The sequence below is a fragment of the Bradyrhizobium niftali genome (genome assembly GCF_004571025.1).
In the GTDB taxonomy this organism is placed as follows: Bacteria; Pseudomonadota; Alphaproteobacteria; order Rhizobiales; family Xanthobacteraceae; genus Bradyrhizobium; species Bradyrhizobium niftali.
The window spans coordinates 57,672-173,014 of the sequence record NZ_SPQT01000001.1; the positions used below are offsets into that span (position 1 = coordinate 57,672).

Annotated in this window: 96 protein-coding genes and 1 pseudogene (2 of these 97 cut by a window edge); 56 read left to right on the forward strand and 41 right to left on the reverse strand. The window is 65.3% G+C overall.

Translation table 11 applies throughout. From position 1 onward, the window contains the following. The 3 genes in view from paaK to E4K65_RS00275 are tightly spaced (at most 52 nt apart) and all read left to right on the forward strand, a layout consistent with a single transcriptional unit that may run on beyond the window. Positions 1–238, forward strand: the 3' end of a protein-coding gene (gene paaK / locus E4K65_RS00265; protein ID WP_167770414.1) for a phenylacetate--CoA ligase PaaK. 1,094 nt of this gene lie to the left of the window's left edge; 238 of the gene's 1,332 nt are visible here — the last part of the coding sequence; its start codon lies off the left edge, out of view; the stop codon is at positions 236–238. Positions 239–290: 52 nt separating this feature from the next. Further along, a complete protein-coding gene (locus E4K65_RS00270) occupies positions 291–1,295 on the forward strand; it encodes a quinone oxidoreductase family protein (protein WP_135173171.1) in 1,005 nt (334 codons plus the stop codon). Between the two features lie 2 nt (positions 1,296–1,297). Next, positions 1,298–2,356 carry a YeeE/YedE family protein gene (locus E4K65_RS00275; RefSeq protein WP_135172391.1) on the forward strand — a complete coding sequence of 353 codons (1,059 nt, stop codon included), beginning with the start codon at positions 1,298–1,300 and terminating at the stop codon, positions 2,354–2,356. Here the strand turns inward: E4K65_RS00275 and E4K65_RS00280 are convergent. After that, the gene (locus E4K65_RS00280) at positions 2,335–3,249 is read right to left on the reverse strand and encodes a DMT family transporter (protein WP_135172392.1); all 915 of its coding nucleotides are present in this window, start codon (positions 3,247–3,249) and stop codon (positions 2,335–2,337) included. The two genes, E4K65_RS00275 and E4K65_RS00280, sit on opposite strands and share 22 nt — an antisense overlap. 101 nt (positions 3,250–3,350) lie before the next feature. Between E4K65_RS00280 and pdxR the strand changes: the two genes are divergently transcribed. After that, entirely contained in the window at positions 3,351–4,781 is a 1,431-nt protein-coding gene (gene pdxR / locus E4K65_RS00285; RefSeq protein WP_209312032.1) for a MocR-like pyridoxine biosynthesis transcription factor PdxR, read from the forward strand. A 9-nt stretch (positions 4,782–4,790) separates the two neighbouring features. Here pdxR and E4K65_RS00290 read toward each other — a convergent pair whose 3' ends face one another. From E4K65_RS00290 to E4K65_RS00310, 5 genes are all read right to left on the reverse strand, one after another. After that, positions 4,791–6,014, reverse strand: coding sequence for a bifunctional alpha/beta hydrolase/OsmC family protein (locus E4K65_RS00290; RefSeq protein WP_135172394.1), 1,224 nt, complete (start codon positions 6,012–6,014; stop codon positions 4,791–4,793). Between the two features lie 26 nt (positions 6,015–6,040). After that, on the reverse strand, positions 6,041–6,703 hold the full coding sequence (locus E4K65_RS00295) for a sulfite oxidase-like oxidoreductase (RefSeq protein ID WP_135172395.1): 663 nt from the start codon (positions 6,701–6,703) through the stop codon (positions 6,041–6,043). A gap of 4 nt (positions 6,704–6,707) precedes the next feature. Continuing rightward, a complete protein-coding gene (locus E4K65_RS00300) occupies positions 6,708–8,030 on the reverse strand; it encodes an MFS transporter (RefSeq protein WP_027544002.1) in 1,323 nt (440 codons plus the stop codon). A 34-nt stretch (positions 8,031–8,064) separates the two neighbouring features. Continuing rightward, a complete protein-coding gene (locus E4K65_RS00305; protein WP_135172396.1) occupies positions 8,065–9,285 on the reverse strand; it encodes a cytochrome P450 in 1,221 nt (406 codons plus the stop codon). A gap of 66 nt (positions 9,286–9,351) precedes the next feature. Next, positions 9,352–9,561: a ferredoxin gene (locus E4K65_RS00310; RefSeq protein WP_135172397.1), complete on the reverse strand. Its 210-nt coding sequence runs from the start codon at positions 9,559–9,561 to the stop codon at positions 9,352–9,354. A gap of 149 nt (positions 9,562–9,710) precedes the next feature. On the opposite strand from E4K65_RS00310, the gene E4K65_RS00315 reads away from it, so the two are divergent. Then, the gene (locus E4K65_RS00315) at positions 9,711–10,358 is read left to right on the forward strand and encodes a TetR/AcrR family transcriptional regulator (RefSeq protein ID WP_135172398.1); all 648 of its coding nucleotides are present in this window, start codon (positions 9,711–9,713) and stop codon (positions 10,356–10,358) included. Here the strand turns inward: E4K65_RS00315 and E4K65_RS00320 are convergent. From E4K65_RS00320 to E4K65_RS00335, 4 genes are all read right to left on the reverse strand, one after another. After that, positions 10,355–10,993, reverse strand: coding sequence for an aspartate/glutamate racemase family protein (locus E4K65_RS00320; protein WP_135172399.1), 639 nt, complete (start codon positions 10,991–10,993; stop codon positions 10,355–10,357). The genes E4K65_RS00315 and E4K65_RS00320 overlap by 4 nt on opposite strands. A gap of 206 nt (positions 10,994–11,199) precedes the next feature. Next, the gene (locus E4K65_RS00325; protein WP_135172400.1) at positions 11,200–12,213 is read right to left on the reverse strand and encodes an amino acid ABC transporter substrate-binding protein; all 1,014 of its coding nucleotides are present in this window, start codon (positions 12,211–12,213) and stop codon (positions 11,200–11,202) included. A 12-nt stretch (positions 12,214–12,225) separates the two neighbouring features. Next, a complete protein-coding gene (locus tag E4K65_RS00330; RefSeq protein WP_135172401.1) occupies positions 12,226–13,575 on the reverse strand; it encodes an aspartate aminotransferase family protein in 1,350 nt (449 codons plus the stop codon). A gap of 3 nt (positions 13,576–13,578) precedes the next feature. Beyond that, positions 13,579–14,451, reverse strand: coding sequence for a MurR/RpiR family transcriptional regulator (locus E4K65_RS00335; protein WP_135172402.1), 873 nt, complete (start codon positions 14,449–14,451; stop codon positions 13,579–13,581). An 87-nt stretch (positions 14,452–14,538) separates the two neighbouring features. Here E4K65_RS00335 and E4K65_RS00340 point away from each other — a divergent pair, with 87 nt between their 5' ends. Next, complete coding sequence (locus E4K65_RS00340; protein WP_135172403.1) at positions 14,539–15,726, forward strand: amino acid ABC transporter permease; 1,188 nt, start codon at positions 14,539–14,541, stop codon at positions 15,724–15,726. A 2-nt stretch (positions 15,727–15,728) separates the two neighbouring features. Further along, the gene (locus tag E4K65_RS00345) at positions 15,729–16,835 is read left to right on the forward strand and encodes an amino acid ABC transporter permease (protein WP_135172404.1); all 1,107 of its coding nucleotides are present in this window, start codon (positions 15,729–15,731) and stop codon (positions 16,833–16,835) included. A gap of 178 nt (positions 16,836–17,013) precedes the next feature. Here the strand turns inward: E4K65_RS00345 and E4K65_RS00350 are convergent, their stop codons facing one another. Beyond that, positions 17,014–18,432: an amidase gene (locus E4K65_RS00350; protein ID WP_027544012.1), complete on the reverse strand. Its 1,419-nt coding sequence runs from the start codon at positions 18,430–18,432 to the stop codon at positions 17,014–17,016. 116 nt (positions 18,433–18,548) lie between these two features. Next, positions 18,549–19,325: an SDR family oxidoreductase gene (locus E4K65_RS00355; RefSeq protein ID WP_135172405.1), complete on the reverse strand. Its 777-nt coding sequence runs from the start codon at positions 19,323–19,325 to the stop codon at positions 18,549–18,551. Between the two features lie 155 nt (positions 19,326–19,480). On the opposite strand from E4K65_RS00355, the gene E4K65_RS00360 reads away from it, so the two are divergent. Further along, the gene (locus tag E4K65_RS00360; protein ID WP_135172406.1) at positions 19,481–20,554 is read left to right on the forward strand and encodes a tartrate dehydrogenase; all 1,074 of its coding nucleotides are present in this window, start codon (positions 19,481–19,483) and stop codon (positions 20,552–20,554) included. Between the two features lie 126 nt (positions 20,555–20,680). On the opposite strand, the gene E4K65_RS00365 is transcribed toward E4K65_RS00360, so the two are convergent. The 5 genes from E4K65_RS00365 to E4K65_RS00385 form a co-directional block, all read right to left on the reverse strand. Continuing rightward, positions 20,681–21,322 carry a suppressor of fused domain protein gene (locus E4K65_RS00365; RefSeq protein WP_135172407.1) on the reverse strand — a complete coding sequence of 214 codons (642 nt, stop codon included), beginning with the start codon at positions 21,320–21,322 and terminating at the stop codon, positions 20,681–20,683. A 156-nt stretch (positions 21,323–21,478) separates the two neighbouring features. Next, on the reverse strand, positions 21,479–22,552 hold the full coding sequence (locus E4K65_RS00370) for a malate/lactate/ureidoglycolate dehydrogenase (RefSeq protein WP_135172408.1): 1,074 nt from the start codon (positions 22,550–22,552) through the stop codon (positions 21,479–21,481). Between the two features lie 11 nt (positions 22,553–22,563). Beyond that, complete coding sequence (locus E4K65_RS00375) at positions 22,564–23,475, reverse strand: NAD(P)-dependent oxidoreductase (RefSeq protein WP_135172409.1); 912 nt, start codon at positions 23,473–23,475, stop codon at positions 22,564–22,566. A 12-nt stretch (positions 23,476–23,487) separates the two neighbouring features. Beyond that, positions 23,488–24,738, reverse strand: a complete 1,251-nt coding sequence (locus E4K65_RS00380; RefSeq protein WP_135172410.1) for a Zn-dependent hydrolase — start codon at positions 24,736–24,738, stop codon at positions 23,488–23,490. A gap of 127 nt (positions 24,739–24,865) precedes the next feature. Continuing rightward, positions 24,866–25,783: a LysR family transcriptional regulator gene (locus E4K65_RS00385; protein ID WP_135172411.1), complete on the reverse strand. Its 918-nt coding sequence runs from the start codon at positions 25,781–25,783 to the stop codon at positions 24,866–24,868. A 120-nt stretch (positions 25,784–25,903) separates the two neighbouring features. Here E4K65_RS00385 and E4K65_RS00390 point away from each other — a divergent pair, with 120 nt between their 5' ends. The 6 genes from E4K65_RS00390 to E4K65_RS00415 all read left to right on the forward strand — a co-directional run bounded on the left by E4K65_RS00390 (position 25,904) and on the right by E4K65_RS00415 (position 31,362). Next, positions 25,904–26,719 carry a putative hydro-lyase gene (locus E4K65_RS00390; RefSeq protein ID WP_135172412.1) on the forward strand — a complete coding sequence of 272 codons (816 nt, stop codon included), beginning with the start codon at positions 25,904–25,906 and terminating at the stop codon, positions 26,717–26,719. Between the two features lie 92 nt (positions 26,720–26,811). Beyond that, positions 26,812–28,056: an ABC transporter substrate-binding protein gene (locus E4K65_RS00395; RefSeq protein ID WP_135172413.1), complete on the forward strand. Its 1,245-nt coding sequence runs from the start codon at positions 26,812–26,814 to the stop codon at positions 28,054–28,056. 32 nt (positions 28,057–28,088) lie between these two features. Further along, positions 28,089–28,967, forward strand: coding sequence for a branched-chain amino acid ABC transporter permease (locus E4K65_RS00400; RefSeq protein ID WP_027544022.1), 879 nt, complete (start codon positions 28,089–28,091; stop codon positions 28,965–28,967). A 1-nt stretch (position 28,968) separates the two neighbouring features. Next, positions 28,969–29,946 (forward strand): branched-chain amino acid ABC transporter permease, encoded by a 978-nt coding sequence (locus E4K65_RS00405; protein ID WP_135172414.1) that lies wholly within the window; start codon positions 28,969–28,971, stop codon positions 29,944–29,946. After that, entirely contained in the window at positions 29,943–30,674 is a 732-nt protein-coding gene (locus tag E4K65_RS00410) for an ABC transporter ATP-binding protein (protein WP_135172415.1), read from the forward strand. The genes E4K65_RS00405 and E4K65_RS00410 overlap by 4 nt, the downstream gene beginning before the upstream one ends. Continuing rightward, a complete protein-coding gene (locus E4K65_RS00415; protein WP_135172416.1) occupies positions 30,658–31,362 on the forward strand; it encodes an ABC transporter ATP-binding protein in 705 nt (234 codons plus the stop codon). Before E4K65_RS00410 ends, E4K65_RS00415 begins: the two co-directional genes overlap by 17 nt. Positions 31,363–31,580: 218 nt before the next feature. On the opposite strand, the gene otnC is transcribed toward E4K65_RS00415, so the two are convergent. After that, complete coding sequence (gene otnC / locus E4K65_RS00420; protein WP_049823327.1) at positions 31,581–32,255, reverse strand: 3-oxo-tetronate 4-phosphate decarboxylase; 675 nt, start codon at positions 32,253–32,255, stop codon at positions 31,581–31,583. Between the two features lie 105 nt (positions 32,256–32,360). Between otnC and ltnD the strand changes: the two genes are divergently transcribed. The 6 genes from ltnD (at position 32,361) to E4K65_RS00450 (ending at position 41,794) form a co-directional block, all read left to right on the forward strand. Continuing rightward, a complete protein-coding gene (ltnD, locus tag E4K65_RS00425) occupies positions 32,361–33,278 on the forward strand; it encodes an L-threonate dehydrogenase (RefSeq protein WP_135172418.1) in 918 nt (305 codons plus the stop codon). Between the two features lie 16 nt (positions 33,279–33,294). Beyond that, positions 33,295–34,077: a 2-oxo-tetronate isomerase gene (gene otnI, locus E4K65_RS00430; RefSeq protein WP_135172419.1), complete on the forward strand. Its 783-nt coding sequence runs from the start codon at positions 33,295–33,297 to the stop codon at positions 34,075–34,077. Continuing rightward, positions 34,074–35,348 (forward strand): 3-oxo-tetronate kinase, encoded by a 1,275-nt coding sequence (otnK, locus tag E4K65_RS00435; protein WP_135172420.1) that lies wholly within the window; start codon positions 34,074–34,076, stop codon positions 35,346–35,348. Before otnI ends, otnK begins: the two co-directional genes overlap by 4 nt. 170 nt (positions 35,349–35,518) lie before the next feature. Next, positions 35,519–37,210, forward strand: coding sequence for a methyl-accepting chemotaxis protein (locus tag E4K65_RS00440; RefSeq protein WP_135172421.1), 1,692 nt, complete (start codon positions 35,519–35,521; stop codon positions 37,208–37,210). Between the two features lie 215 nt (positions 37,211–37,425). After that, a complete protein-coding gene (locus E4K65_RS00445; RefSeq protein ID WP_135172422.1) occupies positions 37,426–40,605 on the forward strand; it encodes an efflux RND transporter permease subunit in 3,180 nt (1,059 codons plus the stop codon). After that, positions 40,592–41,794, forward strand: coding sequence for an efflux RND transporter periplasmic adaptor subunit (locus tag E4K65_RS00450; protein ID WP_135172423.1), 1,203 nt, complete (start codon positions 40,592–40,594; stop codon positions 41,792–41,794). The genes E4K65_RS00445 and E4K65_RS00450 overlap by 14 nt, the downstream gene beginning before the upstream one ends. Before the next feature lie 39 nt (positions 41,795–41,833). Here the strand turns inward: E4K65_RS00450 and E4K65_RS00455 are convergent, their stop codons facing one another. Together E4K65_RS00455 and E4K65_RS00460 are read right to left on the reverse strand one after the other, a co-directional pair. Then, positions 41,834–43,351, reverse strand: a complete 1,518-nt coding sequence (locus E4K65_RS00455; protein ID WP_135172424.1) for an acetyl-CoA acetyltransferase — start codon at positions 43,349–43,351, stop codon at positions 41,834–41,836. A gap of 116 nt (positions 43,352–43,467) precedes the next feature. Continuing rightward, positions 43,468–44,601, reverse strand: a complete 1,134-nt coding sequence (locus tag E4K65_RS00460; RefSeq protein ID WP_135172425.1) for a nitronate monooxygenase — start codon at positions 44,599–44,601, stop codon at positions 43,468–43,470. Between the two features lie 271 nt (positions 44,602–44,872). Between E4K65_RS00460 and E4K65_RS00465 the strand changes: the two genes are divergently transcribed. Together E4K65_RS00465 and yghU are read left to right on the forward strand one after the other, a co-directional pair. Continuing rightward, positions 44,873–46,531, forward strand: a complete 1,659-nt coding sequence (locus tag E4K65_RS00465; protein WP_135172426.1) for a flavin-containing monooxygenase — start codon at positions 44,873–44,875, stop codon at positions 46,529–46,531. A 114-nt stretch (positions 46,532–46,645) separates the two neighbouring features. Continuing rightward, on the forward strand, positions 46,646–47,521 hold the full coding sequence (gene yghU / locus E4K65_RS00470; protein WP_135172427.1) for a glutathione-dependent disulfide-bond oxidoreductase: 876 nt from the start codon (positions 46,646–46,648) through the stop codon (positions 47,519–47,521). Positions 47,522–47,609: 88 nt separating this feature from the next. On the opposite strand, the gene E4K65_RS00475 is transcribed toward yghU, so the two are convergent. From E4K65_RS00475 to E4K65_RS00490, 4 genes are all read right to left on the reverse strand, one after another. Then, on the reverse strand, positions 47,610–48,227 hold the full coding sequence (locus E4K65_RS00475) for a flavin reductase family protein (RefSeq protein WP_135172428.1): 618 nt from the start codon (positions 48,225–48,227) through the stop codon (positions 47,610–47,612). 174 nt (positions 48,228–48,401) lie between these two features. Beyond that, entirely contained in the window at positions 48,402–49,679 is a 1,278-nt protein-coding gene (locus tag E4K65_RS00480; protein ID WP_028172378.1) for an acyl-CoA dehydrogenase family protein, read from the reverse strand. Positions 49,680–49,962: 283 nt separating this feature from the next. Continuing rightward, positions 49,963–50,343 (reverse strand): VOC family protein, encoded by a 381-nt coding sequence (locus E4K65_RS00485; RefSeq protein ID WP_135173172.1) that lies wholly within the window; start codon positions 50,341–50,343, stop codon positions 49,963–49,965. A gap of 117 nt (positions 50,344–50,460) precedes the next feature. Beyond that, complete coding sequence (locus E4K65_RS00490; protein WP_135172429.1) at positions 50,461–51,240, reverse strand: SDR family NAD(P)-dependent oxidoreductase; 780 nt, start codon at positions 51,238–51,240, stop codon at positions 50,461–50,463. 178 nt (positions 51,241–51,418) lie between these two features. Between E4K65_RS00490 and E4K65_RS00495 the strand changes: the two genes are divergently transcribed. The 3 genes from E4K65_RS00495 to E4K65_RS00505 are packed head-to-tail and all read left to right on the forward strand — an operon-like array spanning position 51,419 to position 53,571. Continuing rightward, positions 51,419–52,207 (forward strand): enoyl-CoA hydratase/isomerase, encoded by a 789-nt coding sequence (locus E4K65_RS00495; protein WP_135172430.1) that lies wholly within the window; start codon positions 51,419–51,421, stop codon positions 52,205–52,207. Continuing rightward, positions 52,204–53,190 carry a phosphotransferase family protein gene (locus tag E4K65_RS00500; RefSeq protein WP_135172431.1) on the forward strand — a complete coding sequence of 329 codons (987 nt, stop codon included), beginning with the start codon at positions 52,204–52,206 and terminating at the stop codon, positions 53,188–53,190. Before E4K65_RS00495 ends, E4K65_RS00500 begins: the two co-directional genes overlap by 4 nt. A gap of 3 nt (positions 53,191–53,193) precedes the next feature. Then, positions 53,194–53,571 carry a DUF6285 domain-containing protein gene (locus tag E4K65_RS00505; RefSeq protein WP_135172432.1) on the forward strand — a complete coding sequence of 126 codons (378 nt, stop codon included), beginning with the start codon at positions 53,194–53,196 and terminating at the stop codon, positions 53,569–53,571. A gap of 257 nt (positions 53,572–53,828) precedes the next feature. On the opposite strand, the gene E4K65_RS00510 is transcribed toward E4K65_RS00505, so the two are convergent. Next, a complete protein-coding gene (locus tag E4K65_RS00510; protein WP_135172433.1) occupies positions 53,829–54,608 on the reverse strand; it encodes an enoyl-CoA hydratase-related protein in 780 nt (259 codons plus the stop codon). Positions 54,609–54,818: 210 nt separating this feature from the next. Here E4K65_RS00510 and E4K65_RS00515 point away from each other — a divergent pair, with 210 nt between their 5' ends. After that, on the forward strand, positions 54,819–56,093 hold the full coding sequence (locus E4K65_RS00515) for an acyl-CoA dehydrogenase family protein (protein WP_135172434.1): 1,275 nt from the start codon (positions 54,819–54,821) through the stop codon (positions 56,091–56,093). A 164-nt stretch (positions 56,094–56,257) separates the two neighbouring features. Here E4K65_RS00515 and E4K65_RS00520 read toward each other — a convergent pair whose 3' ends face one another. After that, positions 56,258–57,835, reverse strand: coding sequence for a fatty acid--CoA ligase (locus E4K65_RS00520; RefSeq protein ID WP_135172435.1), 1,578 nt, complete (start codon positions 57,833–57,835; stop codon positions 56,258–56,260). A gap of 259 nt (positions 57,836–58,094) precedes the next feature. Next, positions 58,095–58,967: an SDR family oxidoreductase gene (locus E4K65_RS00525; protein ID WP_135172436.1), complete on the reverse strand. Its 873-nt coding sequence runs from the start codon at positions 58,965–58,967 to the stop codon at positions 58,095–58,097. Between the two features lie 105 nt (positions 58,968–59,072). Here E4K65_RS00525 and E4K65_RS00530 point away from each other — a divergent pair, with 105 nt between their 5' ends. The 5 genes from E4K65_RS00530 to ppc all read left to right on the forward strand — a co-directional run bounded on the left by E4K65_RS00530 (position 59,073) and on the right by ppc (position 67,190). Then, positions 59,073–59,882, forward strand: a complete 810-nt coding sequence (locus E4K65_RS00530) for a crotonase/enoyl-CoA hydratase family protein (RefSeq protein ID WP_135172437.1) — start codon at positions 59,073–59,075, stop codon at positions 59,880–59,882. A 158-nt stretch (positions 59,883–60,040) separates the two neighbouring features. Further along, entirely contained in the window at positions 60,041–61,585 is a 1,545-nt protein-coding gene (locus E4K65_RS00535; protein WP_135172438.1) for an acyl-CoA synthetase, read from the forward strand. A gap of 97 nt (positions 61,586–61,682) precedes the next feature. Next, positions 61,683–62,492: an enoyl-CoA hydratase/isomerase family protein gene (locus E4K65_RS00540; protein ID WP_135172439.1), complete on the forward strand. Its 810-nt coding sequence runs from the start codon at positions 61,683–61,685 to the stop codon at positions 62,490–62,492. Between the two features lie 88 nt (positions 62,493–62,580). Next, complete coding sequence (locus E4K65_RS00545) at positions 62,581–62,985, forward strand: YccF domain-containing protein (RefSeq protein WP_135172440.1); 405 nt, start codon at positions 62,581–62,583, stop codon at positions 62,983–62,985. 1,406 nt (positions 62,986–64,391) lie between these two features. Further along, positions 64,392–67,190 (forward strand): phosphoenolpyruvate carboxylase, encoded by a 2,799-nt coding sequence (ppc, locus tag E4K65_RS00550; RefSeq protein WP_135172441.1) that lies wholly within the window; start codon positions 64,392–64,394, stop codon positions 67,188–67,190. Between the two features lie 71 nt (positions 67,191–67,261). Here the strand turns inward: ppc and E4K65_RS00555 are convergent, their stop codons facing one another. From E4K65_RS00555 to E4K65_RS00570, 4 genes are all read right to left on the reverse strand, one after another. Next, positions 67,262–68,428, reverse strand: a complete 1,167-nt coding sequence (locus tag E4K65_RS00555) for an SMP-30/gluconolactonase/LRE family protein (RefSeq protein ID WP_135172442.1) — start codon at positions 68,426–68,428, stop codon at positions 67,262–67,264. A 114-nt stretch (positions 68,429–68,542) separates the two neighbouring features. Next, on the reverse strand, positions 68,543–69,457 hold the full coding sequence (locus tag E4K65_RS00560; protein WP_011085741.1) for an SDR family oxidoreductase: 915 nt from the start codon (positions 69,455–69,457) through the stop codon (positions 68,543–68,545). Between the two features lie 107 nt (positions 69,458–69,564). Beyond that, entirely contained in the window at positions 69,565–70,671 is a 1,107-nt protein-coding gene (locus tag E4K65_RS00565) for a thiolase C-terminal domain-containing protein (protein ID WP_135172443.1), read from the reverse strand. A 3-nt stretch (positions 70,672–70,674) separates the two neighbouring features. Further along, positions 70,675–71,088, reverse strand: a complete 414-nt coding sequence (locus E4K65_RS00570) for a Zn-ribbon domain-containing OB-fold protein (protein ID WP_028172362.1) — start codon at positions 71,086–71,088, stop codon at positions 70,675–70,677. A gap of 179 nt (positions 71,089–71,267) precedes the next feature. Between E4K65_RS00570 and E4K65_RS00575 the strand changes: the two genes are divergently transcribed. The 4 genes from E4K65_RS00575 to alkB all read left to right on the forward strand — a co-directional run bounded on the left by E4K65_RS00575 (position 71,268) and on the right by alkB (position 74,991). Next, positions 71,268–72,617 (forward strand): amidase, encoded by a 1,350-nt coding sequence (locus E4K65_RS00575; RefSeq protein ID WP_135172444.1) that lies wholly within the window; start codon positions 71,268–71,270, stop codon positions 72,615–72,617. Further along, positions 72,610–73,296 carry a DUF2848 domain-containing protein gene (locus E4K65_RS00580; RefSeq protein ID WP_135172445.1) on the forward strand — a complete coding sequence of 229 codons (687 nt, stop codon included), beginning with the start codon at positions 72,610–72,612 and terminating at the stop codon, positions 73,294–73,296. Before E4K65_RS00575 ends, E4K65_RS00580 begins: the two co-directional genes overlap by 8 nt. A 282-nt stretch (positions 73,297–73,578) precedes the next feature. Further along, positions 73,579–74,328 (forward strand): 2OG-Fe(II) oxygenase, encoded by a 750-nt coding sequence (locus E4K65_RS00585; protein WP_135172446.1) that lies wholly within the window; start codon positions 73,579–73,581, stop codon positions 74,326–74,328. A gap of 9 nt (positions 74,329–74,337) precedes the next feature. Continuing rightward, complete coding sequence (gene alkB, locus E4K65_RS00590; RefSeq protein WP_135172447.1) at positions 74,338–74,991, forward strand: DNA oxidative demethylase AlkB; 654 nt, start codon at positions 74,338–74,340, stop codon at positions 74,989–74,991. A 122-nt stretch (positions 74,992–75,113) separates the two neighbouring features. On the opposite strand, the gene E4K65_RS00595 is transcribed toward alkB, so the two are convergent. From E4K65_RS00595 to hpaH, 6 genes are all read right to left on the reverse strand, one after another. Next, on the reverse strand, positions 75,114–76,739 hold the full coding sequence (locus E4K65_RS00595) for a thiamine pyrophosphate-dependent enzyme (RefSeq protein ID WP_135172448.1): 1,626 nt from the start codon (positions 76,737–76,739) through the stop codon (positions 75,114–75,116). A 24-nt stretch (positions 76,740–76,763) separates the two neighbouring features. Continuing rightward, positions 76,764–77,633: a fumarylacetoacetate hydrolase family protein gene (locus E4K65_RS00600; protein ID WP_135172449.1), complete on the reverse strand. Its 870-nt coding sequence runs from the start codon at positions 77,631–77,633 to the stop codon at positions 76,764–76,766. Positions 77,634–77,810: 177 nt separating this feature from the next. Further along, on the reverse strand, positions 77,811–78,794 hold the full coding sequence (gene hpaD, locus E4K65_RS00605) for a 3,4-dihydroxyphenylacetate 2,3-dioxygenase (RefSeq protein WP_135172450.1): 984 nt from the start codon (positions 78,792–78,794) through the stop codon (positions 77,811–77,813). Between the two features lie 127 nt (positions 78,795–78,921). Beyond that, entirely contained in the window at positions 78,922–80,460 is a 1,539-nt protein-coding gene (hpaE, locus tag E4K65_RS00610) for a 5-carboxymethyl-2-hydroxymuconate semialdehyde dehydrogenase (protein WP_135172451.1), read from the reverse strand. Then, positions 80,453–80,851 carry a 5-carboxymethyl-2-hydroxymuconate Delta-isomerase gene (locus E4K65_RS00615; RefSeq protein WP_135172452.1) on the reverse strand — a complete coding sequence of 133 codons (399 nt, stop codon included), beginning with the start codon at positions 80,849–80,851 and terminating at the stop codon, positions 80,453–80,455. Before E4K65_RS00615 ends, hpaE begins: the two co-directional genes overlap by 8 nt. Before the next feature lie 32 nt (positions 80,852–80,883). Beyond that, positions 80,884–81,690: a 2-oxo-hept-4-ene-1,7-dioate hydratase gene (gene hpaH, locus E4K65_RS00620; RefSeq protein WP_135172453.1), complete on the reverse strand. Its 807-nt coding sequence runs from the start codon at positions 81,688–81,690 to the stop codon at positions 80,884–80,886. Positions 81,691–81,801: 111 nt separating this feature from the next. Between hpaH and hpaR the strand changes: the two genes are divergently transcribed. The 13 genes and pseudogenes from hpaR (at position 81,802) to E4K65_RS00690 (ending at position 99,756) form a co-directional block, all read left to right on the forward strand. Further along, entirely contained in the window at positions 81,802–82,320 is a 519-nt protein-coding gene (gene hpaR / locus E4K65_RS00625) for a homoprotocatechuate degradation operon regulator HpaR (RefSeq protein WP_027544067.1), read from the forward strand. Then, positions 82,286–82,732, forward strand: a pseudogene (locus tag E4K65_RS48415) (Ldh family oxidoreductase); the annotation flags it as partial. The gene hpaR and the pseudogene E4K65_RS48415, both read left to right, overlap by 35 nt. 115 nt (positions 82,733–82,847) lie before the next feature. After that, on the forward strand, positions 82,848–83,624 hold the full coding sequence (locus E4K65_RS00635) for an HpcH/HpaI aldolase family protein (protein WP_027544069.1): 777 nt from the start codon (positions 82,848–82,850) through the stop codon (positions 83,622–83,624). Between the two features lie 167 nt (positions 83,625–83,791). Then, positions 83,792–85,315, forward strand: a complete 1,524-nt coding sequence (locus E4K65_RS00640) for a UxaA family hydrolase (protein WP_135172454.1) — start codon at positions 83,792–83,794, stop codon at positions 85,313–85,315. Positions 85,316–85,679: 364 nt separating this feature from the next. Further along, positions 85,680–88,949: a transglutaminase family protein gene (locus E4K65_RS00645; protein ID WP_135172455.1), complete on the forward strand. Its 3,270-nt coding sequence runs from the start codon at positions 85,680–85,682 to the stop codon at positions 88,947–88,949. A gap of 27 nt (positions 88,950–88,976) precedes the next feature. After that, the gene (locus E4K65_RS00650; protein ID WP_135172456.1) at positions 88,977–91,490 is read left to right on the forward strand and encodes a circularly permuted type 2 ATP-grasp protein; all 2,514 of its coding nucleotides are present in this window, start codon (positions 88,977–88,979) and stop codon (positions 91,488–91,490) included. Beyond that, positions 91,487–92,365 (forward strand): transglutaminase family protein, encoded by an 879-nt coding sequence (locus E4K65_RS00655; protein ID WP_135172457.1) that lies wholly within the window; start codon positions 91,487–91,489, stop codon positions 92,363–92,365. Before E4K65_RS00650 ends, E4K65_RS00655 begins: the two co-directional genes overlap by 4 nt. 328 nt (positions 92,366–92,693) lie before the next feature. Beyond that, the gene (locus E4K65_RS00665; RefSeq protein ID WP_135172458.1) at positions 92,694–93,521 is read left to right on the forward strand and encodes an HD domain-containing protein; all 828 of its coding nucleotides are present in this window, start codon (positions 92,694–92,696) and stop codon (positions 93,519–93,521) included. 110 nt (positions 93,522–93,631) lie between these two features. After that, the gene (locus E4K65_RS00670; protein ID WP_135172459.1) at positions 93,632–94,528 is read left to right on the forward strand and encodes an alpha/beta fold hydrolase; all 897 of its coding nucleotides are present in this window, start codon (positions 93,632–93,634) and stop codon (positions 94,526–94,528) included. A gap of 78 nt (positions 94,529–94,606) precedes the next feature. Beyond that, positions 94,607–96,130 carry an FAD-dependent oxidoreductase gene (locus E4K65_RS00675; protein WP_167770415.1) on the forward strand — a complete coding sequence of 508 codons (1,524 nt, stop codon included), beginning with the start codon at positions 94,607–94,609 and terminating at the stop codon, positions 96,128–96,130. A 258-nt stretch (positions 96,131–96,388) separates the two neighbouring features. Next, positions 96,389–96,964, forward strand: coding sequence for an HdeD family acid-resistance protein (locus E4K65_RS00680; protein ID WP_167770416.1), 576 nt, complete (start codon positions 96,389–96,391; stop codon positions 96,962–96,964). A 119-nt stretch (positions 96,965–97,083) separates the two neighbouring features. Beyond that, complete coding sequence (locus E4K65_RS00685) at positions 97,084–98,295, forward strand: ABC transporter substrate-binding protein (RefSeq protein WP_135172462.1); 1,212 nt, start codon at positions 97,084–97,086, stop codon at positions 98,293–98,295. 228 nt (positions 98,296–98,523) lie between these two features. After that, complete coding sequence (locus E4K65_RS00690; protein WP_135172463.1) at positions 98,524–99,756, forward strand: acyl-CoA dehydrogenase family protein; 1,233 nt, start codon at positions 98,524–98,526, stop codon at positions 99,754–99,756. On the opposite strand, the gene E4K65_RS00695 is transcribed toward E4K65_RS00690, so the two are convergent. Further along, a complete protein-coding gene (locus tag E4K65_RS00695) occupies positions 99,728–101,326 on the reverse strand; it encodes a winged helix-turn-helix domain-containing tetratricopeptide repeat protein (RefSeq protein ID WP_135172464.1) in 1,599 nt (532 codons plus the stop codon). The two genes, E4K65_RS00690 and E4K65_RS00695, sit on opposite strands and share 29 nt — an antisense overlap. Positions 101,327–101,440: 114 nt before the next feature. Here E4K65_RS00695 and E4K65_RS00700 point away from each other — a divergent pair, with 114 nt between their 5' ends. Together E4K65_RS00700 and E4K65_RS00705 are read left to right on the forward strand one after the other, a co-directional pair. Continuing rightward, a complete protein-coding gene (locus E4K65_RS00700) occupies positions 101,441–102,832 on the forward strand; it encodes an FAD-binding oxidoreductase (RefSeq protein WP_135172465.1) in 1,392 nt (463 codons plus the stop codon). Positions 102,833–102,856: 24 nt separating this feature from the next. Further along, entirely contained in the window at positions 102,857–104,005 is a 1,149-nt protein-coding gene (locus E4K65_RS00705; RefSeq protein WP_135172466.1) for an MFS transporter, read from the forward strand. A 204-nt stretch (positions 104,006–104,209) separates the two neighbouring features. On the opposite strand, the gene E4K65_RS00710 is transcribed toward E4K65_RS00705, so the two are convergent. Next, complete coding sequence (locus E4K65_RS00710) at positions 104,210–105,940, reverse strand: methyl-accepting chemotaxis protein (protein ID WP_135172467.1); 1,731 nt, start codon at positions 105,938–105,940, stop codon at positions 104,210–104,212. A gap of 314 nt (positions 105,941–106,254) precedes the next feature. On the opposite strand from E4K65_RS00710, the gene E4K65_RS00715 reads away from it, so the two are divergent. The 4 genes from E4K65_RS00715 (at position 106,255) to E4K65_RS00730 (ending at position 112,740) form a co-directional block, all read left to right on the forward strand. Further along, positions 106,255–107,637 (forward strand): ethanolamine ammonia-lyase subunit EutB, encoded by a 1,383-nt coding sequence (locus E4K65_RS00715; RefSeq protein ID WP_135172468.1) that lies wholly within the window; start codon positions 106,255–106,257, stop codon positions 107,635–107,637. A gap of 152 nt (positions 107,638–107,789) precedes the next feature. Further along, a complete protein-coding gene (locus E4K65_RS00720; protein ID WP_167770417.1) occupies positions 107,790–109,376 on the forward strand; it encodes a B12-binding domain-containing radical SAM protein in 1,587 nt (528 codons plus the stop codon). A 6-nt stretch (positions 109,377–109,382) separates the two neighbouring features. Then, complete coding sequence (gene eutC, locus E4K65_RS00725; protein ID WP_135172470.1) at positions 109,383–110,168, forward strand: ethanolamine ammonia-lyase subunit EutC; 786 nt, start codon at positions 109,383–109,385, stop codon at positions 110,166–110,168. Between the two features lie 205 nt (positions 110,169–110,373). Beyond that, positions 110,374–112,740 carry an efflux RND transporter permease subunit gene (locus E4K65_RS00730; protein WP_135172471.1) on the forward strand — a complete coding sequence of 789 codons (2,367 nt, stop codon included), beginning with the start codon at positions 110,374–110,376 and terminating at the stop codon, positions 112,738–112,740. A 28-nt stretch (positions 112,741–112,768) separates the two neighbouring features. Here E4K65_RS00730 and E4K65_RS00735 read toward each other — a convergent pair whose 3' ends face one another. Together E4K65_RS00735 and E4K65_RS00740 are read right to left on the reverse strand one after the other, a co-directional pair. After that, a complete protein-coding gene (locus tag E4K65_RS00735) occupies positions 112,769–113,614 on the reverse strand; it encodes a hypothetical protein (protein ID WP_135172472.1) in 846 nt (281 codons plus the stop codon). A 63-nt stretch (positions 113,615–113,677) separates the two neighbouring features. Beyond that, complete coding sequence (locus E4K65_RS00740) at positions 113,678–114,175, reverse strand: hypothetical protein (RefSeq protein ID WP_027544089.1); 498 nt, start codon at positions 114,173–114,175, stop codon at positions 113,678–113,680. A 459-nt stretch (positions 114,176–114,634) separates the two neighbouring features. On the opposite strand from E4K65_RS00740, the gene E4K65_RS00750 reads away from it, so the two are divergent. Beyond that, the gene (locus tag E4K65_RS00750; RefSeq protein WP_135172473.1) at positions 114,635–114,868 is read left to right on the forward strand and encodes a hypothetical protein; all 234 of its coding nucleotides are present in this window, start codon (positions 114,635–114,637) and stop codon (positions 114,866–114,868) included. Between the two features lie 193 nt (positions 114,869–115,061). Next, positions 115,062–115,343: the 5' end (the start) of a squalene synthase HpnC gene (gene hpnC / locus E4K65_RS00755; RefSeq protein WP_135172474.1), read on the forward strand. Its footprint extends 603 nt past the window's final position; 282 of the gene's 885 nt are visible here — the first part of the coding sequence; it begins with the start codon at positions 115,062–115,064; its stop codon lies beyond the right edge, outside the window.

The window sequence follows — 115,343 nt, forward strand, 5'->3', positions numbered from 1 at the left end:
CGGCCACTTCATCCTCGAATTGACCCGCGAAGGCCGCATGGACGAGCTGACCATCATCGCCGAGGCACGGCCCGAAAGCTGGGACGGCCGCGGTCTCGTCGACCATGCCGACCGGATCGCGACCCACATCAAGAACACGATCGGCATCAGCTCCAATGTGCGGGTGGTCGCGCCCGCCACGCTGGAGCGTTCGCTCGGCAAGGCCAGGCGCCTCTACGACAAGCGGCCGAAGGATTGACTTGACCACCCGTAAGGGCGACAAGGCCCGCCAGAAATCGCGGGTCTTTCCGATGTCACCAGCCGATACCAAAGCCGTCGAAGCGCGCTGTGTGCGCCTCAATGCCAAGGCCGAGAACGCGGCCGCGCTTGCGCCGGTTGTCGAGCGTCAGACGCTCGCGCGCGGTCCAAACGATGTCCTGATCGAGGTGAAGGCCGCCGCCGTCAATCCGTCCGACGTCAAGGCCGCGACCGGGCTGATGCCCTATGCCGTATTCCCGCGCACGCCGGGCCGCGATTACGCCGGCGTGGTGATCGATGGTCCGGCCGGCACGGTCGGCCGCGAAGTGTTCGGTTCCTCCGGCGATCTCGGCATCCGCCGCGACGGCACCCATGCCAGCCTTCTCGTCGTCGAGCTCGACGCGATCGTGGAGAAACCCAAGACGGTGTCCTGGGAGGAGGCTGCCGGCATCGGCGTTCCCTTCGTCACCGCGATGGAAGGCTTTCGCCGCGCCGGCGTGCCGAAGGCCGGTGAGACCGTTCTGGTGTTTGGCGTCAACGGCAAGGTCGGCCAAGCCGCGGTGCAGATCGCGACCTGGCAGGGCGCGCGCGTCATCGGCGTGGTGCGCAAGGCGGAAGCTTATGAGGGCCACGCCAACGCGCCCATCGAGGTGATCGACGCCTCCGCCACCGACGTTGCCGCGCGTGTGCGCGAAGTGACCGGCGGCAAGGGCGCCGACATCGTCTTCAACACGGTCGGCGATCCCTATTTCCAGGCCGCGCACAAGTCGCTCGCCTTGCGCGGCCGCCAGATCCTGATCGCCGCGATCGACCGCATCGTGCAGTTCAACATCCTCGAATTCTATCGAGGGCAGCACACTTATGTCGGCATAGATACGCTCGGCCTGTCTTCGACGGCGACAGGCGCGGTGCTGCGTGACCTCGGTCCCGGCTTCGCCAGCGGTCACCTGAAACCGTTTCCGATCAAGGCGAATGCCGTCTATCCGCTGGAGCGCGCCAAGGAGGCGTATGTCGCGGTCGCCGGCTCTTCGCGGGATCGCGTGATCCTGAAGCCGTAATCATGGACTCGTCCGCCCAACTCGTCATCCTCGCCGGCCTCGTCATCGGGTTCATTTACGGCGCCGTGGGTCTGCTCAGCGGCTTCTGCCTGATGAGCAGCATGCGCGGATTCCTCGCCGAAGGAGACGGCCGGCTGGTGCGGTCCTATGCGCTGGCGATTGCTGTCGCGATCGCCGCGAGCCAGGTCCTGGCCGGCAGCGGCGCCGTCGATCTCGGCAAGTCGATCTACCTGCAACAATCCTTCTCGGCGCCGGTGCTGTTCCTCGGCGGCCTGCTGTTCGGCTACGGCATGGTGCTGTCGAACGGCTGCGGCTCGCGCGCGCTGGTGCTGCTCGGCCGCGGCAATCTCCGTTCCTTCGTCGTCGTGATCGTGCTCGCCATCGCCGCGCAGATGACGCTCAAGGGCCTGATCGCGCCGGCGCGCATTGCGCTGGTTCAGGCCTCGCAAACCACGGTCAACACGAATTCGCTGCCGTCGCTGCTGGCGGCGCTCGGTCCCTCTGAAGCTCTCTCGCGGGCGATTGCCGCAGCCGGGATCGTCGTCGCCCTGATCCTGTTCGCGTTCGCCCATCCGGTGTTTCGCCGTTCGCCGGGCCAGATCGCGGCGGGCGTCATCGTCGGTGTCCTCGTTGCGAGCGGTTGGTTCGTCACCGGCTATCTCGGCGCCGACGACTTCAATCCCGTCCCCGTGACCTCGCTCACCTTCATCGCGCCGATCGCCGATAGCCTGCAATATGCCATGCTCTCGACCGGCCTGACGCTGAATTTCGGCATCGCGACGGTTGCCGGCGTCTTCGCCGGCAGTCTGGCGACGGCACTCGCTACGGGTCGCTTCAAGCTCGAAGGCTATTCATCGCCGCGCCACATGCTGCGCTCAGGCAGCGGCGCCGCGCTGATGGGCATCGGCGGCGTGATGGCGTTCGGCTGCTCGATCGGACAGGGATTGACTGGCGTGTCGACGCTGGCGCTGGGCTCGTTCGTTGCGCTCGCCGGCATCCTGCTCGGTACGACGGCGGGCCTGCGCGGCGTGCTGCGCGTTCAACCTCTCGCGATGGCCTGACTGCGCAGCAGGCGATCCCCGAGCGTTGCCAGGCCGATGCCGGCGACGATCAGTCCGGCCGCGACAGCAAGGCTCATGTCGAGCGGTTCGCCCAGCAGGATCGCCGCACTGGCGATGCCGACGAGTGGTGTCGCCGTGGTGCCGAGCGACGTCGTCAACGCAGAGATGCTCTTGTTGACCATCGACATCGCCCAATAGGCAAGCGCCGTCCCGATCAGGCCGGAATAGAGGAACAGGAGCACGAGCCTCCACGACCATTCTGCGTGTGGCAGGCCGTCCGCGATTGTCGCGCTGACAGTCAGGACGATCGTTGCGACGAGTACCTGCCAGATCAGCAGCTGGAGCGGAGAGGCGATCCAGCGATGCGCGCGAATATAGATGATGTTCGCGGCCCAGGAGATCGCGGCCAGGATGACCATGCCGGCGCCGAGCACGACGTTGGTATTGGTCCAGTCGATCGATGCTGGGTTCAGAATCACGGCAAGGCCGATCAACCCAAGCAGCGCGCCGGCAAGTTTGGGCGCGGTCAGTGTATCTTTCGCGAGCAGGGGCGCGGCGATCGCGACCCAGAGCGGCGTGGTGTAGCCGAGCACGATGGCCTTGCTCGCAGGCAGGAAGCGTACACCAGCCGCAACCAGGACCGAGAACACCGTCATGTGCAGCAGTGCGACGCTCAGGACCACAGGAATGTCGCGCCGCTCCGGGATCACCAGATTGTTGCTCAGTCCGAGGATCACGAACAGTCCGGCCAGCGCGATCCAGCTCCGGATCGCTGAAGCCCACAGCGGGGAGAGGAACTGGACGAGCTGCTTCGTCACCGACCAGTTCACGCCCCAGGCCAGCACGACGATGAGGAACAGGCCGACGGCGGCACGGGGTGACAGGGAGTTCATTTCGGAGGTCCTTGAAGCAGTCCGGCCTGGCGGATAGCATCCGGTCTGGCACCAGTAAAAGTGCCAGATCGTGAAGGAATAAGGTGCCAGTTGCAGAAGAGATGATCGCCGGCCTGATCGAGTTGAAGCGGACCGGCGAGGAAGGGCTGATGGCTCAACTGACGAGCCAGCTCAGGGAGCTGATCGGAAGCGGCCGCATCGGCAGGGGCCGCGGGCTGCCGTCGAGCCGACAGCTTGCGAGCGATCTCGGCGTCTCCCGCAACACCGTGACCTATGCGTTCGAGCAGCTTGCCGCCGAAGGATATCTGGCTGCGTCGCGCGGGCGGCGCCCGGTCGTGACGGTCGACGGCGGTGAGCGTATCGAAGCAGCTGGCGCCGCGACATCACGTGTCCGCGCCGGCACGCCGCGCCTCTCGCCCTGGGCCTCTAGGCTCAAGCAGGCGGACTGGCCGATGTCCTATCTGGCGCAGCTGAAACCCCTGCGGCCGGGGCATGGCGATTTCAGGGAGTTTCCGAACGAGGTCTGGGCCCGCTGTCTGCGCCGCAGCGCCGTGCGTGCAGCCAGGCGCGAGCTTGGCCCCGTCAACCGTCCGCGCCTGCGCGAGGCGCTGGCGCATTATTTGGCAACCAGCAGAGGCGTTCGCGCCACGGCGGACCAGATCATGATCCTGCCGAGCGCGCAGGCCGCGCTCACTTTGATCGCGGCGGCCGTGATCACGCAAGGTGACGAGGTCTGGGTCGAGGATCCCGGCTATCCCGGAGCCGCGGCTGCCTTCCGTGCCTCCGGCGCGCGCGTGACCGGCATCGGGCTGGACGAGCAGGGCATGCAGCGGATGCCGGGCCTTGCGGCTCCAACCCTGATCTTCATGACGCCTTCGCACCAGCATCCGACCGGCCGGCTGATGTCGCTCGCCCGCCGCACCGAATTCTTGGGCATGAGCAAGCCCGGCAAGACCTGGATCGTGGAGGACGATTACGACGGCGAATTCCACTATGACAGCCGGCCGGTGCCGGCGTTGCAGGGGCTCGATACCCATGGCCGCGTCTTCTATGTCGGTACGTTCTCGAAGGCGATGACCTCGGATATCCGGCTCGGCTATCTCGTCGTGCCGCCGGCGCTGGTCAGCACCCTCGAGATCGCGCAGCGGCATATCGGACTGATCGCCGCCAGCCATGTTCAGGAAGCGCTGGCCGAGTTCATTGCCGACGGGCATTTCCTCGCGCATCTGCGCCGGATGCGCCGGCTCTACCACGCACGCCGCGATCATCTCGCCGAGGGACTGGAGCGCCATCTTGGCGAGGTGCTCACGGTCGAAGTGCCCTCGGGCGGCATCCAGCTCGTCGCGCGCCTCAAGCGCGGTCGCGCTGATCAGGCCGCGGTCAAGCGGCTGGTCGAAGCGGGGGTCGAGACGCGCGCCTTGTCCAGCCTTGCGCTCGGCCGGCCGCGCGATCACGGCCTGCTGCTCGGCTTTGCGGCATGGCGCGAGAACGAGATCAGCGCCGCCGTGCGGACGATGGCATCGTGCTTCTAGCGCGCAGCGCTAGTCCACGGCCTTGGTCACGATGCGGATCTCCGAGGTCAGCGTGCGATGCACCGGACACTTGTCGGCGATCTCCATCAGCTTCTTGCGCTGCTCGGCATCGAGCGCGCCGTCCATCGCGATGTCGCGCTCGATCTGGTCGAGCATGCCCTCGCGCGTCTCGCACTCCGCGCAATCCTTGGCGTAGATCTTGGAATGTTTCAGCGTGACCGTGACGCGGTCGAGCGGCAGCGACTTGCGGTCGGCATAGAGGCGCATGGTCATGGAGGTGCAGGCCCCTAAGCCTGCGAGCAGGAAGTCATAGGGGCCGGGGCCGGCATCCTCGCCGCCGGCAGCGACCGGCTCGTCCGCCACCAGATGATGTGGCCCGACGGTGATGATCTGATTGAACTTGCTCTTGCGGGTCTCCTGCACCACCACCTTGCGCGGCTCCTCGACGAGATCGATCGCTTTTGCGGGCTTTGCGGCGTCGATGTAGCGGCTTGCCCAGGCCGCGATCACGTCGGCTGCATAGAGGGCGTCGGCCGGCCTGGTGAGGAGATGATCGGCGTGATCGAGCGAGACGAAGCTTTTGGGATGCTTGGCCGCGACGAAGATCTTGGTCGCATTGTCGATGCCCACGGTGTCGTCGACCGGCGAGTGCATCACCAGCAGCGCCTTGTGCAGGCCGGTGACGTCCTTGATCAGCTCATGCTCGGCGATGTCTTCGAGGAATTCGCGCTTGATGCGGAATGGACGCCCGGCAAGCGACACTTCGACCTCGCCCTGTGCGCGGATCGCGTCGACATGCTCCCTGAACAGGCCGGTGACGTGGGCGGGGTCAGATGGCGCTGCAATGGTCACCACCGCTTTCGCCTCGGGAACCTTGCTGGCCGCGGCGAGGATCGCAGCGCCGCCGAGGCTATGGCCGATCAGGATCGACGGCGCCTTGCGCGTCGAACGCAGATGATCGGCCGCGCGCACGAGGTCGGCGACGTTCGAGGAGAACGTCGAATTGGCGAAATCACCCTCGCTGGAGCCGAGGCCGGTGAAGTCGAAGCGCAGCACCGCGATGCCCTTGGCTGCGAGCGCGACCGAGATGCGCTTGGCCGCCAGCGTGTCCTTGCCGCAGGTGAAGCAGTGCGCAAACAGTGCGAAAGCTGAAGGTTCGCCGTCCGGCAGCTCCAGCGCGGCTGCGAGCTGATGGCCGCCTTCGCCGGTGAATTGAAAGCGTTCCGTCGGCATGGGCTCCCCCGTCTCCTGGTTGAAACTTAGTCGCTTGAATAGCGCTGCTCGGCCCAGGGATCGCCGCGGTTATGATAGCCGCGGACTTCCCAGAAACCCGGTGCGTCGTCGGTCAGGAATTCAATGGCCTGGAGCCATTTGGCGCTCTTCCAGAAATACAGATGCGGCACGACCAGCCGCACCGGGCCGCCATGCTCCTCCGTCAGTGGCTGGCCGGACCAGCTATGGGCGAGCAGGGCGTCCTCGGCGGCAAAATCGTCCAGCGCGAGGTTGGTGGTGTAGCCGTCATAGGAATGCAGCACGACGAAGCGTGCATCCTCGCGCGGCTGGCAGGCGGCGAGCAGCTCGCGCGTGGCGAGCCCCTCCCACTCATTGTCGTAGCGCGACCAGGTCGTCACGCAGTGGATGTCGGAGGTGAACTGGGCCTGCTTCTGTGCAGTGAACTCGGCGAAGGTCCAGAACACGGGATTTTCGATCGCGCCGTAGACGTCGAGCCGCCAGCGCTCACGCGAGACCGGCGGCACGACTCCGAGGTCGAGCACCGGCCAGTCCTTGGTGAGGTGCTGGCCCGGCGGCAGCCTTTGATCTTCGGGACGCGTGATCTTGCCGGTGAGGAAGCGGCCCTCACGCGCCCATTTCTCCTTGGTGCGCGTCAGCTTGCTGTCGGGCGGCTCGTTGTCGTCGGCCATCAGCTTACTCGTGGCGATGCATGGCGGAGGCGTGCTTGGTGTCGCGCATGGTGGAATAGATGATCAGCGACAGGCAGATGACGCCGCTGAGGTAGAAGTAGAACCATTCCTCGTGCCCGATGCTCTTGAAGTAGAGCGCGATCGCCGGTGCCGTGCCGCCGAAGATCGAGACCGTGATGGCATAGGGCAGGCCGACGCCGAGCGCGCGGACATTGGTCGGGAACAGCTCGGCCTTCACCACGGCGTTGATCGAGGTGTAGCCGGCGACGAACAGCCAGGCACAGCAGATCAGAATGAAGGCCATGAAGGGCGACTTCGTCTCCTTCAGCGTCATCAGCAGGGGCACGGTCGCCAGCGTACCGGCGACACCGAAGAAGATCAGCAGCGGTTTGCGCCCGATCTTGTCGGAGATCGCACCGTAGATCGGCTGCAGGATGGTCGCGAAGATCAGCGTGCCGAAGATCACGAAGGTGGTCTGGTCTTCGGTCAGCCCGACTGAGAGTTTGACGAAGGTCTGCATGTAGGTGGTGAAGGTGTAGAAGGCAGCGGTGCCGCCCGCGGTCAGGCCGACCACCAGCAGCAGCTCGCGCGGATAGCGCAGCAGATTGGTGATCGAGCCGGTCGGCTTCACCACCTTCTTGGCTTCCTCGAACGCCTCGGTCTCGTGCAGATTGCGCCGCATCACCGCGGCAAAGATCGCCAGCCCTGCGCCGATCGCAAACGGGATGCGCCAGCCCCAGGCCTTCAGCTCCTCCGGCGTGAGGAAGACCTTTTGCAGGAGCAGCAGCACGATGATCGCGGTGAGCTGGCCGCCGATCAAGGTCACATATTGGAAACTCGAATAGAAGCCGCGGTGCCTGGGATCGGCGACCTCGCTGAGATAGGTGGCGCTGGCGCCGTATTCGCCGCCAAGGCTCAGGCCCTCGATCACGCGGGCCAGCGCCAGGATCACCGGCGCCGCAAGGCCGATCGTGGCATAGGTGGGTGTCAGTGCAATGATCAGCGAGCCGAAGCACATGAAGACGACGGACAGCGTCAGCGAGATACGACGGCCGTAATGGTCGGCAAGGTAGCCGAAGAACCAGCCGCCCAGGGGCCGCATCAGGAAGGTCGCCGCGAATACGACGGCGACATTCAATTGCTGCACGACCGGGTCGTTGCCGGGGAAGAAGGCCGGGGCGAAGTAGAGCGCGAACGCCGTATAGGCGTAAAAGTCGTACCACTCGACGAGATTGCCGATCGAGCCGATAAAGATCGCCTTGATCCGCCGCTCGGCGTCGGCGATGTCAATGTGGTCGGAGGCCGGTTGGGTTGCTTGCTCAGTCACGTCCGGCCTCTCTCCGTATCTCTGTTGGAGAGGCCTACATCGCCTTTCCGAGCAGAAATGGCAACTGGCGGGGGCCTCTCACCGTGCCCTGCGACCAGGTCACGGTGCCTGCCGGATCGAGCCGGAAGTCCGGAATGCGCTTCAGCCATTCCTCCAGCGCAACCTGCATCTCCATGCGCGCAAGGTTGGAACCGACGCAGCGGTGGATGCCGAGGCCGAAGGCGGCGTGGCGGTTCTCGCGGCGGTCGATCACGACTTTGTCAGCGTCCGGAAACATCTTGGGGTCGCGGTTGGCGGCCGGGAACGACAGCAGCACCATGTTGCCCGCCCTGACCGGGCAGCCTGAGATCGTGGTCTCCTTGACCACCTCGCGGGCCATGGTCACCGGCGAATAGGCTCGCAGCAGCTCCTCCACGGCGATCGGGATCAGCCCGGGCTCGGCGATCAGCCGTTCGCGGTCTGCCGGCGTTTTCGCGAGATGCCAGAGCGAGGAGCCGATCGCGCTCCAGGTGGTGTCGATACCTGCGATCAGCAGCAGTCGCAGCGAACCCAGTACGTGCGAATCCTCGAGCGGGTTACCTTCCTTGTCCTTGGCGTTCATCAGATAAGAGATCAGATCGTCGGTCGGCTTCTTCTTGCGCTCCTCGATATGGGCGCTGAAATAGGCGCTCATCTCGTGCACCGCCTGGAGCAGCATGGTCTCGTCCTTGATGCCGAGCTCCAGGATCATGTGGATCCAGTTGACGAAGAGGTCGCTGTCGCTCTCGGGAATGCCGAGCATATGGGCGATGGCCCGAACCGGGATGTATTTGCTGTAGCGCGCTGCGGCATCGACCTTGCCGTCGGAGACGAAGCCGTCGATCAGCTCGTTGCAGATGGCGCGGACCCGCGGCTCGAGTTTCTTCATCGCGTCCGGTGTGAAGGGCGGCAGCAGCAATTGCTTGGCCGGCTTGTGCACGGGCGGATCGGAGGTGATCGGCGGGGCCGCGTTCCGGGAAATCTCCGGGCGGACGTCGCGGACGATGATACGGCGCGAGGAGAAATGCTCGGAGTCGTTGGCGATCTCGCGCACCGCCTCATAGGTGGTCGGCATGTAGCAGCCGAGGAAGCGCTCGGTGTGCACCACCGGGCTTGCGGAGCGCAACTCGTCCCAGATCGGGAAGGGGTCTTCCGTCCACTGCGGATCAGTATGGTCGAAATCGTTGACCCAGTCGGTCACGGGCGGATGGGCGACAGGTTGGCTGACGTCGGACATCGCGGGGAAATCCTCAGGCTGTTGTTCGCTGAAATCATGCGCATGCGGGCATGCAAGAAGCCCGCGCTACTCCTCGATCACATCGATTGCGATTTCCGGGCAATTGGATTTGGCAAGCCAGGCCTTGTCTTCGAGCCCCGGCGGAACCGTGCCGTCGCCGGCTTCGCGGGCGTTGCCGTATTCGTCGAGCTCGAAGAGCTCCGGCGCCAGCGCCTTGCAACGGGCATGACCCTGGCATTTGTCGGGGTCGACGTGAACCTTCAGTCGCTCTGTCATGGCGGCTTCCTTGGTCGTATGCGCGCGGCGTCCGAAGGACGGCGCGTTCCTCTTTATGGGCGGCATTCGCCGCTCGTTCTAAGTTATATGCTATTACATTCGCGACAGGCTTCCCCTGTCAAGCGCAAACTTATAGGCTTGGCCGCAACATGCGTTCACAACTCGCCCGCAAGCCCGAGAACACCTACCACCACGGCGATCTCCGCGATGCCTTGATCCAGGCCGCGTTGCGCGAGGCGGAGCAGGGCGGCGCCGAGGCGATCAGCATCAAGGCGCTGGCAAAGCAACTCGGCGTCTCGCAGCCGGCGCCCTACCGGCATTTCGCCGACCGCGAGGCGTTGCTGGCAGCGGTGACGGCGGAGGCGTTCCGGCAGCTCAGCGCGATTCTAAGCGAGGCGATGGCAAAGCCGTCCAAGCAATCGAAACTATCGCGGCTGGCGCAGGCAACACTCGACTTCGGCCTGCGCCGCAACGGCATCTACCGCCTGATGTTCGCCTCGCGCACCGTGTCGTGCGCGGCCAAGGGCAGCGAGCTGCACGCGGCCACGCGCGAGACCTTTGCGCTCGTGATCGAGGCTCTGGAAGTGCCTGCCGTCGGCTATTTGCGCGAACGGCAAGCGCTCAAGATCTGGGCGGCCGTGCATGGCGTGGTGATGCTGGCGGAGCAGGGCCTGTTCACCGGCGAGTCGGCGCATGCCACGCGCGAGGAACTGGTCGAGGATTTTGTGAACGAAACGAAGGCCGCGCTCGCTGCTGCGATCAAGGATGCGCGACGTCGGAAAAGGTCCGGCGCCTAGACCTTCGCTTTCAGCAGCCTCATCAGCTTGTCGACCGCGCTGTCCGGGGTCGTCACGACCGGGCGGCCGGTGGCCTCGGCGACCAGCGGCGCGGTTGCCGCGATGCTGAATTGCGCGAGCGCAATGACGTCGCAATCGCGCAAGTCCTTTGACGCCTCGACAATCAGCCTGTCGTGCGTGGCGCGATCGCCGCGATCGAGCGCCGCCAGCGCGCCCTCGGCAAGCTTTGGCACGACCTGAGCGGAGGCCGGAAACTCCGGCGGCATCGAGGCCAGCGTCGGCGCGAAGGTCGAGAGCAGGCCGATGCGCTTGCCCATCGTCACCGCCCGTTCGATCATGGCCTCGTTCGGCTTGAGCACCGGCATCGGCGCATGCGCGTGCGCCACCGCCTCGATGCAGGGGCCGAAGGCCGAGCAGGTGAACAGGATCGCATCCGCGCCAGTGGCAGCGGCGTAGTCCCCGAGCGCCAGGAAGCGCTCGGTCATGGTGTCGTTGAGTGCACCGTCGCGCGCCAGATCCGCCGACAGGCTGTCGTCGAGCAGGTTCATCAGCCGCGCCTCTGGCCACGCCGTCGCGAACGCGGCCTCGATCGGGCCGATGGAATGCTTGAGAGCGTGGATGAGGGCGATGCGCATGGGATGTCTCTTCTCCCTCGCCCCGCTTGCGGGGCCGCGACGGGCTTCGCTCGCGCTGAGAGGGTGGGGTGAGGGGGATTCTTCGCGAGGACGGTGAGAGTTGGACTCGCGGAGACTCCCACTCACCCGGATTGCTCCGGACGATGCTCTGCATCGCCGAGCGCAATCCGACCTCTCCCCGCGTGCGGGGAGAGGTGAAGCACCGTCTACTTGAACGGCACGGCGTACATCAAGCCGCCCTTGTTCCAGAGGCCGTTGAGGCCGCGGTCGAGCTTGAGCGGGCTCGCCTTGCCGACATTGCGCTCGTAGATCTCGCCGTAATTGCCGGTGGCCTTGATCGCCGTGACCAGCCATTTGTTGTCGAGCCCCAGCCGCGAGCCGAGATCGCCGGAGGCCCCTAACAGCCGCTGGATCGCCGGCGTCTGCGACTTCGCCATCTCATCGACGTTGGCCTGGGTGACGCCGAGCTCCTCGGCCTCGATCAGCCCGTAATGCAGCCAGGTGATGATGTCGCTCCAGACCTCGTCGCCGTTGCGGGTGAAGGGCCCGAGCGGCTCCTTGCTGATGGTCTGCGGCAGCACGACGTAGTCGGCCGGGTTGGGCGCTGCGGTCGTCACCGCGCCGGCAAGCGCGGAAGCGTCCTGGGTCATGGCATCGCAGCGGCCGCCGAAGAAGGTCTGGTACATGGTGTCGACGCGGTCGAACACCAGCGGCTTCCAGTCGATGCCGTTGGCGCGGCCGTAGTCGCCGAGCGTAACCTCGTGCGTGGTACCTTGCGCAACACAGACGGTGGCGCCCTTGAGGTCCTTGATTTCCTTCACGCCAAGGTCCTTCTTCACGACAAAGCCCTGGCCGTCGTAGAAGTTGATCGGGCCCTGGCGCAGGCCCAGCGTCACGCCGCGCAAATAGGTCTGCGTCGAGTTGCGGTAGAGCACGTCGATCTCGCCCGATTGCAGCGCGGTGAAGCGATTCTGTGCCGTCAGCGAGACGTAACGCACCTTGCTGGCATCGCCCAGCACGCCGGCCGCGAGTGCGCGGCAATAGTCGACGTCGAGGCCCTTGTAATTGCCTTGCGAGTCCGGTGCCGAGAAACCGGCGAAGCCGGCGCTGACGCCGCACACCAGCGTGCCGCGGCTCTTCACCGTGTCGAGCGTCGCCGCCTGCGCGACCACCGCCGACGCCGCGAGCACGCCCGCTACGATAACCACTTTCCTCATCATGCTACTCTCCCCTCAGTGATTGACACTACGCAACACGTTGTCGACGGCGGTGCCGAGCTTTTCGACGATCAGGTCGATCTCGTCGGCCGAAGCGATGTAGGGCGGCGCCAGCAGCACGTGGTCGCCGCGGACGCCGTCCACGGTGCCGCCGCCGGGATAGCAGCCGAGCCCGTTGGCGAACGCCTCCGCCTTGATCTTCTGGTTGAGCTTGAGCGCCGGATCGAACGAGGTGCGGCTGGCGCGATCGGCGACGAGCTCGATCGCCCAGAACAGGCCGCGTCCCCTGACGTCGCCGACATGGCGGTGATTGCCAAAGCGCTCGGTCAGTCGCTGCTCGAGCTGCCGGCCGCGCTCTTTCACGCGATCGAGCAGACCGTCCTCGCGGATCACGTCCTGCACCGCGAGCGCGGCTGCGCAGGCGAGGGGGTGCGCCAGGTAGGTATGGCCATGCTGGAAGGCGCCCGAGCCGGCGCAGATGGTGTCGATGATCTTGCCGCTCGCGAGCATCGCGCCGATCGGCTGGTAGCCGCCGCCGAGCCCCTTTGCGATGGCCTGGATATCGGGCGCGACACCTTCCTGCTCCCAGGCATGCGTGGTGCCGGTCCGGCCCATGCCGCACATGACTTCGTCCAGGATGAGCAGCGCACCATGCCGGTCGCAGATTTCGCGCACTGCCTTGAAGTAACCGTCCGGCGCCGTCACCGCGCCGGCGGTGGCGCCGACGACGGGCTCGGCGAGGAACGCCGCAACGGTGTTGGGACCGAGCCGTTGGAACTCAACTTCGAGCTCGGCTGCGAGCCGCGCCACGAACTGCGCATCCGACTCGCCGTCGTGTTTCTCGTGATAGGCGAAGGCGGGAGTCACATGGCTGAAGGCGGCCGAGAGCAGCGGCGCATAGGGCGCCCGGCGCCAGGCATTGCCGCCGGCGGCGAGCGCGCCGAGCGTGTTGCCGTGATAGCTCTGCCGCCGCGCGATGAAATGCTGTCGCTGCGGCTCGCCACGCTCGATGAAATATTGCCGCGCGAGCTTGATGCTGGCCTCGATCGCCTCCGAGCCGCCACTGACGAAATAGGCATAGGCGAGACCGCCGGGCTCGTGCCCGACCAGCGTCTCCGCGAGCGCTTCCGCCGGCTCGGAGGAGAAGAAGGCGGTGTGGGCATAGGCCAGCGTCGAGGCCTGCTTCGCCATCGCCGCGATCACGCGCGGATGCTGGTGGCCGAGGCAGGAGACCGCCGCGCCGCCGGAGGCGTCGATGATGCGCCGCCCGTCCTCGGCGAAGAGATAGACGCCTTCGCCGCCGATCGCCTTGGGCGGCGTTTCGCGCAACGAGCGGTGCAGCACGCGGCTGGTGCGAGCGGCCATGGGTCAACCTTTCTCTGAGACGTAGGTGGAGGCCGCGGCGAGCCGGGCCTCGGTATTCTCCAGGCGCTTCTTCGCGGCCAGGCCACCGAGCGAGAACGTCACCGCGGCAAGCGACTGCGCAATCGCGATGGCGCCGGTGAGGCTCGGGAAAAAGCCGGGAGAGGAGGCTGCTTCGAACAGCAGCACATGGTCGGCGCCCTCGGCCATCGGGGCCGACACGCTGTCGGCGATCGCAATCAGCGTCGCACCGGCGCGATAGGCGGCCTGCGCGACCCGGACGCTCGCGTGCGTGTAGGGCAGGAAGCCGATGACGATGACGGCTTCGCCGGGGCGGAAGGCCCCAAGATCGAGGTCGTCGGGACCGGACGCGCCGACGAGTTGCACCTGTTCGGGGCGGAACAGTCGCAGTTCGTAGTTCAGGAGTTCCGCGACGCTGCGGCAGCTGCGATAGCCTGCGATCCAGATCCGCTTTGCGTCGTGCAGCGAGCGGGCCGCCTCTGCAATCGGCTGCGCCGGAATGCGCGGAAGGCCGGCGGCCTCGGCCTCGAGCTTGTCGGTAACGAGCGCGACATCGGCGTGCGGACCATGACGCCGGCTCTTGGCGCGGCCGGAGAAGGGCGAGGTCTGCAAGGGCCGCCGCGCCTCGGTCAGCGCCGCGCGCAACTCGTCCCAGCCGGAATAGCCGATGGCTTTTGCGAGCCGCGTGAAGGCGGCGGGATCGGCGCCGGCAACGGCTGCGAGATCGCGCATCGAGCGGGTGGTGGCGTCGTAATCATTGGCGGCGACGAAGCGCCCGACCTCCTGCAAGCGCATCGGGAGCGATGGCAATGCAATGCGCAGTTCGCTCAGCGGCGAGGATTTCGCGGGCTCGGCCATGAAACATTTGTTGCATGAATTGGAGTTTGGTGCAACAGTTGACGTGCGCCGCCGGAAATCGCTGGTTTTGAGAAGGATTTTTGCGCTGTGACATCAGATGGTCCGAGACCGCCGCCGCGCCGCCGCTTTTTCGGCGCCTTCGGACGACGGGAACTGAAAGGCCTGTTCTGGCAGGTCCTGGTGGTCGGAATCGCGGTCGGAGTGATCGCCTTCCTCTGGTCCAACACCGTCACCAACCTGTCGGCCCGCCGCATCACCACTGGCTTTGCCTTTCTGGGCCGCGAAGCGGGCATGCCGATTGCCGACAGCCTGCTCGCCTATAATCCGCGCGACACCTACCTCTGGGCCTTCGTCGTCGGGATCGCCAACACTCTGCGTGTCGCGGTGATCGGCATCGTGCTTGCGACCATCCTGGGCACGCTGATCGGGATCTCGCGGTTGTCGGCCAACTGGCTGTTGTCGCGGCTCGCCGCCGTCTATGTCGAGACGCTCCGCGACATCCCGCTGCTGCTTCAGCTCCTGTTCTGGTACGTGCTGATGCAGGCATTGCCCGCCGCGCGCGCTGCGTTCCGGCCGCTCGAGGGGGTGTTCCTCTCCAATCGCGGCCTGATCCTGCCGGCGATCCCGATCGGGGTGCCGCAGCTCTGGGTGCTCGGCACCGCCGCGCTGGGCTGTGCCGCATTCTATGTAATCAGACGGTGGCTGATCGCGCAGCAGATGCGCGACGGCAAGCCGCGGTCGGCCTGGCCGGTCGCACTCGGTCTCATCGTCGTGCTGCCGGCCGCAGTGTCGGTGTTGCTCGGTGTGCCCTGGGCGATCGAATGGCCTGCGCTGCGCGGCTTCAACTTCGTCGGCGGGCTGACGCTGGCCCCGGAATATTTTGCGCTGCTGATTGCGCTCGTCACCTACACCTCGGCCTTCATCGCCGAAATCGTGCGCAGCGGCATCCAGTCGGTTCCGCGCGGGCAGTGGGATGCCGCCAACGCGCTCGGCCTGCGCCGCAGCTTCATGCTGCGGCAGATCATCCTGCCGCAGGCGCTGCGCGTGATCGTGCCGCCGATGACGAGCCAATACCTCAACCTGACCAAGAACTCCTCGCTCGCGGTCGCGATTGGCTACCAGGACGTGGTCTCGGTCGCCAACACCACGCTGAACCAGACCGGGCAGGCGATCGAGGCGATCGCGCTGATCATGGCGGTGTTCCTGACCATCAGCCTCGGCATCAGCTTCTTCATGAACTGGTACAATTCGCGTATCGCGCTGGTGGAGCGCTGAGCATGACGGCGATCACCGATACTCCGGATGCACCGCGCGCCGCGCGCCGCCCTCAGATGGGAAATCCGGTGCTGCGCTGGCTGCGCACCAATCTGTTCTCGTCGATCCCCAACGGCATTCTGTCGGTCGTGCTGCTGGCGATCCTCGCCAAGGGTATCTTCAGCTTCGTGCAGTGGGGCATCGCGAATGCAGTGTGGCTGACGCCCGCGAACGATTCGAGCGCGTGCCGTGCCGTCCGCGGCTTCGGCGCCTGCTGGGCGATCATCCCCGAGAAATATCGGTTCATCCTGTTCGGCACCTATCCGTTCGACGAGCAATGGCGGCCGGCGCTGTCGGTGGTGCTGTTCATTGCGCTGTTCTATCTCTCCAGCCGTCGTGCCTTCTGGCGGCGCGAGCTGGTCTATCTCTGGATCGGTGTGCTGGTGCTGATCAGCGTGCTGATGTGGGGCGGCTTGTTCGGCCTGTCCTTCGTATCGCAGGACCGCTGGGGCGGACTGCCGGTGACGCTGATCCTGGCGACGTTCGGTCTCGCCTTCGGCTTCCCGCTTGGCATCCTCGTTGCGCTCGGTCGTCGCTCAAAGCTGCCGGCGATCCGCTCGCTCAGCGTGCTCTATGTCGAGCTGATCCGCGGCGTGCCGCTGGTCAGCCTGCTGTTCATGGCGAGCGTGATGTTTCCGCTGTTCATGCCCAGCGGCTTCAACATCGACAAGCTGCTGCGCGCCCAGATCGCGATCATCCTGTTCGCGGGCGCTTACCTTGCCGAAGTCATTCGCGGCGGCCTTCAGGCCGTGCCGCGCGGACAATACGAGGCCGCCGATGCGCTGGGGCTGTCCTATTGGAGCAAGCACCGGCTGATCGTCCTGCCGCAGGCGATCCGCCACGTCATCCCGCCGCTGGTCAACACCTTCATCGCCTTCTTCAAGGATACCAGCCTCGTCCTGATCATCGGCATCTTCGACCTGCTGACGACAGCCAAGACGGCGATCATCGATCCGGCCTGGCAGCAGTTCTCGGTCGAGGTCTACATCTTCGTCGCGGCGATCTATTTTGTGTTCTGCTTCGCGATGTCGCGCTACAGCCGCAGCCTGGAGGCGACGAGCGGGCGGTGATCCTTCGCCTCTCCGCGCTTGCGGGGAGAGGCCGGAATTTGCGCAGCAAATTCCGGGTGAGGGGGAGTCTCCGCGAGTCCAGCCGTTACCGCGTTTGCGGAAGCAGCCCCTCACCCCAACCCTCTCCCCGTAAGAACGGGGCGAGGGAGTGCACCGGGCGCGCGGCGCGCAGTTTGCCTTACTTCTTCACCCGCGGATCAATCGGCGTGGTCCCGCGCACGCCCAGGATATCCTCCAGAACCTTCGCCCCGGCAATCACCTGGGCGTCGGCACGTGGCGCGCCGACCACCTGCAAACCGACCGGCAGGCCCGATGCCGTGAAGCCGCAGGGCAGCGACAGCGCCGGGCAACAGGCGAGCGTGATGGCGTAGACGATGCCGAGCCATTCGATGTAGTTCTCGAACCTCTTGCCGTCGCATTCGGCGACGTAGCGGTTTTCGATCGGGAAGGGCGGCACGATCGTCGTCGGCACCAGCAGCAGATCATAGTTTTGGAAGAACTCGACCGCGCGGGCGGTCATGCCGACGCGCTGCGCCTCGGCGCGCGCGAGCTGCTCGACCGTGAGCTTGAGGCCTTCCTCGATATTCCAGATCACCTCGGGCTTGAGCAGGTCGCGCTTGGTGCGCAGCAGATTGGCCTTGGTGATCGCGAAATCGAAGGCGCGCAGCACGTGGAAGCATTCATGCGCCTCGCGCCAGTCCGGATGCGCCTCCTCGACGATGGCGCCGGCCTCCGCGAAACGTTCGGCGGCCTTGCGGGTGATCGCCTTCACTTCGGGATCGACCGGGGTGATGCCGAGATCGGGCGAGTAGGCGATGCGCTTCGGTTTCTTGCCCGCTTGGGCCGCCGACAGGAACGAGGTTGCGGGGGCCGGCAGCGACAGCGGGTCGTCCGCATAGTCGCCGCTCATGGCGTCCAGAAGCAGGGCGAGATCCTCGACATTGCGCGCCATCGGGCCGACGACGCCGAGATTGCGATCGATACCCGATTTAGGGGTATGTGCGACGCGGCCGATGCTCGGCCGCATGCCGACGATGCCGCAGAAGCTCGCCGGGCTGCGCAGGCTGCCGCCCATGTCGGAGCCCTGGGCGAGCCAGGCCATGCCGGTCGCAAGCGCCACGGCCGCGCCACCGGAAGAGCCCGCTGCCGATTTGGACGTATCCCAGGGATTGAGCGTGGCGCCGAACACTTCGTTGAAGGTGTTGGCGCCGGCGCCGAATTCCGGCGTGTTCGATTTGGCGTAGACGACTGCGCCATTGGCCTCGAGGTTCTCGACCATCAGGTCGGACTTCGCAGGGATGTTGTCCTTGAAGATCGGCGAGCCCTGCGTGTTCAGCACGCCGGCGACGTCGGTCAGGTCCTTGATCGGCACCGGCAGGCCTGCGAGCAGTCCGCGCGCCCCGGCCGGCTTCTGCATCAACGCTTTCGCGTTGGCCCGCGCGCGATCGAAGCACAGCGTCGGCAGCGCATTGACCTTGCCGTCGACCTCGGCGATGCGCTTCTCCAGCACATCCAGCAGTTCGAGCGGCGAGACGTCGCCGGACCGCAGCTTGTCGACGACGGTGCAGGCGGTTTCGCGGATCAGGTCTTGAGACAACTATAATACTCCTATGCTTATTCAATCGTCATCGCGAGCGCAGCGAAGCAATCCAGAAATGTATCTGCGGTAGCAGTCTGGATTGCTTCGCTGCGCTCGCAATGACAGGGATAGAATTAACCCCAACCCGCGCTGATGCCGCCATCCACCGTGTAGATTACCCCGGACGTATAGCCGGCGCGATCCGACGCCAGGAACGCCATCAGGTCGCCGATCTCGCGCGCATGCGCGGGGCGGCCGAGCGGCAGGCTCTTCTGGAATTCCCTGTAGCGGCTCTCGTCGCCGAACTGGTGCTTGGCCCGCGTCTTCAGCAGCGTGACGTGGCGGTCGGTGCCCACGGGACCGGGATTGATGCCGACCACGCGGATATTGTCGGCGAGGCTCTTGCCGCCGAGCGCGCGGGTGAAGGCCATCAATGCGGCGTTGCCGGCGCTACCGCAGATGTAATTGGCGTCGAATTTCTCGCCGGCCGCGCCGATGTCGTTGACGATGACCCCGCCGCCCTTCGCCTTCATCTGGGCGTAGATCTGCCGCGTGAGGTTGATATAGCCGAACACTTTCAATTCCCAGGCGTGGCGCCAGGTCGCCTCGTCGATCTTGTCGATCGAGCCGCCGGGGATGTCGCCGGCATTGTTGACGAGGATGTCGATGTCGGCGGCCTCCTTGGCCAGCCGTGCGATGTCTTCGGTCTTGCGCAGGTCGACGATGCTCGTCGCGGCGTCGATCTGGTGAGCAGACCGCAAGCGATCCGCCAGCGCCTTGAGCTGATCGCCGCTGCGCGCGGCGAGCAGGAGATGCGCGCCTTCCTCGGCGAACGCCTCGGCGGCGGCGGCGCCGATGCCCTTGGACGCGCCCGTGATCAGGACGCGCTTGCCACGCAGATGCAGATCCATGGGGGTTACTCGCAAGATGGGAACACAATGAAATCAGTAGGCGGTCGGCCGTGCCACGGTCAACATTGCAGTGCAGCGTTGCACTGCCCGCGACTTTGGTTCATTGCAGGGCGATCAAAAGACGGCGGCTGCCGGACCAACCAAGGACGTTCTCGATGAGCAAGAAACAATACCGGATCGCGGTCATTCCAGGCGACGGCATCGGCAAGGAAGTGATGCCCGAGGGCCTGCGCGTTTTGGAGGCAGCGGCGAAGAAGCACGGCGTGTCCCTGCATTTCGACCATTTCGACTTCTCGTCCTGGGACTATTACGAGAAGCACGGCCAGATGATGCCGGATGACTGGAAGGAAAAAATCGGCAAGCACGACGCGATCTATTTCGGCGCCGTCGGCTGGCCGGCCAAGATCCCGGATCACGTCTCGCTGTGGGGCTCGCTGATCAAATTCCGCCGCGAGTTTGACCAGTACGTGAACCTGCGCCCGGTGCGGCTGATGCCCGGCGTGCCCTCGCCGCTGGCGAACCGCAAGCCCGGCGACATCGATTTCTGGGTGGTGCGCGAGAACACCGAAGGCGAATATTCCTCCGTCGGCGGCCGCATGTTCCCGGACACCGACCGTGAATTCGTCACCCAGCAGACGGTGATGACCCGCACCGGCGTCGACCGCATCCTCAAATTCGCCTTCGAGCTCGCGCAGTCGCGGCCGAAGAAGCACCTGACCTCGGCGACCAAGTCGAACGGCATCTCCATCACCATGCCCTATTGGGACGAGCGCGTGGAGGCGATGGCCAAGAAATTCCCGGGGGTGAAGTGGGACAAGTACCACATCGACATCCTCACGGCGAACTTCGTGCTGCATCCGGACTGGTTCGACGTTGTCGTCGGCTCCAATCTGTTCGGTGACATCCTCTCCGACCTCGGCCCGGCCTGCACCGGCACCATCGGTATCGCGCCATCAGGCAACATCAATCCCGAGGGCGATTTCCCATCGGTGTTCGAGCCGGTGCACGGCTCGGCGCCTGACATTGCGGGGCAGGGCATCGCCAACCCGATCGGCGCAATCTGGTCGGGTGCGATGATGTTCGAGCATCTCGGCGAGAAGGAAGCCGGGCGCTCGATCGTCGATGCGATCGAGCGCACGCTCGCCGAACGCACGCTGCGCACCAGGGATCTCGGCGGCAACGCCGACACCACGGCCTGCGGCAAGGCGGTCGCGGAGATGGTGGATTAAGGCGAGGCGAACTGCGTAGGGTGGGTTAGCCAAAGGCGTAACCCACCGCTGTTCATATCCGCAGAGACAGAAGAGGTGGGTTACGCCGAGCAGATGCGCTTGGCGCATCCGCTCGGCTAACCCATCCTACACATACGATTTTCGCGCTGGATCGAAGATCGGCGGATAGTCGTTCTCATCGAGCAGATCGAGAAACGGATCGAGCCCCCTGGACTTGATCAGCGCGAGCTCCTGATGCGAGATCAGGTTCACGGTCAATATCTCCACCGGATCGCCCGCGATCTCCAGCGCCGCGGCGACCTCCTTATCGGGGCCGATGACCGGCGTCAGAAACAGAAACGTCTGGAAGTCCGTTCCTGCAACCGGCGGCCACGGCAGCGCGACGCGATGGCCGAAGCCGAACCAGGTTGTGTCGATGAACGGCAGATTGGCCAGCCAGCGCAGATTGGCGCAAACCTCCTCTGTCGGCTCGCGGACGTACCACATCAGCTCGGCACGCGGCTTGGCGTCGCCATGTGATCCCGGCATCCGCTGCTCGCTCATGCCGTTGGTCAGAAGCACGTAGCCTTCGTCAGATCCCTCTTGGCACACCGGCACGAAATCGCGGCCAAAGGCGTGGATGTCGATGCGGCGCTCCGCGCTGTCGGTGAAGCTGTGCTCGGGCTCGCCAAGTTCGCTTTCATAGATGGCGAGTCGATGCCGGTAGAGGTCGGCCGAGGGCGACGGCGCGCTGGAGCCGGATACGAGCTTTGCGAGACGGGAGAGCATGTGAACCTCTGAGGCGGTGTGAGCCGGGATATCCGCGTTGTCGCCAGACAAGGCGGGCCGGTTCAAATCCGCGGCACGAGCTCCGCATTAGTCCATATCGCCCTGCGCAATTGTGCAGGAGGCCTGGATGATGCCGAGCGATCTGCCTCGTTCGGACTAGCCGACGATCTTCTCGATCGCGGCCTGATCCAGCCCGAACTTCTGCCCGGCCGCGAGAATCTCCTGCCAGGTGGTCGGATCGACCGGAATGCCTTCGGCGAGGCGCTTCTTCTTGGTCTCGCGCTCGGGATCGCCGGCGATCAGCACCTTGTCGACGCCGGGAGCGGGCGGCGAGCCGGTGTGCCAGGCGACGAAGCTTTCGACCTCGCTCGCAAGATTTTCGCCGGTGCCGAGCTTGTTCGGGTCGATGACGATCGAGAGCATGCCGTTGAGGACGTTGTACTTGCCGTCCGAGGGGCCCTTGACCACCTGCCCGCCGGAGAGCGCGCCGCCGAGGATTTCGCACACGAGCGCGAGCCCCGAACCCTTGTGCTCGCCGAACGGCAGGATAGCGCCGTATGGCGGGATCACGGTGTAGCGCGGATTGGTGGTGGGCTTGCCTTCATTGTCGATGATGGTGCCGGGCTCCAGTTCGACGCCCTTGTTGTGGGCGACGCGGGTCTTGCCCTGCGCGATCCTGCTGGTGGCGAAGTCGAGGACGATCGGCTCTTTGCCCCTGCGCGGGATGCCGACGCAGAACGGATTGGTGCCGTGGCGCGCATCGCTGCCGCCCCAGGGGGCCACGATCGGGCGCGAGATCACATTGACGAAGTGGATCGAGACCAGCCCGTGGTCGATGCACTGCTCGGCCCAGTGGCCGATGCGGCCGATGTGGTGCGAGTTGGCGAGACCGACGAGACACACGCCGTTGCGCTTTGCGCGCTCTGCCGCCAGCTCCATCGCTTCATGGCCGATCACCTGGCCGTAGCCGGTGAGGCCGTCGAGGGTGAGAAGCGGACCAGTGTCGAGCACGATCTTGACGTGCTGGTTCACGGCAAGGCCGCCGTTGGTGACGCTCTGGACATAGCGCGGGATCATGCCGACGCCGTGCGAGTCATGTCCCCTAAGATTGGCCTCGACGAGGTTGGTGGAGACGAGCTCGGCTTCTCGGTCCGTGGAGCCGCCGGCCTTGACGATGGCGCGGACGGCGTTGGTGAGCGGCTCTGCCTTGATGGTGCGATAGTCGGCCATTGTTGTTGCTCTTATCCTTTCACGATCCGGCGGCAGTGGACCCATGCCGCTTCAATCAGGTTTTCGCTCGCCTCCGGCGTGCGGAACGCCGAATGCGCCGACAGCGTCACGTTCGGCAGTCTTGTCAGCGGATGGTCGCCGGGCAGGGGCTCGATGTTGAAGACGTCGAGGCCGGCATGGCGGATGTGGCCCGACTTCAGCGCGTCGATCATGGCGGCCTCGTCGACGACCGCGGCGCGCGCGGTGTTGATGAGGATGACGCCGGGCTTCATCGCAAAGATCTTCTCCCGCGTGATCATGCCGCGCGTCTCGTCGTTGAGCAGCAGGTGCAGCGACACCACGTCGCTGGTCGCCAGCACGGTGTCGAGATCGGTGAACGTGACGCCCGGATAGCTCTTCGGCGAGCGGTTCCAGGCGATCACCTTCATGCCGCTGCCCGTGGCAATGCGCGCAACCTCCGCTGCGATGCCGCCGAAGCCGATGAGGCCGAGCGTCTTGCCGGTGAGCTGCATGCCGTCTTCGCGCAGCCAGTTGCCGACGCGCATCTCGCGATCCATCATCGCGATGACGCGGGCCGAGGCCCACATCAGCGCGATCGCGGATTCCGCGACCGCTGTGTCGCCGTAGCCCTTGATCAGGTGCACGGAGATGCCGAGCTCGGCGAGCTCTTCCGGATTCATGTAGCTGCGCGCGCCGGTGCCGAGGAACACGACGTGCTTCAGGTCCGCGCATTTCCTCGCGACCTCGGTCGGCAGCGCGGTGTGGTCGACGATCGCGATCTCGGCGCCGTCGAGGATTTCCGGGTATTGCTCGGGCTTGATGTCAGGGTCCCTGTTGATCCGCATCTTGGGATCGCCGGGCCGCTCCAGCCGCTCCATGATCACGGCGAGGGCTTCGTTGGCGTCGACGAAAACTCCGCGCATGGCTCTCTCCGGTCAGGACGCGACGCCGGCGATCGCCAGCACGGTGTGCATCAGCACATTGGTGCCCGCGGCGCAGTCGGGCTGCGTGGCGTCTTCCAGCTCGTTGTGGCTGATGCCGTCCTTGCAAGGCACGAACACCATCGCCGCCGGCATCACGGTGTTGAGATTGCAGGCGTCGTGACCGGCGCCGGAGGTGATGCGGCGAGAGGAATAGCCGAGCGTCTTGGCCGCGTTCTCGACCGCCGCGATCAGCTTGGGATCGAAATGCGTCGGCGGCTTGCGCCAGACCAGGTCGATCTTGACCTCGACCTTGCGGCGCGCGGCGATCTCGGCAATCGCGGCGCGCAGGTCGCGATCGAGCGCGTCCATGATCGCCCCATCGGCGCTGCGGCAATCCATGGTGAAGGCGATCTCGCCGGGTATGACGTTGCGCGAGGGGTTGGCGATCACGGCCTCGCCGATGGTGCCGACCGCGTTCGGCCCGTGCTTCTTGGCGATCGTCTCCATCGCCAGCACGATCTCGGAGAGCGTGGCCAGCGCATCGCGCCGCAGCGGCATCGGGGTCGATCCTGCATGGCTCTCGAAGCCGGAAATCTTGCCGTCATACCACAGCACGCCCTGGCCGGAATCGACGACGCCGATGGTCTTGCCCTCGGCCTCCAAAATCGGGCCCTGCTCGATGTGCAGCTCGACGAAGCAGCCGAGCTTCTGGAAGCCGACCGGCTTGTCGCCGCGATAGCCGATGCCGTCGAGCGCCTGGCCGACGGTGGTGCCGTCGATGTCCTTGCGCGACAGAATGTCGTCGGTGGTGAAGTCGCCGACATAGGCCGCGGAGGCCATCATCGCCGGCGCGAAACGCGAGCCTTCCTCGTTGGTCCAGTTGACCACGCAGATCGGCGCTTCGGTCTCGATGCCGGCGTCGTTCAGCGTGCGGATCACTTCCAGTGCGCCGAGCGTTCCCAGGATGCCGTCATATTTGCCACCGGTCGGCTGGGTGTCGAGATGCGAGCCGATTCCGACAGGCAGCTTCGACATGTCGCGTCCCTTGCGCAGGCCGAACTGTGAGCCGAGCGCATCGACATGAACCTCGAGGCCGGCGTCCTCGCAGGCCTTGCCGAACCAGTCGCGCACCTGCTTGTCTTCGCTGCTCAGCGTCAGCCGCCGCACGCCGCCCTTGGCCGTCCCGCCGAATTGCGCGGTCTCGTGGATGGAGCCCCAGAGGCGGGCGGAATCGATTTGCAAATTGGTGGCGGCTCGGCTCATGCGGTCAGTCCATTCGTAATCTGTCATTCCGGGGCGATGCGAAGCATCGAACCCGGAATCTCGAGATTCCGGGTCTGGTGCTTGCGCACCATCCCGGAATGACGGGAAAGGTTGTCCGGCATCCGTTTCAATGACGCGCCAGCGCGGGCGCGTCAACCGCGAGGCTGCTCTGCGCAATCTGACATGCAAGCTCGGCGACGCGCTCCACCGCCACGACGTCGGGCGAGGCGAGCCAGCTTGCCGTGAACGTCAGCGGCGTGATTTCGAGATCGGTGTCGAGCAGCTGCAGCCGCCCGTCGGCGAGTTCGTTCTCGACGATGGCGTCGGGGATCACGGCGATCCCGAGGCCTTCCACCGCCATGTGGATGACCGTCGCAAGCGACGCGGAGGCATGCAGGCGGATCGGCGGCAATTCGGGCCGGTCGAACACCTCGCGCACGACCTCGTAGGGCCTGGTCTTGCGCGGGAAGGTGATGATCGGAAAACGCGCGAGATCGGCGCGCGTCACCGGGCCCTTGCCGAGGCCGAGCGAGGGGCTTGCGAGAAAACCGATCGGGTAATCGGCGAGCACGCGGTTGTGCACGCCGGAGGCGGACAGCGGCCCCACCACGAAGGCAAGCTCGATCTCCTGCGCGAGCAGGCGCGCCGTAAGGTTCGGTGTGATGTCGACCTCGATCTCCAGCGACAGGTTCGGATAGAGCTCGTTCACGCTCTTCACGAGGCGCGGCAGCCAGGTGTGCACGATGGTCTCGGCCACGCCGAGCCGCATCACGCCACGCATCGCCGAGCGGTCGCCGACCTCGGCCATCATCTGAGCGCGCAGGCCGATCAGCTTCTCTGCATAGACCATCATTTGCCGCCCGCTCGGCGTCGGCGAGGCCACGCGATGATCGCGGTTGAGGAGCTTCACGCCCATCTCGCGCTCGAGTTGGGCGATGCGCTGGGAGATCGCTGGCTGGGTCGTGTTGAGCCTTTGTGCGGCGCCGCGAAAGCTGCCGAGCTTCACAACCCAGAGGAATGTCTCGATTGACCTGAAGTCCAGCATTGGAAGGATTTTCCCGATCGATAAAAGGAATTTATCGATATTGATTAGAAAGGAAGATTAGACTTTATAGCACGCTTGGTGTTGGCTTGTCTTTGTCGAGTTTATAGGCAGGTCGATCACATGACTGTTTTGGTGGCAGTGCAGCAAACTGAAACACCCGACACCCTCCCGAGCCGCAAGGCCCGGCTCGCCTATCGCGGCGGCGAGGTGGGCTCCACCGCCGGGGTCGCCCCCGGCTTCGTCCAGGGCAATCTTGCGATCCTGCCGGCTGAATATGCCGGCGCCTTTCACCGCTTCTGCCAGCTCAATCCGAAACCCTGCCCGATCATCGGCATGTCCGACGTCGGCAGTCCGCATATCCCCGCGCTCGGCGCCGACCTCGACATCCGCACCGACGTTCCCCGTTACCGCGTCTGGCGTGACGGCGAAGTCGTGGACGAGCCGACCGACGTCACCAGGTACTGGCGCGACGATCTCGTGACCTTCGTGCTCGGCTGCTCGTTCTCGTTCGAGGAGGCGCTGCTCGACGAGGGAATGCCGATCCGCCACATCGAGCAGAACGTGCGCGTGCCGATGTACCGCACCAACATCGCCTGCGGCGAGGCCGGTCCGTTCGCCGGCCCCATGGTGGTGTCGATGCGTCCGTTCAAGCCGGCCGATGCGATCCGCGCGGTGCAGGTCACCTCGCGCTATCCCGCGGTGCACGGCGCGCCCGTGCATCTCGGCCATCCGCATCTGATCGGCATCAAGGACATCGCCAAGCCCGACTATGGCGATCCCGTGCCGGTCGCCGATGACGAGATCCCGGTGTTCTGGGCCTGCGGCGTCACGCCGCAATCGGTGATCAATGCCGCGAAGGTGCCGTTCGCAATCACGCATTCGCCCGGCCTGATGCTGGTGACGGATCTCAAGAACAGGACCATGGCCGTGATTTAATGGGCAGCGTTTGCTGCTTCTTCAGGCTTTACGCTATCTGTCAATCGCTTCATTCGATACGCGCAAAATTCGAATAACAGGGGACTTTGCCTATGACGATCACTCGCCGCGACGTTCTGCTCGGAGCCGCTGCCACTGCCGCGTTGATGCCGCTGGCTGCGCGTGCGCAAACTTCAGAAGTGGTGATCGGCGCGACCTATCCCTTGTCGGGCGCCGGTGCCCAGGTGGGTGTCGATGCGCAGCGCGCGTTCGAGACCGCGGTCGATATCATCAACAATGATCAGGACTTCGACCTTCCGCTCGCGAAGGGCCTGGGCTTGCCCGGCCTTGGTGGCGCCAAGATCCGTCTCGTCTACGCCGACACCCAGGGCGACCCGCAAAAGGGGCGCGCCGAAGCCGAGCGCCTCATCACGCAGGAAAAGGTCTGTGCCATTCTCGGTTCCTATCAAAGCGCGGTCGCAGTCACGATCAGCCAGATCTGCGAACGTTACCAGACTCCGTTCCTGTCGGCAGACAACTCCTCGCCGAGTCTGCATCGCCGCGGCCTGAAGTATTATTTCCGCGCCTCACCGCATGACGAGATGTTCTCGGCCGGGATGTTCGATTTCCTCGATGCGATGAAGAAGAAGGGCGCCAAGGCCGAGACGCTGGCGCTGTTCCACGAAGATACGATCTTCGGCACCGACTCTGCCAATGCGCAGACCAAGCTCGCCACCGAACGCGGCTACAAGATCGTCGCCGACATCAAGTACCGCGCCAACTCGCCGTCGCTCTCGGCTGAAGTCCAGCAGCTCAAGGCCGCCAATGCCGACGTGCTGCTGCCCTCGAGCTACACCACCGACGGCATCCTGCTGGTCAAGACCATGGCCGAGCTCGGCTACAAGCCGAACGCCATCGTGGCGCAGGCCGCCGGCTTCTCCGAAAAGGCACTTTACGACGCCGTCGGCGACAAGCTCGAGGGTGCGATCACCCGCGGCAGCTTCTCGCTCGATCTCGCCGCCAAGCGGCCGATGGTCGGCAAGATCAACGATCTGTTCAAGGCGAAGTCGGGCAAGGACCTCAACGACAACACGTCGCGGCAGTTCATGGCCATGATCATCATGGCGGACGCCATCAACCGCGCCAAATCCACCGACGGCGAGAAGATCCGCGACGCACTGGCCGCGACCGAGATGTCGGGCGAGCAGACCATCATGCCCTGGAAGCGGGTCAAGTTCGACGAGATGGGCCAGAACAACGATGCCGATCCGGTGCTGCTGCAATATGTCGGCGGCAAGTTCGTCACCATCTTCCCGTCGCAGGCGGCGGTTGCCGACGCGATCTGGCCGATGAAGTAAGCGACCAGGTTGCGGGCGGGGGACGAAGCAACGTGACAGCCGAAACCATTATCCAGAGTCTTGCGAGCGGCCTCCTGATGGGGCTGCTCTACGGACTGATCGCCGTCGGCCTGGCGTTGATCTTTGGCCTGATGGACGTCGTCAACTTCGCCCATGGCGAATTCCTGATGCTGGCGATGTACGTGACGTTCTTCCTGTTCACGTTCTTCGCGATCGATCCGCTGCTGTCGGCGCCGCTGGCCGCCGCCGCCTTGTTCGTATTGGGGGCGGTGGTCTATCTCGTGATCGTGCGGTTTGCGATGCGCGCCAAGGCCAATGTCGGCATGGTGCAGATCTTCGCGACCTTCGGCCTCGCGATCGTGATGCGCGGCCTGGCTCAGCTGTTCTTCACGGCCGACTACCGCAGCGTCCCCAACTCATGGCTCGGCGGCAAGACGGTATCGGTCGCCGGGATCTTCCTGCCGCAGCCGCAGTTGTTCGGCGCGCTGGTCGCGATCGCCGCGTTCGGTGGGCTCTATTTGTTCATCAACCGCACCGATTTCGGCCGTGCGCTGGAGGCGACCCGCGAGGATCCCGGTGCGGTGGCCCTCGTCGGCATCGACAAGAACCGCGTGTTCGCGCTCGGCTGGGGCCTCGGAGCTGCCCTTGTGGGGCTCGCCGGCGCCATCATGGCGAGCTTCTTCTACATCTATCCCGACGTCGGTGCATCCTTTGCACTGATCGCCTATGTCACGGTGGCGCTCGGCGGCTTCGGCAGCGTGTTCGGCGCATTCGCCGGCGGCATCGTCGTCGGTCTCGTCGAGGCCACCACCGCGCTCGTGCTGCCGCCATCATTGAAGTCGGTCGGCATCTATGCCGTCTATCTCCTCGTGGTCTTTATCCGGCCACGCGGCCTGTTCGGATCGATGTGAGATGGACAAGAGCTTCACAGAGCGGCGTCGCCGCGAACTCCTCGTTGCAGCTTGCCTTACGGTCGCCGCCGCGCTCGTGCCGTTGTTCGTCAAGAATCCAAACGTCCAGAACATCATGATTTTGACGCTGATGTTCGGGGCGCTGTCGCAGAGCTGGAACATCCTGTCCGGCTATTGCGGGCAGATATCGCTCGGGCATGCCCTCTATTTCGGCTTGGGCGCCTATACCACCACGCTCTTGTTCACGAAGTTCGGCGTGCCGCCCTGGTTCGGTATGCTCGCCGGCGGCGCCATCTCCGCCTTGATCGCGCTGGCGCTCGGCTATCCCTGCTTCCGCCTTGGCGGCCACTACTTTGCGATCGCCACCATCGTGATCGCCGAGATCGGCCTGCTGCTGATCCAGAACTGGGAATGGGCAGGTGCGGCCCTCGGCATCGAGATGCCCGTGCGCGGCGACAGCTGGCTGAAATTCCAGTTCGCCCGCAGCAAGCTGCCGTACTTCTATTTCGCGCTGGCGCTCGCCTGCGTCGCCTGGTTCGTCACCTGGTGGCTGGAAGACTCGAAATGGGGCTATTGGTGGCGCGCGGTGAAGGACAATCCCGATGCAGCCCAGAGCCTCGGCGTGGTCGTGTTCGATTCCAAGATGGGGGCTGCGGCCGTCTCTGCCTTCCTGGTCGCGGTCGGCGGGAGCTTCTATGCCATGTATGTTTCCTATATCGATCCAGGCAGCGTCATGGGCTTCCAGTTCTCGCTGCTGATGGCGTTGCCGGCGGTGCTGGGTGGCATCGGCACGCTGTGGGGGCCGCTGCTCGGCGCGGCAATCCTGATTCCGCTCACCGAGCTGACGCGCTCCTATATCGGCGGCTCCGGCCGCGGCGTCGATCTCATCGTCTATGGCACGCTGATCGTCGTGATTGCGCTGGCGCGGCCGGAAGGTCTGATCGGGCTGTTCTCGCGCCGCAAGGGAGCTTCGCGATGACCGCGCTCCTTGAAACCCGCGGCGTCTGGCAACGTTTCGGCGGCCTTGTTGCCAACAGCGATGTCTCGATCTCGGTCGGCCGCGGCGAGATCGTCGGCCTGATTGGTCCCAACGGCGCCGGCAAGTCGACGCTGTTCAATCTTATTGCGGGCGTGCTGCCGCCGACGCAGGGCTCGATTATCTTCGACGGGCAGGATGTGACCAACCTGCCGGCGGCCGAGCGCTGTCAGCGCGGCGTCGCGCGCACCTTCCAGGTCGTCAAGAGCTTCGAGACCATGACTGTCATCGACAACGTCATCGTCGGTGCGCTCGTGCGCAACACCGGGATGCGCGAGGCGCGGCGCAAGGCGCATGAGGTGCTCGAGTTCACTGGCCTTGCCGCACGCGCGGACGTGCTCGCAAGCGATCTCGTGCCGGCCGAGAAGCGCCGCCTCGAGGTCGCGCGTGCGCTTGCGACCGAACCGAAGCTGCTGCTGCTCGACGAAGTCCTCACCGGCCTGACGCCGACCGAGGCGCAGACCGGTGTCGCGCTGGTGCGCAAGGTGCGCGATACCGGCATCACCGTACTGATGGTCGAGCACGTCATGGAGATCGTGATGCCGCTGGTCGACCGTGCCATCGTGCTCGACCTCGGCAAGGTGCTGGTCGAGGGCAAGCCTGCCGACGTCGTCCGCGATCCCAAGGTGATCAGCGCATATCTGGGAGATCGTCATGCTGTCGGTGCATGAAGTCACGACCGCCTATCAGGGCCTGGTCGCGATCTCCGCGGTCAGCATTGAAGTCGCCAAGGGCGAGATCGTCTGCGTGGCCGGCGCCAACGGCGCGGGCAAGTCGACGCTGCTCAAATCCATCGCCGGCGCCGAGCGCCCGCGCTCGGGCACCGTGACCTTCGACGGCAAGCGGCTCGACGGCATGGCGCAGCATCACATCACGGCCACCGGCATCGCCTATGTGCCTGAGAACCGCCGCCTGTTCCCGCGCCTGTCGGTGCGCGACAATCTTCGCCTCGGCAGCTATCTCTACCGCGGCGAGGCCGACCGCGAGGGGCCGCTCGATCTCGTCTTCACGCTGTTTCCGCGTTTGTCCGAACGCCTGGAGCAGCGGGCCGAGACACTCTCCGGCGGCGAGCAGCAGATGCTGGCCATCGGCCGCGCGCTGATGACGCGCCCGCGGCTGCTGATGCTGGACGAGCCGTCGCAAGGCATCATGCCGAAGCTGGTGGATGAAATCTTCCAGGCAGTGAAGCGTATCCGCGACGCCGGCATGACCGTGCTGATCGTCGAGCAGCGCATGGCCGAGTGCCTGGAGATCGCCGACCGTGCCTACATCCTGCAAACCGGCCGCGTGCTGATGCAGGGCGCAGCAGCCGAAATCAGGGGCAATCCGGACGTGCGCAAGGCGTATCTGGGGCTGTAGGCACATAAGTGTTGGGCACACACGTCCCACACCCTCGGTGTCATCGCCCGCGAAGGCGGGCGATCCAGTATTCCAGAGACGTTAGTGGATACGGAGGGGCCGCGGCGTACTGGATTCCCCGCCGGAGCCTGTCATCGGGCTCGCCGAAGGCGAGACCCGGTGGCGGGGAATGACAGTGGTGGGTAAGGCAGCACTGTCGCGCTCTTCACGAGGCGACGCTAATGCCCGTGCCCATGCTCCGGCAACGTCACCCCGAACACCTTCACCAGATCCTTCACCTGCTCCGGCGACAAATAGCGCGGGTTCATCCCGCGCAGCAGTAGGTATAGCTTCGCCGTCTCCTCCAGTTCCTCGGTCGCGAACACGGCGGCCTCCAGCGTATCGCCGGCAACCACCGGGCCGTGATTGGCGAGCAGCACGGATGAATATTTCCCCGCCAGCCCCTTGATCGCATCCGCCACCGCGGGATCGCCGGGGCGGTAATAGGGCACGAGCGCGGTCGCGCCGCATTTCATCAGATAATAGGCCGTCATCGGCGGCAGCGCGGCGCGCGGGTCGATCTCGGGCAGCATCGACAGTGCGACAGAATGCGTCGAGTGCAGGTGCACGATCGCGCGTGCACTGCCGCGGGTGTCGTAGAGCGCGGTGTGCAGCGGAACTTCCTTGGTCGGTGCATCGCCCGAGATCGGCCGGCCCTGGCTATCCAGCCGCGACAGCCGCGCAGGGTCGAGGAAGCCGAGCGAGGCATTGGTCGGCGTCACCAGCCAGCCGCCATCGTCAAGCTTGACGCTGATATTGCCGGACGAGCCCGGCGTCAGTCCACGCTCGAACAGGGACCGTCCGAAGCGACAGATATCCTCACGCAGCCTTGTCTCGTTGCTCATGGCCGTCATGCCTGCTTGTCTCACGCTTTGGCAGCGCGGCCAAGCCGTGTTATCGGTTCGCCGAGCCGCCGCAAGGGCCGGCCGTCCGGGAAACGTTTCGCAAGGGGCAGTTGCATGTCCGCCTCCACGTCACAAAATCAGCGTATCGCCGTCATCGGGCTCGGCTCGATGGGCTTTGGCATGGCGACCTCGCTGAAGCGCGCCGGTCACGCCGTCACCGGCTGCGATGTCTCGGCCGATGCCGTGGCGCGCTTCGTGAAGGACGGCGGCGCGGGCGCCAGGACGCCGGCCGAGGCCGCCAGGGACGCCGACATCGTCGTCAGCGTCGTCGTCAATGCAGCGCAGACCGAGACGATCCTGTTCGGCAAGGACGGCGTCGCCGAAACCATGCAGAAGGACAGCGTCTTCCTGTCGTCGGCCACGATGGATCCCGACGTCGCGCGGCGCCTGGCCAAGCAACTGGAGGCGACCGGCCGGCATTATCTGGATGCGCCGATCTCCGGCGGAGCGCAGCGTGCCGCGCAAGGCGAACTGACGATCCTCGCCTCGGGCAGCCCGGCTGCCTTCGCAAAGGCGCGGCCGGCGCTCGACGCCATGGCCGCAAAGCTCTACGAGCTTGGCGATGCCGCCGGCCAGGGCGCCGCCTTCAAGATGATCAACCAGTTGCTGGCCGGCGTGCACATCGCCGCCGCCAGCGAAGCGATGGCGTTTGCGGCCAAGCAGGGCCTCGACATCCGCAAGGTCTATGAGGTGATCACGGCCTCTGCCGGCAATTCCTGGATGTTCGAGAACCGCATGCCGCATGTGCTCGACGGCGACTATACGCCGCGCAGCGCGGTCGAGATCTTCGTCAAGGACCTCGGCATCATCCAGGACATGGCGCGCAGCGCCAGATTCCCGGTGCCGGTCTCCGCGGCCGCGCTCCAGATGTTCTTGATGACGGCTGCCGCCGGCATGGGCCGCGATGACGACGCCTCGGTCGCGCGCATGTATGCGCAGGTCACCGGCGTGAAGCTTCCCGGCGACAAGTAAGGACAAGAGGATTCCAATGCCCCGTTTTGCCGCCAATCTCTCGATGATGTTCAACGAGGTGCCATTCCTCGATCGCTTCGATGCCGCCGCGCAGGCCGGCTTCACCGCCGTCGAGTTTCTCTTTCCTTACGAGCATCCGGCCGAGGCGGTCGGCGAGCGGCTCAAACGCAACGGTCTGACCCAGGCCCTGTTCAATCTGCCGCCCGGCGACTGGAATGCGGGCGAGAAGGGGTTCGCCGCGCTCCCGGCGCGCTTCGCCGATCTCAAGGCGAGCCTCGAGACCGCGCTGCCTTACGCCAAGGCCACCGGTGTCAAGCGCCTGCACCTGATGGCCGGCCTTGCCAACCGCGGCGAGCGCGTCGCGATCGAGGCGTTCTACAAGTCGGTGGCGTGGGCGGCGGAGTTCTTTGCACCGCACGGCATCGACATCGTGCTCGAGCCGATCAATGCCCGCAACGTGCCCGGCTACTTCCTCAACGATTTCGGCTTCGCGCGCGACCTGATCCAGGAGTTGCGGCTTCCGAACCTGAAGCTCCAGTTCGACATCTATCACTGCCAGATCATCCATGGCGACGTCACCATGCGGCTGCGCGAGATGATGCCGATCATCGGCCACATCCAGATCGCCAGCATCCCCTCGCGCAACGAGCCAGACGGAGAGGAACTGAACTATCCCTTCCTGTTCGAAGAGCTCGACCGGCTCGGCTATACCGGCTTCGTCGGCTGCGAATACAATCCGCGCGGCAAGACCACCGACGGCCTTGCCTGGTTCAAGCCCTATGCGGGAGTGAAGCCGTGACTCTTGCACTGGGTTGCATCGCCGACGACTATACCGGCGCCTCCGATCTTGCCAACACGCTGACGCGTGCGGGCCTGCGCACCGTGCAGACCATCGGCATACCTGCCGATGATCTGGCGCTGCCCGAGGTCGACGCTGTCGTGGTGTCCTTGAAGAGCCGCTCGATCGAAGCAGGCCTTGCTGTATCGCGCTCGCGCGCGGCGGAGACATGGCTGCGCGGCCGCGGCGCGAGCCATGTGCTGTTCAAGATCTGCTCGACCTTCGATTCCACCGACGCCGGCAATATCGGCCCGGTGATGGACGCGTTGCGCGACGATTGCGGCGAGGGCATCGTTCTGGTGACGCCGGCCTTCCCGGAGACCGGCCGCACCGTCTACCAGGGCAACCTGTTCGTCGGCGCGGTGCCGCTGAACGAGAGCCCGCTCAAGGACCATCCGCTCAACCCGATGCACGATTCCAGCCTGGTGCGTGTGCTGGCGCGCCAGAGCAGGACACAAATCGGCCTCGTCGATCTCGCGACCGTCACGCGCGGCGCCGATGCCGTACGGGCACGGCTGGCCGAACTCGCGGGCAAGGGCATTGGCGCTGCGATCATCGACGCCGTCTTCGATCGCGATCTCGAAACCATCGGCCTCGTGGCCGCCGATCATCGACTTTCGGTCGGCGCCTCCGGCATCGGCCTCGGGCTCGCGCGTGCCCTGGTGTCGACCGGCAAGGTCAAATCAGCCGCGGCAGGCAGCGAATCCGGAGCTGCCGTTGGTGGACCGGCGGCGTGTCTTGCCGGCAGCTGCTCACAGGCCACGCTCAAGCAGATCGCCAGCGCTGAACAGGTCATGCCGGTGTTTCATCTCGATCCCGACCGTATTCTTACAGGAGCGGACGAAGCACAGCGTGCGCTGGACTGGGCAAGGCCGCGACTGGCCGAGGGTCCGGTGCTGATCGCATCGAGCTCGACACCGGATCAGGTCTCAGCGCTTCAGGCACGTCACGGCCGTGACGCGGCCGGACATGCCATCGAGCAGGCGATGGCCGACATCGCCGAAAACCTCGTGAAATCAGGCGTGCGGCGATTGGTCGTTGCCGGCGGCGAGACGTCCGGCGCCGTGGTCGATCGGTTGAAGATTCCCGGATTTCTCGTCGGGGTGGAGATCGCTGCGGGCGTTCCTGTGCTGCGCGCGGTCGGCGCCGGGGGCGAGATGCTGCTCGCGCTGAAGTCCGGCAATTTCGGTGGCCCGGAGTTTTTCTCGGATGCGCTTGGGCTCATGCGCTGAGAGCAGAGCGTTCTTAGCTGCCTGTTCATCTCTTTCAGGCTCCGTACTCGTACGGAGTCGTAGTTAACATCTGCTCAGTCGCTCTGTTGTCTGATGTCGGCGTCGCTCCCTTTGGTTGATCCTTTAGACCTCCCGGACGCGCGCCCGCGCCAGCATAAAGAGACCCGATTATGTTCGCCAAGATTTCCATCCGCGCCAAGATCATCAGTGTCGTGGCGTTCCTGCTGGTCGCGATGACCGGCATGGGCCTGCTCGCGGTCACGAAGATGCGGTCGATGAACGCGAACACCACCGACATCACCACGAGCTGGATGCCCAGCGTGCGGGTGCTGGGCGAGCTCCGGGCCAGCGTCATCACCTATCGCAGCGTGGTCCGCGAGCACATGCTGGCCGAGACCCTGGACGAAAAGCTCGCAATGGAAAAGACTGCGGTCACAACCAGCGAGACCATGGCCAAGGCTCGCCAGACCTACGAGACCATGATCACCTCGCCGGAGGAGCGGGCGCTCTACACCGAATGGTCCAAGCTGTGGGACGACTACAAGAAGAGCGCCGACGAGGTCTTTGCATTGTCGCGCAAGGAAGTCGGCAAGGTCCCGCACGAGTCGCATGAGCTGAACGTCAAGACCGCCAACAAGATCGGCATCCAGTCCGACGAAGTCCTGCGCAAGGACATCGATCTCAACACCAAGGGCGGCGACCAGGCCGCCCGGGACGCGGACAGCAGCTATTCCTTCGCGTTCATGCTGGTCTCGATCATCCTGGGCGCTGCGGTCCTGACAGGCATCGGCGTCGGCTTCTATCTCGTCCACGACGTCTCCAGCGGCATCGCCTCGATCGTCGAGCCGATGCAGGCGCTGGGCAAGGGCGACCTCTCCGCCGAAGTCCCGCATCGCGGCCAGAAGACCGAGATCGGTGCCATGGCCGACGTGCTCCAGGTCTTCAAGGAAGCGCTGATTGCCAAGAAGGCTGCCGACGAAGCCGCTTCGGCCGACGCCGAAGCCAAGATCGAGCGCGGCCGCCGCGTCGACGACATCACCCACGAATTCGAAACGATGATCGGCGAGATCGTCCAGACCGTGTCATCGGCCTCGACCCAGCTCGAAGCTTCCGCCTCGACGCTGACCTCGACCGCCGACCGCTCCCAGCGGCTCGCGACCACCGTTGCAGGAGCTTCGGAAGAAGCCTCGACCAACGTGCAGTCGGTGGCTTCGGCGACGGAGGAGATGGCCTCCTCGGTCGGCGAGATCAGCCGCCAGGTGCAGGAATCGGCGCGGATGGCCGGCGACGCCGTTGGCCAGGCCCGTGCCACAACCGAACGCGTCAGCGAGCTCTCCAAGGCGGCTTCCCGCATCGGCGACGTCGTCGAGCTGATCAACACCATCGCGGGCCAGACCAACCTGCTGGCGCTGAACGCCACCATCGAGGCGGCGCGCGCGGGCGAAGCCGGCCGCGGCTTCGCCGTGGTCGCCTCCGAGGTGAAGGCGCTCGCCGAGCAGACCGCGAAAGCGACCGGCGAAATCGGCCAGCAGATCTCCGGCATCCAGGCGGCGACCAACGATTCGGTCGGAGCGATCAAGGAGATCTCCTCGACCATCGAGCGTCTGTCGGAGATATCGTCGGCAATCGCGGCGGCCGTGGAAGAGCAGGGCGCGGCGACACAGGAGATCGCCCGCAACGTGCAGCAGGCGGCGCAGGGCACCCAGCAGGTCTCCTCCAACATCGCCGATGTTCAGCGCGGTGCGACCGAGACCGGCACCGCCTCCTCGCAGGTGCTGTCGGCCGCGCAGATGCTGTCGAACGACTCGAGCCGGCTCAAGACCGAGGTCAGCAAGTTCCTGACCAACGTCCGCGCTGCGTAAGCCTCCCCAATGTCGTCCCGGCCTTCGCCGGGACGGCGCCGTGCTGCTTTCATCTTCGCATAGCTGCGATGCTTATTCCGCAGCGCGGTAGCACGGAAGTGAAGAGCGCGCTGTCGCTTGGCATTGGCGCTGTCGGCGGTGCTCAGGTAAACGGGAAAGAGGATCCCCGTCGGGGCGGATTCCGTATCCCTGCTTGACCTGGAATTGCCTGGCGCATGATTGCTCTGGTCCGTATTGCCCTGAGCCGACCCTATACGTTTGTCGTGCTCGCGCTCCTGCTCCTGATCATCGGACCGCTGGCAGCGCTGCGGACGCCGACCGACATCTTCCCGGACATCCGCATTCCCGTGATCGGCGTGGTCTGGCAGTACACCGGCCTGCCGCCCGACCAGATGTCCGGCCGCATCACGACGCCGTTCCAGCGCGCGCTGACGACGACGGTCAACGACATCGAGCACATCACGGCCAATTCCTATAACGGCTTTGGCATCATCAAGATCTTCTTCCAGCCGAACGTCGACATCCGAACCGCCAATGCGCAGGTCACGGCGATCTCGCAGACGTTGCTCAAGCAGATGCCGCCGGGCGCGACGCCGCCCTTGATCCTGAACTACTCGGCCTCGACCGTGCCGATCATCCAGGTGGCGCTGTCGGGCGACGGGCTGACCGAGCAGAACCTCGCCGACATCGGTATCAACCAGCTCCGCACGCCGCTGGTCACGGTGCCGGGGGCCGCGATCCCGTATCCATTCGGCGGCAAGCAGCGCCAGGTCCAGATCGATCTCGACCCGACCGCGCTCCAGGCTCGCGGCCTGTCCGGCCAGGACGTCGCCAATGCGCTGGCCGCGCAGAACCTGATCACGCCGGTCGGCACCCAGAAGATCGGCACCTTCGAGTACAACATCCAGCTCAACAACTCGCCGCTGAAGATCGACGAGCTCGGCAATCTGCCGATCAAGACCGTCAACGGCGCGATGGTCTATGTGCGCGATGTCGCGACCGTCCGCGACGGCAATCCGCCGCAGACCAACATCGTCCATGTCGACGGCAACCGCTCGGTGCTGATGATGGTGCTGAAGGCGGGCGCGACCTCGACGCTCGATATCATCGCCGGCATCAAGCAGAAGGTGATCGAGGTCAAGGACCAGCTTCCGGACGCGTTGAAGATCGGCTTCATCGGCGACCAGTCGGTGTTCGTTCGCGGCGCGATTCAAGGCGTCGCCTTCGAGGGCGTGATCGCGGCGCTGCTCACCAGCGTCATGATCCTGCTGTTCCTTGGCAGCTGGCGCTCGACCATCATCATCGCGGTCTCGATCCCGCTGTCGGTGCTGGGCGCCATCATCATGCTGTCGGCGATCGGGGAGACGCTGAACATCATGACGCTCGGCGGTCTCGCGCTCGCCGTCGGCATCCTCGTCGACGACGCCACCGTGACCATCGAGAACATCAACTACCATCTGGAGCAGGGCAAGCCGGTCGAGCAGTCGATCCTCGACGGCGCCAACCAGATCGTCACGCCGGCCTTCGTCTCGCTGCTCTGCATCTGTATCGTGTTCGTGCCGATGTTCTTCCTCACCGGTGTCGCGCGCTTTCTGTTCGTGCCGATGGCCGAAGCCGTGATGTTCGCCATGATCTGGTCGTTCATCCTGTCGCGCACGCTGGTGCCGACCATGGCGAATTACCTCTTGCAGGCCCATGTCCATCACGAGGGCGAACCGCCGAAGTCGCGCAATCCGCTCGTCTGGTTCCAGCGCGGCTTCGAGGCGCGGTTCGAGCGCATCCGCGGCTTCTATCGCGGCCTGCTCGGCATGGCGCTGGCGCATCGCGCGGTGTTCGTGATCGGCTTCCTCTGCGTCGTCGGTGCGTCCTTTGCGCTGGTGCCGTTCCTCGGGCGCAACTTCTTCCCCGCGGTCGATGCCGGCAACATCCTGATGCACGTCCGAACCCAGGTCGGCACCCGCGTCGAGGAGACCGCGAACCAGCTCGCCGATGTCCAGAAGGCGATCCGCAAGCTGATCCCGGGCGAGATCGAGACCCTGACCGACAACATCGGCATGCCGATCTCCGGTATCAACATGACCTACAACAACACCGGCGTCATCGGTCCGCAGGACGGCGACATCCAGATCAAGCTGAAGGAAGGCCACAAGCCGACCGAGGAGCATGTGCGCGTGTTGCGCGAGCAGCTGCCGCGGCTGTTTCCCGGCGTCAGCTTCGCGTTCCTGCCGGCCGATATCGTCAGCCAGATCCTGAACTTCGGCGCGCCCGCGCCGATCGACCTTCAGATCCGGGGCGCCAATGTCAGCGCCAACTTCGCTTACGCCAACAATCTGCTGGCCAAGGTCCGCAAGATTCCCGGCGTTGCCGATGCGCGCATTCAGCAATCGCCGAACAACCCGACCTTCAATATCGATGTCGACCGCACCCGTGCGCAATATGTCGGCCTGACCGAGCGCGACGTCACCAACAGTCTCGTGGTGAACCTCGCCGGTTCCTCACAGGTGGCGCCGACCTATTACCTCAATCCGGATAACGGCGTGTCCTACTCGATTGTGATGCAGACGCCGCAATACCAGATCGACTCGCTCAGCGCGCTGCAGACGCTGCCGATCACCGCCGCCAGCAATTCGCAATCGCCGATCCTCGGCGGCATCGCCGACATCAAGCGCTCGACGTCGAGCGCGGTGGTGTCGCAATACGACATCCAGTCGATGGTGCAGATCTTCGCCACGACCTCGGGCCGCGATCTCGGCGCGGTCGCCGCCGACATCCGCCAGGTGATCGCCGATACCGCGAAGGAGGTGCCGAAGGGATCTTCCGTCGTGCTGCTCGGGCAGGTGCAGACCATGAACAGCGCCTTCACCGGCCTGCTGTTCGGCCTGCTGGGTGCGGTCGTGCTGATCTACTTCCTAATCGTCGTGAACTTCCAGTCCTGGTCCGATCCGTTCGTGATCATCACGGCGCTGCCGGCCGCGCTCGCCGGCATCGTCTGGATGCTGTTCATGACGGAGACGACACTGTCGGTCCCGGCGCTCACCGGCGCGATCATGTGCATGGGCGTTGCCACCGCCAACAGCGTGCTCGTGATCTCCTTTGCGCGCGAGCGCTACGAGGAACTTGGCGATCCCGTTGCGGCCGCGCTCGAGGCCGGCTTCGTCCGGTTCCGTCCCGTCCTGATGACTGCGCTTGCCATGATCATCGGCATGGCGCCGATGGCCCTGGGGCTCGGCGAGGGCGGCGAGCAGAATGCGCCGCTCGGCCGCGCCGTCATCGGCGGCCTGATCTTTGCAACCTTTGCCACGCTGATGTTTGTTCCCGTGGTGTTCAGTATGGTACACAAGAAACAAGGCGCCAAAGCCGCCGCCCCTTTGGAGACTCCGCATGTCGCCCACTGAATCCCGCTCGCCGGTGTCGCACCGGAAACTGGGCATCTTCGGCGTGGTGGCGCTGATTGCGGCAGGCCTCGTCGTCGGCACCGGCATCCGTGCGCGCGAGGAGCAGGGCTCCAGGCTGAAGGAGTGGACCGACGATCAGGCCGTTCCCAGCGTCGCGGTGGCCCAGCCCAACGCCAAGGTGCTCAACGCCACCCTCGATCTGCCGGGCCGATTGGAAGCTTACTACCGTGCCCCGATCTTCGCGCGCGTGTCGGGTTACCTGAAGAGCTGGAGCGCCGATATCGGCGCCCGCGTCAAGGCCGGGCAGGTGATTGCCGAGATCGAGGCGCCCGACCTCGACCAGCAGCTGTTGCAGGCCCGCGCCGACCTCGCCAGCCAGCAGGCCAGCGCCAGGCTGTCCGAGGCAACGCTGAACCGCCGCAAGACGCTGGTCGCCTCCAACTTCGTCTCCGCGCAGGAAATCGACGAGCGCACCGCCGATCTTTCCAACAAGAACGCCGCGGTGCATTCGGGGCAGGCCAATGTCGAGCGGCTGGAAGCGCTGGCCGGCTACAAGAAGATCACCGTGCCGTTCGACGGCGTCGTCACCGCGCGCGATACCGACGTCGGTGCACTGATCAATGCCGGCGGCGGCTCGGGCCCGGCGATGTTCGTGGTCTCGGACATCACCAAGCTGCGCGTCTATGTCAACGTACCCCAGAATTACGTGCCGGCGATCAAGATCGGCGCCAAGGCCACCATCGCGCTGCCGGAGTATCCGAACCGGACCTTCCAGGCGACGGTGGAAGCGTCTTCGCAGGCCGTCGACGTCGCCTCGGGTACCACGCGCATGCAGCTTGGCCTGGACAATTCCTCAGGCGAGCTGATGCCCGGCGGCTATGCCAGCGTGAAGCTGAGCCTGCAGCGCGACTCCGCGCCGCTCAGCATTCCCGCCAGCGCGCTGATCTTCAACGGCAGCGGCCTGCGTGTCGCGACCGTCGGTGCGGACGACAAGGTGCTGTTCAAGTCCGTGACCATCGCCCGCGATCTCGGCCGCGAGATCGAGCTCGCCTCAGGCATCGCAGCCGATGACCGCGTCATCACCGCCCCGCCGGACGGCCTGTCCGACGGCGATCAGGTCCGCGTCGTCGGCGCCGGCGCCAAGGGCAAGCCGGCCACCGCGTCGGAAAAGCAGGCGCCGAAGGGCTAGGTATTTCTTCACCTCGCCCCGCTTGCCGGGAGAGGGAGATTAGCCGACCCGCCACTCCGGAACGCCATCGTCGGCCATCGCGATCTCGCCAAGCGAGCCGACCGGCGTCCTGTCCATATCGAGCAGATGCGCCAGCGTTGCCGTATCACCCGCCGGTATCCGCGCCAGCGTGCGGCGGCCATCTTCCGTGCGCAGCATGATGACACCGTGCTCGACATCGCCGCCGCGGCCATAGAGCACCGTAAAGCTCTCGACCTTGCCCTTGCCTGAGGCCTCCGCGACGAAGTCCGGCACCGCGCGCTTGTTGCGGTCGGCCTCTCCTTGCACGCTCGTCTCCTGCGCCAGCGCCTCGCGCGGAGGCGCCTTCGAAACCACCAGCGCATGATGCTTGGTGACGAAGCCGCCCTGGCCGTAGAGCAGGCCGAGCCCGGCGCCATCGCGCAGGCGCCGCACCATCGCGCAGGCCGCATGCGTCATGTAGGTGTTGAGTGGCGCGCCGAAGAAGGTGAGGCCGCCGGTCACGGTCGGCTGCACGTCGGCGGAAAGGCCCAGTGTCCGCCGCGCCATCTTGGGCACGCAGGGGAAGCAGCTATAGAGCTCGATCGCGTCGAACTTTTTGCCGTCGCCGCCTGCGAGGTCCATCGCGGCTTTCAGCACCGCATTCTGCGGATGGCTCTCGTAGAACTGATCGCGCAGGAGATAGTCGCGCGGCTCTTCCGCCGAGGCGCCGCCGAGCGGATAGACCAGTCTGTCCTCGGCGATGCCGGCCGCGCGCGCTTTGGCAAGGCTGGTGAGCAGCAGTGCGCCGCCCATGTTGACGCTGGGGTTGGCCACCATGAGCTTGTTGTAGGGCCAGGCGATGAGACGGTTGTCCGCGGTCGGCGTCGTGATCTCGTCCGGCGTATAGCGTCGCTTCAGCCAGGCATGTGGATTTTGCGCGGCGGCTTCCGAATAGCGCGACCACAGCGTCCCCGACTCCGCCATCGCCTCGCGCGGCGTCTGGCCCCAATGCGCGGAGGAGGCCGCCTCGTAGAACGGATAGACCGTGACGGGCCGGAACACGCCGAGCTTCACCGCCAGCGGTTTCTGGAACGCCGCGCCGCGTTTCGGCTCCTCGACATCGTGCGCGAACGGCGTCCATGGCAGCTTTGCGCCTGCGCGCTCGGCCTTCGTCGCCGTCGACTGCGCTTCGGCGCCGCAGACCGCGGCGACGCTGCATTCCCCGCGCGCGATGCGCTTTGCCGCCTCGTGGATGTAGCGGATCGGGCTCTCGCCGCCGACCGGGCCGTAATAGCAATGCGAAGGCGCGATGCCGAGCCGCTGCGCCAGCAGCTTCTCCGGATCGCGGTAGCGCCAGCTCAGGAAGTTGACGATGTCGAGCGATTGCACTTCGCCCAGCAGCTTTGCCCCGGCATCCTGCTCGGCACGCCGTAGCGCCTGTTCGAGCAGCTCCAGCGGCTCGAGGCCAGCGGTGATCTCCTTGGGACGGTCGACGATCTCGCCGATGCCGACGATGACGGCGATGCGGTCTTCGGGACTGTTGGTATTGTCGGTCATGGCCTCAATTCACGATATCAGTTGCTTCGTCATTGCGAGCGAAGCGAAGCAATCCAGAATCTTTCCGCGGCGGCAGTCTGGATTGCTTCGCTACGCTCGCAATGACGGTGTGGATGCTACTCCGCCACCAGCGTATTCATGTGCTCGACGGCCTCGGCAAACTCTTCCTTGAACTCCTGCACCACGGCGCCCGCCGATTTCACGCTGTCAATCAGGCCGACGCCTTGACCGACAAAGTAGCTGACGAGATCGCGCGCCTTGGCGTTGCCGGCCGCCGCCGCGCGGTCGATCGCGTTGAAGGCATCGCGGCTGACGATGCTTTGCAGCGGCATCGGCAGCGCACCGGGGCTTTCCGGCGCGCGGTCCCAGGCATCGGTCCACACCGAGCGAAGCTGCCGCGCCGGCTTGCCGGTGCGTCCCTTCGAGCGCACCGCGTCACGCGACGACGCGGCGATCATCTTTTCGCGGAAGATTTCCGTGGTCTCGGCCTCGACGGTTGCGAGCCACACCGAGCCGGTCCAGGCGCCGGCTGCGCCCATCGCCATGCAGGCCGCCATCTGCCGTCCCGTCATGATGCCGCCGGCCGCCAGCACCGGCACGTCGCGGATCGGCTTGATCGCCTTGATCACCTCCGGCACCAGAACCATGGTCGACACCTCGCCGCAATGGCCGCCGGCCTCGGTGCCCTGGACCACGAGGATGTCGACGCCGGCCGCGACCTGGCGCAGCGCGTGCTCCTTGGCGCCGACGAGAGCTGCGACCGGCACGCCGTGCTTCTTGCCCATCTCGATCATCGCTTTCGGCGGCACGCCGAGCGCATTGGCGATCAGCCGGATCGGATGATTGAACGAGACCTCGAGCAGCTGAAGCGCCGTCTTCCCGTCGAACGGCTGCGGCTGGTTGTCGGCCACTTCGGTGGTCGTCAGCTCGATGTCGTACTTCTTCAGGAGGTCGCGCGTGTAGTTGCGATGCTCTTGCGGCACGCGCGCCTCCAGGCTCTTCCAGGTGACGTCCTTCTCCCCCGCCGTCGAGATGTTCTCGGGGATCAGCACGTCGATGCCGTAGGGCTTGCCGTCGACGTGGTCGTCGATCCATTTCAGCTCGCGTTCGAGCGTATCAGGCGTATGCACGGTGGCGCCCAACACGCCGAAGCCGCCGGCGCGGCTGACGGCGGCGACGACGTCGCGGCAATGGCTGAAGGCGAGCAGCGGGAACTCGATGCCCAGCATGTCGCAGATCGGCGATTTCATGGCTCTCTCCCGGCGGCGGCCGTCGCGTTGCTGTTGTCGCTTTGCGTTCTTGTTGTCATTGGCGAAGGCCGTCCGACGCTAACCCATCGTCGCCGGCGATGCCAAGCCGGATTTCGCCGCACATCTTGTGTATAGGCGCCACGCCGCGCGCGGAGCCATTCCGTCGCGCAAAATAAGCAGAGCTGCGGCCGCGAATGAGCCTCTTGCGCTTTGGCCGACCAGAGAGAATGCTGGCGCACAACAACAGAAAACAACGAGGGAGCGCCCACCGATGTCGCCAGCGCAATCGAGTCCGGCCCAGGCCAGAGAAGCCTACGACGTGGTCGTCGTCGGCGCCGGCTTTGCCGGCATGTACATGCTGCATCGGCTGCGCGGACTTGGCTTCTCGGCGCGCGTTTACGAGCAGGGCGGCGGGGTCGGCGGCACCTGGTACTGGAATCGCTATCCGGGCGCGCGCTGCGATGTCGAGAGCATGCAGTATTCCTATTCGTTCTCGGAGGAGCTCCAGCAGGAATGGGACTGGAGCGAGCGCTACGCGCCGCAGGCAGAGATCCTGAAATACGCCAACCATGTCGCGGATCGTTTTGATCTGCGCCGCGACATCCAGTTCGACACCCGCGTCGAGCGCGCCGTCTTCGATGAGCAGGCCAATGCTTGGTCGGTGAAGATTTCCGACGGAAAAATGGTCGAAGCGAAGTTTGTCGTGCTCGCCACCGGCTGCCTGTCCAACGCGCGCAAGCCCGACATCCAGGGTCTCGACAACTTCAAGGGTCCCGTCTATCACACCGGCAACTGGCCGCACGAACCCGTGGATTTCGCCGGCTTGCGGGTTGGCCTCATCGGCACCGGTTCATCCGGCATCCAGTCGGCCCCCATCATTGCCGAGCAGGCAAGGCATCTCACCGTCTTCCAGCGCACCGCGAATTTCTCGATTCCCGCCCGCAATGCCGCGTTGACCGACGAGGAACGCAATGCGTTCCGGAATAACTATCCGGAGATCCGCCGCTTCGCCCGCGAGATCGCGCGTAACGGCATCCATGCCGAGCAGCCCGATCGCGGCGCCCTCGACGACAGCGAGGATGCCAGGCGTGCCAAATACAAGGCGCGTTGGGATCGTGGCGGGCTCACCTTCATGTCCGCCTACAACAATCTCGGCCTGGATCTGGCCGCGAATGACACCGCCGCCAACTACGTGCGCAGCAAGATCACCGAGATCGTCAAGGACGCCACGACTGCGAAATTGCTTCAGCCGAACAGCCATCCGATCGGCACCAAGCGCATCTGCATCGATACGGACTACTTCGCGACCTTCAACCGGCCGAACGTCTCGCTGGTCGATATCAAGACCAATCCGATCGAGGAGATCACCGCGAACGCCGTCCGTGTCGCGGGGACGGATCATGAGGTCGATGCGCTGGTGCTCGCAACCGGCTTCGACGCCATGACCGGATCGGTCGCCAGGATCGACATTCGCGGTCGCGGCGGGCGGACGCTGAACCAGAAATGGGCCGAGGGCCCCAAGACCTATCTCGGCCTGATGAGCGCAGGCTTTCCCAATCTCTTCATCATCACCGGGCCCGGCAGCCCGTCGGTGCTGTCGAACATGATCGTCTCGATCGAGCAGCATGTCGACTGGATCGCCGACTGCCTCGTCCACATGCGCCAGCAAGGCCTTGCCACGATGGAGGCGGGGGGAGAAGCGGAGGACAAGTGGGTCGCGCACGTCAACGAAATTGCCCATGGCACGCTCTATCCGCAGGCCAATTCCTGGTACATGGGCGCCAACATCCCCGGCAAGCCGCGGATCTTCATGCCCTATATCGGCGGCGTCGGGATCTACCGGCGGATCTGCGACGAGGTCGCCGCGAAGGGGTATGAGGGGTTCGTGATGACACGGGCGGAGCAGCCGCGCAGGGTGGTGACGGGTTAGGCCGGATGCATGACACCGGCATGAGGCCCGCGCCGGACGCAGAGCCGGCAGGGCTTGCCATCGGCCGTTCGCGGGCTAATTAATGCAGACGCATCTTTCCGCCGGAGCCCCCGCATGACCGACGCCCCCGCCTACGTGCCGCCCAAAGTCTGGACCTGGAACAAGGAGAATGGCGGGCAGTTCGCCAGCATCAACCGCCCGATCGCCGGCCCCACCCACGACAAGGACCTGCCGGTCGGCCGCCATCCGCTCCAGCTCTATTCGCTGGCGACGCCGAACGGGGTGAAGGTCACGGTGATGCTGGAGGAGCTTCTGGCGCTCGGCCACAACGGCGCCGAATACGATGCCTGGCTGATCAGGATCGGCAATGGCGACCAGTTCGGCAGCGGCTTCGTCGACATCAACCCGAACTCGAAGATCCCGGCGCTGATGGACCGCTCCGGCCCTGAGCCTGTCAGGGTGTTCGAGTCCGGCTCGATCCTGTTCTATCTCGCCGAGAAGTTCGGCGCCTTCCTGCCGAAGGACGTCAAGACCCGCACCGAAGCGATGTCCTGGCTGTTCTGGCAGATGGGCAGCGCGCCGTATCTTGGCGGCGGCTTCGGCCATTTCTACGCCTACGCGCCGACCAAGATCGAATACGCCATCGACCGTTTCGCGATGGAGACCAAGCGTCAGCTCGACGTGCTCGACCGGCGCCTCGCCGACAACGAGTATCTCGCTGGCAACGAGTACACCATTGCCGACATCGCGGTGTGGCCCTGGTACGGCGCGCTCGCCAAGGGGCTGGTCTACGGCGCCGGCGAATTCCTCGCCGTGCAGGACTACAAGAACGTGCAGCGCTGGACCGACGAGATCGCCAAGCGTCCGGCCGTGAAGCGCGGCCGCATGGTCAACCGTGTCTCCGGCGATCCCGCCAGCCAGCTCCACGAGCGCCACGACGCCGGCGATTTCGAAACCAAGACGCAGGACAAGCTCGCGCCGGCGACGTAGATGCGTAGTGCGTAGGGTGGATTAGCCGAAGGCGTAATCCACCATCTCGTTGCAAGAATTCGGTGGATTACGCTTGCGCTAATCCGCCCTACGATTTCTTCGCCCCCTCCGCTGCCGGAAACACCACGCGGTCGTCGGTGCGGCAGTAGCGGTCGGCGAACATGCGGCCGATCGGGTGGTAGCGGTCCATGTGGACCCGCATCGTCTTGTCGTCCCAGAGTTCGTCGCGGATGTGGAAGTGGATGCCTTCGCCCATGATCAGCCGGCGATCGTCGTTGACGTCGATCAGTTTCCAGAGCTTGCATTCCATCGCCCAGGGCGTGTCGGCGAGCCGCGGCACCGCGATCCTCGTCGAGGGTGCGAGCTTCAGGCCGAGATAATCGGGCTCGCCGGTCTCGGGCGGAAAGTCGCCGCTGGACTCATGCATCGCCCGCGCCAGCGGCTCGTCGGCAATGTTGACCACGAATTCACCGGTTCGCTGAATGTTGAGGAACGTGTCCTTGTCCTGTCCGTTCGGCTTGCGGTTCGCCGCGAACATGCAGAGCGGCGGATCCTCGCAGAATGCGTTGAAGAAGCTGAACGGCGCGGCGTTGACCACGCCGGTCGGCCCGATCGAGGTCACCCACGCGATCGGCCGAGGCAGGATGAAGGACGTCAGCACCTTGTAGCGCTCGCGTGGCGTGAGGTCGCTGGCGGCGTAGTCCATGGATGCTCCTTGCGAGGTCTTCGCCTCTCCCCGCTTGCGGGGAGAGGCCGACGCGCGTCGAGCGCGGCGGGTGAGGGGGACTCACCGCGAGTCCGTCTGTCACCGCAATTGTGGAAGCAGCCGCTCACCCCAGCCCTCTCCCCGTAAGTACGGGGAGAGGGGGAGGGATAGAGTTCACGCCATGCTCAGCTCGTGCCGGCCGACGACCATCCAGTGCACCTCGTCCGGACCGTCGGCAAAGCGCAGGTGGCGCACGTCCTGGTACATCTCGGCGAGCGGGGTCCAGTGCGAGATCCCGGTGGCGCCGTGCATCTGGATGGCCTGGTCGATGATCTTGCAGGCGCGCTCGGGCACCATGGCCTTGACCATGGAGACCCAGACGCGGGCTTCCTTGTTGCCGAGCACGTCCATGGCCTTCGCCGCCTTCAGCACCATCAGCCGCATCGCCTCGATCTCGCAGCGCGCCTGCGCGATGATCTGCATGTTGCCGCCGAGATGAGCGATCTTCTTGCCGAAGGCTTCGCGGGTGAGGCCACGCTGCACCATCAGGTCGAGCGCCTTCTCGGCCTTGCCGATGGTGCGCATGCAATGATGGATGCGCCCGGGTCCGAGGCGCAGCTGCGAGATCTCGAAGCCCCGGCCCTCGCCGAGCAGCATGTTCTCCTTCGGCACGCGCACGTTGTTGAAGCGCATGTGCATGTGGCCGCGCGGGGCGTGGTCCTGGCCGAACACGTACATGGGGCCGAGCACCTCGACGCCGGGCGTGTCGCGCGGCACCAGGATCTGCGACTGCTGCTTGCTCGGCGCGGCGTCCGGATTGGTCTTCACCATCACGATGAGGATCTTGCAGCGGGGATCGCCGAGGCCGGAGATGTAATATTTCTCGCCGTTGATGACCCATTCGTCGCCGACGAGCTTTGCCGTCGTCGAGATGTTCTTGGCGTCGGAGGAGGCGACGTTCGGCTCGGTCATGACATAGGCGGAGCGGATCTCGCCGTTGAGCAGCGGCTTCAGCCACTTCTCCTTCTGCTCCTTGGTGCCGACGCGCTCCAGCACCTCCATGTTGCCGGTGTCGGGCGCGGAGCAGTTCATGGTCTCGGAGGCCAGCGGGCTCTTGCCGAGCTCGGAAGCGATATAGGCATAGTCGAGGTTCTTCAGGCCCTGGCCGGTCTCGTCATCGGGCAGGAAGAAGTTCCAGAGGCCTTCCTTCTTGGCCTTGTTCTTGGCGACCTCGAGCACCTCGAGCTGCTTCGGCGTGAAGCTCCAGCGGTCTTCCTTGCTCTCGCCGGCCTTGGCGAACTCGATCGACATCGGCTCGACGGTGTCGCGAATGAACTTCCTGACGTGATCGTACAGCGGCCGGACCTGGTCCGACATCCTGAGGTCGTTGAGCTCGTCGCCGGGGTTGAGCGTGTAGTTGGTGGTGCGGGGTATGTAGGTGTGTTTTGTCATTGTTCCTCCCGGTTCACTGAAGCGTACTGGCGGCAAGAATAGTCGCAGCGCGGCCAAAGCGCGAGCACGCATTTTTCTCGCGAGCCATGCCACGCAATGGAATATCGCGAGGGCGTTTGAAATGTTGTTTGAACGGGCGCGCTGGGCACGCCCGCCACACTCTCCGCCGTCATCGCCCGCGCAGGCGGGCGATCCAGTATTCCGAGACGGCAGTGATTGAACCGAGAAGCTGCGGCGTACTGGACTCCCCGCTTTCGCGGGGAATGACAGCGTCCTGGAGCAATCAGTTCGGCATCCGATGCATCGCGCAGATCTTGTTGCCGTCGAGGTCGCGCAAGTAAGCGAGATAAAGCTTGTTCCCCGCGCCCTCGCGGATGCCGGGCGGATTCTCGATCGGCTTTCCGCCGGCGGCGATGCCGACGGCGTGCCACTTGTCGACCTGCTCGGGCGAGTTGGCGGCAAAGCCGATGGTGCCGCCGTTCGCACAGGTCGCCGGCTCGCCGTTGATCGGCTTCGTCACCGAGAACACGCCGGTCTTGGTGATGTAGAAGATGCGGTGGCCGTCGACCCGTGCAGGCCGCACCTCGAGCGTGCTCAGCAGGCCGTCGTAGAAAGCCTTGGCCTTGTCGAGGTCGTTGGTGCCGATCATGATGTGGGAAAACATTTGCCCTGTCCCCTCGTTACGATTTGTAACCCGGATGGAGCGCAGCGAGATCCGGGTCTGTTGCTTCTGGTCATCCCGGATTGCGCTGCGCTCCATCCGGGCTACGAACGTAAAAGATCAAAACGCCGTATAGCCGCCGTCGATCACGAACGTGTCCGCGGTGTGATAGGACGAGGCCTTGCTCATCAGATACACGGCGATGCCGCCGAAATCGCCGGGCTCGCCGAAGCGGCGCTGCGGAATGCGCGGCATCACATTGGCGACGAACTTGTCGTTGGCCATGAGCCCCGCGGTCATGTCGCTCTTGATCCAGCCGGGCAGGATGGCGTTTGCGGTGACGCCGTGGCGCGCCAGCTCCACGCCGAGCGCGCGCACCAGTGCGTTGATGGCAGCCTTGGTCGCGGCATAGTGCTCGTTGCGCGCGGTGCCGAAGATCGAGGCGAGGCTCGAGGTCGCCACTAGCCGGCCGAAGGGATCGCCGGCATTGGCGCGGTCGGTCATGTGTCTGGCGGCCGCCTGGAACGCGTGGAACACGCCGTCGAGGTTAGTCGCAAACATCGTGCGCCATTCCTCTTCGGTGCGCTCGATGAAGGAGCGCCGGCCGCCGCCGCCGATGCCGGCATTGGCGAAGCAGCCGTCGACCCGGCCGAAGGTGTCGAGCGTGGCCTTCATCGCGGCATCGACCGAGGCCGGATCGGTGACGTCGCAGACGCGGCTATCCACCTTGCCGGCAAGGCCCGCCAGGCTCGCGGCAGCGCTGTTGTTCTTGTCAGGATTGCGGCCCCAGATCGACACGTTGCAGCCCTGGCCGGCCAGTGCCTGCGCGATGCCGAGCCCGATGCCGCCATTGCCGCCGGTGATCACGGCGACGCGGCCGGAGAGGTCGAAAAGGTTCATGGCGCGTTTTCCGTTTTGGCAAGACTTCCTGGCATGACGCGCATCAGCCGCTGCGCGCAAGATTGCTTGCTATGCTCTGATCACCATGGACAAGAGCGCGCCAAAAATCAAATATACGCCCCGGCAAAAGTAATTCCGGTCTGCGAAACTAACGCGGGCCGCAACTGACGAGGAAACCATGCAGTTCAAACACGTCACGCTCGATTTCGATGGTTCGGTTGCGATCCTCAAGCTCGACCATCAGGAGGTGATGAACGCGGTCTCCATGGACATGCTGGGCGGCCTCGCCGACGCGCTCGATGCGATCGAGGAGAAGAAGGACGAGGTGCGCTGCGTCGTGCTGACCGGCGCGGGGCGGGCGTTCTGCACGGGCGCTAATCTTCAGGGTCGCAACAACCAGTCGAAGAAGACCAAGGCCGGCCTGACGCTGGAGATCGGCTTTCACCCGTTCCTGCGCCGCATCCGCAATCTGCACTGTCCTATTGTCACCGCGGTCAACGGCCCGGCGGCGGGCGCCGGCATGAGCTTCGCACTGCTCGGCGACATGATCCTGTGCGCGCGCTCGTCCTATTTCCTGCAAGCGTTCCGCCGCATCGGCCTCGTGCCGGATTGCGGCTCGACCTGGCTGCTGCCGCGCCTCGTCGGCCGGGCCCGCTCGATCGAATTGTCGCTGATGGGCGAGCGGCTCCCGGCCGAGAAGGCGCTGGAATGGGGCCTCGTCAACCGTGTCTACGATGACGGTGTCCTGATGGAGGAGGCGATGAAGCTCGCGCGCGAGCTTGCCAGCGGCCCGACAGTTGCGCTGTCGCTGATCCGCAAGCTCTACTGGGACAGTCCGGAGAATTCCTTCGAGGATCAGCTCAATCTCGAATTCCAGTGCCAGCTTCGCGCCGGCGACACGCAAGACTTCCGTGAAGGCGTCGGCGCGTTCCTGGAGAAGCGGCCGGCGCAGTTCAAGGGCAAATGATCGAAGCGCAACTCTCCCGCAGCGTCGCGCGCTGGTGCGAGGGGGCGACCGGCGTCACCGGCGCGGCCAAGCTGTCCGGCGGCGCCAGCCAGGAGACCTGGCGCTTCGACATCGTCCATCCCGATGGACCGATCGGCGCGATCCTGCGCCGCTCACCGAAGGGTTATGGCGCAGCTCCAACGCGCGCGGCGGGGCTCGGCGCCGAAGCGCAACTGATGCAGCTTGCCTATGAGGCCGGCGTGCCGTCGCCGCGCGTGATGCATGTCTTGACGGCTGTGGACGACCTCGGCACCGGCTTCATCATGCAGCGGGTCGAGGGCGAGACCATCGCGCGCAAGATCTTGCGCGACGACGAGTTCGCAGCAGTGCGGCCGCATCTGGCGCGGCAGATCGGCGGCGTGCTTGCGGGCTTGCACAGGCTGCCGCTGGACAAGCTGCCCGAATTGCGGCGCATGACCGCGGCGAAGGAGATCGCCGAGTTCGAGCGCGACTATCGCAGCCTGAACTGGCCCAAGCCCGTGTTCGAGCTGGCATTGCGCTGGCTGCGCGACAACGATCCCGGCCCCTCCGCCGAGGAGACGCTGGTGCATGGCGATTTCCGCAATGGCAACCTCATCATCGGTGCCGATGGCGTCCGCGCCGTGCTCGACTGGGAGCTTGCCCATCTCGGCGATCCCATGGAGGATCTCGGCTGGGTCTGCGTCAACTCCTGGCGCTTTGGCGAGATCGACAAGCCGGTCGGCGGCTTTGGCTCGCGCGAGGAGCTATTCGCAGGCTATGCGGCGGCGGGCCGAAAAGTCGATCCGGCGCGCGTGAAATTCTGGGAAGTGATGGGCACGCTGCGCTGGGGCATCATGTGCGGCGGCATGATGCAGCGGTTTCGCGAGGGCCCGGACCATTCCATGGAGCGCGCCATGATCGGGCGCCGCGCCTCCGAGACCGAAATCGATCTGTTGCGGCTCTTGGCGCCGCGCGGGAGCTGACGCATGCAGGACGAACCGACCCCGGTCGAGCTGACCAAGTCAGTCGCCGATTTCCTCCGCAGCGACATCACGCCGCTGATCTCCGGCCATCAGGCCTTCAAGCTGCGCGTCGCCATCAACATCCTCGACCTCGTCACGCGGCAACTGACGCAGGAGCAGGGGAGCGATGCGGAAGAGGTGGAGCGGCTGCGTGCACTGCTTGGCATCGACGGCTCGGTGACGGACCTCAACCGAACGCTCGCCGATCGCATCGCCAGGGGCGAGCTCAACCTCGCAACGCCGGGCCTCGCCGAGCACCTGTGGGCGACCACGATGGACAAGCTTGCGGTGGACCAGCCGAATTATGCGTCCTACAAGCGCGAGCTGTCGCGAGACGGGTAGGCAGTGCTACATCCGCCGTCATTGCGAGGAGCCCTTGCGACGAAGCAATCCAGAGTATTCCTGCGGAAAGATTCTGGATTGCTTCGCATCGCTCGCAATGACGGCGTTGAGGCATCCGCGCGCCACACTCTCCTCGTCATTCCGGGGCGTCGCGGAGCGACGAGCCCGGAATCCATTCAACCGCAATCTCTGCCGCTCGATGGATTCCGGGCTCGCGCCAAGTGGCGCGCCCCGGAATGACGGCGGCGAGAAAGCCCCTACTTCCCCACCCATTTCGGCGGCCGCTTCTCCGAAAACGCCTTCGGGCCCTCGATGTAGTCCTGCGAGGCCACCATTGCCTTCACCGCCGGATATTCCCGCTGCTCCTCGATTGCCTGCTCCAGCGAGACGGCGAGGCCCTTCTGGATGGTCTGCTTCGAGGCCCGGATCGACATCGGCGAGTTCTTGGTGATCATCTCCGCCCAGCGCAGCGCGGCCGTCAGTGCCTCGCCCTGCGGCACCACCTCATTGACGAAGCCGAGCTCGAGCCCTTCCTTGGCGCTGACATGGCGCGCGGTCAGGATCAAGCCCATGGCGCGCTTCAGCCCGATCTGCCGCGGCAGCCGGTGCAGGCCGCCGGCGAGCGCGGCGAGCCCAACGCGCGGCTCGGGCAGGGCGAAGGTGGCGTTTTCCGAGGCGATGATCAGGTCGCAGGCGAGCGCGATCTCGAAGCCGCCGCCCATCGCGACACCATTCACCGCGGCAATGATCGGCTTGTCGCAGTCGAAGCGTGCGGTGAGGCCGGCAAAGCCGCCCTTGTCCCAGCCGCGCTTGCCGCCGGCCGCCTGCCACTTCAGGTCGTTGCCGGCGCAGAACGCCTTGTCGCCGGCGCCGGTGACGATCGCGACCCATTGCTCGGCATCCGCCGAGAAATCGTCAAACACCTTCTGGAGCTCGAAATGCGCGTCGGTGTGCAGCGCGTTGTAGACCTCGGGCCGCGACAGCGTGACGATCGTGATCGGTCCCTTGCGCTCCACCTTGGAAAACTTCAGCTCCATCGCTCGCTCCCGCATTTTCTCCTGAAGGAATATTGCCGGCATACTAGCGCGCGCAAGCGCTGGAGCACCATCGAATTGCGCGGGCACGCCTTGCGTGGCTGGCACGTCTCGGCTTGCTTGACACGCGCGTGCTCTTCTCACCTTAATCGTACGAAGCAAAGCGCGGTTAGCGCCTTAACGCAAAACGAAAAAATCATCCGGGAGAGAACCGTGGATTTCTCATTGCCAACAGATCTCGTCGCCTATCTCGGAGAGCTCGATCGTTTCATCGAACGCGAGATCAAGCCGCTCGAACAAGCCGACGACAACATCCGCTTCTTCGATCATCGCCGCGAATGGGCGCGCACCGATTTCGAGAATGGCGGCCTGCCGCGCCACGAGTGGGAGGCGCTGCTGCGCAAGGCCAAGGATCTCGCGGACGCCGCCGGTCACCTGCGCTTTCCAGTACCGAAGCAGTATGGCGGCAAGGACGGCTCCAACCTCTGGATGGCGGTGATCCGTGAGCATTTTGCCGCCAAGGGCCTCGGGCTGCACAACGACCTTCAGAACGAGCATTCCATCGTCGGCAATTTCCCTGTTGTCACCATGCTCGACCGCTACGGCCGCGATGACCAGAAAGCGATGATCGACGGCTCGATCAAGGGCAAGTACCGCATCACCTTTGGACTCACCGAGCCGCATCATGGCTCCGACGCGACCCACATGGAGACGCGGGCGGTGCCGGCGACCCGCGACAACGTCAAGGGCTGGATCATCAACGGCGAGAAGATGTGGACGACCGGCATGCATGTCGCCACCCACTGCGCGCTGTTCGCGCGCACCTCGGGCAATGACGGCGATGCGCGCGGGATCACCTGCTTCCTCGTCCCGGCCAAGAGCCACGGCGTCAAGGTCGAGGAGTACATGTGGACCTTCAACATGCCGACCGATCATCCCCGCGTCAGCTTCACCGATGTGTTCGTGCCTGAGGATGCGTTGTTCGGCGAGGTCGGCCGCGGCCTGTCGCTGGCGCAATGCTTCGTGCACCAGAACCGGATCCGCCAGGCCGCCAGCTCGCTCGGTGCCGCCGTCTACTGCATCAACGAAAGCGTCAGATATGCGCGCGAGCGCAAGCCGTTCGGCAGGGCGCTCGCTGAGAACCAGGCGATCCAGTTCCCGCTGGTGGAGCTCGCGACGCAGGCCGAGATGTTGCGCCTGTTGATCCGCAAGACCGCCTGGGAGATGGATCAGCTCACCGAGGAGCAGATCGAGCGCACGCTCTCCGACCGCGTCTCGATGTGCAACTACTGGGCAAACCGCCTCTGCTGCGAATCCGCCGACCGCGCCATGCAGGTCCACGGCGGCATGGGCTACTCACGCCACAAGCCGTTCGAGCACATCTACCGCCACCATCGACGCTACCGCATTACGGAAGGCAGCGAGGAGATCCAGATGCGCAAGGTGGCGGGGTTCCTGTTCGGATATATGGGGCCGGGGAAGCATTAGCTTCCCGCGGCGCTCTCTCCCCGAGTCGTCCCGGCGAAGGCCGGGACCCATAACCCCAGGGAGAAGTCGTTGCGCAAGATGGCAACTCCGAGTCATCGCCAAACCTAATTCGGTGGATATGGGTCCCGGCCTTCGCCGGGACGACAATGTGGATATGGCCAGGCCTAATTCACCCTTCTATCCTTCCCCGCCCAGTCCGGCTCGCGCAGCTGCCGCCGCAGGATCTTGCCTGAGGGATTGCGCGGCAGCGCCGGCAGGAACTCCACGCTTTTCGGCGTCTTGAACCCGGCGATGCGTTCGCGGGTAAAGTTGATGATGTCGGTGGCGCTCGCCTGCTTGCCGGGCTTCATGACCACCACCGCCTTCACCGCCTCGCCCCATTTGTCGTCGGGCACGCCGATCACGGCGGCTTCCGCGACGTCGGGGTGATCGCACAGCGCGCTCTCCACTTCGGCCGGATAGATGTTCTCGCCGCCGGAGATGATCATGTCCTTGATGCGGTCGTGGATGTAGAGGTAGCCATCCTCGTCCATGTAGCCGGCATCGCCGGTGCGCAGCCAGCCGTCGCCGCGCAGCGTCGATGCGGTTGCTTCCGGCAAATTCCAGTAGCCGGCCATGTTGGAGCCCGAGCGCGTTGCGATCTCGCCGACCTGGCGCGGCGGCAGCGGCTTGCCGTCCGCATCCAGGATGGCGATCTCGACACCGGGAAGCGCCTTGCCGGCCGAGCGCATCCGCTCGAGCCCTTCGACGTGATCCTCCGGCGGCAGCGCGACGATGGTGCCTGTCGTCTCGGTCATGCCGTACATCTGCACGAAGCCGCATTTGAAGACCTCGATGCACTCCTTCAGCAGCGCCGCGGGAATCGGCGAGGCGCCGTACAGCATGTATTTCAGCCTGGAGAAATCGACTGTCTTCGCGCGCGGCTGCCGCACCACGAACTGCATCGCCGCCGGCACCATGAACAGCTTTGTGATGCCGGACTGCTCGAAGAAATCCAGCACCTTGGTCGGATCGAACTCGCGCGCGATCACGCCGCGGGCGCCGTGATAAAGGCCCATCACGCCCCAGCCGGAGCCGCCGATGTGGAAGATCGGCATCGCGACCAGCGACACGTCGTCGGTCGACCACCGGTTCCACTCCGGCTTGTCTTCGGCATTCCCGGTCTGCACGAGGTTGAGGAAGTTCGCATGCGACAGCATCGCACCCTTCGGCTTGCCCGTTGTGCCTGAGGTATAGAGCTGGATCGCGATGTCCTTCGTGTCGATCGGTACCTTCGGATCGTCGCCGCTTTGCGCATCCCGCCAGGCCGTAAAATCCCGCCATTCCGGCGCGCCGCCTTCGGTGGTGATGATGGTGCGCACGCCGGGCAGCTGGTCCTTGATCTGCGAGACCATTGTGAGGAACTCCGGTCCCACGAACAGCACCGGCGCCTTGCAGTCGCCAACGATGAAGGCGACTTCGGGCCCGGCTAGGCGCCAGTTCACTGGCGCCATCACCACACCGGCCTTCATCGCGCCCATCAGCAGCTCGAAATAGAGGTCGCTGTTCTTGCCGAGATAGGCGATGCGCTCGCCCTTCTTCACGCCCATCGCTAGAAGCGCGTTGGCGACCTTGTTGGTCTTCACGTCGAATTCGGCAAAGCTGGTGACGCGGCCCTCGAACTCATAGGCGGTGGCGTTGCCGCGGCTCGCCGCGCGCTCGCGCACCATGTCGGCGAGATTCGCCAATGGCTGTGTGGACATGTTCCTCCCGTGACGTCTTGTTCTTATGCCGCGGAGTGTGGCGTCATCCGCGGGCAAAGACAATACGGGAGAGGGGACACCGCTCTCTCAACGACGTCGTCTCGGCGCAGGCCGGGACCCATAACCACTGAACGCAATTTGGCGAAGACCGATCATGACCAATCTTCGCCAAACCAAATTCGGTGGCTATGGGTCCCGGCCTGCGCCGGGACGACACCGGAATGTGAAGCGACGTCTCAAGTCTCTCGTTACAGAGAATCTACCCCCGCTTCGCCCGATCCTTCTCGTTCTGCGCCATGATGCTCTCGCGCGCGGTTTTCCAGTCGTCGTCGCTCCAGTCGCGGAGCTGGTAGAAGTTGCCGCCCATGGCGAGCGCCTGGGCGCCATCCATGGCGATGGTCTCGCCGGAGATCCAGTCGCAGCCGCCGGAGATCAGGAACACGGCGACGTTCTGCAATTCCTCCATGGTGCCGACACGGCCCATCGGGTTCATCGCCTTGGTGCGCGCGCCGGCCTCGTCGCCCGGCTTGATCCGCTTGCTCATGCCCTCGGTCGGGATCTCGCCGGGCGCGATGGTGTTGAGGCGGATGCCGTAGCGGCCCCATTCGGTCGCAAGCGACATCGTCATGGCGTGGATCGCCGACTTGCTCATCGCCGACGGCACCACATAGGGCGAGCCGTTGCGCACCCAGGTCGTGGTGATCGAGACGACGTTGCCCGGCTGCTTCAAGGCGATCCAGCGCTTGCCGACCGCATGCGTCACGTAGAACGTGCCGTGCATGACGATGTTGGCGACGGCGTCGAACCCGCGCGGCGACAGCTCCTCGGTGCGCGAGATGAAATTGCCGGCGGCGTTGTTGATGAGGTCGGTGAGGGGCGCTTCGCGAAAGATGTTTTCGATCATCTCCTCGACCGCGAGCGCGTTGCGGATGTCGACGCCGTGGCTGGTGACGCGTCCGCCATGGAGATCCATCAGCTCGGTCGCGGTCTCGTCGCACACGATCTTGCGCCGGCCGCAGATGTGCACTTCGGCGCCGAGCTGGAGGAAGCGCGCCGCCATCGACTTGCCGAGCCCGGTGCCACCACCGGTGACAAGGATGTTCCTGCCGGCCAGAAGATTTTCCTTGAACATGGCTGTTTCTCCCGTACGGATTGTCAGTTAATTGGTCGATTGACTAAATCCGGCCGCAGGCTTCCTGTAAAGCGGCACTGAACAAGAACAGGGGAGAATTCATCCATGGAAGAGCGCGTCTCGATCTCGATCTCGGAAGGCGTCGCCGACGTGCGCCTGGTGCGCGCGGACAAGATGAACGCGCTCGATCAGGCCATGTTCGAGGCCCTTGTTGCCGCAACGGACCGGCTTTCGAAGGACAAAAGCGTGCGTGTCGTCGTGCTCTCGGGCGAAGGCCGGGCCTTCTGCGCCGGCCTCGACATGGGGCGTTTTGCCGCCATGAAGGAGAAGGGCGGCAACGGAATTCCGGGTGGCGAAAATCGCGATCTCACCAAGCGCACGCACGGCCAGGCGAACTTCCCGCAACAGGCGGTATGGGGATGGCGTCAGCTTCCGGTGCCGGTGATTGCGGCCGTGCACGGCGTCGCCTTCGGTGGCGGCTTCCAGCTCTCGCTCGGCGCCGACATGCGCTTTCTCTCGCTCGATGCGCGGATGTCGGTGATGGAGATCAAATGGGGCCTCGTCCCTGATATGGCGGGCACGCCGATCCTGGCCAGTCTCGTGCGCGACGACATCCTGCGCGATCTCACCTACACCGGCCGTATCTTCTCCGCGCAGGAGGCGATGACCTATGGCCTCGCCACGCGCATCTGCGATGATCCTCGCGCCGCAGCGCTCGACGTCGCGCGCGAGATCGCCGGCAAGAGCCCCGATGCGATCCGTGCCGCCAAGCGTCTGCTCAACAATCTCTCGGTCGATCCGGGCCCGGCGCTGCTTGCCGAGTCGGTCGAGCAGCAGAAGCTGATCGGCAGCGCGAACCAGACCGAGGCGGTGCGCGCCAATCTGGAAAAGCGCGCGCCGAAATATGTGGATTAGTAACTCCCCGTCATTCCGGGGCGATGCGTAGCATCGAGCCCGGAATCCAGAACCACGATCGGGAGTATGGATTCCGGGCCTGCGCCTTCGGCGCATCCCGGAATGACGACCGCGGGTGTGGCTACAGTTTTGAACCGACGAAAGATCGGAAAACAACAATGAGCGAAACGTCCCAATTCCTCGGCATCGTCTCCGGCGAGCGCCGCCGTGCCCACGCCGCAGTCGCTGACCGTGCCGACCGCATCGCGAGTGGCCTCAGCAAGATCGGCGTCCGCCAAGGCGATTGCGTCTGCATGCTGATGCGCAACGACATTGCCTTCCTCGAGGCCGCTTACGCCGCGATGCGGCTCGGGGCCTATGGCGTGCCGATCAACTGGCACTTCAAGCCGGAGGAGATCAACTACATCCTTGGCGATACCGGCACGTCCGTCCTGATTGGTCATGCCGACATGCTGCACGCCCTGCGCGATGCGATTCCCAAGGGTGTCACCGTGCTCAGCGTGCCGACGCCGCCGGAGATCCTGTCCAGTTACAAGATCGATCCGGATATTCTCGCGCCGCCGAATTTCGCGATCGAATTCGAGACATGGCTCGCGCAGCATCAGCCTTATGACGGCCCAATCGTGCCGCAGCCGATGAACATGATCTACACGTCAGGCACGACCGGCCACCCCAAGGGCGTACGGCGCAATGCGCCGACGCCGGAGCAAGCGGCTGCCGGCGAGCGCATGCGCGCGATGATCTACGGTCTGAAGCCCGGCGCCCGCGCGATCTTGCCGGGCCCGCTTTATCACTCCGCGCCGAACTCGTTCGGCATCCGCGCCGGCAAGCTCGGCGGCGCGCTGGTGCTGATGCCGCGCTTCGAGGCGGAAGAGTTTCTGGAGCTGATCGAGCGCTACAAGATCGACACCATCTTCATGGTGCCGACCATGTTCATCCGCCTGATGAAGCTGCCGGAGGCGGTGCGCAAGAAGTACGACGTCTCCTCGCTGCGCCATATCATCCACGCCGCAGCGCCTTGCCCGGCCGATGTCAAGCGCGCCATGATCGAGTGGTGGGGGCCGGTGATCTACGAATTCTACGGCTCGACCGAATCCAGCGCCGTCACCTTTGCGACCTCCGAGGACGCGCTGAAGAAGCCCGGCACCGTCGGCAAGATTTCCCCCGGTGCCGAGTTGCGCTTCCTCAGTGAGGACGGCCGCGCGCTGGGCGTGGGCGAGATCGGCGAGATCTATTCCCGCATGGCTGAACTTGCCGATTTCACCTACCACAACAAGCCGGAGAAGCGCGCCGAGATCGACCGCGACGGCTTCATCACCTCCGGCGACGTCGGCTACATCGACGAAGACGGCTACGTCTTCATCTGCGATCGCAAGCGCGACATGGTGATCTCGGGCGGCGTCAACATCTATCCGGCCGAGATTGAATCCGTGCTGCACGCCGTGCCCGGCGTGCATGATTGCGCCGTGTTCGGCATCCCCGACGCGGAGTTCGGCGAGGCATTGATGGCGGTGGTCGAGCCGCAGGCCGGCGTCACGCTCGATGCCGCCGATGTCCGCGCGCGACTGAAGACCTCGCTCGCCGACTACAAGGTGCCCAAGCACATCGAGATCCGGACCGGGCTGCCGCGCGAAGACTCCGGCAAGATCTTCAAGCGCCGCCTGCGCGATCCCTATTGGGAGCAGGCGGGCCGCAAGATCTGACAGTTCATAGCCCGGGTGAGCGAAGCGATACCCGGGAAGGTGAGAGTAAAGTCCCGGATGTCGCTTCGCTCATCCGGGCTACAAAGTGGGGACTTCCATGAGCGACGCAGCAGGCGCAGACAAGACACAAGAAGTCCTCTACGAGGTCGCCGACCATATCGCGACCATCACGTTGAATGCGCCGGAGCGCATGAATACGATCTCCGGGCCGATGCTGAACGATCTGGCGCGGCTGCTAACCGAGGCCAATGAGGACAAGAACGTCCGTGTCGTGATCCTCACCGGCAAGGGGCGGGCATTCTGCGCGGGTCTCGACCTGCGCAAGGAGCGCGACGGCAATGGCCTCAGCGCGGCGTCCTCTCCGACCACGATCAACCTGCGCAACACGCCGCCGACGGTCTTGCAGGCGATGGACAAGCCGACCATCTGCGCCGTCAACGGCGGCGCCGCCGGCTACGGCATGGACACCGCGCTCGGCTGCGACATCCGCATCATGGCGGAATCCGCAAAACTCGCGGCCGCCTTCGTCAAGCGCGGCGTGGTGCCGGAGTCCGGCGGCACCTGGCTGTTGCCGCGCATGCTCGGTTGGGCCAAGGCCTCCGAGCTGATTTTCACCGGCCGCACGCTGAGCGCACGCGAGTGCCTGGAATGGGGCCTTGCCAATGAGGTCGTGCCGGACGCCGACTTGATGAACCGCGCCACTGCGATTGCCCGCGAAATCGCCGCCAATGCGCCGCTCGCGGTGCAGGCCTCCAAGCGCATGATGCGGATGGGCCTCAACGAAAACTTCTCCGACCACGTCCACCACGTCTATCTTCAGCTCCTGCCGCTATTTAAGACGCAGGACATGGCCGAGGGCATGAAGGCCTTCATGGAGAAGCGCGAGCCGAAATTCGAGGGGCGGTAGGCGCATCCTGTTTGCGCGTATCGGGGCGTCTTAGCACGGACAGATTTCGATCCTATATAGACGGGGTCACTGACCTCCGGATCATCCCATGACCCCCGTTTCCATTCTCCTCAACATCCTCTGGATCCTCATCGGCGGCGCCTGGATGGCGTTCGGCTGGCTGGTCGCGGCGGTCATCATGGCCGTCACCATCATCGGCCTGCCCTGGGCGCGGGCGGCGTTCAACATCGCCGTCTATACGCTGCTGCCGTTCGGCTCGAAGGCGGTCAGCCGCTACGAAGTCACTGGCATGAGCGATATCGGCACCGGCCCGCTCGGGGTGATCGGCAACATCATCTGGTTCGTGCTGGCCGGCTGGTGGCTGGCGCTCGGCCACCTCGTGACCGCGCTGGTCCTCGCGATCACCATCATCGGCATTCCCTTCGCCTGGGCTCATTTGAAGCTCGCGGGCATCGCGCTCTGGCCGATCGGCAAGGTGATCGTGCCGGCTTAGGGCGAACTCGCAGGATGGGTAGAGCGCCAGCGAAACCCATCAAGCCGTCCGGCGATGACGAAGCATGATGGGTTTCGCAAGGGCTCAACCGATCCTGCGCGTGCTGCGCTTTCAGCGTCCCTTCAGTTCATCTCACACCCTGGGGCGGCCAAATTTGGAAAGCACGCGGAAACAACGGATATGATCGGCTGCCATGTCCAACGTGAAGTCGGCCCGTGACCCCATTGATCCGAATGTTGCCCCAAGCGCTCAAAGTAAGAACGCACTCTGACCAGAGACGTTCGATTTCTCCGGCTCTGCGCGATGCGAGGGCCTTACTATAGCGTTCGACGAGATCAGGGCGCTCCCTTGCGATCCCCTGAAGTGCGTCGGTCAACTCATTGATGACAATTGGATCGTGACCGGCGTCTCGAAGACAAGCAAGCACTATGCCCATGAAGTCTGTCATCGAACCGTAAAAGTGTGCAGAGGAATTGCTCGAAGTATTGCCCACGCTACCGCTGGCTGCAAGCTCCGCAATCGGCCTGGGGGCGACTTGCACGAATATCGGCTTCATCGCCCCTCACAGTGCCAGAGCTGACTCGCGCTCACGCGCCTTGCGCACACAATTCCTCGCGTTGTCCGACAGGCAAAACACGCCACATGCAGGTCAAGGCATAGGTCCGCAGATATTCTGATTGACCGAATTCATAACTTCGGTTAAACCGCAAGCCATCCCAGCCCGCCAAAGGGGCGTTTCGCGATCGTCACGATACGTGAGCCGGGATGCGATGGACGCGGCAGCGCCGGCGCGTGACGGATGGCAGGGCGGGCTACGCCTGTGAGCCATTGCGATCCGCGGATCGACACGGCGCGGTCACTGCGTCTCACTTCGGCTTCGGGGGCGAGCACGCGCGAGCTTCCGGATGTCCGGGGAGGGACGTCCGCGGACGGCAAAAGCGTGTGGTCCTGACGCCCGGGGTCTGTGCGTCAAGGCTTGCGGTGGTGTGAGCTGCCCGACCGGGTGGCGCATCGGTCAGCCGCAAGGCGACGGGGGCAATAGTGCATCGCTCCCCGGGGAGAGCGCGCCATAAGCCGTAAAACCATTGCGCAGGGAAGGCCGGGATGTCCCGGCATCACCTGTGGTCACCCCGCGTGCGTTTCCCGCGTGCGGACCCTGGGTGCCAGCCGGCGCCCGGCCTTCCCTGCGCCCTTTCTTCTCGACGAGGGCGAAACGGACACCAAAAGCTCGGGCGCCTGCGCCGCGAGAGCGCGGACGTGCGTGTGCGCCCGTCAGCAAGGCGTAGTCCAGCCCACGATCGCTGATGTTGCCGCGCCGCCCCCAACTTCACCTTGCGCTGCGGCAAAAAACTTGCACACTCGGCTGAGCCGGGCAGTCAAGCGAGCTCGAACCAGGGGAGCGAGCCATGTCCCTCCAGACATTACCATCCGACGCCGCCGATCAACGCCCCAATCGCCCGGAGGACGTCCAGGCGCTGGAGGCGGACGCCCGGCTGCGGGACGACATTCGCCTGCTCGGGCGCATCCTGGGCGACACGGTGCGCGACCAGGAGGGCGCCGACTTGTTCGACCTGGTCGAGCGCATCCGCCAGACCTCGATCCGGTTCCACCGCGACGAGGACCGGCTCGCCCGCCGCGAGCTCGAGCAGATCCTCGACAGCATGTCGACCTCCGAGACGGTGCGGATCGTCCGTGCCTTCAGCTATTTCTCCCACCTCGCCAACATCGCCGAGGACCAGAACAACATCCGCCAGATGCGCGCCCGTACCGCAGCCAAAAATGGCGGCTCGGGCGTGCTGGCGGACACGCTGGCCCATGCCAAGGCCGCGGGCATCGGTGCCGATGCCTTGCGCAACTTCTTCAAGACCGCACTCGTCAGCCCGGTCCTGACCGCGCATCCGACCGAGGTCCGCCGCAAGAGCACCATGGATCGCGAGATGGAGGTCGCGGCCTTGCTCGACCGCCGCGAGCGCGTCGCGCTGACCGCTGACGAGGCCGCCGCCAGCGACGAGCAGCTCCGCCGCGAGGTGCTGACGCTGTGGCAGACCAATCTCTTGCGCCGGACCAAGCTCACCGTGCTCGACGAGGTCGCCAACGGCCTGTCCTTCTACGACTATACCTTCCTGCGCGAGGTGCCGCGGCTGGTCAACGTGCTGGAGGACCGGCTGGAGGAGGGCGGCGAGCAGGCGGCCAGCGAGCTCGCCTCGTTCCTGCGCATGGGCAGCTGGATCGGCGGCGACCGCGACGGCAATCCCTTCGTCACCGCCGACGTGATGCGCGGCACGCTGCGGCTGCAGTCGAGCCGGGTGATGCAGTTCTATCTGAACGAGCTGCACGTGCTCGGCGCCGAGCTGTCGATCGCGGCCCATCTCGCCGACGTCTCCGAGGAGCTGCGCACGCTGGCGGAGCGCTCGCCGGACACCTCGCCGCACCGGAGCGGCGAGCCGTATCGCCTCGCGGTCTCCGGCATCTATGCCCGGCTGACCGCAACGGCGGAAAAGCTCGAGGTCGAGATCACGCGCCGGCCGGTCGGCAAGGGCGCGCCGTACGAGAGCGTCAGGGAGCTGCAAGCCGATCTCGACGTGCTGCACCGCTCGCTGATCTCCAACAACGCCCGCGTCATCGCCCGCGGCCGGTTGCGGCTGCTGCGCCGCGCGGTGGACTGCTTCGGCTTCCATCTGGCGCGGCTCGACATCCGCCAGAACTCGGCCGTGCATGAACGCACCATCGCCGAGCTGATGGACGCCGCCAATCCCGGCATGTCCTATCTTGCGCTCGGCGAGGACGCGCGCATCTCGCTGCTCACCAACGAACTGCGCTCGACGCGCGCGCTGGTGTCCCCGTTCGTCAAGTACAGCGACGAGACCATGGGCGAGCTCAACGTATTCCATGCCGCCGCGGAGGCGCATGCGAAGTTCGGCTCGGACGCGATCCCCCAATGCATCATCTCGATGTGCAAGGGCATGTCCGACATGCTCGAGGTCGCGGTGCTGCTGAAAGAGGTGGGCCTGGTCCATCCCTCCGGGCGCAGCGCGATCAACGTCGTGCCGCTGTTCGAGACCATCGAGGATTTGCAGGCGTCAAGCAGCATCATGGATCGCATGCTGTCGCTGCACGATTACCGCCGCCTCGTCGACAGCCGCGGCAGCGTGCAGGAGGTCATGCTCGGCTACTCCGACAGCAACAAGGATGGCGGCTTCGTCACTTCGGGCTGGGAGCTCTACAAGGCCGAGATCAACCTCGTCGACGTGTTCGAGCGCCATGGCGTGCGCCTGCGCCTGTTCCACGGCCGCGGCGGCTCGGTCGGCCGCGGCGGCGGGCCGAGCTACGACGCCATCATCGCGCAGCCCGGCGGCGCGGTGAACGGCCAGATCCGCATCACCGAGCAGGGCGAGATCATCTCGTCGAAATATTCCAACGCCGAAGTCGGGCGCAACAATCTGGAGATCCTTGCCGCCGCGACGCTGGAGGCGAGCCTCTTGCATCCGCGCCAGAGCGCGCCGCGCCGCGAATACCTGACCGCGATGGACGAGCTCTCAAGTCTCGCCTTCAAGGCCTATCGCGGCCTCGTCTACGAGACCGATGGTTTCGTCGATTATTTCTGGGCCTCGACCGTCATCAACGAGATCGCGACGCTCAACATCGGCAGCCGCCCGGCCTCGCGCAAGAAGACCCGCGCGATCGAGGACCTTCGCGCCATTCCCTGGGTGTTCTCCTGGGCGCAATGCCGCCTGATGCTGCCGGGCTGGTACGGCTTTGGCAGCGCGGTCGAGCAATGGATCGCCGAGCATCCCGACAAGGGTATGCCGTTCCTCAAGGAGCTCTACAAGGAATGGCCGTTCTTCCGCATGCTCTTGTCGAACATGGACATGGTGCTCGCCAAGAGCTCGATCGCGATCGCCTCGCGCTATGCCGAGCTGGTGCCGGATGAAGCCTTGCGCGAAAAGATCTTCGGCCGCATCCGCCGCGAATGGCATTCCTGTATCGAGACGCTGCTGGACATCATGGGCCAGGACCGGCTCTTGCAAGGCAACCCGCTGCTCGAACGCTCCGTGCGCCACCGCTTTCCCTATCTCGATCCGCTCAATCACGTGCAGGTCGAGCTGCTGAAAGAGCACCGCGCGCAGAACCCGGACGAGCAGGTGCTGCGCGGGATTCAGCTGACCATCAACGGTATCTCGGCGGGCTTGCGGAATACGGGTTAGCAACGCGGCGTCTTCTCGCCTCGTTGCTAACGTGGTTGGCCGGGGCAAGCCCGGCCGTGAGGCCGCAGCTATCAGGGCTTCATTGCGCCTTGTACACTGGTGTAAACGGCATAGAGTGACGACGAGCCACAGATATAAAGTCTGTTTCGCTGCTGCCCGCCGAAGCTCAGGTTGGCGACGGTTTCCGGGATGTGAATTTTGCCAAGCAGTTGGCCGTTGGCCGTATAGCAGCGCACGCCGTCTTCGTTCGGATCGCCCCAGCCCACCGAACACCAGACCCGTCCCTCGGTGTCACAGCGGACGCCGTCGGTAATGCTCGGCTTCGGCATTTCTGCGAAGACTTTGCTGTTCGACACCTTCCCCGCCGCCACATCGAGGTCGAATACGCGGATATGGGATGGGTTGTCTGGTCCGTCCGTGAATCCGGTGTCGCAGATATAGAGCTTCTTTTCGTCGGGTGAGATGGCGAGTCCATTGGGCTCCACGAAGTCGTCGACGACGACCTTGATGTCGCCGGTCTTCGGGTCGACGCGGTAGACGTTCTTTTTCTCCTGCTCGGGGTCCGCCTTGACGCCCTCGTAGAAGCCGCCGATGCCGTAGGCCGGATCGGAGAACCAGATCGCGCCATCGGCGGTGACGACCGCATCGTTCGGCGAGTTCAATCGCTTGCCATTGAATTTGTCGGCAATGATGGTGATCGAGCCGTCGAGTTCGGTGCGCGTCACACGCCGCCCGCTATGCTCGCACGTGATCAGGCGTCCTTCGCGATCGATCGTGTTGCCGTTCGAGTTCATCGAGGGTTGACGGTAGACGCTGGTATGACCGTCATCCTCCGAGAATCGCATGATGCGATTGTTGGGGATGTCGCTGAACAGCAGATATCGTCCAGCTGCAAAATACACGGGACCTTCGGCCCACCGGAAGCCGGTTGCAACACGCTCGACCGCCATGGTGCCGGCGAAGGCCGGGAAGTCGGCAGGCCCGAACGTTGGCGGCCCCTTCTTGGCGGATTCCAGACGGGAGTCTGGGTAGCGGCTGCCGGGAAGTGGTCCCAAGGGCAATGGGGCTGTCGATATCGTCGGAGTGCCGGTCTGGCCCAATGGTGCGACGGAGGCTGCCAGAGTTGCGTTCATGGTAACGCCGGTCGCGGCTACCGCCGCTGCCGCGCCCTTCAAGAGGGTGCGGCGCCCGAGGCAGGGCTCATCAGTACCGGTAGAAATGGTCATTGATTTTGTCATAGTCGCCTCCCGTTTTTTTGTGGAAGGAAACCATTCGCCCGCAATCGGGCGTAATGCGGGCGATCTCCGGCCGGACAACCGGAGATCGCAGCGCAACAATGACCGGGAATTCGATTACACGGGATCCCAGGGGAAGATGTCGGCGGAGCGGTCGAGCTTGTAGAACGAGCCCTTCAGCGCCGGCATGCCATGTTCGGCGATCGATTGCGGCGTCCAGCCTTCGCTCCGGTGCACCGAGCGCAGCGGGCGGTTCTGGCTGAACAGGAACAGCTCGTTCATGCGCGCGCCAAAAATCTGCCCGCTGACGTCCTTGGCGGCATCGGACAGCAGATAGGCGCAGACCGGCGCGATCTTCTCCGGTCCCATCTGCTTGATCTTCTCGACGCGCGCCTTCTCGGCTTCGGTCTCGGTCGGGATGGTGCCGATCATGCGGGTCCAGGCGAACGGCGAGACGCAGTTGGAGCGGACGTTGAAGCGGCCCATGTCGAGCGCGATCGACTTCGACAGGCCGACGATGCCGAGCTTGGCGGCGGCGTAGTTGGCCTGGCCAAAGTTGCCGATCAGGCCCGAGGTCGAGGTGAAGTGCACGAAGGAGCCAGACTCCTGCTCGCGGAAAATCCGCGCCGCGGCGTGGCTGACGTAGAACGAGCCCATCAAATGCACCTTGATGACGGCCTCGAAGGCCTCCACGCTCATCTTGTGGAAGATCATGTCGCGCAAGATGCCGGCATTGTTGACGACGCCATCGAGCCGGCCGAAATGATCGGTCGCGGTCTTCACGATCTTGCTGGCGGGGATCGCTTCCGCCACCGACTCGAAATTGGCAACCGCCGCGCCGCCGCGCTTCTTGATCTCCTCGACCACCTCCTCGGCGGGAGAAGCGCTCGAACCGGCACCGTCGGCGGCGACGCCGGGATCGTTGACGACGACCTTGGCGCCTTCCGCCGCGCACAGCAGCGCGATCTCCCGCCCGATGCCGCGGCCTGCGCCGGTGACGATGATGACCTTGTCTTGCAGTGATTTTGTCATTGGACTCTCCTGTTGCCCCTCGTCATTCCGGGGCGCGCAAAGCGCGAACCCGGAATCTCGAGATTCCGGGTCTGGTGCTTCGCACCATCCCGGAATGACGAAGGTGGTTAGCGTTCGTTCGTAAACACGATCGTGCCTGATGCTGCGAACATGCCGCCGACACCATGGCACACCGAAATCTTCGCGTTCGGCACCTGCGCCGGCGCGATGCCGCGCATCTGGCGTACGCTCTCCTGGTAGGAGAGACCGCCGCCATTGGTGTTGAGCGGCAGCTTAGCCCCGGGCCGCGTGTTGCCGTCGGCGATGAACTTTCCGGTCTCCTCATGCGGCATGAAGCCGAGGTCGCCGAGGCCGAACAGCGGCAGATGCGCGAACGCGTCGTAGATCATGAGATGGTCGACGTCCTTGTGCGCGATGCCGGCTTCCTTGAAGGCAAGGGGGCCGGCGGTCTTGAACGCGCGCGAGGAGTTGAAGGTCTCCATCTGGCTGACCATCGGCGTTTCCACGCTCTCGCCGGTGCCCATGATGTAGACGGGCTTGCGCGGAAAATCCCTGGCGCGGTCGGCCGAGGTCAGGATCAGGGCGCCGCCGCCGTCGGTGACGAGGCAGCACTGCAGAAGCCGGAACGGATAGGCGATCATGCGCGAATTGAGGACATCAGCGACCGTGATCGGGTCCTTCATCATCGCGCGCGGATTCCTCGCCGCCCATTCTCGCTGCACCACGGCGACCGAAGCAAGCTGCTCGTGGGTGATGCCGTAGGTTTTCATGAAGCGCAGCACGGGGATCGGGAACATGCTGGGCGGGCCGTAGACGCCATAGGGCGCCTCGAACTGGCCGTTGAGGCTGTCCGCCGGCGTCGAGCGCGGCAGCTTGCCGATCATCGACTTGCCACTTTCCGCATGCGTGATCAGCACGGTCTTGCACAGGCCGGCCTCGATCGCCGCGGCGGCATGACGAACATGCAGCATGAAGGAGCAGCCGCCGACCGAGGTGCCGTCCACCCAGGTCGGCTTGATGCCGAGATAGTGGCAGACCTGCTGCGGCGTTTCGACCGCGGTGGCAAAGCCGTCGATGTCGGAGAGCTTCAGCCCGGCGTCCGCAATGGCGTTGAGCGCCGCGTCCGCGTGAAGCTGGAGCTGCGAGGCGTTGGGGACGACGCCGAGTTCGGTGGTCTCGGCCGCGCCGACGACTGCAACCTGGTTGCTGCGCATGGCTTACCCCTTCGCCGGACGGAAGACGGGAAGGGTGATCTTGTCGTCGAGCTCCTGGAAGGCGACCTCGAGCTTCATGTCGAGCTCGAGCGCCTCCGGGGTCTGCGGGCAGTCGATGATGTTGCTCATCATCCGCGGTCCCTCGGCAAGCTCGACCACGGCGATCGCATAAGGCGGCGTGAAGCCGGGCGCGGCGGGACGGTGGTTGATCACGTAGCTGTAGAGGAAACCCTTGCCGCTCGCCTTGAAGATGCTGACCTTGCGCGAGGCGCAGGACGGGCAGAACGGGCGCGGCGGGAAGTAGACGTGCGCGCAGGCGTCGCAGCGTTGCAGACGCAGTTCGCCCGCTTTCGTGCCGTCCCAGAAATGCTGGGTTTCCGGCGTCGGTTTTGGTCGCGCGCGCTGCGGTTCGGCCATGTCGGCGGGTCCTCCCGGGCAGCAGGCCTTTGTGCCTGCCTGTTTCGATCTTGATGCGACAATCGACCATGGCGCGTCAACGGTCCAGCAATGCGCATGCATGCCATCATGCGCACAATGCTTGTGTCGAACTGAGGCAGCGCTATAGATTGCGCGCGCAGATATTCCGTGAGACAGACATGCCCGATTTTCCGACACTTGCGAAGCTCGCCGACGACCTCGAAAGCGGCCGCACCACCTCCCGCAGGCTGGTCGAGGCCTGCATCGCCAGGATCGCCGACCCCGCCGGCGAGGGCCAGCGCACGTTCATCCACGTCGACAAGGATGCGGCGCTCGCGACCGCGGACGCGATGGACGGCTTGCGCAAGGTCAAGGCCGCGCCGTCGCGCTATGCCGGTATCCCGATCTCGATCAAGGATCTCTTCGATATCAGGGGACAGACGACGCGCGCCGGCTCGCGTGCGCTCGACGACTCCGATCCGGCGGAGCACGACGCCGCGACGGTCGAGCGGCTGCGCAAGGCTGGCTTCGTCCTGATCGGGCGGACCAACATGACCGAATTCGCCTATTCCGGCATCGGCATCAATCCGCATTACGGCACGCCGAAGGGGGCCTGGAACCGGGCCGAGGGCCACGTGCCCGGCGGCTCGTCCTCGGGCGCGGCGGTGTCCGTGCTCGACGGCATGGCGCACGGCGCGCTCGGCACCGATACCGGCGGCTCCTGCCGGATTCCCGCCGCCTTCAACGGCATCGTCGGCTACAAGCCGACGCAGCGGCGCGTGCCGCTCGACGGCGCGGTGCCGCTGTCGTTCTCGCTCGACAGCATCGGGCCGCTGGCGCGATCGGTCAGTTGCTGTGCCATACTCGATGCCGTGCTCGCCAACGAGCCGATCGTCGCGCTGAAGCCGCGGCCGATCCAGGGCATGCGGCTGGCGGTGCCCACCACCATCGCGCTCGACGATCTCGATGCGGCAGTGGCCGAGACCTTCGAGCGCGCGCTCAAGAGCCTCGCCGACCATGGCGCAAGCATCGAGCGCATCGAGATGGCGGAATTCCACGACATCGGACCGATGAACGCCAAGGGTGGTTTTGCCGCGTCCGAGAGCTACGCCTGGCACCGCTATCTCATCACGGCCAAGGGCGACGTTTACGATCCCCGGGTCTACGTGCGCATCATGCGCGGCGAGGCACAGAGTGCGGCCGACTACATCGATCTCCTCAACGAGCGCCGCTCGCTGATCGCCCGCGTCAATGCTCGCATCGCGCCCTATGACGCCTTGGTGCTGCCGACCACCGCCAACACGCCGCCGAAGATCGCCGATCTCGCCGACGACAAGGCATTCACCACCCAGAACCTGCGCGCGCTGCGCAATTGCACCCTGATCAACATGATCGACGGCTGCGCCATCTCTCTCCCTGCGCATCGCGAGGGCGACGTTCCCGTCGGCCTGATGCTGGCGGGTGCGGGCGGATCGGACCGCCGTATCTTCGAGCTTGCTGCCGGCATGGAGGCCGTAATTCGTGTTTGACCTGACTTTCACCGTCGATGCCCAGGACACCACCACGCCGCTGACGCTGGCGATCGACCAGATGGTCATCGCCGGCTGGACCGGCCGCGATCCCGTCGCGCGCGACAAGCACATCGCCGAGCTGCAAGAGATGGGCATCGCCCCGCCGGCCTCGACCCCGATCTACTATCGCGCCTCGGCACGGCGGCTGACCCTGGAAGACCGCATCGAGTGCTGCGGCGGCGATTCCAGCGGCGAGGTCGAGTTCGTGCTGATCGGCTGGCAGGGCCGCGTCTTCGTCGGCTGCGGCTCCGACCACACCGACCGCAAGGTCGAGGCCTACAACGTCACGGTGTCCAAGCAGATGTGCGACAAGCCGATCGCCTCGACGCTGTGGGAGCTCGAGGACGTCATCGGCCACTGGGACAGGATGATCCTGCGCTCCTACGCCTGGATCAAGGGCGAGCGCGTGCTCTACCAGGAGGGCACGCTGGACGCGATGCTGCCGGTCACCGACCTGATCGCGCGCGGTTTCGATGGCAAGACATTTCCCGACGGCTGCGCCATGTTCGGCGGCACCTTCGCCGCCAAGGGCGGCATCCGCCCGGCCGACCGGTTCGAGTTCGAGCTGGAGGACCCGGTGCTGAAGCGGACGATCAGGCACGGGTATGACGTGGTGACGTTGCCGGTGCTGGGCTAGCTCTCTCCACCGTCATTGCGAGCGAAGCAATCCAGAGTCTCTCCGCGGGAACCAGTCTGGATTGCTTCGTCGCAAGGGCTCCTCGCAATGACGGGGACCGGTCGTCGGAAATCGGGTGGTTGTCGCGGCCGCGATCTGCGACACCAACCTCCGTCATTCCGGGGCGCGACGAAGTCGCGAGCCCGGAATCCATTCATCCGCGGTTTGTGCGGCCCGATGGATTCCGGGCTCGCGCCCAAGAGGGCGCGCCCCGGAATGACGGAAGTGGATAGGATGGCCCCGATGCCAATCGCGAAACGTGTTCCCGCCAGCCTCGATGAGACGACTGACATTGCTGCCCACGTCGATGCCCTCGACTGGCCTCAAATCACCTCCGAGCTCGACTCCCAGGGCTGCGCCGTCCTGAACGGCCTGTTGACGCCGGACGAATGCCGCGCCGTCGCCGCGCTCTATCCCGACGACGCAAACTTCCGCAGCCGCATCGTCATGGGCCGCCACGGTTTTGGCCGCGGCGAGTACAAATATTTCTCCTACCCGCTGCCCGACCTGATCGCGCAGCTGCGCCCGGTGCTCTACGCGCATCTGCAAGGCGTCGCCAATCGCTGGAATGAGGCGATGGGGATCGACATCCACTACCCTGCCGCGCATGCGGCGTTCCTGAAGCGCTGCCACGAGGCGGGACAGGCGCGCCCGACGCCGCTGCTGCTGCAATACGAGACCGGTGACTACAACTGCCTGCACCAGGACCTCTATGGCGAGCACGTGTTCCCGATCCAGGTCGCGATCCTCTTGTCCGAGCCCGGACGTGACTTCACCGGCGGCGAGTTCGTGCTGACCGAGCAGCGCCCGCGCATGCAGTCCCGCGCCGAGGTGGTGCCGCTGGCGCAGGGCGACGCGGTCGCCTTTGCTGTGCATCACCGCCCGGTGCAGGGGACGCGCGGCACGTATCGCGTTAACCTCCGCCACGGCGTTAGCCGCATCCGATCCGGCCAACGCCATACGCTGGGTGTGATCTTTCATGATGCCAAATGAGCGCAGGAATTGACGGCGGATTTGTTTGATAGCGTCGCGGACGCGCAGCCCTGGCGTGAAGAGATCGCCGATGGTGCCGTGCTGCTGCGCGCATTCGTCAGGCCGATCGAGAGCGAGTTGATTGCCGCGGTGCGTGCGATCGTTGCACAGTCGCCGTTCCGGCGGATGACCACGCCCGGCGGTCATCTGATGTCGGTGGCGATGACCAATTGCGGCGCGCGGGGCTGGATCACCGATCACACCGGCTATCGCTACGATCCGATCGATCCGCGAACCGGCGCGCCATGGCCCGCGATGCCGCCGGTGCTCCGCGACCTGGCCCTGCGCGCGGCGGAGCAGGGCGGGTTCACCGGCTTTGCGCCCGATGCCTGCCTCGTCAATCGCTACACACCCGGCACGCGGCTGTCGCTGCATCAGGACAAGGACGAGCTGGACTATGCGGCGCCGATCGTCTCGGTCTCGCTGGGGCTGCCCGCGAACTTCCTGTTTGGCGGCATGGCGCGCAGCGACAAGCCGCGCCGCTTCCGGCTCGTCCATGGTGACGTCGTGGTCTGGGGCGGCCCTAACCGGCTCGCCTATCACGGCGTCGCGCCGCTCGCCGACGGCGAGCATCCGCTGCTCGGACGGCAGCGCATCAATCTGACGTTTCGCCGGACGCAGTGATCCATCGCCTCTTCCTGAGGAGCGCGCCCTTGCGCGCGTCTCGAAGGATGAAGGCCGAGCTGCGAGATTCGGGCCTTTCATGGTTCGAGACGGCGCTTCGCGCCTCCTCACCATGAGGCTCACTAAGGCTTCGGCGGGTGGATGAACGCCCACGGGCTGATTTCGGAGTCCCGCGTCACCTCGACCGAGATCAGATACGGCCCGCCATGGGCGAGCGCCTTCTCCATCGCCGCCTTGAACTGATCCGGCGCGGTGACGCGCGCGGCCGCGACGCCGAAGGACTCCGCGAGCTTGACGAAATCCGGATTGACGAGGTCGGACGCGACCACGCGGCCGTCGAAGCGTTCGCGCTGGTCGCGGCGGACATTGCCATAGGCGTTGTTGTTGAACACCAGCGTCACCACGCCGATGTTGAACTGCACGGCGGTGGCAAGCTCCTGCACGCCGAACATGAAGCCGCCGTCGCCGGTGATCGCCACCACCGGCTTGTCGGGATTGGCGACCTTGGCGCCGAGCGCGGTCGGGAAGCCCGAGCCGAGCGTGCCCTGATAACCTGACGTGATGAAGGTGCGCGGTTCGTAGATCGGAAAGCCGTACCAGGAGGCGAAGCCGACCTGCGACAATTCATCGGTTACGATCGCGTTCGCCGGCAGCACCTCGCGCAGGATGTTCAGATACGCCATCTGCGGCTGGATGCGCTGGATTTCGGCTTGCGCGGTCGCGGTGGCGTCGCGGATCGCGGCGCGGCGGCCGGCGGTCTTGCTGTAACCGGCCCTGCTGACGGCGGCGGCGAGATCGGCGGTCGCGGCCTTGGCATCGGCGACGATGGCGGTGTCCGAGATGAAGCGCCGCATCTCGACCGGATCGATGTCGATGCGGATGCTCTTCAACCCGTCGGGGCGATAGGGCCAGCGCGACATGGTCGGCAATTCCAGCCGCGAGCCGATGCCGATCATGAGATCGGTGTTCGGCCACAGCTTGTAGGCGGCGGCCATGGTCAGGCCGAGTTCATGCGCATTCGAGACGATGCCGCGCCCGCTGCGGAAGGCAACCACGGGCGCATCGATCATCTCGGCAAGCTCGAGGATCTCGACGCCCGCCTCGATCGCGCCGCTCCCGACGAAGATCATCGGCGCCTTGCTGGTCTTGATCAACGCGGCCGCCTGCCTGATCAGATCGGGATCAGGCAGCGGCGCGGGCAGCGGCTCCAGCACCTGGGCGGCCGCGATGTCGGCGCGCTGGGTGAAGATATCCCAGGGCATCTCGACCGAGACAGGGCCGCGCCGCCCGGAGGTCATCTCCTGGAAGGCGCGCGCCACGGTGGTCGGCGCGTTGCCCGGCGTTTCGATCCGGTCCGCCCATTTCACATAAGTGCGCAGGGTCGCGAGCTGGTCCGGCATCTCGTGCAGATGGCCGCGGCCTTTGCCCAAAAACTGCGTTGGCACCTGGCCGGTGACGCAGAGCACCGGCTCGTTGCAGCCGTAGGCGGTGAGCAGCGCCGCGCTGGCGTTGAGCACGCCGGGGCCGGGCACCACGCTGAACACGCCGGGTCTGCCGCTGGCGCGCGCATAGCCGAACGCCATGTAGCCGCAGGCCTGCTCGTGCCGCGCGCCGATCACCTTGAGCTGCGCCTGATGGAAGGCGTCGAACAGGCCGTAGATTTGCGCGCCGGGCAGGCCGAACACGGTGTCGACGCCATGGGCGACAAGGCCGCTTACGATCGCTTCGCCGCCGGTGAGGGTGGTCATTGCATCATTCCATTCGTTTCGTTGTCAGGCTTCGTCGACGACGCCGTTACGCAAGCGGCCGATGCCTTCGGCTTCGACCTCGACGACATCGCCCGGCTTCAGATAGCGCGGCGGATCGAATCGCGCGCCGGCGCCGGTCGGCGTGCCCGTGACGATGACGTCGCCGGGAACGAGCGTTGCGAAGGTCGAGATGTAGCTGATGAGGTAGCGGAACGGAAACATCAGCCGGCTGGTACGGTCGTCCTGCCTGAGCTCGCCGTTGACGTGCGTGGAGAGCCTGATGTCGGCGATCTGGGATTCCTGCGTGTAGGGCACCAGCCACGGGCCGAGGCTGCCGCTGGAATCGAAATTCTTGCCCTGCGTGACGTTGAACTTGGCGTGGCGCAGCCAGTCGCGTACCGAGCCTTCGTTGCAGAGCGTGAGAGCGGCGATGTGGTCGAGCGCGGTGCTTTCCGGAATGTGCCGGCCGGCCTTGCCGATGACCAGCACGATCTCGCCTTCATAATCGAGCTGCGCGGAGGCACGCGGGCGCACCAGCGGCGTATCATGGCCCACGAACGAGCGGGGCGAGCGCATGAACATGCTCGGATATTTCGGCGGGTCCTGGCCGTCCTTGTACTCGGCGTTGCGGTCGGGATAGTTGACGCCGATGCAGATGATCTTTTCCGGCGCCGGCACCGGCGGCAGGAAGGTGATGTCACCGATCGCATGATCCGGCGTGCGGCCCGCAGCTTCCTCGGCGAGGTTCACGAGCTTGCCGGCTGCGATCACCTCGCGCAGCGTCGGATAATCCTTGGCGTGGCGCGCGGAGAGATCGACGACGCCGCCGTCCACGACGGCGCCGTAGCGGGTTTCACCTTTGACGGAGTAGGTGGCGAGGCGAGGGAGCTTCATAGGCAACTCTTCATTCCCTGTCGTCCCGGCGAAGGCCGGGACCCATACCGCGTGATTTATCAATAGCGCGCGATGACAATCCCGAACGACCAGTCTTCGCCAAACCATTCCCTGTGGTTATGGGTCCCGGCTTTCGCCGGGACGACCGGGAGAGAGAGATTTCGAAACTCGCTAACATCAATCCGCCACCAGCACGTCGGCAACGAATTTCGGCTCGCGCACGGTCTGGCCCGTGAAGGGCGAGCCCTGCTCGAACCAGGAGCGCGGGGCCGGTGCGCCCCAAAGCGTCTGGCGGCGCGGATCGCGCAGCGACCAGCGCAGCGGCTCGTGGTCGTGATCCCCGGTGAAATAGTCGCTGGTGTAGAGCTCGAGGCGGTGTCCATCAGGGTCGCGGACATAGAGGAAGAACGCATTCGAGATGCCATGGCGTCCGGGGCCGCGTTCGATGTTCTTCACGAAACCTTGGGAGGCCATCACGTCGCAGAGATGGATGATGTTCACCGCCGTCGGCGTCCAGTAGGCGAAGTGGTGCAGGCGAGGGCCCTTGCCATTGGTGATGGCGAAGTCGTGGACGTTGCCCTTGCGATGCATCCAGGCGGCAGCAATGCGCCCGTTCGGCCCATCCTCCTCGGCGTATTCGGTGAGGCGGAAGCCGAGCCGCGCGTAGAAATCGACGGTGTCCTGCACCTCGGCGGCGAAGACGTTGAAATGATCGAGCCGCTGCGGGTGGCAGCCCCGGTAGAGGTCGTAGCGGCGAAGCAGATGCGGCCGGCGGTCCATCGACGCATAGAGCTCGATCTGGAAGCCGAAGGGATCGGTGAATTGCAGCGTGCGGCCCTGGAAGGGCTGATCGACGAAGGCGTAGGCGAGGCCGTTCTCGGAGAGGAACGCGGCGGCCTTGTCGAGGTCCTTGTCGTTGCCGACCTTGAAGCCAAGCCGGGCGCAGGCGGGCGCAGCCGCCTTCCGCAGCACCAGCGAGTGATGCTGGTGCTCCTCGGCGGCGCGCAAATACACGACCTTGTCGTCGGCATCCTCGACATGCAGGCCGACGGTGGTCTCGTAGAACGCGCGGCTGAGCTTCAGATCGGTCACGTCGAGCACGACGTGGCTCGAACGGATGATGTTGAAGGGCGGCTCGAAGACGTGTTGCGGTACCGGCATTGGCGTTTCCCCTCTCGGCTCGTCATCCCGGGATGGCCCGAAGGGCCAGGCCCGGGATCCATACTCCGGACTGGTGGTTATGGATTCCGGGCTCGCGACTTTGTCGCGCCCCGGAATGACACTGTCCCTAAATTCCCAGTTTCTGAATCTTGTGCGTGCCCCGCGCCAGCGAGACGTGCTTGGTTTCCATGTAGAAGTCGAAAGAGTAGTCGCCGCCGTCGCGGCCGATGCCTGAGGCCTTCATGCCGCCGAACGGCGTCGGCAGATGGCGAACGTTCTCCGAGTTCAGCCAGATCATGCCGGCTTCCAGCGCGTCGGCGACGCGCAGCGCCCGACCGACGTCGTTGGTCCAGACATAGCCGGTCAGGCCATAGCGGATGTCGTTGGCGATCTCGACAGCGTCTTTCTCGTCGCGGAAAGGCAGGACGGTGAGGAACGGCCCAAACACTTCTTCCTGCGCGACTCGCATCTTGCCGTTCGCACCGGTCACGAGCGTCGGTTCGACATAATGTCCGCCGCCGGGTCCGTCATAGGCCTTGCCGCCGACCGCGATCGTCGCACCGTCCTTCCGCGCGACGTCGAAATAGGAGCATACCTTGGCGAGATGCCGCTCGTGGATCAGCGGCCCGATTTCAGTCGCGGGATCGAGGGGATGGCCGACCTTCAGCGCCTTCACGCGCGCGGTCAGCTTCTCGACGAATTTCTCCGCGATGCTCGCCTGGATCAGCAGGCGGCTCGACGACGTGCAGCGCTCGCCATTGAGCGAGTAGATCATGAACACGACGGCATCGAGCGCGCGGTCGAGATCGGCATCGTCGAACACGATCACCGGGTTCTTGCCGCCGAGCTCGAAATGCACGCGCTTCAAGGTCGGCGCGCCCTGAATCATGATGGCCGAGCCTGTCGTGCTCTCGCCGACGAAGCCGATCGCCTTGATCGCGGGATGCTCGGTCAGCGCCTTGCCGGCCTCTTCGCCGAAGCCGTGCACGGTGTTGAGCACGCCGTCGGGAACGCCGGCTTCCTTGACGAGCTTCGCCAAGATAGCCGCCGTCACCGGCGACCATTCGGCCGGCTTGTGCACGACGGTGCAGCCGGCGGCCAGCGCCGGTGCGATCTTCCAGGTCGAGAGCATGAACGGCGTGTTCCACGGCGTGATCACCCCGACCGGGCCGATCGGCACGCGCGTCGAGATATTCCAGTGCTCGTCGCTCGGCGTGTTGAGGCCGTCGCGCGCCTCCGCGCATTTGTCGGCGAAGAAACGAAAATTCTCGGCGGCGCGGACCGCGGCCTTCGCCATGAAGCGATAGGCCTGCCCGGTGTCGATGCATTCCAGCACGGCGATGTCGTCGGCATTGTCCTCGATGGCATCAGCCACGCGATGCAGCAGCTTCTTCCGCATCGCGGGCCCCATGTCGCGCCACGACTTGAAGGCCAGCGCAGCAGCGGTCGCCGCGCGATCGATATCCTCGGCATTGCCGCGCGCAACGCTCGCGAGCACAGCGCCATCGACCGGCGACTTGGTCTCGAAGGTCTCGCCTGAAATCGAGGGGACGATCTTGCCGTCGATCATGTGGCCGATCCCCTCCGCGCGCAGCGTCTTCAAGAGCGGCGCGACGCGGTCGCGGTTGGCCTGGAACACATCGGCCTTCGGGGTGGGCTTATCCATGGGCGGCCTCCACTTTCAGGGCGTCGTGGATGTTGTTGCGCTTCCAGCTGGTGTCCTTGTCGTTGATCTGCATGTCGAACGAGAGGGCGAACTTGCTGGCGGCGAAGACGGGATCGAGATGTTTGGAGAGCGCCTGGAAGACGTGCTCGCCGGCGTTCTGGCGGGTCTTGAGGTCACGGCCCTCGCCGATGCGCAGCACCATGTCGAGAAAGCCGTAATCCTGCCTGTTATCCGCAATCGCATAATGCTCGCATCTGACAGCGCGGACGCGGATGCCGCCGAGCGGGAAGATCCCGGTCTCCACCGCTGCCTTGCGCACCACTTCGCAGACCGCGGCGATGTCGAGGCGGCGATCGAGATTGGCCGAATATTCGATCGTGAAATGCGGCATGGCGGTTTCACTCCCTGTCTTTTTTTGTTCGCCTAGGCGAAGTAGCAGCTCACCGAGCCGTAGGCGCCATAATCGGCCTGAATTGTGTCGCCCTTGCGGGTCTCGATCGGACGGATGAAGGAGCCGGCCAGCACGACCTGGCCGGGCTCCAGCGCAAGGCCGAGCGGCGCGATCTTGTTGGCAAGCCAGGCAACGGCGGTGGCGGGATGATTGAGCACGCCGGCCGCAAGGCCGGTCTCTTCCAGCTGGCCGTTCCTGAAACAGAGCGCGCCGATCCAGCGCAAATCTGCGTCCAACGGGCGGATTGGCCGGCCGCCGAGCACGATGCCGGCATTCGCCGCATTGTCCGCGATGGTGTCGAAGATTTTTCGCGTAGCCTTGGTCTTGGGATCGACGCGCTCGATCCGCGTATCCAGGATCTCCAGCGCCGGCACCACGAAGTCGGTGGCGTTGAGCACGTCGAACATCGTGCAATCGGGCCCAGCGAGGCGCTTGCTCATGACGAAGGCGAGCTCGGCCTCGACGCGCGTCGCGATGAAGCGCTCGGTCGGAATGATCCCGCCGTCGGCGAAGAACATGTCGTCGAGCAGCACGCCGGAATCCGGCTCGTCGATGTTGAGCGCGCTCTGCATCGCTTTCGAGGTGAGGCCGATCTTGTGGCCCTTGACGAGGCGCCCCTCGGCGATCTTGACGTCGACCCAGGCCTTCTGAATCGCGTAGGCGTCAGAGATGGTGATGTCAGGGAAATCCTGCGAGAGCTGCCGGATCTGCGTGCGGGTCTTCTCCGCCTGGTGCAGACGCCTTGCGCAAGCTTGGATATCGTCGTTGGAAAGCGCCATCTGGGATCTTACAAATCGTGGTGCCGGGAGATACTTAACATGTTAAGTGAATGCGTCAAACAGAATCTGACCTTGCTGCACTGCAAACATTTTGCGGTTTGAAAGGGCGACATGACGAAGAGACCGGCTGATCCCGCCAACGCAAGCGCGCCTGCCGCACGGCAGGTTCCGATGCGCGACTTCTCGCGCTCGCTGCCGATGTCGCTGCTCAGGGCGCGCGAGGCGGTGATGCGGCAGTTTCGTCCCTCGCTGCGCGAGCACGGCCTGACCGAGCAGCAATGGCGCATCCTGCGTGCGCTGGCGGCCATCGAGGCCGCCGAGGTCACGGAACTCGCGCGCACGGCGTTCCTGCTCGGCCCGAGCCTGTCGCGCATCCTGCGCGATCTCGAGGCGCGCAATCTGATCGAGCGCAAGACCGCGAAGGCGGACCAGCGTCGCAGCATGGTCTCGATTTCGAAGGAGGGCGTGAAGCTGATGGCCTCCGTCGCGCCGACGTCGGAGGCGATCTACGCGGAGATCACCAGCCGCTTCGGCGCCCGCAAGCTCGCCGAATTGCAGGAGATGCTCGGCGAGCTCGAACAGAGTCTTGCGGGGCTCGGCGCCGGCAACGAGGCAAGTGCCGAGGAGTGAGGGCCAGGACCCGATCGTGCCGTACTTCGCGACCTGGTCGTCGCCGAGGGCAAGGTGCTGGTGGCTAGTCGTGGCGGCAGAAGCTGCCGAAGGGCGCGCTGACCGGAACCGGGGCCACCTCGGGGGGGCGCCGCTTCGCCAACGGCATGCTGGCGTTCCATGTTGATCCCAAGGTGGTCGATACCTCCCATGTGTTCGATGCAGAGGTCTCGCGCCATGCGACTTCATCCGCGCCACCAGGCCGGTGGCCGGGGTCGATCAGGTGCTGATTCCCGGCGATCCCGAGTGAAAAACCAGGGCCGAGCGCACCCAGAACGGCATCCCCTTGCCGGATGACACCTGGGCGGCGATAGTGAATACCGCCCGCGAGGTCGGCGTCAGCGAAATCAGCATCCAGAGGGCGACCGCATAGGTCTTGCGTCATTGCAAGCGTAGCGCGGCGCTCCGGTTCGCGCTAACAGCGACGTCGCGCAGTCGCGGCGCTCGTCATGGTGACGACGGTCCAAACAACAAAGAAGGAAGGCAACGTGGCGAACAAGGTCAAGGAAATCTGGAAGTCGGGCAAGGCCGTGGTCAACGCGTGGCTCGCGATTCCCTCCGGCTTCTCGGCCGAGATGATCGCGCAATGCGGCTTCGACAGCGTCACGGTCGACATGCAGCATGGCGTGCAGGACTATCTGTCGATGGTGCAGTGCTTCCAGGCGATGGACAAGCATCCCGTGACTCCGATGGTCCGCGTGCCATGGAACGAGCCCGGCATCATCGGCAAGGTGCTCGACGGCGGCGCCTATGGCGTGATCTGCCCGATGGTCAACACGCCCCAGGAAGCCAGGAACCTCGTTTCCTATTCGAAATATCCGCCGCAGGGCGTGCGCTCCAACGGCCCGATCCGCGCCGGCATGTACGGCACCGCGGGCTCCTACCAGAAGACCGCGAACGCCGACACCATTCTGCTGCCGATGATGGAGACCAAAACCGCGGTCGAGAACATGGAAGCGATCCTCGACGTCGAGGGCATCGACGGCGTCTATATCGGCCCGTCCGATCTCGGCTTCTCCTATGGCCTCGAGCCCAAGCTCGATCGCACCGAGCCTGAGATCCTCGCGATCTACGACAAGATCATCAAGGAGTGCGGCAAGCGCGGCCTCAACCCGGGCATCCATTGCAGCGGCGCCGAAGGCGCGGCGCGCGCCATCAACATGGGCTTCAAGCTGGTGACGCTGTCGAACGAGGTCGGTATGATGACGACCTACGCCAAGATGCAAGTCAACGCGACCCGCAAGGATTCCGGCGGCAAGGCGTAAGCTTCCGTGTCCGGACGCGGTGCGGCACGCAGTGCCGCTCCGCAGAGCCGGGACCCGGTTGCCAGCCCTACACATCACGTGACACTGGGCCCCGGATCAGCAGCGCACCGCTTTCGCGCTGCGCAGCGTCCGGGGCACGATACCTAGAAGACCCAAGGAGACCTGCCATGACCATCAGCCCTGTCATCCGCCTGCATCCCGATGATGGCGTGCTGATCGCGCGCGCGAGCCTGCCGCCGGGAACATCGGTGGCCGACGGCGTGACCACGGTCGAGCGCATTCCCTCCGGCCACAAGGTCGCGATCAAGCCGATCGCCGTGGGCGAGCCGATCAAGCGCTACGGCCAGATCATCGGCTTTGCCACGGTGCCGATCGCGCCGGGCCAGCACGTGCACACGCAGAACTGCGGCATGGGCGATTTCGCCAAGGACTATGCCTATTGCGCCGACGTCAAGCCGACGCCGAATTTCGACCTGCCGGCGACCTTCGAGGGCATCCGCCGCCCGGACGGCCGCGTCGCCACGCGCAACTATATCGGCATCCTCACCTCGGTGAATTGCAGCGCGCATGTCGCAAGTCTCGTCGCCGACGTCTTCAAGAAGAATCCCTTCAACGGCGACAATCCGCTGGCCGATTTTCCCAATGTCGACGGCGTGGTCGCGCTGACGCACAAGACCGGCTGCGGCATGACGCAGAACGAGCCGCTGGCGCTGCTTCGCCGCACGCTCGGCGGCTACGCGCGCCATGTCAATTTCTCCCACGTCATCGTGCTCGGCCTCGGCTGCGAGGTGAACCAGATCGGCGGCCTGATGGAGGAGCAGAAGCTCGCCGGCCGCCTGCGCGCGATGGACATCCAGGAGGTCGGCGGCACCCGCAAGACCGTGGAAGCGGGCATTGCCTTCGTGCGCGAGGCGCTGGCCGACGCCAACAAGGTGAAGCGCGAAACGGTGCCGGCAAGCGAGCTTACCGTTGCCCTGCAATGCGGCGGCTCCGACGGCTATTCCGGCGTGTCCGCCAACCCGGCGCTGGGCGCCGCCAGCGATCTCATCGTGCGCCACGGCGGCACCGTGATCCTGTCGGAGACGCCGGAGACCTACGGCGCTGAGCACCTGCTCACCCGCCGCGCCGTCAGCCGCGAGGTCGGCGAGAAGCTGGTCGACCTCATGCGCTGGTGGGACGCGTACACCGAGCGCGAAGGCGCCGAGATGAACGCCAATCCGAGCCCCGGCAACAAGGCGGGCGGTCTCACCACCATCCTGGAAAAGTCGCTCGGCGCGATGGCCAAGGCCGGCACCACCAACCTCGTCGAGGTGCTGCGCTACGCCGAGCCCATCACCAAGAAGGGCTTCGTGTTCATGGACACGCCCGGCTACGATCCCGTGGCCGCGACCGGGCAGGTCGCCGGCGGCGCCAATCTGGTCTGCTTCACCACCGGCCGTGGCAGCGTGTTCGGCTGCAAGCCGGCGCCCTCGATCAAGCTCGCCACCAACACGCCCATGTACAAGCGCATGGAAGAGGACATGGACGTCAACTGCGGCACCATCCTCGAGGGCGAGGAGAGCGTCGAGCAATGCGGCCAGCGCATCTTCGAACTCATCCTCAAGACGGCCTCGGGACAGCCGACCAAGAGCGAGAGTTTTGACTTCGGCGGCGCCGAGTTCGCACCCTGGGTGCTGGGCGCGACGATGTGATGGCGCGGGGCGCGCGTCGCCGCGCCTCCGAGCGCGTCCATGGCGAGGTCGAGACGCTCAAGCGCGAGGTCACCCAGTTCCTGCAACGGCTGACGTCCGCGGCGTAGCGTCATCCTACAAGAGGTCGTCATGCCCGGGCTTGTCCCGGGTATCCACGTTCTTGGGATGGCAAGAGAAGGTCGTGGATGGCCGGGACAAGCCCGGCCATGACGCTGTGGGGGCTGTAGAGCGCCAACTCTCAAGTCTTGTGCGATTGCCCCCGGACGACCGGGATACTTCCTAGGCACGGCCTGCCCGTTGTTAGTGCTTGATCGCACTGACGTCAGGTGTTCTGCTCAAAAAAGCTGCTGGAGCACCGTACCCCGTGTCGATCTACGTCGCGTTACACCACGTCACGCACTACAAATACGACCGCCCGATCGATCTTGGCCCGCAGACCATCCGTCTGCGGCCGGCGCCGCACACGCGCACGCCGATCCTGAGCTATTCGCTCAAGGTCACGCCAGCCAACCATTTCGTGAACTGGCAGCAGGACCCGCAGGGCAACTGGCTGGCGCGCTACGTTTTTCCGGAGAAGACGACCGAGCTGAAATTCGAGGTCGATTTCACGGCGCAGATGACCGTGGTCAACCCGTTCGACTTCTTCGTCGAGCCCTATGCCGACAGCTTCCCGTTCGAGTATCCCAAGGACCTGAAGACGGAGCTGGCGCCCTATCTCGAGACCATCAAGGCGGATCGCCTGTTCGCGAAATTTCTCGACACGATCCCGCACGAAGCCCCGAACACCGTCAACTTCCTGGTCGATCTCAATCGCGAGCTTCAGAAGCACGTCCGCTACATCATCCGCATGGAGCCGGGCGTGCAGACGCCGGAGGAGACGCTCTCCTCTGGCGCCGGCTCGTGCCGCGACTCCGCCTGGCTCCTGATCCAGACGCTGCGTCATCTCGGGCTCGCCGCCCGCTTCGTCTCCGGCTACCTGATCCAGATCCGTCCCGACATCGATCCGATCGAGGGACCGCCCGAGGTCGAGAACGACTTTACCGACCTGCACGCCTGGGCCGAGGTCTACCTGCCGGGCGCGGGCTGGATCGGGTTCGACGCCACCTCCGGCATGCTGGCGGGCGAAGGGCATATCCCGGTGGCCGCGACGCCGCATTATCGCTCGGCCGCGCCGATCTCCGGCGGTGCCGGCTTTGCCGAGGTCGAGTTCGCCTTCGACATGAGCGTCAAGCGCATCCGCGAGGCGCCGCGCATCACCAAGCCGTTCTCCGACGAATCCTGGGCGCGACTCGACGATCTCGGCGAGCAGGTCGATGGCGATCTCGCGAGCGCGGACGTGCGGCTCACCATGGGCGGCGAGCCGACCTTCGTCTCGGTCGACGATCTCGAGGCGGGGGAGTGGAACACGGAGGCCGTCGGCCCGACCAAGCGCGCGCTCGGCGACGATCTGATCCGCCGGTTGCGCGCGCGCTTCGCGCCGGGCGGCCTTCTGCATTACGGCCAGGGCAAATGGTATCCCGGCGAGAGCCTGCCGCGCTGGGCCTTCGGCCTCTATTGGCGCAAGGACGGCGTGCCGATCTGGAAGAATGTTGACCTGATCGCCAAGATCGAGAATCCGCGGCCAGCCGGGACAAAGGACGCCGGGGCCTTTATGGAGGGCGCGGCGCTGCGGCTCGGGCTCGATCCCGGCTACATCATGCCGGCCTATGAAGACACCGCACTCTGGCTTCAGAAGGAAGCCGAGCTTCCCGTCAATGTCGATCCGACCGACTCCAAATTGTCCGATCCGGAGGCACGTGCGCGCATCGCGCGGGTGTTCGAGCAGGGCCTCAACACGCCGCGCGGATTCGTGCTGCCGGTGCAGCGCTGGAACGCGCCGCCGCGCTGGCGCAGCGAGCGCTGGACGCTGCGGCGCAACCATCTGTTCCTGACGCCGGGCGATTCCCCGCTCGGCCTGCGCCTGCCGATCGGCTCGCTCGGCTACGTTCCCCCGAACCAATATCCCTACATCATCGAGCGCGACCCGATGGAGGCGCGGGGCAAGCTGCCGGTGTTCACGCTCGCCGCGCGCCCGGAAGCGCCGCCACGGGTCGCGCCCGAGCATCTCAACACGTCGGTTCCGGTGCGCACCGCGATGTCGGTCGAAGTCCGCGACGGCGTGCTCTGCGCCTTCATGCCGCCGGTCGAGCGCATCGAGGATTATCTCGAACTGGTCGCAGCGCTCGAAGCGACTGCCGAGGAGATGCAGCTCCAGGTCCATGTCGAAGGCTATCCGCCGCCGTTCGACCCGCGCATCGAGGTCATCAAGGTGACGCCAGATCCCGGCGTCATCGAGATCAACATCCAGCCGGCCAAGAGCTGGCGCGATGCGGTCGACATCACCTCCGGCCTCTATGAGGACGCGGCGAAGGTGCGCCTTGGCGCCAACCGCTTCCTGGTCGACGGCCGCCACACCGGCACCGGCGGCGGCAACCATGTTGTGGTCGGCGGCTCCTCACCACAGGACTCGCCGTTCCTGCGCCGACCCGATCTGCTCAAGAGTCTGGTCTTGTACTGGCAGCGGCATCCGTCGCTGTCCTACTTCTTCTCCGGCCTCTTCATCGGCCCGACCAGCCAGGCGCCGCGCATCGACGAAGCGCGGCACGACAGCATCTACGAGCTCGAGATCGCGCTCTCGCACGTGCCGCCGCCGGGCTACCAGACGCCGTTGTGGCTGGTGGACCGGCTGTTCCGGCATCTGCTCGTCGACATCACCGGCAACACCCACCGCGCCGAGATCTGCATCGACAAGCTCTATTCGCCCGATGGTCCGACGGGGCGGCTCGGCCTCGTCGAATTCCGCGCGCTCGAAATGCCGCCGGATCCGCGCATGTCGCTGGCGCAGCAGCTGCTGATCCGCGCGCTGATCGCAAGGTTCTGGCGCGAGCCGCAACAAGGCAAGTTCGTGCGCTGGGGCACCGCGCTGCATGACCGCTACATGCTGCCGCATTTCATCTGGGAAGATTTTCTGGACGTGCTCTCCGAGCTGAAGCAGTTCGGCTATCCGTTCGAGCCGGAATGGTATCTGGCCCAGCTTGAATTCCGCTTCCCCGCCTTCGGCCGCGTCCATCATGGCGGCGTGACGCTGGAGCTGCGTCAGGCGCTGGAGCCCTGGCACGTGCTGGGCGAGGAGGGCTCGGCCGGCGGCACCGTGCGCTATGTCGACTCATCGGTCGAACGCCTCCAGGTCAAGGCGGAGGGTTTTGTCGAGGGCCGCCACATCATCACCTGCAACGGCCGCCGCCTGCCGATGACCTCGACCGGCCGTTCCTCGGAGGCCGTGGCCGGTGTCCGTTTCAAGGCCTGGCAGCCGGCCTCCGGCCTGCACCCGACCATTCCGGTTCACGCGCCCCTGACCTTCGACCTGATCGACACCTGGAACGGCCGCTCGCTCGGCGGCTGCGTCTATCACGTCGCCCATCCCGGCGGGCGCAGCTACGACACCAAGCCGGTCAACACCTACGAGGCCGAGGCGCGGCGGCTGGCCCGCTTCCAGGACCACGGCCATACGCCGGGGCCGATGCAGCCGCCGCCCGAGGAACGCACAAATGAGTTTCCGCTGACCCTCGACTTGCGAACCCCGCTCCTGCAATGAGTATGAGGGTGGGGCAGGGAGAGGCGCATGGGCGAGGGCGCAGCCGAAGGGGACGACCAGGCGGGTAAGGCGCAAAGCCAGCGCCGGCTCGCGCAATGGGTCCGCGACTATAGCCGCCTGCCCGGCATTCCCGACGAGTTCCTGGGGCCCGATGGCGCCCCGCGCGCGGTCTGGAGCCGCTTCTTCGACGCCTTCGGCGCGCTCGCGCCCGACGAGATCGAGCGGCGGTTCGGCATGGCCGACCGCCATCTCCGCGAGGCCGGCGTCACCTACCGCGCCCCCGGCGACAGTGCCGACCGGCCGTGGTCGCTCAGCCATCTGCCGCTGCTGATCGACGAGGCCGACTGGAAGCAGCTTTGCGCCGGCATCACCCAGCGCGCCGAGCTGCTCGAGCTCGTGCTGCGCGACATCTATGGCGAGGGCCGGCTGGTCGCGGAAGGCGCGCTGCCGGCGGCCGCGATCGCCGGCAGTCCGGAATATCTCCGCCCCGTCTGCGGCGTGCCGCCGCCGGGCGGACGCTACCTCTCGCTCTATGCCGCCGATGTCGGCCGCGGGCCCGACGGCCGCTGGTGGGTGCTCGGTGACCGCACGCAGGCCCCATCGGGCGCGGGCTACGCGCTGGAAAACCGCCTTGTGCTCTCCCGCGCCTTCTCCGATCTCTACAAGTCGATGAACGTGCCGCGTGTCGCGCCGTTCTTCGAGGCGTTTCGCGACAGCCTGCGCGCGCGCGCCGATCGCGACGAGCCGCGGATCGGCGTGCTCACCCCCGGCAGCTTCAGCGAGACCTATTTCGAGCACGCGACGCTGGCGCGCTATCTCGGCTTCCTCCTGGTCGAGGGCGACGATCTCGCCGTCAGCGACAACCGCGTCCACATCCGTACCGTCGCAGGCCTCAAGCGGCTCGACGTGCTGCTCCGCCGCGTCGATTCCAACTCGCTCGATCCGCTCGAGCTCGATGCGTCGTCGCGGCTGGGAGTGCCCGGCCTGATCGACGTGCTGCGCAAAGACGGCGTCGTCGTCGCCAACATGCCGGGCTCCGGTGTGCTGGAGGCGCGGGCGCTGCTCGGCTTCATGCCGGCGCTGAGCCGCCGCCTGCTCGGCGAGGAGCTGAAGATGCCGCACATCGCGACCTGGTGGTGCGGCCAGCGCATCGCGCGCGACGAGGTGCTGTCGCGGCTCGACGAGGTCGCGATCGAGGGCGCCTACCGGCGCGGCGTTCCCGGTTTCGACAGCAACGGTCCGGTGCTCGCGAGCGAGCTCGACGCCGGCGGGCGCCAGCGCCTGATCGACGCCATCGGCGCGCGCGGCATGGACTATGTCGGCCAGGAAGTGGTGCGGCTCTCGACCATGCCGGTGTGGGAGCAGGGCCAGATCACGCCGCGCCCGTTCGTGCTGCGCGTGTTCGCCGCCGCCACGCCCGACGGCTGGGCCATCATGCCCGGCGGCTTCTGCCGCATCGCCGAACAGGCCGATGCGCGCGCGGTGTCGATGGGCGACGGCGCCCGCGCCGCCGACGTCTGGGTCGTCTCGGGCAAGCAGGTCTCGACCGCGACGCTGCTGCCCGCGACCGACAAGGTGCGGATCCGCCGCATCGCCGGCGTGCTGCCGAGCCGCGCCGCCGACAATCTGTTCTGGCTCGGCCGCTATCTCGAACGCGCCGAGGCGACCTTGCGGCTGGTGCGCGCGCTGGGCTCGCCGAGCGGGCCCAACAAGGGCACCGCGGCCTCGCTGCAATCGGCCGAACGCATCCAGCGCCTGCTGGTGGCCTGGGGCGCGATCTCGCAGACCTCGCGCGCGGCCCCCGGGCGGATCGCCGCCGAGGCGTTGCAGAGCGCGGAGCGTTTCGGCTCGGCCTTGTCGCTGGTGCGCGCGGCGCTGCGCACCGCGACCTCCCTGCGCGAGCGACTGTCGCCCGATGCCTGGCAGGTTATCACCGAGATGGCCGAGCGCCTCGCCTACGAGGTCGAGGACGACGACAGCGTGCTGAGCGCGGCCGAGCTGACCTTGCAGGAGCTGGCGAGCTTTGCCGGCCTTGCGCAGGAGAACATGAACCGCGCCGCCGGCTGGCGCTTCCTCGACATCGGCCGCCGCACCGAGCGCGCCATCAACACTGCGCGCTTTGCACGTCAATTTGCATATGACGAGGCCGGCGACGAGGATCTCGACATTCTGCTGACGCTGGTGGATTCCCAGATCACCTATCGCTCGCGCTATCTGCTGGCGCCGATCCTGGCGCCGGTGCGCGACCTCGCGGTGCTCGACAGCTACAATCCGCGTTCGGTGGCGTTCCAGGTGGCGACGCTGAACGAGCACATCGCGGCGCTGCCGAGCCTGAAGGAGCACGGCCTGATCGAGCAGCCGCAGCGCCTCGCAGTCGCAGTGCAGGCGATGCTGGCGACGGCCGAGGCCGAGAAGCTCGAGGTCAAGACGCTGTTCTCGCTGGAGCAGGATCTGCTCAGCCTCGCCGAGGCGATCGGGCTGCACTACTTCCCGCATGGCCCGAACGCCAGCCGGCCGGAAAAGCTGACGGGGCTGGCGTGATCTACGACATCCGTCACGTCACCACTTACGAGTACGAGAGTCCGGTCAGCTTCGCTCGCTGCACGCTGCGGCTGGAGCCGAGGAGCGGCGGCGGCCAGAAGCTGATCTCGCACCATGTCGAGATTCGTCCGCGCCCCTCCGAGCGCAACGTGCGGCGCGATTTCTTCGGCACGCTGACCGAGAGCGTCGTGATCGAGGCCGCGCATCGCAACTTGCGCATCGACTCGCGTTCGCGCGTTTCGGTGTCGCGCCAGCCGCCGGCGCGCGATGCTGGGAGCCCGGCCTGGGAGAGCATTCGCGACATCGCGTTCGAGGCGACCAGCCTCGGGCCGTCCTCGCCGGTCGGCTACGTCTTTGCGAGTCCGCTGGTGCCGGTGCTGCGTCCGGTCAGCGCCTATGCGGCTTTGAGCTTTGCGCCCGGCGCGGGCATCCTCGCAGGCGCGGTCGATCTCATGCACCGCATCCGCACCGAGTTTCGCTACGATCCCAAGGCGACGGTGATTTCGACGCCGCTCAACGAGGTCTTCGACAAGCGGCACGGCGTCTGCCAGGACTTTGCCCATGTGATGATCGCAGGACTGCGCGGGCTCGGTCTTCCGGCGGCCTATGTCAGCGGCTATCTGCGCACCATTCCGCCGCCGGGCCAGCCGCGGCTGCAAGGCGCCGACGCAACCCACGCCTGGGTATCGCTGTGGTGCGGGGCGGAGCTCGGCTGGGTCGATTTCGATCCGACCAACGATCTTCTGGTCGCCAATGACCATATCGTGCTCGCGGTCGCACGCGACTTCTCCGACGTCTCGCCGGTCGATGGTATCATCGTCGGTTCGCCGAAGCAGAAGCTCGGCGTCGCCGTCGACGTGTTGCTGGTGGAGTGACCGCGGGCCTCCGCCGTCCCGGCATCGTCCAGGACGATGCAGGCGCATGCGCCAGCCGGCGGTCCATTCCGGTGCCCTCTAGCCGACGTCCGATAAAGCGAATTTTGATGTGTGTCCGGCGGCCGCAGTCCTGCATGGCCCGCCCTGGATGCATCGCGCCGCGACAGCAGCCGCGATGTCGCAGCGCGCAACTGCAGCATATTTGCGTATTTTTGGTCCGGGATTTGGTCACCCGGCCCAAGATGGGCTATGCTGGCCCTTGCGTCGAGGACAGGAATGAGACGTCGGGAGTTGACGTGGGACACCACCGACAAGCGGGGCTGCATCCATGATGACGTTGCCGAGACTGGCGGCCGAATCCCTGGAGAAGTTGCTGGGTACATTCATGCGTCGCCGGTACGACGAGTCCTCCGCCAGGGTGCTGGAGGGCTCGACGCGGACCGCGATGGAATGCATCGGCAACAGCGACGCGCTCTACCACAACATCGAGCACACGATGCTGGTGACGCTGGCCGCCCAGGCCATCCTCACGGGACGTAATCTCCATGCGCATCTTGCGGCGGAGGACTACCTCCACATCCTGATCGCCTGCCTTGCGCACGACATCGGCTATGTTCGCGGCCTGTTTCCGGAGGATGACGAAGACGGTTTCATCATCGACGAGGCCGGGACCAAGGTGTCGCTGCCGCGCGGCGCCTCGGATGCCAGTTTGATGATGTATCACGTTGATCGCTCGAAACTTTTCGTGCGGCGGCGGCTGCCGCCGATCCGCGGTATCGACAGCGAGCGCGTCGCCCGCGCCATCGAGGGAACACGCTTCCCGGCCCGCGAAGGGCAGGAGTATGACGACGAGGCCTCGATCCTGCGCGCCGCCGACTTCATCGGCCAGCTCGGCGATCCCAACTATCTGCGCAAGGCCAATGCGCTCTATTACGAATTCGAAGAGGTCGGCATCAACCGCCAGCTCGGCTACGATTCGCCCGCCGACATCGTGAACCGCTATCCACAATTCTACTGGAACAGCGTCGCACCGCATATCCAGACCGAGATCGGCTACCTCAACAAGACCGAGATCGGCCGGCAGTGGATCGCCAACCTCTACAGCAACGTGTTCCGCGCCGAACGCGAGATCTCGCTGTCGGGCCCGCAGAAGTAGGGGACTCTTGTAGCCCTGATGAGCGAAGCGATATCCGGGGCCGGTGTCGCCAAACCCCGGATGTCGCTTCGCTCATCAGGGCTACGACCTCGCAAGTCCGTGAGAAAATCATGCAACAAAAAACCATCACCACGGATGTCCTCGACATCGCCTATCTCGAATACGGCACACCTGATGGCTGGCCCTGCATCATGGGCCACGGCTTCCCCTACGACGTGAACGCCTATGCCGAGACTGCGCCGATCATCGCGCAGGCCGGCGCGCGGGTGCTGGTACCCTGGCTGCGCGGCTACGGGCCGACGCGGTTTCGTTTCCCGGAAACGCTGCGCTCCGGCGAGCAGGCGGCGCTGGGCGCCGACCTGCTGGCCTTCATGGACGCGCTTCGCATCGAACGTGCGGTCGTCGGCGGCTATGACTGGGGCGGCCGCGCGGCCTGCGTGGTTGCGGCGCTGTACCCCGCGCGCGTTGTCGGGCTCGTCTCCGGCAATTCCTACAACATCCAGGACATCGCCCGCTCCATGGAGCCGGGCGCCCCGGCGCATGAGGCGGCGCTCTGGTATCAATATCTCTTCCACAACGAGCGCGGCCGCCGCGCGCTGGAGCGCAACCGGCGCGGCTTCGCCCGCCAGCTCTGGTCGATGTGGTCGCCGACATGGGCCTTTGACGATGCGACGTTCGAGCGGAGCGCGATCTCGTTCGACAATCCCGACTTCGTCGATGTCGTGATTCACTCCTACCGCCACCGCTACGCGCTGGTCGCAGGCGATCCCGCCTATGCCGGGACCGAGGAAAGGCTTGCGGCACAGCCGCCGATCCGCGTCCCGACGATCGCAATCGACGGCGACAGCGACGGCGTCGATTCCGGCACCGCCCATCACGCGCGCAAGTTCGAGGGCTTTTTCGAGCGGCGCGTGTTCGCAGGCGCCGGTCATAACCTGCCGCAGGAGCGGCCGGCCGAATGGGCGCAGGCCGTAGCCGATGTTCGCAAGGCCGCTGCCGGGTCCTGAATTTCGCGATCGCAGGAACTTTTCGCCGGTCCCGCCGTCCAATCCCGAGCTGCGCGTTGAGCTGCGAGGGAGATGACCATGAGCGAGGAAAGCAAGCCGAGCGGACCGGATCTGACCAAAGGCGTGGCCCTCACCGCATTCAAGGACGGCAAGCTGCTCGGCCATGTCGGCGAGGAAGATGTGCTGCTGGTCCAGGCGGGCGGCGAGGTCTTTGCGATCGAGCCCACCTGCAGCCATTATCACGGCCCGCTCGCCGAAGGCCTGGTGGTGGACGACACCATCCGCTGTCCCTGGCATCACGCCTGCTTCTCCCTGCGATCAGGCGAGGCGACGCGCCCGCCCGCCCTCAACGCGCTGGCGGTATGGGAGGTGACGCGGGACCAGGACAGGATCATCGTTCAGAGCAAGCGTGAGGCACCGAAGCCGCCGGCGACGCACCGCAGCGCGCCGGCACCCGAGAAATTCGTCATCGTCGGCGGCGGTGCGGCCGGCTTTGCGGCGGCCGAGATGCTCCGGCGCGAGGGCTTTGCCGGCGCCATCACCATGCTCAGCAATGATGGCGCCATGCCGGTCGACCGGCCGAACCTCTCCAAGGACTATCTCGCCGGCAACGCACCGGAGGATTGGCTGCCGCTGCGGGGCGAGGACTATTATCAGGACGCCGGCATCGATCTCAGGCTGAACACGAATGTCTCCGCGATCGATGCGAAGACGCGCAGCGTCACGCTGGGCAATGGCGACAGACTGCCGTTCGACCGGCTGCTGCTCGCGACCGGCGCCGAGCCGGTCAAATTGCAGATTCCGGGCGCCGACCAGCCCCATGTCCACACCTTGCGGTCCGTCGCCGACAGCCGTGCCATCATCAAGGCCACGGGCAGCGCGAGGCGCGTGCTGGTGATCGGCGCCAGCTTCATTGGCCTCGAAGTCGCGGCCTCGTTGCGGGCACGCAAGCTGGAGGTCCATGTGGTCGCTCCAGAGGAGCGGCCGATGCAGCGCGTGCTCGGACCGGAGATGGGCGATTTCGTTCGCGCGCTCCATGAAGAGAATGGCGTCAACTTCCATCTCGGGGACACTGTGGAGAGGCTCGACGGTACGCGCGCGACGCTGAAGAGCGGCGGCGTCATCGAGGCCGACCTCGTCGTGGTCGGCATCGGCGTCAAGCCGCGCCTTGCGCTGGCCGAGAAGGCGGGGCTTGCGGCGGATCGCGGTGTCAGCGTGAGCGAATATCTCGAAACCAGCATCGCCGGCATCTTTGCGGCTGGCGACATCGCACGCTGGCCCGATCCGCATTCGCGGCAAACCATCCGCGTCGAGCACTGGGTGGTGGCGGAGCGGCAGGGCCAGACCGCGGCGCGCAACATGCTGGGCCGGCGCGAACGCTTCGATGCCGTGCCGTTCTTCTGGAGCCAACATTACGATGTGCCGATCAACTATGTCGGCCACGCCGAGAGTTTTGACGACATCGCGATCGAGGGCAGCATTGCAGGCAAGGACTGTCTGCTAAAGTACCGCAAGGGCGGCCGCGTGCTTGCGGTCGCCTCGATTTACCGCGATCTCGACAGTCTCAAAGCCGAGCTCGACATGGAGCGGCAGGGCGCGTGAGCCCCTGCCGTCGCTTGGCGGTACCCCGGCGAGCCAATTCACCTGGCGGACTGTCGCCGGCGAGAAGCCGGGACGACCGGGCGGCTTCCCTCGCACTTTTCGGCGTTCTATTTCAGCATTCCGGACTGAAGCGTCACATTCGATCTTGATTTGCGTCAATGTTGCTGCCGGTGAGGGCTGCTTTGCTGGCTGTTGTCCGGGTGCGGTGCGTGCTATTCTGGCGTGTGGCCGCGGGCTTCGCATGCAGGAGTGACCGCCATGACAAGTGCTTCGGATACCTCGCACCATCCCAGCCTCGGCTCGGGCATCACCGCGCTGCATGCCAAATGGGGATGGATCGTCGCGCTCGGTGTCGTCTATCTCATCGCCGGCTTCGTCGCGCTCGGCAGCATGGTGATGGCGACGGTGGCGAGCGTGATCGTGGTCGGTGCGATGATGATCGTCGCCGGGATCACCGAAATCATCGGGGCGTTCCAGATGAAGAGCTGGGGCAAGTTCCTGATCTGGGCTCTGCTCGGCGTGCTCTACGTCGTCGCAGGCTTCCTGACCTTCGAGAATCCGCTGTTTGCTGCAGCGTTGTTGACCCTGTTCCTCGGCGCCTCGCTGCTTGCCTCCGGCGCCGTCAGGCTGTTTCTCGCCTTCAGCATGAAGCGCGAAAGCCCGTGGGTGTGGGTCGCGCTCTCGGCCGTGATTACGCTGCTGCTCGGATTGTTGATCCTGGCGCGCTGGCCGGTCAACAGCGTCTATATCCTGGGCCTGTTTCTCGGCATCGACCTGATCATGGCAGGTGCCGGCTGGGTCAGTCTGGGCTTCAGCCTGCGGCGGCGCGGCTAACCAGCAACTCGACGCAAGACCGTGTCGCGGAACTCCGCTGATCTGACGCGCTGACAAAAAGCAGCGCGCCGCGCGCTCGCCTGACGGGGTCGCGCGACGATAATCATCCGGGAGAAACCATGAAAGCCGCTTTGGCCCTGGCCGCAGCATTGGCTGCCGCCTGCCTGTCCACGCCCGCTTCCGCGCAAAAATCCTACGGCCCTGGTGTCAGCGACACCGAGATCAAGATCGGCAACACCATGCCCTATAGCGGGCCGGCTTCGCCGCTCAGCATCACCGGCAAGGTCATCGCGGCCTATTTCGACGAGGTCAACGACAAGGGCGGCGTCAACGGCCGCAAGCTCAATCTGATCTCGCTGGACGATGCGTTCTCGCCGCCCAAGACCATGGAGGCGGCGCGGCGGCTGGTCGAGAGCGACGGCGTCGCCTTCATCTTCGCCACCATGGGCACCGCGCCGAGCTCGGCGATCGCTAAATATCTCAACAGCAACAAGGTGCCGCAGCTCTTTCTGATCAGCTCGGCCTCGAAGTGGAACGATCCCGTCAACATGCCGTGGTCGATGGCGCTGCCCTGGGCGCCGAACTACACCAGCGAGGCCGCGATCGACGTCGCCTATGCCCGCGCCAAGAACCCGAATGCGCGGTTCGCCGTGCTCTATCAGAACGACGACGCCGGCAAGGAATATCTGCGCGGCGTCAAGGAAGCGCTCGGCGCCGACGCCGACAAGGCGATCGCGATGGCCTCGAGCTTCGAGGTCGCCGATCCGACCGTCGATTCCCAGGTGCTGACGCTCGCCAACACCAAGGCCGATGTCTTCCTGATCTATTCGGTGACGCCGCGCGCCTGCGCGCAGGCGGTCCGGAAGGCGCACGAGGTCGGCTGGCAGCCGCAGCGCTTCATCGCCAGCGGCTGCGCCAACAAGGCCACCGTGATGGTGCCGGCCGGCCTCGATGCCGGCAAGGGCGTGCTGTCGCTCGGCTCGCTCAAGCCGTTCGTCGAGCAGCCCAAGGACGATCCGGCGATGACGGCCTATATCGACTTCATGAAGAAGCGCCTGCCCAATGCCGACGTCAACAATGTCGCGGGTCTCTACGGCTACACCGTCGCCGAGGCCCTGGTGGTCCTGCTCAAGCAGTGCAAGGACAATCTGACGCGCGAGAACATCATGGCGCAGGCGGCCAACTTGAAGAACGTGCCGCTGTCGCTCTTGATGCCCGGCATCACGCTCAACACCACGCCGCAGGATTTCCGCCCCATCAAGGACGGCTATATGCTCCAGTTCGACGGCAACGACTGGGTCGTCGCAAGCGAGCTGTTGCGCGGGACGTGAGGCAGTGGGCGGCTATCGCGGTTGATGACGGCGCATCCTTCGAGACGCCCGCTTTCGCGGGCTCCTCAGGATGAGGGCGGAGTGCGCGGCGGCAGGTTCGACAGGCGCGAATGCCGCTTAGCCTCACCCTGAGGAGACCGCACAGCGGTCGTCTCGAAGGGCGAGGCGTGCGCTCCACCTATGGCGGAAGGCCAGGGCCGATCACGCTCGGCGAACAGGAGACCACCAATGGACTTTCAACACTCCGCACGTTCGCTGGAGCTCCAGGAGCGCGTCCGCCAGTTCATGCGGACGCATGTCGAGCCGGTCGAGGAGCTCTATTACGAGCAGGTCAAGCCCGAGGCCGTGCGCTACAAGACGCCGCAGGTCCTCCAGGACCTGAAGCGGCTGGCGCGGGAGCAGGGGCTCTGGAACCTGTTTCTGTCAGGTGAGCACGGCCCAGATCCTACCAGTTCAAGCCTCACCAACCTCGAATACGCCCCCGTGAAGGAGATTATGGGCCGCATCCTCTGGGCGCCCGAGGTCTTCAACTGCTCGGCGCCCGATGTCGGCAACATGGAGGTGCTGGCGAACTACGGCACGCCGGCGCAGCAGGAGCGCTGGCTGAAGCCGCTGCTGGAGGGGCGCATCCGCTCCGGCTTCTCGATGACGGAGCCACAGGTCGCCTCCAGCGATGCCACCAACATCCAGTGCGAGATCAAGCGCGACGGCGGCGACTACGTCATCAACGGCCGCAAATGGTTCACGTCAGGCGCAATGAACGAGGATTGCGAGATCCTGATCGTGATGGGCAAGACCGCGCCCGACCATCCCGACCGCCATCGCCAGCAATCCATGATCCTGGTGCCGAGGGCGACGCCCGGCGTGCGCATCGTGCGCGACATGCTCACTTACGGCTATGACGACGCGCCGGTCGGCCACCCCGAGATCGTCTACGAGAACGTCCGCGTGCCCGCCGAGAACATCCTGCTCGGCGAGGGCCGCGGCTTCGAGATCGCGCAAGGCCGGCTCGGTCCCGGCCGTATCCACCATTGCATGCGGCTGATCGGCTGCGCCCAGCGTGCGCTGGAATTGATGTGCCAGCGCGCGGTGTCGCGCACAGCCTTCGGCAAGCCGCTCGCCGAGCAGGGCTCGGTGCGCGAGGACATCGCAAACTCCTTCTGCGAGATCGCGCAGGCGCGGCTCTTGACGCTGCAAGCCGCCGACAGGATGGACCGCGAAGGCAACAAGGCCGCGCGCGACCTGATCGCCGCGGCCAAGATCGTGGTGCCGAGCATGGCCGCCCGCGTCATCGACCGCGCCATCCAGATCCACGGCGCCGCCGGCGTCTCGCAGGACACGTTCCTGGCGCGTGCCTACGTCTACGCCCGCTTCATCCGCATCGGCGACGGTCCCGACCAGGTGCATCTGGCCGCTGTCGGCAAGGAGCTGATCAGGCGGGGCGGGGTGATGGCGGGGTAGGGCTGTTGTCCTCGAGGCCGGCTTTGCGAAGTCCGTCGAGGAAATGATCCCGGTCGACGGGGTCTCTATACCTGTTGGCGCGCGTCCGGGCGAGGTCGAGCGTGTTGCGGGGCGGAGCTCCGCCGTTCTCGCTCAATTCGAGACATCTCTCTCGAATGAATGCGCGCGCCTCGAAATTCGCTTCCGTCAGTCGATCGGTTTGCGCGTAGCATGCCGCAAGCAGCGCGTGCGACCAGCGGTCGCTCGATCGCGCTTCCCTGAGAACTTGGATCGCCTGTTCGTATTCGCGCGCGGAATAGAGCGCCAGCGCGTGGTACCAATGGTATATATTGGGTGGAAATGGATTTAGCCGTTTGGCCGATTTGATCCAGGCAAGCGCGTCCTGCCAGCGCCCCCAGTAGACCAGAATATTTGCAAAAGCGGCGGCGACATCGGCGTCGTTCGGATTGAGCGCCAGAGCGCGTTTGAAATGAGTTTCGGCCTCGTGATCGCGGTTTTGCAGGAAAAGAAGTTGTGCGAAGACGCCGTGCGACCAGGCGTCGTTCTCGTCAAGATCGAGGGCGATCTCGATCTCGCGGCGACCATCCTCCAGTGGAGGGGCGGCGGGTGATTCCAGAAACGCAGCGCAGACGATCGTCCAGGCTATATTGGCGCGAGCGCGCGCATAGGCTGGATCGAGCCCCGCAGCCTTCCTGAAGTAGCCTTCCGCCTCGTCCATGCTCCTGACGGTCAATTGACGCCATTTCTCGTTTCCCAACAGGACGAGATCGTAGGCCGTGATGTTCGGGGTCGGCTTGCCTCTCGCGATCTCGCGGCCCGCGTCCTCGAGCCGGCCGGGCAGCGCCGCAACGATCTTGCCTACGATTTCGTCCTGGATGGCGAAGATGTCTTCGATCTCGCGGTCGTAGCGCTCCGTCCAAAGGGTGAAGCCGCTCGCGGCATCCAGAAGCTTGACGGTCACCCGTACGCGTTTCCCAATCCGGCGTGCGCTCCCTTCCACCACATATCGCACGCCGAGCTGGCGGCCGACCTCTCTGATGTCAGACGAGCTGGCCCGGTAAGCGAAGCTGGAATGGCGGGCCACGACGAAAAGCGACCGGAAACGCGACAATTCCGCAATGACGTCTTCCGTGATCCCGTCGGAGAAGTAGTCCTGCGCGGAATCGCCGCTCAAGTTGGCAAACGGCAGCACGGCGATCGATGGCTTGTCGGAGCTTGCGGACGGGAGCCACGTTTGCCGGCTGTCATCGGGCAAGGTGGCGGCCGGCGGGCCGACATAGCGGTAACCGCGGCGCGGCAGCGTCTCGATCCAGGTGCTGCCGCCTTCGACGGCGGCAAACGTCCGGCGCAGAGCGGCGATCTGTACGGTCAGATTGCTTTCCTCGATCGCCAGCCCCGGCCAGGCCGCCTCCATCAAGGCGTCCTTGGCAACCGGCTTGCCCGCTTTTTCCAGAAACAGCCGGAGCAGCGCGACCGCCCGCCCTCCGAGAGCGACCGGCTCGGCTCCGCGAAACAGCGTGTCAGCGTCTGTCTCGAGACGAAACGGACCAAACTCGTAGATCGTCGCCATGGCCTAGAGACACCATTTTCGGCGAAATTTGCAACTTTTTCCGATCGGATTCAGGAAGCGATCCGGCGCTCCGTGAGAAGATGGCCTGGGCATTCGTGGCGAGGAGCAAATCGGATGGAGCAGCGGCAGCCATACGACGACGTGATGGGCAAATCGAACGCCGAACCGCGGTCCGCCCCGCAGCTACGGCTCAAGGGCAATGTGGTCCTCGCGGGGAGCGCCGGTTACGACGAGGCGCGCAAGGTCTGGAATGGCGCCATCGACAAGCGGCCGGCCATGATCGCCTATTGTGCCGGTGCCGAGGACGTCGCTCGCGCTGTCGCGTTCGCAAGATCTCGTGACATCTGCATCGCGGTCCGCAGCGGCGGCCACAATGTCGCCGGCCTGTCGGTCTGCGACGGCGGCATGGTCATCGACCTGTCGCAGATGAAGCAGATCGAGGTCGATCCGGTCCGCCGGATCGCCCGCGCGGAGGCCGGCCTCAATCTCGGCGAGTTCGACAGGGCGACACAGGAGCATGGCCTGGCGACCACCATGGGTGTCAACAGCGATACCGGTATCGCCGGGCTCACGCTTGGCGGCGGCTTTGGCAAGCTCGGACGCAAATACGGACTGACCTGCGACAACCTGATTGCCGCCGAAGTGGTGACAGCCGAGGGAAAGATCCTGAGGGCGAGTGCGACCGAACACCCTGATCTCTTCTGGGGCCTTCGGGGTGGCGGCGGCAATTTTGGCATCGTGACCGCATTCGAATATCGGCTTCATGCCATCGGCACCTCGCTGCTCGTCGCATCAGCACTGCATCGATATGACGGGGCGCGCGAGGCCATGCGCTTCTACGATGAATTCGCCCGCCGCGCTCCTGACGAGGCGGATGTCGATGCGGCCCTGGTCACGCTGCCGTCCGGCGAACGGTTCTTCAGCATCACCGGATGCTATGTCGGCTCGCATCATGACGGTGAGCGAGCCCTTTCACCGATCGTCAGGTTCGGCTCGCCCGTCGAGACCCGCCTCGCAACTGTCCCTTATCTCGAGATTCAGTCGGGAGGCGATGCCCTGTTTCCGCGCGGACGGCGCTACTACTGGAAGGCGCAGTTCCTGCGCGAGATCGGTGCGGGCGCGATCGACGCGCTGCTCGACGCCTATGCGAAGGCGCCCAACACCTCGTCGTTGCTGGTTTTCCAGCACGTCGGCGGCGCAATCGCGCGGGTTCCAACGCCCGACTCGCCTTACGCAAACCGCGATGCGGCGTTCGACTGCTTTCCGGTCGCGATCTGGGACGATCCGGCCGACGACGACGCCAACACGCGTTGGGCGCGCGAGCTGTGGAGCGCCGTCAGGCCCTATTCGACCGGCGGCGTCTACGCCAACAATCTCGGTGAGGAGGGCGAGGATCGTGTCCGGGACGCCTATGGCGAGAACTATGCGCGGTTGGCCGCGCTCAAAACCAGATATGATCCGACCAATCTCTTCCGTCTGAATCAGAATATCCGGCCGGCGACATAGTTCACGGCATCGGGGAAGATCCAAATGCGAAGCCGCTGGACCATTCTTGCCGCCCTGTTCGTGGCGCGTGCCGCCATTGCTTTCCAGTTTCAGAGCATTGCGGCGGTCGCGCCGCAGCTCAGCCAGAGCCTGGGCGCGAGTCTGGCCGATATCGGCGTCCTGATCGGGCTATATTTTGCGCCGGGCGCTGCGCTCGCGCTGCCCGGCGGCGCGATCGGCCGCCGCTATGGCGACAAGGTGACGGTCCTTGCCGGGCTCCTGCTGATGCTGGCAGGCGAACTCCTGATGACCACGTCATCGTCATGGAGCACGCAGATCGCGGGCCGGCTGACGGCCGGCATCGGCGGCGTTCTCCTGAACGTTCTGATGACCAAGATGGTCGCGGACTGGTTTTCCGGTCGGGAAATCGCCACCGCGATGGCCATCTTCATCAACTCATGGCCGGCTGGTATCGCAGTTGCCCTCATGCTGTTGCCGGCAGTCGGAGCCACGTTCGGGCTCCATGCCGTCAATCTCGCCGTCGCAGGGGTGATCCTGATCGGCCTATGCCTCATCGCTTCGCTCTATCGCGCGCCAGATGCGACCGCCGCGGTTGAAGGCGAGCGCGTCAGCCTGACCGCCGACACGATCCGCGCCGTGATTGCCGCCGGCCTGATCTGGTGCCTCTACAACATCGGTTTCGCGATGATCTTCAGTTTCGGCCCGTCGATGCTCGTCGAGCATGGCTGGTCGGGTGCAGCAGCCGGATCAACCATCAGTATCGTGCTCTGGCTCGCCGCCCTTTCGGTTCCGTTCGGCGGCTTCCTCGCCGATCGGACCAAGCGCGGCGATGCCATCCTCGTGACGGGCTGCATCTCGTTCGCCCTGCTGACACTTCTCCTGTCGCGGAGCAGCACGGTGATTCCCACCGTCGTCGCACTTGGAATCGTCTGTGGCCTGCCCGCCGGTGCGATCATGAGCTTGCCTGCGCGTGTGCTTGATCAGAAGATGCGGCCGATCGGAATGGGACTGTTCTACACCGTCTACTACGCCGGCATGCTGGCGGGACCTGCGATCGGAGGAAGGCTCTCCACGTCGGCCGGCTCGGCGCGCGCCGCGCTCGACTTCGGCGCCGTCGTGCTCCTGGCCTGTCCGGTTGTCCTCTGGCTGTTCCGCCGTATCGTTGCCCGCTGACCGCTTGTCCGTCCGCATCGCCGCCATGACGACATCATGCCGGTGTTTTGCCCGACGAATCAAATCGACTTCGTAAAATCCGCAAGGTGTGGCGCTGTCGGCCAGGCTATTGAAAAGACTGTCCCCGGCTACTGTGCATGGGGTTGTTTTCGCGTTTTTGACTGGGGTGGGCCCGCCGCCGTCTTCACGGCAGCGACACCGCTGCTATCCCGCCTTGGCGGCGCGGGCATCCGACCGCAAGTTCTGGAAGAACTTCTCCACCTCGCGCGACAACGTCTCGGCGGTCGCCGTCAGGCTGCTCGCCGCCGTCAGCACGGAGGATGCCGCCGTATCGGTCTCGCCGATGGCGTCGCGCAGCGATGTGATGTTGGCGACCAGCGTCTCGTTGCCCTGGGCAGCCGATTGCGCGTTGGAGGAGATCTCGCGCGTGGCCTGGTCCTGCTGGCCGACGGCGCCGGCAATCGCCGAGGTGACCTCGTTGATCTCGCGCACCGCGCCGCCGATCTCGCGCACGGCGTCGACCGCGTTGCGGGTGGAGGCCTGGATCATGGAGACGTTCTCGCCGATCTCGGCGGTGGCCTTGGCGGTCTGGCCTGCGAGCGCCTTCACTTCATGCGCGACGACGGCAAAGCCGCGGCCGGCATCGCCGGCGCGCGCGGCCTCGATGGTGGCGTTGAGCGCGAGCAGGTTGGTCTGCTCGGCGATCGCCTGGATCAGGTTGAGCACGCCGTCGATGCGCTGGGTGGCAGCCGCAAGGCTCTCGATCTCGGAGATCGATTTCTCGGTGCGCTGGCCGGTCTGCTCGACCGCACCGGCGCTCTGCCGGACCTGCCGGCCGATCTCTTCGACGGAGGCCGACAGCTCCTCGGCGGCGCCTGCGACCGCCGTGACGTTGTGCGAGGCCTGCTCGCTGGCGTTTGCCGCCATCCCGGCGCGGTTGCTCGCATCCGCGGTGACGCGCGTGATGGTCTGCGCGGTCTCGCGCATGACAGAGGCGTTGTCGCTGAGGCCGCGCATGATCGCGCCGATCGCGTCGCGAAACTCCTCGACGGATTGCTCGATATGGCGGGCGCGCTGCTCGCGCGCGGCGGAATCCTGCGAGACCTGCGATGCGAGTTTGCGGTTGCGCCCCATCGCGTCCTGGAAGATCTGGATCGCGCGGGCCAGCCCGCCGATCTCGTCGGCGCGGTGGCCGTACGGCACCACGACGTTCTCGGCGCCATCGGCGACCTGCTTGATGGTGGCGGTGATCGAGGCGAGCGGCCGGGCGATCGAGCGGGCGATGATGACGATGCCGATCACGACGAGCGCCAGTGCCACACCGGCAAGGCAGGTCAGGAGGAAGGACAGGGTGCGGTTGGTCTCGGTCTGCTGGGCGATCTGCTTGGCGCGCTCGGCATAGACCTTGGACAGCGCCTCGAGATCCTTGTTCAGCGCCGAGCGCACGGCGCGGTTGGCGTCGTTGTCGCCCCATTCGCGGCCCGCGGCCGCATTGATCTCGATGCCGCGGCGTACCAGCTCCTTACGGAACTCGACGAACTGCTCGATGCGCTTCCTGAAGGTGGCGAACTGCTCGGCATCGTCGTCCCTGACGATGGTTTCCCAGCGCTTCACGACGTCGAGGATCTGCGCGTTGAACTTGAGCAGGCCCTCGCCGTATTTCTTCACGACGGCAGGCTCCGTCGACATGTAGACGCCGCGCGATTCCATCACCACCGCGTAGACCAGCGAGTTGACGCGCTCGACGTTCAGCGCGGCCGCATTCGCCGTCTCGATCGCGCTGGTCAGGTCGGCACTGCGGCGGCTGTTGTAGTCGGACAGCATCGCGATCGCCGCCGTGAGCAGCGCGAACAGCGCGAAGATCGCATAGAGCTTGGTTGCAAGCGTGAAGCGGCCGGCGAGGCCGGCGGCATTCCCAGATTGGTCGATGGTCATGGTTTTCAGGGGCCCGAATGGCCTGAAGCGGCCGGTGAGCGCGGTTGTGTAGAATCTATGCAAAACTATGCGGAACGAAGATGGACGCGGCGTTAACGCCCGGCGCGGGAGCGCTTGCTCCGGATTGAAGGAATGTGAGATATCTCAGTGATTTGGAGCGGCCTTGTCGGTTTCCGGCAGATCGGCCCGGGGATCGCCCGGCATGCCCGAAACATCGGCGTGCGCGCCGGCCGCCAGGCGCGTATTCCTGACGCCGGGCCGCCCTTGAGATCGGTCTGGAGTCGGCCGTTGGCCGACGAACCCCGGAGGGGACCTTGGTCTACCGCCATACAATCGACGCCACGACCTATGCCTTCCCGGATCTGCGCGACCTGCTCGCCAAGGCGACGCCGCCGCGCTCCGGCGACCGGCTGGCCGGAATTGCCGCTGCCAGCGCCGAGCAGATGATCGCGGCGCGGATGGCGCTCGCGGATGTCCCGCTCGGTCAATTCCTGCAGGAAGCCCTCATCCCCTACGAGACCGACGAGGTCACCCGCCTCGTCATCGACAGCCATGACGCAAGGGCCTTTGCGCCGGTGGCTGCGCTCACGGTTGGCGCCTTCCGCGACTGGCTGCTGTCGGACGCAGCGACGCCCGAGATCCTGCGCAAGCTCGCCCCCGGCATCACACCGGAAATGGCGGCCGCGGTCTCGAAACTGATGCGCAACCAGGACTTGATCCTGGCGGCGCGGAAATGCGAGGTCACCACCGCCTTCCGCAACACCATCGGGCTGAAGGGGCGGATGAGCACGCGGCTCCAGCCCAACCATCCGTTCGACGACGCCAGGGGCATCACCGCCTCGATCCTCGACGGCATCCTGCTCGGTGCCGGCGATGCCTGCATCGGCATCAATCCCGCCAGCGACGATCCGGCCGTCATCGCCCAATTGCTGCGGCTGCTCGACGAGATCATCGCGCGGCTGAAGATCCCGACGCAAGGCTGCGTGCTGACCCATGTCACGACGACGCTGTCGCTGATCGGGCAGGGCGTGCCGGTCGACCTGGTCTTCCAGTCGGTCGCCGGCACCGAGGCCGCCAATCGCAGCTTCGGCATCGACCTCGCCTTGCTCCGGGAAGCGCAGGAGGCCGGGCTGGCGCAACGGCGCGGCACGGTCGGGCAGAACGTGATGTATTTCGAGACCGGCCAGGGCTCCGCGCTGTCCGCCAATGCCCATCACGGCGTCGACCAGCAGACCTGCGAGGCGCGCGCCTATGCGGTCGCGCGCGCCTATGCCCCGCTCCTGGTTAACAGCGTGGTCGGCTTCATCGGCCCGGAATATCTCTACGACGGCAAGGAAATCATCCGCGCCGGGCTGGAGGATCACTTTTGCGGCAAGCTGCTCGGCCTGCCGCTCGGCATCGACATCTGCTATACCAACCACGCCGAGGCGGACCAGGACGACATGGATAATCTCCTGACGCTGCTGGCGGCCGCCGGCGTCACCTTCATCATGGGTGTCCCCGGGGCCGACGACGTCATGCTGAACTACCAGTCGACGTCTTTTCACGACGCGCTCTACGTCCGCGACGTCTTCGGCCTGCGCCGCGCGCCGGAATTCGACGACTGGCTGGTGCAGTCGGGGATCGCGGGCGCCGATTTCCGTCTTGCCGGCGACGCAGGCCTGCTTCCCGATTTTGCCTCGCGGCTGATCGCGTGACGCGGCGGGAGCACCCGGCGGCTTGAGGAAACCATTGGTCCCTCTCGGAATTAAGCTCATGCCACAATATTGAGAAATTCCGGCGACAGCATTACGGTGTGTGTCTGGCTGGCAATTTCCGCAGCTATGTCGAGCGTGGCGGGGGAGCTTTGATGCGAGCTGAAAGTAACGGTACGGCCCGGCGGATTCTGTGCGTGTTTCCGCGGTACACCTCGTCGTTCGGAACGTTCGAACACTCCTACCCGCTAACAGACGGCGTCCGCGCCTTCATGCCGCCCCAGGGGCTTTTGCTGCTCGCGGCCTATCTGCCCGAGGAGTGGCAGGTCAAATTCGTCGATGAGAATCTCCGTCGCGCGACCAAGGAAGAGTTCGCGTGGGCGGAGGCGGTCTTCGTCAGCGGCATGCACATCCAGCGCCAGCAGATGAACGACATCTGCCGCCGCGCCCATGAATTCGATCTCCCGGTCGCGCTCGGCGGTCCCTCCGTCAGCGCCTGCCCGGACTACTACCCGTCGTTCGACTATCTGCATGTCGGCGAGCTCGGTGACGCCACCAACCAGCTGATCGAGATCTTGGCGCGCGACACGTCGCGTCCCGGGGCACAGGTGGTGCTCACCACCAAGGACCGCGTGCCGATGACGGAATTTCCGATCCCGGCCTACGAACTCGCCGACGTGAAGAAATACTTTCTCGGCAGCATCCAATATTCCAGCGGTTGCCCCTATCAGTGCGAGTTCTGCGATATCCCCGGTCTCTACGGTCGCAATCCGCGCCTCAAGTCGCCGGAGCAGATCATCGCGGAGCTCGACCGTCTGCGCGAATGCGGCATGACCGACACGGTCTATTTCGTCGACGATAATTTCATCGGCAACCGCAAGGCGGCGATGGACCTGCTGCCGCATCTGATCGAATGGCAGAAGCGGACCGGCTATGTGGTGCGGCTCGCCTGCGAGGCGACGCTCAACATCGCCAAGCGGCCAGAGATCCTTGAGAAGATGCGCGAGGCCTATTTCATCACCATCTTCTGCGGCATCGAGACGCCCGATCCCGACGCGCTGAAGGCGATGCACAAGGACCACAACATGATGGTCCCGATCCTCGAGGGCGTGCAGACGATCAACTCCTACGGCATGGAGGTCGTGTCCGGCATCATCATGGGGCTCGACACCGACAAGCCGAACACCTCGGAGGCGTTGCTGGCCTTCGTCGAGGAGTCCCGGATTCCGCTGCTCACCATCAACCTGCTCCAGGCGCTGCCGAAGACGCCGTTGTGGGACCGTCTGGAGCGCGAGGGGCGCCTGATCGAAGACGACGGCCGCGATTCGAATGTCGACTTCCTGCTGCCCTATGACGACGTCGTCGCGTCCTGGAAGCACGCCATGGGCGTCGCCTACGAGCCCGAGAAGGTCTACGCGCGCTTCCAGTATCAATGCGACAACGTCTATGTGCACCGCCTGAAGATGCCGACGCCGGACGAGATGAAGACCTGGCCCAACATCCGGCGCGGTCTCGTCATGCTGCGCAACATCTTCTGGAAGGTCGGTGTGCTCGGCGACTACAAGCGCGTGTTCTGGAAGTTCGCGCTGGGCCGCATCAAGCGCGGCGACCTCGAAGGGCTGATCGGGTGCACCTTGATCGCGCACCATCTCATCACCTTTGCGCGCGCGGCCTCCAGCGGCAAGCAGAACGCCTCGAACTATTCGCTGCGGCTGCGCGAGGCCTCCGTTCCCGCCGAATGACGCGACATGTCTGATCCGGCCGTCCCGCGCCGCCCGACCCTCGATCTACGGTCGTTCACGCCCGCGCGCGTTGCGCTGGGCCGCAGCGGTGCGAGCGTTCCGACGCGGGCGTTGCTCGATTTCACGCTGGACCACGCCCGTGCCCGCGATGCCGTGCACGCGGTCCTCGATGTGCCGCATCTGGTCGCAGATCTCGACGCGCTCGGTCTCGCCGTCACCGAGGCGAGGAGCCAGGCGGTCGATCGCAGGGACTATCTGCGGCGGCCGGATCTGGGACGGCAGCTTGATGCCGGCTCGGTCGAGGCTCTGGCGCGAATCGCCTCAAGGCCATGCCAGCTTGCGATCGTGATCGGCGACGGCCTGTCGGCGGCGGCGGTCCACGCCCATACGGTGGCGTTGGTGACGCGCCTGCTGCCGCTGCTCGCAGCCGACGATGGTGTCGCGCTCGGCCATGTCGTCGTCGCCTCAGGCGCGCGCGTCGCGCTCGGCGACGAGATCGGCGCCATTCTCGGCGCGCGCATGGTCGTGACGCTGATCGGCGAGCGGCCCGGCCTGTCTGCGCCCGACAGTCTAGGTGCCTATCTGACCTTCGCGCCGAAGCCGGGCCGCACCGATGCCGAGCGGAATTGCGTATCGAACATCCACTACGCTGGGTTGAGCTATGACGAGGCCGCCTTTAAGATCGCCTGGCTCGTCCGCGAGGGGCTGGCAAGGGAGGTCACCGGCGTAGCGCTGAAAGACGAGAGCGCGGACCGGGCACCGCGTCGAATTGGCACGGCCTTGCCCGAATAACGGGCATTCCAGCAAAATCGCCACATCTTGATCGATTTGGCCACACTTCGCCTGCTTGCGAGGGAGGCTATGGACCTGCTAAACCCCTCGCGGCGATTTTCCGCGCATTTTCAAAGGGCAAGCCTCCCATTGGTATGGCGTTTTCAAGCCGTTCGCGGAGCGCAATAAGCTCATAGACCGAGCCGATTTAGGAACTGGATAAGGCATGCTCGAAAAGCACAGCGAGAGTGAGGTTCATGTCGACAAGGTCGAGCAGGGGCCTGCGTCCTCCATCGCCTTCGGGCTGGAGCGCATCGGGCTGATCGCCGTCCGGGCGCCGATCGTCTCCTGCGTGGTCCTCCTCATCCTGATCGTCGGCGCCGTGTTCGGCATCCACCGGATCAAGATCGACGATTCGCTGTCGCAGCTGTTCCGCTCCGACACCCGCGAATTCCACCAGTACGAAGAGGTGACGAAGAAGTTTCCGGCCGAGGAGTTCGACGTCCTCGTGGTGGTCGAAGGCAAGAACCTGCTGGCCCGGAACAATCTCGAGAAGCTGCGCGACTTCATCACCGACATGCAGCTGGTCGAAGGCACGCGCGGGCTGGTCTCGCTGTTTTCGGCGCGCCAGGCGCCGGCGCCGGGCAAGCTGCCGGCGGCGCTGTTCCCGCCTGAGCTGCCCGAGGGCGCGGCCTATGACAAGTTCATCGAGACCGTCAAGAACAACGAGATCATCCGCGGCAAGCTGTTGTCGGAGGACGGCACGCTGGCCCTGGTCGTGCTGTCGCTCGATCCGGAGGTGGTCGCCTCCAGCAAGCTGACCAAGACGGTCGCCGACATCCGCGCGCTGATGAAGGAGGATCTCGGCGACACCGGGCTCAACGTGCAGCTCTCCGGCGTGCCGGTCATGCAGCTCGAGATCCGCAACGCGGTCGAGCGCGACGGGCTGACCTACAATATCCTCGGCATTCTCGCCGGCTGCGTCATCGCCATCATCTTCTTCCGCAAGATCTCGTTCATGATCGCGGCCGCGTTCCCGCCGATGATCGCGATCCTGCTGGCGCTCGGCGCGCTCGGCTGGGCCAACTTCAATCTCAACATGTTCCTGAACGTGATGACGCCGCTCATCATGGTCATCAGCTTCTCGGACTCGATGCAGCTGACCTTCGCCGCGCGCGACCGGTTGATCGCAGGCCAGGACAAGTTCACCGCGTTCAAGAACGCGGTGCTGGTGGTGGGGCCGGCCTGCGTGCTGACGCACGGCACCGCTGGCATTTCCTTCATCGCGCTCCAGTTCTCCAGCTCCGACCTGATCCGCAAATTCGGCGAGGCAGGGCTCGCCGCCACCATCATCGCGCTGGTCGCGGTGCTGTCGCTGGTGCCGGTGTTCGGCGTGCTGTTCGTGCGCAACGAGAAGGTCTTTGCGGTCAAGTTCCAGAGCGCGGATGCCGGCGTCCAGGCGCTGCGCAATTTCTGCTACTGGATCGCGGTGCGCATGGTCGGGCGGCCCGGCCTGTTCAGCCTGATCGCGGTGCTGTTCGTCGGCGGCCTCGGCGTCATCTACGCCAATCTGGAGCCGCGCTACCGGCTTGCCGACCAGGTGCCGGACAAGCGCCAGGCGGTCGCTGCCAGCGACCGGCTCGATGCCAAGCTCACCGGCGCCAACCCGGTCAACGTGCTGATCCAGTTCCCCAAGGGTGAATCGCTCTATTCGCCGGAAACCCTGCAGACGATCGCCGACGTGCATGCGACCGTGGAGAAGGCGGCCGGTGTCGGCAATGTCTGGTCGGTCGAGACCCTGCGCCGCTGGCTCACGGAAAAGGCCGGCAGCGCCGACGTCGCGACGTTGAAGGAATATGTCAGCGTGATTCCCGAGCATCTGGTGCGGCGGTTCATCGACGCCGAGCAGGATGCGGTCGTGGTCGCAGGCCGCGTGCCGGACAAGGATTCCAGCCAGCTTCTGCCGATCGTGGACAAGCTCGATTCCGAGCTCGACGCCGTCCGCAAGAAGCATCCCGGCTACGAGGTCGCGGTGACGGGCCTTGCCGCCATCGCGGCGCGCAACTCGGCCAGCATGATCGAGAAGCTGAACCGCGGGCTCACCGTCGAATTCGCGCTGGTCGCGATCTTCATCGGCCTCGCCTTCCGCTCCTGGGTGGTGATGTTCGCCTGCGTCCTGCCGGGCATCTTCCCCGTCGTGATGTCGGGAACGGTGCTGTGGGCGATGGGCGAGGGGCTGCAATTCGCCAGCGTCGTCGCGCTCACCGTCTCGTTCGGCCTGGGGCTGAGTGCGACCATCCACTTCCTCAACCGCCTCAGGCTGGAGAGCAAGCCGGGCGTCGGCTCGGCGCTCGCGGTGGAGCGGGCGACCGTTCTGGTCGGACCGGCGCTGATCCTGACCACGGTGGTGCTGGCCTGCGGCCTCGTCGTCACCGTGTTCTCCGACCTGCCGTCACTGCGGCTGTTCGGCTGGCTCAGTGCCTTCTCGATGGTCATGGCCCTCGTCGCCGACCTCTTCATCCTGCGGCCGACGGCGATGTGGCTGATCAACCTGCACGCCAGGCTTCAGGGTGCGGACAAGCGCGCGATCTGAGCGTGGGGCGGCGAACGCCACGCCACGCTCACGCTTCGACGCGAATGATGCCGTACGGATTGAACTTGAAGTCGTCCTCGGCGTAGTCCTGCTCCCGCGTTAGCGTGAGCTTGTGGTCGCGGAGCGTCGCTTCGATGCCGCGCTCGGCCATCGCGTTGGCGAGCTCCTCCATCAGCATGACCGCGGCCCATTCGTTGCCGCGCGATTTCGCAACATAGATCTCCGGCAGGCCGACGAGTTGATAGCCGACGGTTTCGTTGTAGCGATCACCGCCGAGTGGGCGCTTGGCGAAAGCAAGACGACATGCTTTGGCTACAGCGAGAGTCACGGCAAGATCCTGACCGGTGCTCGCGCCCTTGCGCGCCTGACCGGCCAGTTGCCGCCATCGATCGAGGCCGTGGGCAACGCCTGCGCTTTCGCCCTTCACGGCGGTGGCACCGGCCTCGATCATCTCCTCGACGATGCGCAAGGCCGCCGCCGAATAGGCGACCGTCTTCTGCTGCTCCATCGGTGGGCTCAGTACATAGAGCACTGATTTGTGGTCGGCCACGGCGGCTTCGTCGGTGGCGGACCAGGCTTTCGGGAAGACGCGGTCCCAGCACACGCCAAACGAGCGCTCCATATGCGGATCGGGTCGGGCCTGCGAATAGGTGCGGTCGATCTCGAAGCCGAAATCCGCGATCGTCCTGGCCGCGGCCTCCGGCGGGTGCAGCAGGCTTTCGTCCTTGCCGAGGAAGCAGAGCACGTGACGCGGTTTGACCGACGAAGGCTGCATGCCCGCCCCTCGCTGGATTGACGGTTGATCATTGGCCCATGCGCGACTGGTTGCGAACAGTCCGGCGGCCTTGAGCAGGTTTCTGCGAATATGGTCCATGTCAGCAAAAAGCCCCCGGCTCGCGAGAACCGGGGGCGTGTTCCTCTCGGCGCAGGACGGGCGTCAGCCCTTCGTCATCGTGATGTTGACGCCGCGGATCTCGCCCTTGGAGCTGATCTGCACCGTCTGCTTGGTGCCGTTGGTGCGCAGCGACAGGTTGGCGGCAAAGCCGTTGGCCTCGACGAACACCTCGATCTGGCCGCCGCCGGCGGTGCCCTGGAGATTGCCGAAGATGTTGCGGCTGGCCTCGCTCCAGTTGCCGGAGATGCGGTCGCCCTGGCTCGTCACGTCGCTGGTGAGGTCGAACTTGTAGCTGTCGGACGCGCAGTGCAGTGCCTGCTTCAGGTTGAGACCGCTGCCGGCGACCTTGTAGTCCGCCTTGCAGCGGATGCGCTCGGTGGAGCCGTCGGACAGCGACACCGTGCCGGTTCCAGTCCACGCGCCGTCGAAACCGGCAAACGGTCCGGACGACTGTGCGTGGCTTGCCGAAACCGAGAAGAGCAGCGCCGCCCCGATGCCGGCCGCCTTGATTGCCAGTCCAGATCGCCCGAAGAATTTCATCACAAATATCCCGTTTTGGAACGACGTCCGCTCAAGATCAGAACGTCTCGCCACATCGAAGGTTTAGTGTTCCGAGCCTGTGTCAGGTTCAAAGCCTGGCCGCCAGGGACGGTGGTTCACGAAGTCCTTGCGCCATGCCTGGCGGCCGCGATTTCCCGTGTTTCGGCGTGTTTCTGGCCGAAACGGAGGGGCAGAGAGATGCAGCTCTGCAACAGGCGTGCAGTAAAATGCGGGCTACCTGAATTATGACGTAGTATCAACCTCTTACATCTGCCAATGAAGGTGCAGGGAAGGCCTGATTTGGAGGTGTGGCGCCAATTTGGCCGCATTTTCCAGTGCTTGTGCCTTCTCCGAGGCCGCATGTTCCGCGGCGACTAGCCATCAGAACAATCCGTTCCGGTCGTCCGCCCTGTGCTGTCCGGGATCGGTGCGATTCTGCCGTCAGAATGAAGGAATACAATGCGTAAGCTTTTCGTCGCTCTCACCCTGCTGTCGGCATCCCTGTCCACGGCGGCATTTGCCCAGCAAGGGCGCGGCACGGACAGCGAGCAGAAGGCCTGCACGCGCGATGTGCAGAAGTTCTGCCGTCCGGTCATCGACCAGGGCGATTTCACCATCCTGGCCTGCCTGAAGGAGAACCGGGCCAAGATCTCGCAGGCCTGCGACCAGGTCCTGAAGAACCACAACCAGTAAGCTCGGCCACTGGCCCACAAGGGCGGCCCCCGGGGCCGCCTTTTCGGGGCCGATCCGCGAAGGGCAGCCATCGCGAGACAGGATTGGTTTTGCGGCCGTATTCCCCTATATGGGGGCCGCGGCGGCATCGCCGGCATGAGCCCGCGCGAGCGAAAAAGCCCTTCCTGTCCAAACGATTGTAAACCAGCCCTCGATGACCTCTGCGAGCGAATTGCGATCCGGCAAGGGTGACCGCGACGAGAATTTTCCCGTCGCGTCCTGGATCATTCATCCGCGTCATCGCGCGCTGATCCTGGCGTATTACAATTTCGTCCGCACCGCCGACGATATCGCCGACCACGCGACGCTGCCACCCGACCAGAAGCTTGCCTATCTCGACCTGCTCGAGGCGGAACTGCTCGGCAAGGGCGACACCCAGGCCGAGGCTGTCAGCCTGCGGCGCGCGCTGGCCGAGCGCGGCATGGCGCCGCGCCAT

Excerpts from the sequence above, each read along its gene's own strand:
- E4K65_RS00270 (WP_135173171.1), top strand. The coding sequence starts at position 291 with ATGTCACCAGCCGATACCAAAGCCGTCGAAGCGCGCTGTGTGCGCCTC.
- E4K65_RS00275 (WP_135172391.1), top strand. The coding sequence starts at position 1,298 with ATGGACTCGTCCGCCCAACTCGTCATCCTCGCCGGCCTCGTCATCGGG.
- E4K65_RS00280 (WP_135172392.1), bottom strand. The coding sequence starts at position 3,249 with ATGAACTCCCTGTCACCCCGTGCCGCCGTCGGCCTGTTCCTCATCGTC.
- pdxR (WP_209312032.1), top strand. The coding sequence starts at position 3,351 with ATGATCGCCGGCCTGATCGAGTTGAAGCGGACCGGCGAGGAAGGGCTG.
- E4K65_RS00290 (WP_135172394.1), bottom strand. The coding sequence starts at position 6,014 with ATGCCGACGGAACGCTTTCAATTCACCGGCGAAGGCGGCCATCAGCTC.
- E4K65_RS00295 (WP_135172395.1), bottom strand. The coding sequence starts at position 6,703 with ATGGCCGACGACAACGAGCCGCCCGACAGCAAGCTGACGCGCACCAAG.
- E4K65_RS00305 (WP_135172396.1), bottom strand. The coding sequence starts at position 9,285 with ATGTCCGACGTCAGCCAACCTGTCGCCCATCCGCCCGTGACCGACTGG.
- E4K65_RS00310 (WP_135172397.1), bottom strand. The coding sequence starts at position 9,561 with ATGACAGAGCGACTGAAGGTTCACGTCGACCCCGACAAATGCCAGGGT.
- E4K65_RS00315 (WP_135172398.1), top strand. The coding sequence starts at position 9,711 with ATGCGTTCACAACTCGCCCGCAAGCCCGAGAACACCTACCACCACGGC.
- E4K65_RS00320 (WP_135172399.1), bottom strand. The coding sequence starts at position 10,993 with ATGCGCATCGCCCTCATCCACGCTCTCAAGCATTCCATCGGCCCGATC.
- E4K65_RS00325 (WP_135172400.1), bottom strand. The coding sequence starts at position 12,213 with ATGATGAGGAAAGTGGTTATCGTAGCGGGCGTGCTCGCGGCGTCGGCG.
- E4K65_RS00330 (WP_135172401.1), bottom strand. The coding sequence starts at position 13,575 with ATGGCCGCTCGCACCAGCCGCGTGCTGCACCGCTCGTTGCGCGAAACG.
- E4K65_RS00335 (WP_135172402.1), bottom strand. The coding sequence starts at position 14,451 with ATGGCCGAGCCCGCGAAATCCTCGCCGCTGAGCGAACTGCGCATTGCA.
- E4K65_RS00345 (WP_135172404.1), top strand. The coding sequence starts at position 15,729 with ATGACGGCGATCACCGATACTCCGGATGCACCGCGCGCCGCGCGCCGC.
- E4K65_RS00355 (WP_135172405.1), bottom strand. The coding sequence starts at position 19,325 with ATGGATCTGCATCTGCGTGGCAAGCGCGTCCTGATCACGGGCGCGTCC.
- E4K65_RS00360 (WP_135172406.1), top strand. The coding sequence starts at position 19,481 with ATGAGCAAGAAACAATACCGGATCGCGGTCATTCCAGGCGACGGCATC.
- E4K65_RS00365 (WP_135172407.1), bottom strand. The coding sequence starts at position 21,322 with ATGCTCTCCCGTCTCGCAAAGCTCGTATCCGGCTCCAGCGCGCCGTCG.
- E4K65_RS00370 (WP_135172408.1), bottom strand. The coding sequence starts at position 22,552 with ATGGCCGACTATCGCACCATCAAGGCAGAGCCGCTCACCAACGCCGTC.
- E4K65_RS00375 (WP_135172409.1), bottom strand. The coding sequence starts at position 23,475 with ATGCGCGGAGTTTTCGTCGACGCCAACGAAGCCCTCGCCGTGATCATG.
- E4K65_RS00380 (WP_135172410.1), bottom strand. The coding sequence starts at position 24,738 with ATGAGCCGAGCCGCCACCAATTTGCAAATCGATTCCGCCCGCCTCTGG.
- E4K65_RS00385 (WP_135172411.1), bottom strand. The coding sequence starts at position 25,783 with ATGCTGGACTTCAGGTCAATCGAGACATTCCTCTGGGTTGTGAAGCTC.
- E4K65_RS00390 (WP_135172412.1), top strand. The coding sequence starts at position 25,904 with ATGACTGTTTTGGTGGCAGTGCAGCAAACTGAAACACCCGACACCCTC.
- E4K65_RS00395 (WP_135172413.1), top strand. The coding sequence starts at position 26,812 with ATGACGATCACTCGCCGCGACGTTCTGCTCGGAGCCGCTGCCACTGCC.
- E4K65_RS00405 (WP_135172414.1), top strand. The coding sequence starts at position 28,969 with ATGGACAAGAGCTTCACAGAGCGGCGTCGCCGCGAACTCCTCGTTGCA.
- E4K65_RS00410 (WP_135172415.1), top strand. The coding sequence starts at position 29,943 with ATGACCGCGCTCCTTGAAACCCGCGGCGTCTGGCAACGTTTCGGCGGC.
- E4K65_RS00415 (WP_135172416.1), top strand. The coding sequence starts at position 30,658 with ATGCTGTCGGTGCATGAAGTCACGACCGCCTATCAGGGCCTGGTCGCG.
- otnC (WP_049823327.1), bottom strand. The coding sequence starts at position 32,255 with ATGACGGCCATGAGCAACGAGACAAGGCTGCGTGAGGATATCTGTCGC.
- ltnD (WP_135172418.1), top strand. The coding sequence starts at position 32,361 with ATGTCCGCCTCCACGTCACAAAATCAGCGTATCGCCGTCATCGGGCTC.
- otnI (WP_135172419.1), top strand. The coding sequence starts at position 33,295 with ATGCCCCGTTTTGCCGCCAATCTCTCGATGATGTTCAACGAGGTGCCA.
- E4K65_RS00440 (WP_135172421.1), top strand. The coding sequence starts at position 35,519 with ATGTTCGCCAAGATTTCCATCCGCGCCAAGATCATCAGTGTCGTGGCG.
- E4K65_RS00445 (WP_135172422.1), top strand. The coding sequence starts at position 37,426 with ATGATTGCTCTGGTCCGTATTGCCCTGAGCCGACCCTATACGTTTGTC.
- E4K65_RS00450 (WP_135172423.1), top strand. The coding sequence starts at position 40,592 with ATGTCGCCCACTGAATCCCGCTCGCCGGTGTCGCACCGGAAACTGGGC.
- E4K65_RS00455 (WP_135172424.1), bottom strand. The coding sequence starts at position 43,351 with ATGACCGACAATACCAACAGTCCCGAAGACCGCATCGCCGTCATCGTC.
- E4K65_RS00460 (WP_135172425.1), bottom strand. The coding sequence starts at position 44,601 with ATGAAATCGCCGATCTGCGACATGCTGGGCATCGAGTTCCCGCTGCTC.
- E4K65_RS00465 (WP_135172426.1), top strand. The coding sequence starts at position 44,873 with ATGTCGCCAGCGCAATCGAGTCCGGCCCAGGCCAGAGAAGCCTACGAC.
- yghU (WP_135172427.1), top strand. The coding sequence starts at position 46,646 with ATGACCGACGCCCCCGCCTACGTGCCGCCCAAAGTCTGGACCTGGAAC.
- E4K65_RS00475 (WP_135172428.1), bottom strand. The coding sequence starts at position 48,227 with ATGGACTACGCCGCCAGCGACCTCACGCCACGCGAGCGCTACAAGGTG.
- E4K65_RS00480 (WP_028172378.1), bottom strand. The coding sequence starts at position 49,679 with ATGACAAAACACACCTACATACCCCGCACCACCAACTACACGCTCAAC.
- E4K65_RS00485 (WP_135173172.1), bottom strand. The coding sequence starts at position 50,343 with ATGTTTTCCCACATCATGATCGGCACCAACGACCTCGACAAGGCCAAG.
- E4K65_RS00490 (WP_135172429.1), bottom strand. The coding sequence starts at position 51,240 with ATGAACCTTTTCGACCTCTCCGGCCGCGTCGCCGTGATCACCGGCGGC.
- E4K65_RS00495 (WP_135172430.1), top strand. The coding sequence starts at position 51,419 with ATGCAGTTCAAACACGTCACGCTCGATTTCGATGGTTCGGTTGCGATC.
- E4K65_RS00500 (WP_135172431.1), top strand. The coding sequence starts at position 52,204 with ATGATCGAAGCGCAACTCTCCCGCAGCGTCGCGCGCTGGTGCGAGGGG.
- E4K65_RS00505 (WP_135172432.1), top strand. The coding sequence starts at position 53,194 with ATGCAGGACGAACCGACCCCGGTCGAGCTGACCAAGTCAGTCGCCGAT.
- E4K65_RS00510 (WP_135172433.1), bottom strand. The coding sequence starts at position 54,608 with ATGGAGCTGAAGTTTTCCAAGGTGGAGCGCAAGGGACCGATCACGATC.
- E4K65_RS00520 (WP_135172435.1), bottom strand. The coding sequence starts at position 57,835 with ATGTCCACACAGCCATTGGCGAATCTCGCCGACATGGTGCGCGAGCGC.
- E4K65_RS00525 (WP_135172436.1), bottom strand. The coding sequence starts at position 58,967 with ATGTTCAAGGAAAATCTTCTGGCCGGCAGGAACATCCTTGTCACCGGT.
- E4K65_RS00530 (WP_135172437.1), top strand. The coding sequence starts at position 59,073 with ATGGAAGAGCGCGTCTCGATCTCGATCTCGGAAGGCGTCGCCGACGTG.
- E4K65_RS00535 (WP_135172438.1), top strand. The coding sequence starts at position 60,041 with ATGAGCGAAACGTCCCAATTCCTCGGCATCGTCTCCGGCGAGCGCCGC.
- E4K65_RS00540 (WP_135172439.1), top strand. The coding sequence starts at position 61,683 with ATGAGCGACGCAGCAGGCGCAGACAAGACACAAGAAGTCCTCTACGAG.
- E4K65_RS00545 (WP_135172440.1), top strand. The coding sequence starts at position 62,581 with ATGACCCCCGTTTCCATTCTCCTCAACATCCTCTGGATCCTCATCGGC.
- ppc (WP_135172441.1), top strand. The coding sequence starts at position 64,392 with ATGTCCCTCCAGACATTACCATCCGACGCCGCCGATCAACGCCCCAAT.
- E4K65_RS00555 (WP_135172442.1), bottom strand. The coding sequence starts at position 68,428 with ATGACAAAATCAATGACCATTTCTACCGGTACTGATGAGCCCTGCCTC.
- E4K65_RS00560 (WP_011085741.1), bottom strand. The coding sequence starts at position 69,457 with ATGACAAAATCACTGCAAGACAAGGTCATCATCGTCACCGGCGCAGGC.
- E4K65_RS00565 (WP_135172443.1), bottom strand. The coding sequence starts at position 70,671 with ATGCGCAGCAACCAGGTTGCAGTCGTCGGCGCGGCCGAGACCACCGAA.
- E4K65_RS00570 (WP_028172362.1), bottom strand. The coding sequence starts at position 71,088 with ATGGCCGAACCGCAGCGCGCGCGACCAAAACCGACGCCGGAAACCCAG.
- E4K65_RS00575 (WP_135172444.1), top strand. The coding sequence starts at position 71,268 with ATGCCCGATTTTCCGACACTTGCGAAGCTCGCCGACGACCTCGAAAGC.
- E4K65_RS00585 (WP_135172446.1), top strand. The coding sequence starts at position 73,579 with ATGCCAATCGCGAAACGTGTTCCCGCCAGCCTCGATGAGACGACTGAC.
- E4K65_RS00595 (WP_135172448.1), bottom strand. The coding sequence starts at position 76,739 with ATGACCACCCTCACCGGCGGCGAAGCGATCGTAAGCGGCCTTGTCGCC.
- E4K65_RS00600 (WP_135172449.1), bottom strand. The coding sequence starts at position 77,633 with ATGAAGCTCCCTCGCCTCGCCACCTACTCCGTCAAAGGTGAAACCCGC.
- hpaD (WP_135172450.1), bottom strand. The coding sequence starts at position 78,794 with ATGCCGGTACCGCAACACGTCTTCGAGCCGCCCTTCAACATCATCCGT.
- hpaE (WP_135172451.1), bottom strand. The coding sequence starts at position 80,460 with ATGGATAAGCCCACCCCGAAGGCCGATGTGTTCCAGGCCAACCGCGAC.
- E4K65_RS00615 (WP_135172452.1), bottom strand. The coding sequence starts at position 80,851 with ATGCCGCATTTCACGATCGAATATTCGGCCAATCTCGATCGCCGCCTC.
- hpaH (WP_135172453.1), bottom strand. The coding sequence starts at position 81,690 with ATGGCGCTTTCCAACGACGATATCCAAGCTTGCGCAAGGCGTCTGCAC.
- hpaR (WP_027544067.1), top strand. The coding sequence starts at position 81,802 with ATGACGAAGAGACCGGCTGATCCCGCCAACGCAAGCGCGCCTGCCGCA.
- E4K65_RS00640 (WP_135172454.1), top strand. The coding sequence starts at position 83,792 with ATGACCATCAGCCCTGTCATCCGCCTGCATCCCGATGATGGCGTGCTG.
- E4K65_RS00650 (WP_135172456.1), top strand. The coding sequence starts at position 88,977 with ATGGGCGAGGGCGCAGCCGAAGGGGACGACCAGGCGGGTAAGGCGCAA.
- E4K65_RS00665 (WP_135172458.1), top strand. The coding sequence starts at position 92,694 with ATGATGACGTTGCCGAGACTGGCGGCCGAATCCCTGGAGAAGTTGCTG.
- E4K65_RS00670 (WP_135172459.1), top strand. The coding sequence starts at position 93,632 with ATGCAACAAAAAACCATCACCACGGATGTCCTCGACATCGCCTATCTC.
- E4K65_RS00675 (WP_167770415.1), top strand. The coding sequence starts at position 94,607 with ATGAGCGAGGAAAGCAAGCCGAGCGGACCGGATCTGACCAAAGGCGTG.
- E4K65_RS00680 (WP_167770416.1), top strand. The coding sequence starts at position 96,389 with ATGACAAGTGCTTCGGATACCTCGCACCATCCCAGCCTCGGCTCGGGC.
- E4K65_RS00685 (WP_135172462.1), top strand. The coding sequence starts at position 97,084 with ATGAAAGCCGCTTTGGCCCTGGCCGCAGCATTGGCTGCCGCCTGCCTG.
- E4K65_RS00690 (WP_135172463.1), top strand. The coding sequence starts at position 98,524 with ATGGACTTTCAACACTCCGCACGTTCGCTGGAGCTCCAGGAGCGCGTC.
- E4K65_RS00695 (WP_135172464.1), bottom strand. The coding sequence starts at position 101,326 with ATGGCGACGATCTACGAGTTTGGTCCGTTTCGTCTCGAGACAGACGCT.
- E4K65_RS00700 (WP_135172465.1), top strand. The coding sequence starts at position 101,441 with ATGGAGCAGCGGCAGCCATACGACGACGTGATGGGCAAATCGAACGCC.
- E4K65_RS00705 (WP_135172466.1), top strand. The coding sequence starts at position 102,857 with ATGCGAAGCCGCTGGACCATTCTTGCCGCCCTGTTCGTGGCGCGTGCC.
- E4K65_RS00710 (WP_135172467.1), bottom strand. The coding sequence starts at position 105,940 with ATGACCATCGACCAATCTGGGAATGCCGCCGGCCTCGCCGGCCGCTTC.
- E4K65_RS00720 (WP_167770417.1), top strand. The coding sequence starts at position 107,790 with ATGCGAGCTGAAAGTAACGGTACGGCCCGGCGGATTCTGTGCGTGTTT.
- eutC (WP_135172470.1), top strand. The coding sequence starts at position 109,383 with ATGTCTGATCCGGCCGTCCCGCGCCGCCCGACCCTCGATCTACGGTCG.
- E4K65_RS00730 (WP_135172471.1), top strand. The coding sequence starts at position 110,374 with ATGCTCGAAAAGCACAGCGAGAGTGAGGTTCATGTCGACAAGGTCGAG.
- E4K65_RS00735 (WP_135172472.1), bottom strand. The coding sequence starts at position 113,614 with ATGGACCATATTCGCAGAAACCTGCTCAAGGCCGCCGGACTGTTCGCA.
- E4K65_RS00740 (WP_027544089.1), bottom strand. The coding sequence starts at position 114,175 with ATGAAATTCTTCGGGCGATCTGGACTGGCAATCAAGGCGGCCGGCATC.
- E4K65_RS00750 (WP_135172473.1), top strand. The coding sequence starts at position 114,635 with ATGCGTAAGCTTTTCGTCGCTCTCACCCTGCTGTCGGCATCCCTGTCC.